This window comes from Brevundimonas sp. TWP2-3-4b1 (assembly GCF_049897665.1).
GTDB lineage: Bacteria > Pseudomonadota > Alphaproteobacteria > Caulobacterales > Caulobacteraceae > Brevundimonas > Brevundimonas subvibrioides_B.
On sequence record NZ_JAFCWQ010000003.1, the window covers coordinates 57010 to 168109 of the forward strand.

The window sequence follows — 111100 nt, forward strand, 5'->3', positions numbered from 1 at the left end:
GGCCGCATGAAGCTGGGCGCCCTGCTGCCGCAGAACCCGAACGTCGGCTATCGCCTGCTCGAGAAGAACCTCACCAAGAAGGAAATCGGCAACCTGATCGACGTGGTCTATCGCCACTGTGGTCAGAAGGCGACGGTGATGTTCGCCGACCAGATGATGGGTCTGGGCTTCAAGGAAGCCGCCAAGGCCGGCATCTCGTTCGGCAAGGACGACATCGTGATCCCGGCCAAGAAGGTCGAGATCGTCGCCGCCACGCGCACCCTGGTCGAGGAATACGAGCAGCAGTACGCCGACGGCCTGATCACCAAGGGCGAGAAGTACAACAAGGTCGTCGACGCCTGGGCCAAGGCCACGGACCGGGTCGCCGACGAGATGATGGGCGAGATCGCGCAACCGCGCGTGCTGGCCTCGGGTCGTACCGCCGAGATCAACTCGGTCTATATGATGGCCAACTCCGGCGCCCGCGGTTCGCAGGCCCAGATGAAGCAGCTCGGCGGGATGCGCGGCCTGATGGCCAAGCCGTCCGGCGAGATCATCGAGACGCCGATCGTCTCGAACTTCAAGGAAGGCCTGACCGTCCTCGAATACTTCAACTCCACCCACGGCGCCCGCAAGGGTCTGGCCGACACCGCGCTGAAGACCGCCAACTCGGGTTACCTGACCCGTCGTCTGGTGGACGTGGCGCAGGACTCGATCGTCACCGAGGAAGACTGCGGTTCCACGCGGGGCATCACCCTGCGCGCCGTGGTTGAGGGCGGCGACGTCCTGGTCTCGCTGGGTCAGCGCGTCCTGGGCCGCTACAACGCCGAGGACATCAAGGAGCCGGGCACCGATAACGTCCTGTTCCCCGCCGACACTTATCTGGTGGAGGACATCGTTGAAGTCATCGACCGCGAGGGTGTCCAGTCCATCAAGGTCCGTTCGGCCCTGACCTGCGAGGCCGAAGCCGGCATCTGCGGCATGTGCTACGGCCGTGACCTGGCGCGCGGCACCAACGTCAACATCGGCGAAGCGGTCGGCGTCATCGCGGCGCAGTCCATCGGCGAGCCGGGCACCCAGCTGACGATGCGGACGTTCCACATCGGCGGCACGGCCCAGGTGGCGGAAACCTCGTTCTACGAGGCGACCAACGCCGGCGTCGTCAAGGTCGTCGGCCCCACCGTCACCGGCGCCCACGGCGATCTGGTTTCGATGAGCCGCAATGTCGTCGTCACCGTCATGGTCGATGGCAAGGACCGTGAAAGCTACAAGATCCCCTACGGCGGTCGCCTGCGCGTCAAGGAAGGCTCCGAGGTCAAGAAGAACCAGCGTCTGGCGGAGTGGGACCCCTACACCACCCCGATCATCACCGAAGTCGGTGGCTCCGTTCGCTTCGAGGATCTGGTCGAAGGTCTGTCCTTCAAGGAAGAGACCGACGAAGCGACGGGCATCGCCCAGCGCGTCGTCATCGACTGGCGCGCGTCGCCGCGGGGTTCGGACCTGCGTCCGGCCATGGGCATCACCAATGGCGACGAGTACGCCAAGCTGGCCTCGGGCTCCGACGCCCGCTACCTGCTGCCCGTCGGCGCCATCCTGTCGGTCGCCAACGGCGACGAGGTGAAGCCCGGCGAGATCCTGGCCCGTATCCCGACCGAGGGCGCCAAGACCCGCGACATCACCGGCGGTCTGCCGCGGGTGGCCGAGCTGTTCGAAGCGCGTCGTCCCAAAGACTGCGCGGTCATTGCCGAGATGGACGGCCGCGTCGAATTCGGTCGCGACTACAAGAACAAGCGCCGCATCAAGATCACGCCGGAACTGAACGCCGATGGCGAACAGGGCGAACCGGTCGAGTTCCTGATCCCCAAGGGCAAACATATCTCCGTCCACGACGGCGATCTGATCCAGAAGGGCGACTACATCATCGACGGCAACCCCGATCCGCACGATCTGCTGCGCATCCAGGGCGTCGAGGCGCTGGCCGAGTATCTCGTGAACGAAGTGCAGGAGGTCTATCGACTGCAGGGCGTGCCGATCAACGACAAGCACATCGAGGTGATCGTTCGCCAGATGCTGCAGAAAGTCGAGATCCTCGACTCGGGCGAAACCACCCTGATCCGTGGCGACACGGTCGAAGTGGCCGAGGCGGTGCTTGAGAACGAGAAGGTCGAGAAGCGTGGGGGCCGGATCGCCACCACCCAGCCCGTCCTGCTCGGCATCACCAAGGCATCGCTGCAGACCCGCAGCTTCATCTCGGCGGCGTCCTTCCAGGAGACCACCCGCGTCCTCACCGACGCCTCGGTCCACGGCAAGAAGGACATGCTGGAAGGCCTGAAGGAGAACGTCATCGTCGGCCGACTGATCCCGGCCGGTACGGGCGCCTATCTGCGCAGCCTGCAGAAGATCGCCAACGAGCGTGACGCCCTGCTGACCTCGACGCGCGAAGCCGCCGTCGAGCCCCTGCCGGCGGAACTGCAACTGGAGCTGGCCGAGAGCGAGTAATCGCTTTCGCAAGCTGAAGACTGAAGAGGGCGGCTCCGGAGACGGGGTCGCCCTTTTTGCATCCAGAGTTGACGGCTTTGCGGGCAAGGGAGACGATGGCGGCGTGGCGGGAAATGCTGATGTTGGATTTTTTCATCACCTATCTGTCGTCCAGAGAGGGCAAGACGGTCGCAGCCATCGTGGCGGTCAGCCTGATGGTCTTGATCGTGGCGTCCAGCGCCAACCTCATGATCGATGTGGGCGCCGCAGCGCACGACGCCTTCTGCCCGGACCACGGCTGGGCCGTTTAAGGGGCCGTCGGCTACTCCATCTTGCGGTTGTTGCGCAGGCGCTCGTCCGTCATCTCGAAGCCGGGCCGCAGGTGGGCGCCGGCACAGGTGCTTCGCAGATTGCCGCCCGGGCAGCCGGGGCTGGACATGACGATGCCGACGCCGGAGCGGGCTCCGCGCAGGGAATCATGGGCGGCGAGGGCGGCCGCGCCGTCGCGGGCGAACTGGGCGTCGCGGCGCTGTTCCGAGGGCGTCAGGGTGCGCGGGCCGAGCGGGCCGGCGCGGCCGGCGGCCGTGTTGAAGCGGTCGTCGCAGAGTTGCTGTTCGGAGGCGGACAGCTGGCCGTCCATCGTCCGGCAGCCACCCGCCCCGGTGCGCATCGAACGGCCGACGGCGGCGGCCATCCCCTCGGGCGTCACCTGCCAAGGGTCGGCGGAGGCTGGGGGAGGTCCGACGAGGGGGCTGGCGCCGATCCGCGGAACGGGGGCGGTGGGGCGGTCCTCCTCCTCCTCACGCGTGCGGTCGTGGGCGACGGACGGGACGGCTTCGCCGAGGACCGGGACCGTTTCACGGGCGGCGGCGCTGGCGGGCGTCGGCTCGCGCACCGTTTCGCCCTCGAGGAGGGGGCGCGGCTCCATCTCCACGAAGATCGGGATGTTCGGGGCCTCTGTGAACACCGGCGGATCGCCGGCGAACAGGCCGATGGCCAGCGGCGTCAGGACGAGCGCGTGAAACGCGACCGAGGCCGCCAGCACCGCGGCGCGGCGACGGTCGGCGGGCGAGCGCCAAAGCGCAATACTCAGGCCGGCGTTCGACACACATCCTCCCCGTGGGTCCAGCCACGCTGACGGGCGACCGTGGCCGGAACAGGGCGTCCCGGACAGGCGCGCCGCGCCTTCCGGGATGACAAGCTCACGAGATGATGGTCCAGGGCGAGAGCGGACGGACGGTGGCGCAGGCGGGCGTGCCGTCCTTGCCCCGGCCGGGGAGTGTGGTCGCGATGACGGCGCCGGGCTTCAACAGGCCCGATGGAATGTCGTGGACGTCGATCTTGGCGCGGCGGCTGACCTGGACAAGGCCGGGGGGCAGGCCGTCCATCGATCCGCCGATGGCGATGTAGACGAACCGGCGCGTCGGCCCCTCGCGGCGCACGAAGGTTCCGCCAAGCTTGCCATCCGGCCGGAGATCCACGGGCATGTCGAAGGTCAGGGGCGCATCGGTCGACAGGCGGATGTCATGCGGCGCGTTCTTCGCATCCTGACGCCAGTAGTGCAGCCCGGGGACCGGATCGGCGATGGTCAGGCGCAGGGTCAGGGTCTCAGTCATGGCTGACCAGATGGGCGCCGCGCACCATGCGGACAAACGGAAGGGGGCGGTCCGTCCCGGATCGCCGCTGCGCGCCGTCCGCGATGACAATCCGTTCGGCGACCTCGGCCAGGACAAAGCGCGTGATGGAGGGCAGGTCCAGGGCGCGGGCCTCGTCCAGCGGGAGCCAGGCGATCTCATCCAGTTCCCCCGAACCGGCGGTCGGTTCGGGGGCCAGCAGCGCCGAGGCGTCGGCCATGAAGAAGCGGGCGTCGAAGCGGCGGGAGCGGCCGGGCGGGGTGATGGCGCGGGCGATGTAGGACAGGGCCGCGAGGTCTGGCAGGGCCCCGGCCTGGCGAAACTCGCGCCACGGCCCGGCGACGGAGGCGGGCAGGGCAGGGCGGCCGAGGATCAGGCCGGTCTCCTCGAAGGTCTCGCGCACGGCGGTCAGGCACAGGGCGCGGGCGCGATGCGGCGCCAGTTCGGCCTCGAGACGGGCGCGGGTGGGGCCGGAGGGTTCAGCGCCCGCAGCCGCGGTGAAGTCGGCGCGATCGATGCGGCCGCCGGGGAAGACCCATTTGGACGCCATGAAGACATGGCCCGGCGCGCGGCGACCCATGAGCACCTGGGGCCTCTTGCCGCTCCGGACCAGGATCAGGGTAGCGGCGTCCTTGGGGCGCTGGCGCGGACCAGCCGCTCGGGGGGCGTCGCGGATATCCTGCGCGGCATCGAAGGGCTGGAGGGGCGACGGCATCGAAAACCGATGCCACGGGGGTGCCGGCAAGGAAAGCGCGGCCGTCGCGCGGTCACCCGAGGACGCGGCCGATGCGGACGAGCGTTCCGCCGGGGTCGCTGAGAGAGAACTCATAGGTTCCCCAGATGCGGGCGTGCGGCCCCTGCGGTTCCAGGATCAGGTCCCGGACCCGGTCGGCGACGGCGTCCACGTCCTCGACATAGAGGTAGAGGCCCAACGGATTGTCCTCCAAACGGCCGGGCCAGCCGGGTGTGGACCTCAGGTGGATGCGCCAGCCGCTTTCGTCGGAGAGCAGGCGGTAGTCAGCGTGATCGCTGACGACCCTGAACCCGAGCCGGCCATAGAAGGCGGTGCTGGCGTCGATGTCGTGGGCGGGCACGATGGCCGCCGCATGATGCTGTTCCATCATTCGGCCTCTCCGTCGGGGCGGGCGAGGATCATCGTCGCGGCGACGGCCAGCGACCATAGGGCGAATGCGGCCATGGCGGCGACCGCCACATGCAGGCCGAAGCCGCCGTCCGTCGTCGTGTGCCAGAGGGCGAGGCCGAGAATTACGACGCCCAGCGTCGCCGCCACGCGACCTGCAAAGGACCGGCGCCAGAGCCCGGGAGACCAGGTCGCGGCGCCTAGAGCGACCAGGACCGTGCCGAGGGCGTCGAGGCTTTGATTGAGCGCCCACAGGGTGTGTCCGCCGGCCTCGCGGACGGCGGGGTCCGAGGTCGACGCCAGCAGTCGTCCGCTCGCGAATCCGTTGACCAACGCCGCTCCGGCCAGGGCGAGGAAGCCCGCGCCGAGCAGGAGCGCGCCGGTGCGGGTCAGGATACGGGTTTCGTCGAGTTGTCGCTTCACGCCATCGAACCCGACCGTGAGCGCCAGCAGGCAGCCGATCATGGCGGCGTGGACGAAGCCATTGCTCCAGTCGCGGAGGAACTGTCCGTCGTCGTGGGTGGTCGAGAGTGAGGTCGGATGGTGCAACATCAGGACAAGGGCGAGGCCGGTCGCTGCGGCGATAATGGCGCCGTCGGCGCGGGTCTGGTTGGCGGTCATGTGAGTTCCCCGTTTCAGAGGATCTCTGTGCCGGGAGCGCACGAGCCAGGCGACGGACGAAGCCGGACGGAGTCCGCTAGCGGACAAACCCGAACAAAAGTCCGGAACGAGGGGTGGCTACGGGCTTAACCCGGGCGGGCGATCAGCTAGGGTCGGGCATGACCCTTGCGGCCGAGGATCTCGATCGACGCAGCCAGCGGACCCGCAAGGCGGTGTTCGACGCCTTCACGCGCCTGATCTTCTCTCATCGCTACAGTGCGATCCGGACGTCGGACCTGATCGAGGAGGCGGGCGTCGGGCGCTCGACCTTTTACGAGCATTTCCGCAACAAGGACGACGTGATGGTCTGGGCCATCGACCCGATCTTCGCGCCCCTGGCCGAGGCGGCGGCCGGTCAGGCGAACCTGCCCCGGTTACGGTTCGTGCTGGACCACCTGTGGGAGCGGCGGGCCCTGGCGCGGATCATGTTCGAGCCGCCGCTGGCCGCGAAGCTGCACAGGAAGCTGGCGGCCATGATCGAGGCGCGACTGGGCGAAGGGAGCGACGGCATACCGGCGGCCATGACCGCCGCCGCCTCAGCCGCCGCCCAGCTGGCCCTGCTTCGGATATGGTTGAGTGGAGAGGCACCGTGCGAGCCGGAGGTGCTGGCGCGCAGGCTGGCCGGGGGACGCTGATCGCCCTTCAGCGGGCTTCAATCGGTGCTACGGCGCCAATAGGTGACGAGGATGACCGTCTGCGGCGTATCCGTCATCGTTCGAGTAAGGGTGCGTTCCAGGTCAAGGCCGAGGGCGTTGCCGGTGAGCGTGAAGAAGCGCAGCTCAGCCATCAAATCGTCGTCGAGGGCGAGAGGGCTGACACCCGTGACCTCGCAGAGCGTGGCGCTGCAACGAGCCTGTGAGGAGTCCGCGCCTTCGGCGAACAGCGGAAGCGCGCGATAGGCGGTCAGCAGGCCCGCCTCCGTGGTCGGTGACCATGCCGGGTCCTTCCTTCCGGCCGCGACCTCGTCGGCAAGGGCGGCCTAATCGGGTCGGGTCGCGACCTCTTCGGCAACGGCGGCCAAATAGGGTCCGGGTGCGACCTCTTCGGCAAGGGCGGCCCAATCGGATCGGGGCGCGTCCGACGTGAACACGGAACGGGCGCTATCGACGCTCTGGCCAGATGAGGCGAGCGGGACGGCGGTCTGCTGGGCGAGGATCGCGGCGGCGAGAAGGACGGCGGCGGCCATGGGAAGTCTCCATCGGTGGGACGCACGTCGGTGTGCGTCTGGGCGAGGGAGTTCTGGCGCTGTGTCGGCGGGTCGGGCGAGGCCGATAAAGTCGTGACGATTTTCTCGGGCCACGATCAGGCGGGCGATCTCGCGGCTGGAGCCGATTCCGGTCTTTCGGCGGGCGGATCGGAAGCGTTCGTTGACGGCGGCCTCGGACATCGAGCGCAGGGTCGCGATCGATTTCGCCGTGTGCCCACGGCCCAGAAGGCCCAGCAGATCGCGCTCCACGGCGTTCAGCCGGTCGAGCGCGCGGTCGGTCTCCGGAATCGTATTGGCCGGTTCATGGGTCATGCGCCATGCTGGACCGCCAGGGTGAGGCCGGGCAAGCGGGGGCGGACGGGATGGCGGGGAAATCTGAAGGCCGGAACGACACGCTGACCGTGGTCGCGCTGGCGGTTCTGGCGGCGATCACGGTGACGGTGGCGCACGAAGCGGTCGGGCACGGGAGCGTCTGCCTGGCGCTCGGCGGGCGGGTGACGCTGCTCACGACGTCGCTGTTCCGGTGCGATGTTCCGTCGTTCCTGATCGATCTGGGCGGGCCGTTGACCAGTCTGGCGGTCGCCGCGATGGCGGCAGTGGCGAGCCGTGCGACGCGGGCGACCCGGCCGGGGCTGACCCTGTATCTAGTGCTGGTCGCGGCCATGGCCGGGTTCTGGGAAGGCGCCTATCTGGTCCAGGTCACGCTGACCGAGCACGGCGATCTGTATTCCGCCTGGACAGGTCTGGCAGGCGACGCGACCGTTGCGGTTCGGGTCGGCGGCGCGGCGGTCGGGGTGGCGATTTATCTCGTGACCGTCGTGTTCGCGTCGCGGATGCTGGCCGGAGCACTGGTCGAGCCACGCAGGGCGACGCGGACGGCTTGGGTCGCCGCAATGGTCGCGACGATGACGGCGGCGCTGATCTATCGCGGCGGCGTCGGGGACAATCTCATAAACACGGCTCTGGGGATCGGGGCCGCGTCCCTGCCGTTGTTGCTGATTCCGCGACGGGGGACCGGCTCCGCGACGGCGAGAGCGATCCGCCGGAGCGTGCCGGTGATCTCGCTCGCCGCTGTGGTCTGGCTGGCGTTCGCCCTGACGATGGGACGCGGGCTCGGCGGCTAGCGCCGCTTGCCCTTGCGGACGCCTTTCGGCGTGCCGCCGCGCGGGGGTTTGGGACCGCCGGGACGACCGAGGCCGCGTTTGGGCGGGCCGTTACCGCCTGTGCCCGGACCACGACCCCGGAGGCCGAGGCGAGGGGCCGGGGCGTTGGGGTCGCGGGGCTCGGCGTCCGAGAGCATCTCGAACAGGAGGCCGCCGGTGATGGGGGTGGCCTCCTTCAGCTTGACCTCGACCTTCCGGCCGAGGGTGTAGCGCTGGCCGCTGCGTTCTCCGACGAGGGCATGGGCGCGGTCGTCGTGGGTGAAGTATTCGTTGCCCAGCGACGAGACGGGCACCAGGCCGTCCGCCCCGGTCTCGTCGAGGCGGACGAACAGGCCGAAACGGGTCACGCCGGTGATGCGACCGGTGAAGGTCGCGCCGACGCGGTCCTCCAGGAAGGCGGCGATGTAGCGGTCCATGGCGTCGCGCTCGGCGGCCATGGACCGGCGCTCGGCCAGGGTGACCTGATCGGCGATGGCGGGCAGTTCGGCGATCTCGCGGTCGGTCAGGCCGTCGCTGCCGAGGTTCAGCGCGCGGATCAGGCCCCGGTGCACGATCAGGTCGGAGTAGCGCCGGATCGGCGAGGTGAAGTGTGCATAACGGTCAAGGTTGAGTCCGAAGTGGCCGACGTTGTCGGGCGCATAGATGGCCTGCATCTGGGAGCGCAGCACGACCTCGTTGACGACCTCGGCGTGGGGGCCGTCGCGGGTCTCGTCGAGCAGCTTGTTGAACCGCTTGGTCGTCGGGGCCTCGCCCTTGTTCCACGGCTTGCCGATGGTCGAGAGGAAGTCGGCGAGGTTGAAGACCTTCTCCTGGCTGGGCGTCTCGTGGACGCGGAAGATGAGGGGGGTCTTCTTCTGCTCGAGCGTCTCGGCGGCGCAGACGTTGGCCTGGACCATCATCTCCTCGATCAGGCGGTGGGCTTCCAGGGAGACCCGCTTCTCGATCGAGGCGATGCCGCCGTCGGGCGCCATGCGGATGCGGCGTTCGGCGCTGTCGATCTGCAGGGGGGCGCGCTTGAGACGGCCCTTCAGCATGGTGTGGTAGGCGTTCCACAGCGGGTACAGGATCGTGTCCATGATCGGACCGGTCGCGTCATCCGTGCCGCCGCCCTGCTCGACCCCGTCGATGGCCCCCTGGGCCTGCTCGTAGGAGAGTTTGGCGTGGCTGCGCATCAGGCCGCGGTGGAACTTGTGTCCGAGCTTGCGGCCGTCCTTGTCGAAAACCATGCGCACGGCGAGGGTGGCGCGGTTCTCACCCTCCTTGAGGCTGCACAGGCCGTTCGACAGCCGCTCGGGCAGCATCGGCTCGACGCGGTCGGGAAAATAGGTCGAGTTGCCCTTGGCCCGCGCCTCGCGGTCCAGACTGGTGTTGGGGCGGACGCAGGCGGCCACGTCGGCGATGGCGACCCAGACGATCCAGCCGCCGTCATTCTTCGGGTCGTCGTCGCGCTGGGCGAAGACGGCGTCGTCATGGTCGCGGGCGTCGGCGGGGTCGATGGTGACGAAGGGAATGTCGCGCAGGTCGTCGCGGCCCTTCAGTGTCGGCAGGTCCTGGTTTTCGGCCTCCTGTTCGACGGCCTCGGAGAAGCCCATCGGGACGCCGTGGGTGTGGATGGCGATCAGGGAGGCGGCGCGGGGGTCGTCCTCGCGGCCGACGGTCTCCAGGATCTTGCCGCGCTTGTGGCCATAGCGCTGGTCGGACTTCTCGATGGCGGCGAGCACGAGGTCGCCGTCGCGCAGATCGCCGGCCAGGATCTGAGGGATGATCAGGACGTCCTTCGAGCGACGGTCGACGGGCTCGACGCGGGTCTCCTTGTTCGACTTGCGGATGACGCCGAGGACGCGGTTGTTGTTGGTGTCGAGTTTCTTGATCAGCCGGGCTTCCCAGCCGTTCGGGCCATGCTCGAACTTCGCCAGGACACGGTCGCCGAGGCCGGGGGCCGGGCCGGGCTTGCCCTTGTCGGGAATGAGGAGGGCCTTGGGCGCGTCTGCCGAGGCCTCGACCATGCGGACGTAGAGTTCGCCGTCGATGTCTTTTTCAACCACGTCGGCGACGCCGACGGGGGGCAGGGCGCCGGCTTCGGAGAAGCCCTTCTTGCCACGTTTGCCGAGCTTGCCGTCCGATTCGAGGCCTCGGATCATTTCGCGGAGGCGGCGGCGATCCTCGCCCTTCAGGCCGAAGTGGCGGGCGATATCGCCCTTTTCCGCACTGCCTGCGTCGCGCAGGAAGGCCAGCAGGGTGGCCTCGTCCGGCAATCCGGCGGCGGGTTTTCTGGGTGTTTTGGTCATTGAGTTCCTATGTAGGGCGCTTCGCGTAAAAGGGCGAAATCTTGCGCCGCTTGACCGGATGAAGTCGGGCGATCAGCTTCCGCCGCGCCCGTCCGTCCCGGAGTTATTCTGAATGTCTTCCCTGCCGCTGTCCGAAAACCCGACCCTGAGCGCGCCGACCGGCTCGCTGCTGGACCTGATCGGCAAGACGCCGATGGTGGAGGTCACGCGGATCGACACCGGGCCTTGTCGGCTGTTCCTGAAGCTTGAGGCGCAGAACCCCGGCGGGTCGATCAAGGACCGCATCGCGCTGTCGATGATCGCGGCGGCGGAGGCGGAAGGGTGGTTGAAGCCCGGCGGCACCATCGTCGAGGCGACGGCCGGAAACACGGGCCTGGCGCTCACTCTCGTGGGTCAGGCCAGGGGTTATAAGGTGTTGCTGGTCATCCCTGACAAGATGTCCAAGGAAAAAATCCAGCATCTGAGGGCCATGGGGGCCGATGTGCGCCTGACGCGGTCGGACGTCGATCACGGCCACCCGGAATACTACACGGACATGGCGGAACGGCTGGCGCAGCAGATTCCGGGTGGGTTCTTCGTCAACCAGTTTGCCAACGCGGCCAACTCCGAGGCGCACGTCAGGACCACGGGGCCGGAGATCTGGGAACAGATGGGCCACGACATCGACGCCTATGTCGCGGGCATCGGCTCGGGCGGCACGATCACGGGGGTGGCCCAGTATCTCAAGAGCCAGGGGTCGGCGGCCGAGATCATTCTGGCCGATCCGGTCGGGTCGGTGCTGGCGGGCATCGTTAACGACGGCGTGCCGAGCCCGGAAGGCAGCTACACCGTCGAAGGCATCGGCCAGAACTTCGTGCCGGACACGGCGGACATGAACCTGATCGACAAGGCCTATTCGATCCCGGACGCCGAGGCCGTGGCGACGGTGCGCGAGCTGCTGCTGAAGGAAGGTATACTGGCGGGATCGTCGTCGGGTACGCTGATCGCGGCGGCCCTGCGCTGGTGCCGGGAACAGACCGCGCCGAAGCGCTGCGTGACCTTCGTCTGCGATACGGGAGCGAAATATCTGTCCAAGGTCTACAATGACGCCTGGCTGGCGGATCAGGGGCTGGGCGAGCGCGAGTTGCATGGCGACCTGTCGGACCTGATCTCGCGCAAATACGAGAAGGGCGACGTGGTCACGGCCGGGCCGAACGACACTCTGGACACCGCCTTCAAGCGGATGCGCGGGGCGGACGTGTCGCAACTCCCGATCATCCAGGAGGGCCGTCTGGTCGGGATTCTGGACGAGAGCGATCTGGTTCATGTGATGAACACCGACGAGATCACGCGCAAGGAGCGGTTCGCCAAGCCGGTGTCCTCGGCCATGACGCGCGATCTGGACACGGTGCAGGTCAATGAGCCGCTGGACGCCCTGATCCCCCTGTTCGACCGCGACCGGGTGGCGATCGTGCTGGACGGCGAAAAGTTCGTCGGCCTGATCGCGCGCGTCGACCTGATCAACCACCTCAGCCTGAACCGGTAGGACCATGGCCGAACTCAAGAACAGCCAGGGTTTTTCAACCCGCGCCATCCATGCGGGCCAGCGGCCTGATCCGACGACCGGCGCGGTGATGACGCCGATCTACGCCACCTCGACCTACGCCCAGGAAAGCCCGGGGGTGAACAAGGGCTATGAGTATGCGCGGGGCAAGAACCCGACGCGCGAGGCGTTCGAGGCCTGCATCAACGACCTGGAGGGCGGGATCCAGGCCTTCGGCTTCGGCTCCGGCATGGCGGCGACCTCGACGGCGCTGGAGCTGCTGGACGCGGGTTCGCACATCGTCACCGGTGACGACCTGTACGGCGGGTCGTGGCGGTTGTTCGAGCGGGTGCGGCGGCGCTCTATGGGGCTGGACTTCGCCTATGTCGACATGGCCGATCTGACCAAGGTCGAGGCGGCGATCACGCCGAAGACGAAGATGATCTGGGCCGAGACGCCCACCAATCCGCTGATGAAGCTGGCGGACATCGCGGGGCTGTCGGTCATCGCGAAGAAGCACGGCCTGTTGCTGGTCGTGGACAACACCTTCGCCACGCCGTGGAGCCAGAGGCCGCTGAGCCTGGGCGCCGATGTGGTCATGCATTCGGCGACCAAATACCTGAACGGCCACTCCGACATTATCGGCGGGGTTCTGGTGGCGGGGTCTGAAGAGGTCGCGAAGGAACTCAAGTTCCTCCAGAACTCCATCGGCGGAGTCATGGGGCCATTCGACGCCTTCCTGGCCAACCGGGGGCTGAAGACCCTGGGCCTGCGCATGAAGGCGCATAACGAGAACGCTCTGGCCATCGCCCGCTGGCTGGAAGATCGCGTCGGGCGGCCGGGCGGTGGCGTGGCCAGGGTCATCTATCCGGGTCTGATCAGCCATCCGCAGCACGATCTGGCGACGCACCAGATGAACGGACGCTACGGTGGCATGGTCACGGTGATCATCGACGGCGATCTGGCGCGGACCAAACAGGTGCTCGAGCGGGTTCAGGTCTTCACCCTGGCGGAGTCGCTGGGCGGGGTCGAAAGCTTGGTCAACCACCCGGCCATCATGACCCATGCCTCTGTGCCCAGGGAGGTCCGCGAGGCGGGGGGGGTGACAGAGAACCTGATCCGTCTGTCGGTCGGGGTCGAGGACCTGGACGACCTGATCGCCGACCTGGACCAGGCGCTGGCCTGATAGGACCGGGCTGAAACGACCGTGTTGAAACGACAGAGGGCGGCCTTCGAGGGCCGCCCTCTGCTTTTGCATGTAGATATTTTAGCCCTTGGGAAGAAGCACGGCGTCGATCACGTGGATCACGCCATTGGTGCAGGCGATGTCGGCCGAGACGACCTTGGCGCCGTTGACGGTGACGCCATCAGTGCCGTCGACGTCAAGCGTCTCGCCGTTGACCGAGGCCGGGCTGAGGGTCTTGCCCGAGATGTCGGCGGCACGGACGGCGCCGGACAGGACGTGGAGCGTCAGGATCGCCGTCAGCTTGTCCTTGTTCTCGGGCTTGACCAGATCCTCGACCGTGCCGGCAGGCAGTTTGGCGAAGGCGTCGTCGGACGGGGCGAAGACGGTGAACGGGCCTGCGCCCTTCAAGGTCTCAACCAGGCCTGCGGCCGTGACGGCGGCGACGAGGGTCGTGAACGAGCCGGCGGCGACGGCAGTGTCGACGATGTCGTGGGTTTCGGTGGTCATGTTTACGTTCCTGATTAGTAGAGATCAGGAGGTAAGTGAATATTCATTGAAATCAATAGACGTGCGGCTAAGTGACCGTGCGACACTGTCGCGGTGATGTACAGGTGCGATGTGCGGAGGTATGATTACAACGCCTCCGCACACAGACACTAGTTCGGGATCGAGACGGCGTCGGTGACGTGGATCACGCCGTTCGACTGGAACACGTCGGCCTGGGTCACGGTGGCGATGCCGCCGTTCTCGTCGGTCAGGATGACCGAACCACCGCGCAGCGAGGCGGTCAGGATGTCACCCGAGACGGTGGTGATGGCAGCCGATCCACCGCCCGCCTGGATCAGGGCGATGACGTCGGCGGCGGCCACGCGGCCGGCGACGACGTGATAGGTCAGGATCTTGGTCAGGGTCGCCTTGTTGGCAGGCTGGACCAGGGTCTCGACCGTGCCGGCGGGCAGGGCGGCGAAGGCGGCGTCGGTCGGGGCGAAGACGGTGAAGGGGCCGGGGCCCGACAGGGTCTCGACCAGGCCGGCGGCGGTGACGGCGGCCACGAGGGTGGTGTGGATCGGCGAGGCGACGGCGTTCTCGACGATGGTCTTGTTGGCATCCATGGCAGCGCCGCCGACGGTGACCGACGAGTGATTCATGCCGCCGTGATGATCGGCGAAGGCCGCGGGGGCGGCGACGAGGAGGGCGGCGGCCGAGACGGCGCCGGCGAGGGCGGAGAGCTTCATGAGTCGTTTCCTGACAATGGGATCGCCTTGATGGGATCGCGACAGAGACGCTCTCGGAGCCGATCCGGATGCGGGGGCAGCTCTGCGCGCGTCAAGCCGCCGCAGGTGTCACACCCGTCGGCGCGACCGTGGTGCAAGGGCTCCGGACCCTAGAAGCTGACCAGCACCGAGGCCACCAGGGCGTCCTCGTACTGGCTCCCCTGATCCTGCGCGTCCGTGCCGTGCCAACGCAGGTCGAGCGCGGTCGTATCGGTCAGGGCCCAGGCGACGCCGGCGTTCCAGCCCGTGTAGTCGGGCGCATTGTCCTGTTCCCGCAGGCCCAGGGTGACGCTGGCCTTCAGGCGTTCTGCGAGGGGGAAGCGGACGCGGCCCTCGACCCAGGTGGAGGCCCGGGTCGAACCCAGGCCGTCCGGCGAATGTTCGATGCGGAAGCGCGCATCGACCGCGCCGAAATCCTTGATGACGTCGAACTGATATTCCCAGGCCGCGTCGTCATGACCTGCGACGGCGCCGAGCCGCCACTTGTGCGAGGCGGAGGTGTCGAAATCGAACCCGAGCGCCGAATACTGCCAGCCGGCCTCCATTTCGGTCTCGACCCGCGATCCGGAGGAGTCGATCGTCTCGAACTCCGCATCGGCATAAAAACCGTTGGCGCCGCTCCACTGAACGTCCCCGAAGACATAGGGGGCAGAGCCGCTCTTGGAGGCCCCCTTGGAGCGGTTGTCGGTACCGGCCCCCATCTCGAACGACCAGTGCGACGCGCGTTCCGGACGGTAGCGCACGGTGTCCCTGTCCTGCGCCGCGACGGAGTTTGGCAAGCCCCCGGCAAGAACGAGAAGACAGAGGAAAATGCGGATCATCTACCTATGGTCTAGGCGACGCCGACCTTTCTGGCGAATTGATCTGTGGCCCGGGCATATTCCGACCGCAGCCGCGCCACCAGTTCGGCCGCCGGGATGACGTCGTGGATCGTGCCGGCGCCCTGGCCGGCGGACCAGACGGTCTTCCAGGCCTTGGCCTCGTCGCCCATGTCGAGCTTGTGCTCGGGCAGCGACTTCGGATCGATGCCGTTGGCCTGCAGCGACTTGGTCATGAAGTTGGCCGGGATGCCGGAGACGGCGGGGGTGTGGACTATGTCCGTCGCGCCCGACTCGATGATCATCTCCTTGTAGGCCTCTGGAGCCATGGCCTCGGTCGTGTTGATGAAGCGGGTGCCCATATAGGCGAAATCGGCGCCCATCATCAGGGCGGCAGCGATATCGCTGCCGTTCGACAGGCAGCCCGACAGGATGATGCAGCCGTCGAAGAACTCGCGCACCTCGTTGACCAGGGCGAAGGGGTTGATGATCCCCGCGTGGCCGCCGGCGCCGTTGGCGACCAGGATCAGGCCATCGACGCCGGACTCTGCGGCCTTCCTGGCGTGGCGGACGTTGGCGATGTCGTGGAAGACCAAGCCGCCATAGCCGTGCACCGCATCGACCACGTCGCGCACGGCGCCGAGCGAGGTGATGATCAGCGGCACCTCATGCTCGACCGAGACCATCATGTCGGCCATCAGGCGCGGGTTGGTCGGGTGGACGATGTGGTTGACACCGTAGGCTGCGGCGTCGGGGTTCAGGCGCGACTTGATCTCCACCAGCCACTCGGCATAGCCCTCGGTCGTGCGGGCGTTCAGCGAGGGGAAGGTGCCGATCACCCCGTTGTTGCAGCACTCGACGACCAGATCCGGCCCTGAGACCAGGAACATCGGCGCCTCGATGACCGGCAGGACGAGGCCCTTCTGCAGGGAGGCGGGGATGGCCATGGCTTTCGCTCCGTTTCGTTTGGCTACGCTTAGCGGGGTGTCGCGGGGGAAGGCAAATGTGGGCCAGGGCCCCTGGGGTCAGCACCCGAAAAAACAGGGTGCAAGAGTCCAAATCGGGGAGGAGTCTGGTTCAATGCATTGTTTTAAGGATAATCTTTGAGTTCACCTATGTTGCACGGGAGTTCAGCTCACACCCCCTGGGGTCCTGTCCAGTTCGAGACTGCCTGAACGCTACGCCAGAATCGGCCGCAGGGCCGCAGTCATGCTTGATCTTCCGCCGTGGCGGGCGAGGCGCTATCTGCAGCCCATGACCACCGACACTTCAGGCCTCTCCCAGCTCGGCCAGCACATCATCCAGCCTGCCTCGCCCGAGACGGCGGTGCTGGAGAGGGTGCCCAACCCGCATGCCGACACCCTGTATCTGGCCCGGTTCACGGCGCCGGAGTTCACGTCGCTGTGCCCGGTGACGGCCCAGCCGGACTTCGCCCATATCGTCATCGACTATGCGCCGGGCGACTGGCTGGTCGAGTCCAAGTCGCTGAAGATGTACCTGACCGCCTTCCGCAACCACGGCGCCTTCCACGAGGACTGCACCGTGGCCATCGGCAAGCGGATCGCCGACCTGCTGAGCCCGAAATGGCTGCGGATCGGCGGCTACTGGTATCCGCGCGGGGGCATTCCGATCGACGTCTTCTGGCAGACGGGAACCCCGCCCGAGGGGCTGTGGCTGCCCGACCAGGGCGTGCCGACCTATCGCGGGCGGGGGTAGGGGCTCAGATTGTATTCAGCGGGATCTTCAGGAAGCGTCGTCCGTCCGACTCCGGGGGCGGCAATGCTCCCGCACGGATGTTGATCTGGAGCGCGGGCAGGATCAGCTGCGGGGCCTTCAAGGTCGCGTCACGGGCTTCGCGCATGACGACGAAGGCCTCCTCGGACGTAGCGCCGCCGATGTGGATGTTGTTGGCGCGCTGATCCCCCACCGTAGTCTCGAACCGGAACTCGTTGCGGCCCGCGGGCAGATAGTCGTGACCGACGAAGATTCGCATTTCGTCCGGCAAGGCGAGGAGCTTCTGGATCGAACGATACAGGGTGCGCGCATCTCCACCCGGGAAGTCGGCCCGGGCGGTGCCGTAGTCGGGCATGAACAGGGTGTCCCCGGTGAACAGTGCGTCGCCGATGCGGTAGCTGACACAGGCCGGAGTGTGGCCGGGCGTGTGGATCACCTCCACGGTCAGGGCGCCGAGCGGGAAGGCGTCGCCGTCCGCGTGCAGCCGATCAAACACCACACCGTCAGGCGTGACATCATGCGCATCAAACAGGGGGGCGAAGGTCGCCTGGACCTTGGTTATCCGCTCACCGATGCCGATGGGCACGCCCTCGCTCCGGCGCAGATGGTCGGCGGCGGTCAGATGATCGGCGTGGGCGTGGGTTTCCAGAACCATGGCCAGGGTCAGACCCGCCTCACGTAGCGCACTCATCACGGCATCAACCGAACCGGTCGAGGTGCGGGCCGAGGCGGCGTCGTAGTCCAGCACCGGATCGATGATCGCAGCCTGGCCGGTGGCAGGGTCGCTGACCAGATAGGTGACGGTATGGGTCGCCGGGTCGAAAAAGCCTCGGACGTCCGGGTGTGCAGGCATGGGAAGAGCTCCTTTAAGTCTCCAATATATTAGATGTTGCTTATTTAGCAAGTTCGCATATATTGCCGTTCATGATCGCCCGCCAGGCCCTTTCGCTCGAAATCCTTCAGGCCAGTTCCGGACAGGCCGCTGGCCTGTTGCGGGCGCTGTCCAATGAGAAGCGCCTGATGGTGCTGTGCCAGCTCGGCGACCGTGAACTGTCGGTGGGGCAGCTTCTGCCCGTCGTCGGCCTGTCGCAGTCGGCGCTGTCGCAGCACCTGGCCCGGTTGCGCGAGGAGGGGCTGGTCGACACCCGCCGGGACGGCACGGCCATCTTCTACCGCATCGCCGACCGCTCGGTGCTGAAGGTGATCGCCGTGCTGGCCGAAATCTTCTGCCCTCCGCATTTGCACAGCAAGGATTGATCCCGTGACCCCGCTGACCCCTCTAACGCCCGCCGACGTGGCCGAGCGCCTCAAGGCACGCAGAGCGATCCGGATCGACATCCGCGAATTCGACGAGTTCGCGCGGGAGCATGTGTCGGGCGCCGTGCATGCGCCTCTGTCCCGGTTTGACGCCCTGGCGATCGAACGGCACGCGGGGCGGCAGGTGATCTATACCTGCCGAACCGGCAATCGGACCGGATTGAACGGCGTGAAGCTGGCGGCATGCGTGCCCGGCGAGGCCTTTGTCCTGGAGGGCGGGCTGGACGCATGGAAGGCGCAGGGTCTGCCGATCCAGGCAGATCGGTCGCAGCCGATCGGGCTGATGCGCCAGGCGCAGATGACGGCCGGCGGGTTGATCCTGATCGGCGCGGCGCTGGGTCTGCTGGTACACCCGGCGTTCTGGGGCATTGCGGCGTTCGTCGGCGCCGGACTGTTCTTCGTCGGCGCGACGGGGATCTGCAGCATGGCGCGGCTGCTGGCTGTGATGCCCTGGAACCGCAAGGCGCTCGGGGCCGGGTGACGTCATGACAACCGAGATGATCCCCCTGCTGCTGGCGGTCCTGAGTGGCGGCGTCGTGGCCCTGCTGCTGACGCTGTTCGGCGGCGGGGGATCGGTGCTGGCTGTGCCGCTGCTGCTCTATGTCGTCGGCGTCGCCGATCCGCATGTCGCCATCGGCGTGGCGGCGGCAGGCGTGGCGCTGAACGCCCTGACGGCGCTGGCGGGTCAAGCGCGGGCCGGACGGGTTCGCTGGCCGTGCGCCACGCTGTTCGCGGTGACGGGGGCAGCCGGGGCGTGGGCCGGGTCATCATTGGCCAAGGCCCATCGACGGACATCAACTGCTGTTGATTTTCGCGGTCGCCATGGCGGCGGTCGGCCTATCCATGCTGCGTCCCAAGGCGATCGTGGTCCGGCCGGAACCGAGGCTGACATGGGCGATGTCGCCGCGCATCGGCCTTGCCGGCGCCGGCGTGGGATCGGCCGCAGGCTTCTTCGGCATCGGCGGCGGCTTCCTGATCATGCCGGGACTGATGGCGTCCACGGGCATGAGCCTGGCGACCGCCCAGGCCACCTCGCTGCTGAGCGTGGCCGCGTTCGGAGCGACGACGGCCGGCAACTATGCCCTGTCGGGCTGGGTCGATCCGGGGCTGGTCGCCGCGATGACGGTCGGGGGCGTGGTCGGGACTCTCGCCGGGCTGCCGCTGGCACGCCGTCTGGGGGCGAACGCTGCGCTGGGCCGGACACTGTTCGCCGGGCTCATCCTGATCGTCGCGGTCTATGTAGGGGTCAGGGCGATAGCCGTGCTCTAGCGCAACCGACCCGTGATCGCGCTAAGGTAACGGCGTGACCGAATCGTCCCGCCTTCCCTGGGAATCCCGGGGCCGTCGCTGGCTCGCCGGTCTCCAGTCCCGCGCCGACCGCACGCCGCTCACCCGCTTCGCCTTCGCCTTCCTGATGTTCGGGATCAAGCAGGCCTGGGCCTGTCTGTTCGGCGGGGCGATGCTGGGGCTGATCCTGCTGACCTTCCTGTTCTGGCCCGACGACAGCCCGGTGTCGCGCTACGACTTTCTGGTCGTCGGGGCGGTGCTGATCCAGGCCGCCATGCTGGGCCTGAAGCTGGAGAGCCGGGCCGAGGCGCGGGTGATCCTGCTGTTCCACATCGCCGGCACGATCATGGAGCTGTTCAAGACCGCCCACGGGTCGTGGATCTATCCGGAGGACTCGGTGCTGCGGATCGGGGCCGTGCCGCTGTTCTCGGGCTTCATGTATGCGGCGGTGGGCTCCTACATCGCGCGGGTGCAGCGCATCTTCCATATCCGCGTGCGCGGCTATCCGCCGGTGTGGTCGACCTGGGTGCTGGCGGCAGCGATCTACGTCAACTTCTTCGCCCATCACTGGCTGCCGGACATCCGGCTGGCCTTGTTCGTGGCGACGGCCCTGTTGTTCGGGCGAGGATGGTTCTGGTTCACGGCGAACCGGACGCGGCTGAGGATGCCCTTGCTGGTGGGGTATTTCCTGATCGCCCTGTTCATCTTGTTCGCGGAAAACCTGGGCACGCTGGGGCGGGCCTGGGCCTATCCGGGTCAGGAGGCGGGGTGGGAGATGGTTTTGCTGGCCAAGCTGGGCAGCTGGTATCTGTTGATGATCATCTCGGTGGTGCTGGTGTCGCTGGTCCACCGCCCGGAGGAGGAGCCGCGATGAGCGATGGATGGGCGGAATCGGCGGACGCCTGGGTCGCGTCGCAAGGGGACGAGGGCGACTTCGGGCGGCGCTGGGTCATGGATGCGCCGATGCTGGAGCGGGTGCGGCTGAGGCCCTGGGCCCGCGCGCTGGACGTCGGCTGTGGCGAGGGGCGGTTCTGCCGAATGCTGAAGGCCGAGGGGGTGGCGGCGGTCGGGATCGATCCGACCGTGGGCCTGGTCGACCATGCGCGCAGGCTGGATCCCGAAGGCGACTACCGCGTGGAGGCGGCGGAGGCCCTGGGGTTCGAAGACGCGGCGTTCGACCTTGTGGTCAGTTATCTGTCGTTGATCGATATCCCGGATGGGCGGGCCGCCATCGCGGAGATGACGCGGGTGCTGGCGCCGGGCGGGAGCCTGCTGATCGCCAATCTGGCGGGGTACAACTCGGCCGCCGACGCCAACGACCTGGGGTGGGTCACCCTGCCGGACGGGCGGCGGGCCCATGCGATGGATGACTATCTGGAGGAGAAGGCCGGCTGGATCGCCTGGAAGGGCATCCGGATCCAGAACTGGCACCGGCCGCTGAGCACCTATATGGCGCTGTTGCTGGAGCAGGGGCTGACCCTGACCCATTTCGCCGAGCCGCCCGCGCACGGGGGCGATCCGGTGCGACAGGCCCACTACAACCGCGCGCCGTGGTTCATGATGATGGAGTGGACGAAGCCGCCCGTCAGCTCTGCGTCAGGCTGAGCACATTGCCGTCGGGGTCAGCGAAGAAGGCCACCTTCGCGCTGCCGCCAGGGGCGGTCCAGACGCCCGTCTCGTCCTGACCCATGCCCGGATAGATGATCATGACCACGCCCCTGGCCGTCAGGTCGGCGACGGTCGCGGCGATGTCGGCGACCTGCCAGCCGAGGACCGGATGCGGGGCTGCGGAATGATCCGGCACATGGGTGATCCGCAAGGTCGCGCCGTTCAGATCGAATACGGCCGCGAAGCCGTCGTCGGTCAGAAACGGGAGGCCCAGGACGTCGCGGTAGAAGGCGTCGGACACGGCCCGGTCGCGCGTCAGGACGAAGGTGATGGCCGTTGCAGACGAGGGCAGGCTCATGGCCGGGTCTCCTTTTCTGGACGCGTCAACATAACACGGTTCATGGACGATGTTGCGTGATCGCCGTCAGGTCCGGACGGTCGCGTTCCAGCAGCGGCTCGACCGCCGTGCCGAGGTGGATGAAGCCCGCGACCTTCTCGCCTTCGCGGACGCCGAACAGGGGCAGGGCGTCGGCGTCGTAGCTGTACCAGTCGGTGATCCAGCTTGAGGCGAAGCCGAAGGCGGAGGCGGCATGCTCGAGGTTCATGCAGACGGCGCCGGCGCTGAGTTCCTGTTCCCAGACGGGCTTGGAGGCCGGGGCTGCGGTCGAGATCACCAGCACAGTGGTCGGGGCTGCGGTCAGTTTGGCGAGGACGGCCCGGGCCTTGGACGGCAGACCCTTGGCGACGGCCATGGCGCCGAGCCTCTCTGCGATCGCGGCGCGGCTGGCCGGACCCATGACGACGAAGCGCCACGGGAAAAGCTTGCCATGGTCGGGCGAGCGGGCGGCGAGGGTCAGGATGTCGGCGACCTGCCCGGCGTCGGGTCCGGGCGCGGTCAGGGCCTGGGCCGGAGCCGAGCGACGCGTGGCCAGCCGGGCCAGCATCTCGTGTGACGGGGTCGGCGAGGGGAGCGGGGCGCCGAGGTCGACGGGGGGAGGCAGGGTCATGCCGTGTAGCTAGGCGTTCGACCCATGCGGCGCCATATGCCCGGGATGAGCGACTTTCGCGACGACTTCGATGCCGGCCGGCCCCTGCCTTCGTGGGACGAGAACCCGCCCGCGCGGCCGGGGTGGAAGAGCGACGGCGACGCGACGGTGTTCGAGAACCCGTGGCTGACCCTGACCTCGCATCCGGCGACGGCGCCGACCGGAGCGGCGGCGACCTATGTCGTCATGCGGCTGAAGAACCTTTCTGTCGGGGTGCTGCCGATCCATTCGGACGGGACGGTGACCCTGGTCGGACAGGCCCGGTTCGCCCTGGCCAACTATTCCTGGGAGATGCCGGAGGGCGGGGCGCCGTTCGACGAGGATCCGCTGGACGGGGTCAAGCGCGAGCTGGCCGAGGAAGCCGGCCTGGCGGCGAAGTCGTGGCGCGAGGTGCTGAGAATGGAGATGTCGAACTCGATCACCGACGAGCGGGCCATCGCCTGGCTGGCCTGGGACCTGTCTGAGGTCGACACTGCGCCGGATCCGACCGAGGTGATCGTCTTGGCGAGAGTGCCCTTCATGACCCTGATGCACGAGATCGACCGGGGCGCGGTGCGCGACACCTTCACGGTGGCGACGGCGCTGAGGGCCTACCATATGGCCAGGGAGTCGCTGATCCCCGGCTGGCTGGCGCACGCCATGCTGACGCGGGTATGATGGGATGAATGGAGCCGGTGATGCCCAAGCTTGAAGTCGTCGTGTCGCAGGACAGCGTGTGGAACCAGCTGCGGTCCTCCGCCGAGGCCGCCGCGCGTGAGGAGCCGTATCTGGCGTCGCTGCTGAACGCCGTGATCCTGTCGCACCACGACCTTTCGGCGGCGCTGAGTTTCCAGATCGCCAGGAAGCTGGGCGACGAGGAACTGCGCGCCATGACGGTGCGCGAGGTTTGCCTGTCGGCGTTCCAGGCCGATGCCACCATCGTGGCGGCGGCGGAGGCGGACTTGCAGGCCGTGGCCGAGCGCGATCCGGCGATCAAGACGCTGTTGCAGCCGTTCCTGTACTTCAAGGGTTTCCAGGCGCTGCAGGCGTCCCGGGTCGCACACTGGCTGTGGACACAGGGGCGCGAGACCCTGGCCTTCCACTTCCAGAGCCGGATCTCCGAGCTGTTCCAGATCGACATCCACCCGGGCGCGCGGCTGGGCTCCGGCCTGTTCCTGGATCACGGCACGGGCATCGTCATCGGCGAGACGGCGGTAGTCGGCGACGAGGTCTCGATGCTGCACAATGTGACCCTGGGCGGTACGGGGGCCGAGCGCGGCGACCGCCATCCCAAGATCGGCAAGGGCGTGCTGCTGGGCGCCGGGGCCAAGGTGCTGGGCAATATCGTGGTCGGCGACTACGCCAAGGTGGCTTCGGGTTCGGTGGTGCTGAAGCCGGTGCCTGCGGGCTGCACCGTGGCCGGTGTTCCGGCGCGGCTGGTCAACTGCCCGACCGAGGCGGAGCCGGCCCGGACGATGGACCACACCTTGGCCGACGTCGTCTATGATTTCGTGATCTGAGCCGAGTGTCTCCTCCCCATTCGCTACGCGAACAGGGAGGGGACGTGACAGGCCGATCCGGCTTCTCTAGGGTCCGCGCCTTCAATCCAGACCACCGAGGCCCGCCGTGAACGAAGCAGACATGAAGCGCATCGAGACGCACCTGAAGCGCACCTTCAACACCGGCGGCATCATCGTGAAGCCCCGGCCGAAGGTGAACGATTCGGCCGAGGTCTATGTCGGTGACGAGTTCATCGGTGTCGTGTTCGACGACGAGGACGAGGACGGCAGCTTCATGTTCGAGATGGCGATCCTGGCCGAGGATCTGCCCGCCGACTGACCCGACGCCGGATACCAGACACGAAAACGCCGGGCGGTGCGAACCGCCCGGCGTTCGTCGTTTCAGGCCACCGGCTTCTAGCGCTTGCCGAAGATCGCGTCGGCCAACTTGTCGAAGAAGCCCTTCTTCGGCGCGGGCGCCGCAGGCTTGGCAGCAGGGGCAGCGGCGGCCGGGGACGCGGCGGGCTTCGCCGCGGGAGCCGGCGCGATGACCGGCTTGGCAGCCGGTGCGACGGCGGCCGGCTTGACGGCGGGAGCGACAGCCTTCGCGGCCGGAGCGGTCGTAACGGCCTTCGGAGGAGCCTTGGCGGCGGGCTTCTTCGCAGCCGCTTTCGGAGCGGCCTTGGCTGGAGCCTTCGCGACAGCAGGCTTGGCAGCGGGTTTGGCGGCAGCCTTGGGAGCGCCGGCCTTGACCGTTGTCTTCGGAGCGGCGGGCTTTGCCGCAGGCTTGGCAGCCGGCTTGGCGGCGGACTTCGCAGCGACCTTCGGAGCCGCCTTGGCGGCCGGGGCGGCCTTCACCGCTACGGGCTTGGCGGCGACGGCGGGCTTGGCTGCAGCGGGCTTGGCCGTTTTCGCAGTCGACTTCGCGGCTGCTTTAGGCTTGGAAGCGGCGGACGCTTTAGGCGACGCAGTAGACGGTGACTTGGCCATGTATTCCCCGACCCCTCGGTTGGAACGATTGCATCCGGTGCGTGAGCGCACAGGCGCAAACTCAATAGTATCGATTCGCAATGATACCGGTGTTTGAATAAATGTCCCACAATCCCGTCCAGATAATCGCGCGCGGGTCTCGCGCCGCCGCCGAAGCGGCCGCCGAAGCCATCGATTCCGACTTCCTGCTGGAAGGCGCGACCTATTCCATTCTCGAGGAAGACGAGGATCGCGACATCTGGCGCATCGACGCCTTCCCGACATCCGAGGAAGAGGTCGAGGCCCTGATCGCGCGACTGGCCGAGCATCCCGGCGTGACGGTGAAGGTCGAGCCCCTGGCCGACGCCGACTGGCTGGCCATGTCGCTGTCAGGCCTGCCGCCGGTGCGGGCCGGGCGGTTCTTCGTCTATGGCGCCCACGATCAGGGACGGGTGCCGCCCAACGCAGTGAATCTGAAGATCGACGCGGGCGCGGCCTTCGGGACCGGGCACCACGGCACGACGGTCGGCTGTCTGGTCGCCTACGACGAACTGCTGAAGCGCGAACGGTTCGAGAAGGTGCTGGACGTCGGCTGCGGAACGGGCGTGCTGGCCATCGCGGCGGCGCGGACGGGCGCGGCTCTGGCCGTCGGCACCGACATCGACGCGCCTTCGGTGCGGATCGCCAACGAGAACGCCAAGCTGAACCAGGCCAATGCCCGCTTCGTCCACGCCTCGGGCCTGAACGACATGAAGGTGCGGGCGGGCGCGCCCTATGACCTGGTGTTTGCGAACATTCTGGCTCCGCCGCTGGTCGCCCTGTCGCAGGACATCAAGATGAGCCTGCGGATCGGCGGGGTGGCGATCCTCAGCGGGTTGCTGCGGACACAGGAGCGGCGGGTCTCGGCCGCCTATCTGTCGCGCGGCTTCCGGCTGGAACGACGGATCCATCGCGATGCGTGGAGCGCCCTGGTGCTGAGGCGGATGGCATAGGCGGAACTCCGACGAAGCGAAGCCGTTCTGCTGACTTAATGGAGGGATTTCCCGTGAGCCAGTACGACCCGAATATCGACCCCAATGCCAGGATCGAGCGCATCGTGGTGACCGAGCCTGTCTACAGCGAGACGGTCGTCGTGCAGCGCGAGTCGAGCACAGGCTGGTGGATTGCCGGCGGACTGGCCGCCGCCGTGCTGATCGCCGTGCTTTGGGTCCTGTCATCGGGGGGGCGCGACGACGAGACCGAGGTCATGCTGGCCCAGGCCCAGGCGGATGCCGTTGCGGCGCAGGCGCGCGCCGATCAGGCCGTGGTCCAGGGTCAGATCGCGGGCGCCCAGCAGAGCGTCGACATCGCCCGGATGGACGCCGCGCGCGCCCAGGCCGAGGCGGCTCGCGCCACCAGCCAGGCGCGCTCCGATATGGCCCGCGCCGCCAGCCAACCGGCGCCGGTGATTATCACCGTCCCGGCCGCGCAGCCCGCGCCGACTTCGGGTTCGGCAGTGATCACAAGCACGTCGCCGCAGAACTGATCGTCTCCTGGATCTCCCTCCCCTTCTTGGGGAGGGAGATGCTATGGCGATTTTCATGCGCCAGTCCTTCGATGAAACCACCTCGCCGTCTTTCGGGGCGAAGCACCTTCCACTCGTTCGCGCCGCCATGGCGCAGCAGGGGCTGGACGGCTTCCTGGTCCCGCACGAGGACGAGCATCAGAACGAATACCTGCCTGCCGCCAACGACCGGCTGGCGTGGCTGACCGGCTTCACCGGTTCCGCCGGCGCGGGCGTGGTGATGAAGGACAGGGCCGCCGTCTTCGCCGACGGCCGCTATACGGTGCAGGTCCGGGCCCAGGTCGATGCCGACCAGTTCGAGATCCTCGACCTCGTCGAGGGCGGTGTGCCGGCCTACCTCGAGCGTGCGCCGAAGGGGGCCGTGATCGGCTACGATCCGCGCCTGCACAGCCCCGACGCCCTGGCCACGCTGAAGCGTGCGGCCGCCAAGGCCGGGGCCAGCCTGAAACCCGTCGACAGCAATCCGGTGGACGCCGCCTGGGCCGAGGCGCGCCCGCCCCAGCCCGCCGCGCCCGTCGTGCCGCACGAAGACCGCTATTCGGGCGAGTCGAGTGCGTCGAAGCGGAGGCGGATAGCGGAAGCGGTCGCAGCGGCCGGCGCCGACGCCGTCGTCCTGACCGCACCCTCGTCGATCGCCTGGCTGTTCAATGTGCGGGGCGGGGACGTGATCCGTTCGCCCCTGCCGCTGGCCCAGGCGATCCTGGCGGCCAATGGGAAAGCGATGCTGTTCCTCGACCCCGGCAAGGTGACCAATGAACTGCCGGGCTGGCTGGGCGACGACGTGAACCTGATGGCCCCGGGCGAACTGGGGCAGGCGCTGGAGGGGATGAAGGGGTTCAAGGTCCTGATCGATCCCGCCCAGTCTTCGGCCTGGTATTTCGACCGACTGGATCTGGTCGGGGCGACTGTCGTTCGCGGCATGGACCCCTGCGCCCTGCCGCGCGCGGCCAAGAACGCGGTCGAGATCGAAGGCTCACGCCAGGCCCATATCCGCGACGGCGCGGCGCTGTCACGGTTCCTGCACTGGGTCGATACGGTCGCCCAGGTCGAACTGCCGGACGAGCGCGGCGTGGTCGAGGCGCTGGAGCGCTTCCGCGAGGAGACCGGTGCGCTGAAGGACCTCAGCTTCGACACCATCGCCGGTGTCGGGCCGAACGCGGCCCTGCCGCACTACAAGCCGGTCACCCGCACCATCCGCAAGATGGAGGCGGGCTCGCTGCTGCTGGTCGACGGCGGCGGACAGTATCTCGACGGCACCACCGACGTGACCCGGACCATGGCCATCGGCGAGCCCTCGGCCGACCAGCGCCGCATGTTCACCCTGGTGCTGAAGGCCCACATCGCCATGGCCGTGATCCGCTTCCCGGTCGGGACGTCGGGGCACCAGCTGGACGCGCTCGCCCGCGCGCCGATGTGGATGGCGGGCCATGACTACGACCACGGCACGGGTCATGGCGTCGGCTCCTATCTGGGCGTGCACGAAGGGCCGCAGCGGATCGCCAAGGCGGTGAACTCGCAGCCCCTGCTGACCGGCATGATCCTGTCCAACGAGCCGGGCTACTATCGCGAGGGCCACTGGGGCATCCGCATCGAGACCCTGCAGGTGGTGACAGCGCCCGAGCCGATCCCCCGCGGCGAGCGGCCGATGCACGGCTTCGAGCAACTGACCTTCGCCCCGCTGGACAGAAAGCTGATCGATGTGGCGGCCCTGACGGCCGACGAGCGCGCCTATGTCGACGCCTATCACGCCGAGACCCTGGCCAAGGTCGGGCCGCTGCTGGACGGCGAGGCGAAGGCCTGGCTGGAGGCGCAGTGCGCCCCGCTTTGAGGGGATGAGGCGGTGTGGTAGAATGCTGTCTACCATGCTGAACATCAAGAACCCCGAGGCGCACAGGCTGGCCAAGGAGCTGGCGAGACGGCGCGGCGACAGTCTGACCGGCGTCGTGACCTATGCCTTGCGCGAACAGTTGGCGCGCGAGCCGGAGCCTGTGACGAAGAAGGCTACGATCGAAGAGATCGAGGCGCTTTTCGACGTGATCCGCAAGGCCGCGCCGCCTGAGTTCTTCAAGACCGAAGATCCAACCGCCGAGTTCTATGATCCTTAGACGGGTCTGCCCGCTTGATCGTCGATGCGTCCGCCCTTGTCGCCATTTTGTACAAGGAGCCCGAAGGTCCGGGCTTCCTGACGTCGATGTTGACCGCACCGGTCCGGATTTCGGCGGTGACCCTGTTCGAGTTCGGCATGGTGGTGGACAGCCTGCGTAACGAGGAAGCCTCTCGCACGGTCGATCTCATCCTGACCCGGATCGAGGCCGAGGTCGTCGCGGTGGATGCGGAAACCGCTCGTATGGCCCGCGCCGCGTACAAGCGCTTCGGCAAGAAGAACCACCCGGCGAAACTGAACTTCGGCGATTGCTTCCCTTACGCACTCGCCAAGGTCGCCGGCGAACCTCTGCTGTTCAAGGGTAACGACTTCGCACAGACGGATGTCGTTTCGGCGGTCTGACCTTGCGGATCGGCCGGGCGACGCCGACGTACCGGTTTCACCACCCTCAGGAGATCGCCCCATGAAGACCCGTCGTCTCGGACCGAACGGTCCCGAAGTTTCGGCTATCGGCCTGGGGTGCATGGGGATGGCGTCCTTCTATGGCGCGCCGTCGGACGAGGGGCAGGCGACGGCGGTGATCCATCGCGCGCTGGAGCTGGGGATCACCTTCTTCGATACGGCAGAGATGTACGGCCCCCACACCAACGAGATCCAGGTCGGCAAGGCGCTGGCGGATCGTCGCGACAAGGCCTTCGTCGCGACCAAGTTCGGCATCGGCTACAACGCCGACCGCACGGCGCTGAAGGTCGACGGATCGCCGGCCAATGTGCGCCGCGCCATCGAAGGCAGCCTGACCCGTCTGGGGATGGACCACGTCGATCTCTACTATCTGCATCGCGTCGACGCGGACACGCCGATCGAGGAGACGGTGGGCGCGATGGCCGAACTGGTGACGGAGGGCAAGGTCCGCTTCCTCGGCTTGTCAGAGGCGGCGCCGGAGACGATCCGCCGGGCCCATGCGACCCACCCGATCACGGCGCTGCAGACCGAGTACTCCCTGTGGTCTCGTGAGCCGGAGGACGAGATCCTGTTGACCGTGCGCGAACTGGGCATCGGCTTCGTGCCCTACAGCCCCCTTGGGCGCGGCTTCCTGTCCGGCGACATCAAGTCGATCGACGATCTGGAGCAGGGCGATTTCCGCCGCACGAATCCCCGTTTCATGGGCGAGAATTTCCAGAAGAACCTGAACCTCGTCGAGGCGATCAAGGGGATCGCCGACGACCGCGGCGTCACGGCGGCCCAGCTGGCGCTGGCCTGGGTGTTGGCCCAGGGAGACGAGATCGTGCCGATCCCGGGGACGCGACGCATCGCGACGCTGGAACAGAACGCGGCGGCCGCGGGCATCACGCTGACGGCCGAGGATGTCGAGGCGATCGAGGCCGTGTTCCCGAAGGACGCCGCCTCGGGTCACCGCTATGCCGAGGCCGCCCGGAGCGCGCTGAACCGGTGAGACAACGTCCTTCTCCCGCAAGGGGAGAAGGATCACGAAATCAAAGCCAGCCACTCGTCCTCGGTGAGGACGGCGACGCCGTGCTTCTGCGCCTCGGCCAGTTTGGAGCCGGCGCCGGGGCCGGCGACGAGGTAGTCGGTCTTCTTTGACACCGACCCGGACACCTTGGCGCCGAGGCTTTCGGCCCGCGCCTTGGCCTCGTCGCGGGTGAACCGTTCGAGCGAGCCGGTGAAGACGACGGTCTTGCCGGCGACGGGGGTGTCGGCCTTGGGGCGTTCGGCGTCCTCGATGGTGGCCAGTTCGGCGACGAGGGCGTCGACGACCTCACGATTGTGCGGCTCGTGGAAGAATTCGGCGACGGCGCGGGCGGCGACCGGGCCCACGCCGGCGATCCCGGCGATGTCCCCGAGGATCATCGACGGACCTTCCTCGCGGGCGACGCGGGCCAGTTCGACGATGCTGGCCCAGTCAGTGGTCAGCTCTGACAGAGCCCGGCGGGCAGGCGCGGCGACGCCGGCGAAGGCGAGCGCCAGCTTCTGGTCCAGCGGCGCCTCGGGCCAGGGATCGGCGGACGACAGAACGGCCGAAGCCATGACGGACAGGGTGCGGGCGGAGACGCCGTGGCCCTCGGCCAGCTTCGCCCATTCCGGTGAGGGGATGCCCGAGGCGGCCTCGAGCGCGGCGGCGTGGAAGCTGTTCCAGTCGCCGAAATGGCGCGCGAGCAGCAGCGAGGTCTGGTCGCCGATGTCGCGGATGCCGAGGCCGAACAGCAGCCGCTCCAGCGCGATCGTGCGGCGCGCGTCGATGCCGGCGACGAGGTTCCTCACGCTGGTCTCCCCATAGCCGTCCTCGGCGCGTAGGGCGTCCAGCTTTTTCGCCTCGCGCGCGAGGCGGAAGATGTCGGCGGGCTCGTGGATCCAGCCCCGCTCGTGGAAGGCGGTCAGTTGTTTCTCGCCCAGACCTTCGATGTCGAAGGCGCGGCGGGAGACAAAATGCTTGAGCCGTTCGACCAGCTGGGCGGCGCAGATCAGCCCGCCGGTGCAGCGACGGCGAACCTCGCCCTCGGGCCGCACAGCCTCCGAACCGCAGACCGGGCAGTGGGTCGGGAAGACGTAGGGGAGGGCCTCGGCGGGGCGTTTGTCGGCGACCACCGAGACGATCTGGGGGATGACGTCGCCGGCGCGTTGCAGGACCACGGTGTCGCCGACGCGCACGTCCTTGCGCGCGATCTCGTCTTCGTTGTGCAGGGTGGCGTTGCGGACCACGACGCCGCCGACGGTGACGGGGGCGAGGCGGGCGACGGGGGTGAGGGAGCCCGTGCGGCCGACCTGGATGTCGATGCCTTCCAGCACGGTGGTCGCCTGTTGCGCCGGGAATTTGTGCGCAATGGCCCAGCGGGGGCTGCGGGAGACGAAGCCGAGGCGGTGCTGCCAGTCCAGGCGGTCAACCTTGTAGACTACGCCGTCGATGTCATAGCCGAGCTGGGCGCGATCGGTTTCGAGGCCGTGATAGACGCCGACCAGTCCATCGGCGCCCTCGACGCGGGTCGAGCGCGGATTGACCGGGAAGCCCCAGGTCTCGAACCTCTCCAGCGCCTCGGCCTGCGTTGCGGCGAAGGGCTCAGAGGTCTCGCCCCAGGCGTAGGCGAAGAAGCTCAAGGGGCGCCGGGCCGTCACCGACGGGTCGATCTGGCGCAGCGATCCGGCAGAGAAGTTGCGGGGGTTGGCGTAGGTGCGACGGCCGGCCGCCTCGGCCTCCGCGTTGAAGGCGGCGAAGGCGTCGTTGGGGGCATAGACCTCGCCGCGCACCTCGATCAGGGCGGGCCATCCGGAACCCTTCAGACGGTGGGGAATGTCGGCGATGGTCTTCAGATTGGCGGTGATGTCCTCTCCCGCCCGACCGTCGCCGCGGGTCGTGCCCTGGACCAGAATGCCGTTTTCGTAGCGCAGGTTGGCGCTGAGACCGTCGATCTTGGGTTCGGCGACGAAAGCGATAACCTCATCCGGGGGCAGGTTGAGGAAGCGCGCGATGCGGGCGACGAAATCGGTGACGTCACCGTCGTCGAAAGCATTGTCGAGGGACAGCATGGGCACGCCATGCCGCACCTCTGCGAACTGGCTCGAGACGGGGGCGCCGACCCGCCTTGAGGGTGAGTTCTCGCGGACCAGGGCCGGGAAGCGCGTCTCGATGGCCAGGTTGCGCGCGCGCAGGGCGTCGTAGTCGGCGTCGGAGATCTCGGGCGCGGCCTCGGCGTAGAGGGCGTCTTGGCGCGCCATCGAGGCGGCGAGCCGGGCCAGCTCGGCCTCCGCTTCGGCTTCGGTCAGGGATTCGACGGACGGTTCGGCCATGGCGCTTTTAGTGACGATCCGTGCGGAGACTTCAACCCTCACCGTGCACCCCGGCGGGGCGCACGGTGAGGGTTGATGACACGAATTTAAGCGGACGCGTCCATCCCGGGCCGCTATGCCGAAAGCGAAACATCCAGAGAGTCCGCATGTCCCGTTCCCTTCGCGCCGTGGCGCTGTCGTCCGTCGCCGTGCTGATCCTGTCCGGCTGTGCGGGCATGACCGAGACGCAGCGGGCGCCCGAGACGTCTGCCGAAGTCGCCGCGACGCCGATCTCCTACGATCAGCTGATGGCCGATGTGCGCATCCTGTCGGCGGACGATATGGAAGGGCGCGATACGGGCGCGCCCGGCGGCGAGCGGGCGCGGGCCTATATCGTGTCGCGATTCGAGGCTTTGGGCGTCGCCGCTCCGCCGATGGGCCGGCTGCAGCCGTTCGCGGCGCAGGGCCGAACCCGCGAGGGGCCGAAAACCTTCAACGGCGTCAACATCCTGGGCCTGATCGAGGGGACGCGGGTTCCGGATCGCTACATCGTCATCACCGCCCACTACGACCACGTCGGCTCGAACGGCGGCCAGATCTACAACGGCGCAGACGACAACGCCTCGGGCGTGGCGACCATGCTGGAGATCGCCGATCGGCTGAAGGCCTCGGCTCCGGAACACAGCGTCATCTTCGTCGCCTTCGACGGCGAGGAGCGGGGCCTGCTGGGCGCCAAACATTTCGTCCAGGCGCCGCCTGTGCCGCTGGCGTCGATCGCCATGAACCTGAACTTCGACATGATTGCCCGTGCCGAAACGGACGGGAAACTGTGGGTCACGGGCACATACCAGCACCCGACGTTCCGGCCGATCCTGGAGACCATCCCGGCGAATGGCGCCGTATCGCTGGCCTTCGGCAAGGACACGCCGCAGGACACCGGTGAGAACAACTGGGTCGAGGCCTCGGATCAGGGCGCCTTCTTCGCGGCCCAGGTGCCGTTCCTGTACCTGGGCGTCGACTACCATCCCGACTATCATCGCCCCTCCGATGACTTCGAGCGGATCACGCCGTCGGTGTTCCAGAGTGCGGCCGAACTGTCGGTCTCGGCGTTCCGGGCGCTGGATCAGGGCCTGGATCGCTGATCGCGAGAGAGTTTCAGCCGCAAAGATAGTTCTTGCGCGAACTCGCGCATCGGCGTTTCGGTCTGCTGACAACTTAGGGGGCTGGAAGCGACTATGACGACGGTGAGTACCGACGCGTTCGATCTTCAACGAATCCAGAAGATCCGGAAATGGGCCATCGGCCTGTGCCTGCTGGCGGTCGTTGTTCTGGCAATGTTCACCTCCACCTGGTGGGGGCAGGGTCCGATCAGTGAAGCCGTGGAGTCGGTCGGCCTTGGCGCCATCGTTCTGAGCATTGTCGGCCGCGCCTGGTGTTCGCTCTACATCGGCGGACGCAAGAAGGCGGAGGTGGTCTCCACCGGTCCGTATTCGCTCAGCCGGAATCCGCTCTATGTCTTCAGCTATGCCGGCGCCTTCGGTGTCGGGGCTCAGACCGGCAGCATGACGATCGCCGCGCTGTTCGTGTTGATAGCCATCGTGGTCTTCCACTTCACCATCGCGCAGGAAGAGGCTTGGCTGTCGGCGGAGTTCGGCGAGTCATACAAGGCCTATATGGCCCGGACGCCGCGCTGCGGACCCGACTTCTCCAAATGGCGCGACGAGGAAGACCTCAGCATCAAGCCGCGCTTCTTCCTGACCACGATCCGGGACGGACTGGTGTTCCTGCTGGCCATTCCGGTCTTCGAAGGCGTGGACATGGCGCAGGCGGCGGGATGGCTGCCGGTCCTGCTGCGCCTTCCGTGAGCAGAGCCGCCATGCGCACGATTGTCCTGCTGACCGCCGTGGGCCTGACGCTGGCCGGCTGCGACCTGGTCAATGCGCCGTCGAAGCCGGCGGGTTCGGGCGGCGCCGCACCGGCGACCGCGCCTGCCCGCGGCGGCGCCTTCGCACACAGCCAGACCGAGGACCTGTCCGGCTACTATCAGGTCGGCGAGGCCCAGGTCGGGCCGGGCGATTTTGCGCTGATTCATCTGTTCATCGGCCAGGCGCAGGCCTTCACCGACTGGGAGGAGGGCAAGCGGTCGGCGACCTTCGCCCCGGTGATGGTGGAGTTCCGGGCGCCCGGCGAGACGACCGAGCGGGTTCTGCCCGACAGCTATTCGGTCAGCGATGGCCGCATCCGCATGACGGGGACGAGCGCGAATGGCGACCGCGTCACCTTCGACGGCCAGTTGAACGCCGGGACGCTCGCGACCGCACGCCGCAATCTGGGCGGGGCGGAAGAGCCGTCGATCACGGCGACACTCCGGATTGGCGACCAGAGCTTCTCGGGCGTGAAGCTGCATTGGTACGGCGGCGATTGACGGATTGTGGTCTCCTCCCTGTCGCTTAGCGATGGGGAGGTGGCAGCGAGCCCTTGCGAGCTGACGGAGGGGTTCTGCGTACCGCAAGAACCCCTCCACCGCTTCGCGGTCCCCCTCCCCATTCGCCAAGCGGCGAATGGGGAGGAGAGGAACAAGTCCTTAGCTGACCGTCGCCTTGACGATCTTGCCGGGCGCGCGGGGCGGCTCGCCCTTGGGCAGGGCGTCGACGTGTTCCATGCCCTCGATGACCTGCCCCCAGACCGTATACTGGCCGTCCAGGAAGCCGGCGTCGTCGAAGACGATGAAGAACTGGCTGTTGGCGGTGTCCGGCTGGTTCGTGCGGGCCATCGAGCAAACGCCGCGCACGTGCGGCTCTTTCGAGAACTCGGCCTTCAGGTTGGGCTTTTTGGAGCCCGAGGTGCCGGTGCCGGTCGGGTCGCCGCCCTGGGCCATGAAGCCCGGGATCACGCGGTGGAAGACGACGCCGTCGTAGAAACCTTCGCTCGCCAGCTCGGTTATGCGGGTCACGTGGCCGGGCGCCAGGTCGGGGCGCAGCTTGATGACGACGTCACCGGTGTCGAGGGTCAGGGTCAGGGTCTGGTCGGCCATGTGGCGCTCCATTTTCGGATGATTGGCGGGGGTCATAGCCGCTGAGGGCCGTGGGCGCTATGTGGGAGCGATGAGTGACGACGAAAAGCCCACATCTCCGCCTGTCGAGCCTGCGCGCCGCCGCATGGTCCGTCCGCCCACCGGCGGTACGGCCGCCGGCCGCGGCATGGGCGGCAAGATCAAGACTGCCGAGAAGAAGTCGATCTCGTCCATCGAGTGGATCAAGCGTCAGCTGGCCGATCCCTGGTCCGAAAAGGCGCGCGCCGAAGGCTGGCGCAGCCGGGCGGCGTTCAAGTTCAGCGAGATCGACGACCGCTTCCGGCTGGTCAAGAAGGGCTCCCGGGTCATCGATCTGGGCGCAGCGCCGGGCGGCTGGATCCAGGTCTGCGTCAATCGCGGCGCGGCATCGGTGGTCGGCGTCGATCTGCTGCCGATCGAGCCGATCCCCGGATCGATCCTGATCCAGGCCGATTTCACCGAACCCGGCGTGGACCGGCAGCTGCTCGAAGCCCTTGGCGGTCCGCCCGATCTGGTGCTGTCGGACATGGCGCACAACACGGTCGGGCATCGCCAGACGGACCACCTGAAGATCATCGCCCTGATCGAGATCGCCTCGGAATTCGCCATCCGGACACTGAGGCCCGGCGGGTCTTTCGTGACGAAGAACTTCCAGGGCGGGGACGCCGGCCACGTTCTGGCCGACCTGCGCGCCAACTTCCAGGACGTGAAATACGTCAAGCCCGCCGCCAGCCGGAAGGGCTCGTCGGAGGTCTATCTGGTGGCGTTGAACAAGAAGTGAGCGAGGCCGGGGTCCCCGCGCGGCGTTCGCCGGACAGGCGGCCATCTGCACGTCGCGGGTTGCGACCGGTTGGCCTGATCAGGCGGCCTGGAGCGCCCGGCGGGCTTCGCGGACAGCCCAGATGCGGTCGTGTACGGCGAAGAAGGCCATCTGGACCAGGGGCTCGATAACCCCGACCGTCAGGGCGATGCGCCAGTTCTGCGTGATGGCGAAGGCCACCGTCACCGCGACCACGAAATGCATCACGCCATAGGTTACGGTCTTGACCGCGATCTTCCTGAACGAGGGCAGGGCGTGGCTGTGGCCGTGATGGCCGTGGGCGCGGGACTGTTCCTCGGCGTTCATGACGTCGAGGCGGGCGGTAAAGGCCTCGGCCGTCTCTTCCATATTGCTGCCCATGCGGCGGCGCTCGATCCGGTGCCAGACCCGATCGTGGAAGGAATAGGCGATGGTCTGGAAGAAGGGTTCGACCACGCCGATGGCCAGAGCCATGCGCCAGTCGCGGGTGATGGCGAAGGCCACCAGCATGGCGACGACGAGGTGCATCACGCCATAGGAGGCGATCTTGAGCGCGAGGCTCCGTACGGATCTGGCGAGATTGACGACCATCAGGTCCCTAAATGTTAGCTCTGGCTGAAAGTTTCAAGCTCGGCTGAAAAAAGTTACGAATGTGACGAATGGCCGGATGCAGGTCGTCATGGTTGACTTCGCACCCGCGAGAGAGGATAGGCGGCCCGCAAAACGGAGACTCCCATGGAGATTCGCGAAGGGCTCACCTTCGACGATGTTTTGCTTGAACCCGGTCCGTCAGAGATCATGCCCGCCGACGCGGACGTCTCGACCCGGCTCACCCGCGACATCAGGCTGAACATCCCGCTGACCTCGTCCGCCATGGACACGGTCACCGAAAGCCGGCTGGCCATCGCCCTGGCCCAGGCCGGCGGTCTGGGCATCCTCCACCGTAACATGACCGTGCAGCAGCAGGCCGATCAGGTCCGCGAGGTGAAGCGGTTCGAGAGCGGCATGGTCATCAACCCGGTGACGATCCGCCCCGAGACGACGCTGGGCGAGGTTCGCCAGATCGTGGCGGCCCGCAAGATCAGCGGCTTCCCGGTCGTGGATGCGACCGGCAAACTGGTCGGAATCCTGACCAACCGCGACATGCGGTTCGACACTGATCCGGCCCGTACCGCCGCCCAGCTCATGACCACGGGCGACCTGGTCACGGTGCGCGAAGGCGCCAGCAAGGAAGAGGCGCGGCAACTGCTGCGCGACCGCAAGATCGAGCGGGTCATCGTCGTCGACGAGGACTATCGCGCCACTGGCCTGATCACGATGAAGGACATCGAGAAGGCCCAGGCCCACCCGCACGCGGCCAAGGACGAACAGGGGCGGCTGCTGGTCGGCGCGGCCTCGACCGTCGGGGACGCAGGCTATGAACGGGCCATGGCCCTGGCCGATGCGGGTTGTGACGTGGTGGTCATCGACACCGCCCACGGACACTCGGCCCAGGTGGCGCGGGTTGTCGAGCGCATCAAGCGCGAGAACAACCGGTTGCAGATCATCGCCGGCAACATCGCCACCTACGATGCGGCCCGCGCGTTGATCGACGCGGGCGCCGATGCGGTCAAGGTCGGCATCGGTCCGGGCAGCATCTGCACGACCCGCATCGTCGCCGGTGTCGGCGTGCCTCAGCTGACGGCCATCATCGACGCGGTCCGGGCGGCGAAGGATTCCGGCGCACCGGTCATCGCCGACGGCGGGATCAAATACTCGGGCGACCTGGCCAAGGCCATCGCGGCCGGCGCCTCTGTCGCCATGATGGGCTCGATGTTCGCGGGCACCGACGAGAGCCCGGGCGAGGTCTTCCTGTACCAGGGCCGCAGCTACAAGTCGTACCGCGGCATGGGCTCGGTGGGGGCCATGGGGGCCGGCTCGGCCGACCGCTACTTCCAGAAGGAAGTCGAGGACACCCAGAAGCTGGTGCCCGAGGGCATCGAGGGCCAGACTCCGTACAAGGGTCCGATCGCGCCGGTCCTGCACCAGATGGTCGGGGGGCTGCGCGCCGCCATGGGTTATGTGGGCGCCGCCACCATCGCGGACTTCCAGGAGAAGGCGCGGTTCGTGCGCATCACCGGCGCGGGCCTGCGCGAAAGCCATGTCCACGACGTGATGATCACGCGCGAGGCGCCGAACTATCGGCAGGGGTAGCCAATGTTTAACATGACTCCCGAACTGACCTATGCGGCCCTGGCCATCCTGCTGGCAGTGGTGCAGATCTTTCTGCCCGCCACCGGCCGGACGCTGCAGCATGGGCCCAAGTGGAACGCCGGGCCGCGCGACGCGGACGTTCCACCGTCCAACGTCATCACCGGCCGGCTGGAGCGGGCGCAGGCCAATCTGTACGAAACCCTGCCGCTGTTCCTCGGCGCCGTCCTGATCGCCCATGTCGCGGGTGAGGACGGATTTCTGACGTACTGGGGCGCTACGCTCTATTTCTGGGCCCGCGTCGTCTATGTCCCGTTGTACGCCTTCGGCGTGACGGGCGTTCGCAGCCTCGCCTTCCTCGCATCGCTCGCCGGTCTTCTGATGATCGTCGCCGCCCTGTTTATCTGAAAGTTTAAGTGACCCCAGCCGCTCGCCTCGCCGCCGCCGCCGCCATCATCGACCGCATCAGCGCGGGCAAGGCCCCGGCCGAGGCCGTCCTGAAGACCTGGGGGACCGAGAACCGCTACGCCGGCTCCAAGGACCGTCGGGCTATCGCCGACCAGGTCTACAAGGTCACACGCGCGCGCGGCCGTCTGGTCTGGGCCATGGGCGGGCGCGAGGACGGGCGCGCCCTGGTCATCGGGGCGCTGAGCCTGATCGACGGTCTGTCGGTCGAGGAGATCGAGGCCCTGCACTCCGGCGACGGCTATGGTCCCAAGCCGCTGTCGAAACAGGAACGCAGCCGCATCAGCCTGACCGACGACGGGGCGCCCGCCTGGGCGCTCGCCGGCCTGCCCGAGTTCGTGGTCGAGGACTTCAAGAACACCTTCGGCGACCGCTGGGCCGAGGAGGCCGCCGGGCTGATGGTGCCACGCGCCCCGATCGACCTGCGCGTCAACGCCGCCAAGGCCACGGTCGACGAGGTCATCGCCGAGCTCCGCGAGGCGGGCCTGTCCCCGGAACGCACGCCCTGGTCGGCCTGGGGCCTGCGCCTCTCGGCCGAGCCGCCGCCCAACGTCCAGGCGCTGGAAGCCTTCAAGCAGGGCCGGATCGAGATTCAGGACGAGGGCAGCCAGATCACCTGCTGGCTGGCCGGCGTCGAGCCCGGCATGACCGTCGTCGACTATTGCGCCGGGGGCGGGGGCAAGACCCTGGGTCTGGCGATGCAGGGGCTGGCCGTCGGCGCCTCCCGCGTCGAGGCCGCGCCTCCCGAGCCTGAACGCATCTGGACCCCGACCGGCTGGGTCGAAGCGCCCAAAGCGAAGCCCAAACCTGCGACCATCGCCAGGGCCGAGGGCCGGCTGATCGCTTGCGACGTGGTTCAGAAGCGGCTCGACAACATCCGGCCCCGGCTGGCGCGCGCGGGCGTCGAGGCGGAGCTGATCCACCTCGGTCCCAATGGAGGCAGGGTCGAGGATATCGTCGGCATGGCCGATGTCGTGTTCGTCGACGCGCCTTGCACCGGCTCCGGCACCTGGCGTCGTCGGCCCGAGGACGCCTGGCGTCTGAAGCCCGAGGAAGTCGACCGGATGCACTCGCTGCAGATGGCCATCCTGGCCCGCGCGGCCAAGCTGGTGAAGCCCGGCGGACGTCTGGTCTATGTCACCTGCTCCATGCTGCGGGTCGAGAACGAGGCCACGCTGGACCACTTTGAAGAGGATCATCCCTCGTTCGCGCCGGTCGCGATCACCGAAGGCCTGTCGTCGTCGGGCATCACCGACGCCGGCCGCAACAAGCTGGCCGAACTGGCCGGCGCTGGACATCGCCTGCGTCTTTCCCCGGCCACGGCTGACACCGACGGCTTCTTCGCCGCGATCTACGAACGGACCGCCTGATGCTGAAATCGCCCTTGCTGCTCGGTCTCGCCGTCGTTGGCCTGTGCGCCGCGCCCGCCCTCGCCCAGAGCGATGACGAGATCGATGCCCGGCTGTCGGCCCGCTACGACCGCTGCCTCAACGTCGCCGAGACCACGGTCGAGATGGTCAAGTGCAACACGGACGAACTGGTCGGTCGCGACGCCGATCTGAACCGCGTCTACCGGACGCTGATGGCGCAATCGAGCACGACGGCCGCCGCCGGCTTCCGCCGCTCGCAGCGGGCCTGGCTGTCCACGCGCGACAGCGACTGCGCCGCCGAAGCGGGCGAGGGTTCTATCGCCCGCGTGAACATGGCCCAGTGCGTCCTGCGCAAGACCGTCGAACGCACCCTGTGGCTCGAAGCGAGGGTCGCTGGTTGAGCGCTGAGGAGACCACGCCCTGGGAGCTGTCGGCTTTCGGCCCGCTGACAGCCCTGTGCGTCATAGCGGCCCAGGCCGAGTACGGCCCGGCGTTGAAGGCGCGGATCCGGCCCCTGATCACCGGCGTCGGACCGGTCGAGGCGGCGGTCGAGACCACGATCGCCCTGGCGATGCTGGAGCGGGAAGGGCGGTTGCCTGACCTGATCCTCTCGCTCGGTTCGGCGGGGTCACAGACGCTGCAACACGGCCGTGTCTACTGGGTGGACGAGGTCGCCTATCGCGACATGGACGCCTCGGCGATCGGCTTCCCCAAGGGCGTCACCCCCTTCCTCGACGAACCCGCCGTCCTGACCCTGGCCAGCGGACCGGCGGGTCAGCCCTATGCTCGCCTCGCGACCGGCGGCAGCGTCGTCACCGGCGAGGCCTATAACGACATTGATGCCGACATGGTCGATATGGAGACCTATGCCGTCGTCCGCGCCGCTGCGAAGTTCGACGTGCCGGTCATGGGCCTGCGCGGCATTTCGGACGGCAAGGCCGACCTGACCGGCCTGTCCGACTGGACCGATACCCTGTCGGTGATCGACGAAGGGCTGGCCGAGGCGCTGGACCTGCTGAAAGCCGAATTCGAACGCCTGACCGCCCCCCTTCCCGAGGAGACGCCATGACTGCCGCCGCCGATCACCAGAAAGTCCTGATCGTCGATTTCGGCAGCCAGGTGACGCAGCTGATCGCGCGCCGCCTGCGCGAGGCCAGCGTCTATTGCGAGATCCATCCCTACGCCAAGGCGGAGGCCGCCCTGGCCGCCATGAGCCCGGCGGCCATCATCCTGTCCGGTGGTCCCGAGAGCGTCCACGAGGAGGGCAGCCCGCGCGCGCCCCAGGCCGTGTTCGAGGCCGGCGTGCCCGTGCTGGGCATCTGCTACGGCGAGATGACCATGTGCGAGCAGCTGGGCGGCAAGGTCGAGGGCGGCCATCACCGCGAGTTTGGACGCGCCGGGATCACCGTCGCCAAGGCCTCGCCCCTGCTGGCCGGTCTCGCCCCCGTGGGCGAGGACGAGACGGTCTGGATGAGCCACGGAGACAAGATCGTCGCCATTCCCCAAGGCTTCGACGTCGTCGCCACCTCGCCCGGTTCACCCTATGCCGTGATCGCCGACGAGACCCGTCGCTTCTACGGCGTCCAGTTCCATCCCGAGGTCATGCACACCCCGCGCGGCGCGACGATCCTGAAGAACTTCACCCATGGCATCGCCGGGCTGAAGGGCGACTGGACCATGGCCGCCTATCGCGACGAGAAGATCGCCCAGATCCGCGAGCAGGTCGGCTCGGCCAAGGTCGTCTGCGGCCTGTCGGGCGGGGTCGACAGCTCGGTCGCCGCCGTCCTGATCCACGAGGCGATCGGCGACCAGCTGACCTGCGTCTTCGTGGACACTGGGCTGCTGCGCAAGGACGAGGCGACCCAGGTCACGACGCTGTTCCGGGAGCACTACAACATCCCGCTGATCCACGTTGATGCATCGAAGGAATTTCTTGGCGCCCTGGCCGGTCAGTCGGATCCCGAAACCAAGCGCAAGACCATCGGCCGGGTCTTCATCGAGATCTTCGACCGCGAGGCCCACAAGATCGAGGGCGCCGAATTCCTCGCCCAGGGCACCCTCTATCCGGATGTGATCGAGAGCGTCTCGTCGTCCAGCGGCAAGGCCCATGTCATCAAGAGCCACCACAACGTCGGCGGTCTGCCGGACTTCATGAAGCTGAAGCTGGTCGAGCCCCTGCGCGAACTGTTCAAAGACGAGGTCCGCGCCCTCGGCCGCGAACTGGGTCTGACCGATGCCTTCGTCGGCCGTCACCCGTTCCCGGGACCGGGCCTGGCTATCCGCATTCCCGGCGAGATCACGCCCGAGGCCGTCGCGACCCTGCAACAGGCCGACGCCATCTATCTGGACGAGATCCGCAAGGCCGGCCTCTACGACAAGATCTGGCAGGCCTTCGCTGTCCTGCTGCCGGTCAAGACCGTCGGCGTCATGGGCGACGCTCGCACCTACGAAAAAGTCCTGGCCCTGCGTGCGGTCTCGTCCACCGACGGCATGACCGCCGACTTCTTCGAATTCCCCTGGGACGTGCTGGGCAAGTGCGCGACGCGGATCGTCAACGAAGTGCGGGGTGTGAACCGCGTCGTCTACGACGTGACCTCCAAGCCCCCCGGCACGATCGAGTGGGAATGATTCAGGGCTTCCGGGGCCTTTCGACGCCACCTCCGAATTTGCCTCGAAATTACTGATCTAAAACATAAATATGTTTCTGCCTCTCGGTAACTTTCGAGGGGTAGCCAACCCGCCTGTCGGTCTGCCGAACGGTCTTGGGTCCATTGCCTCAGCCGAGCCGTCCAGCGAGGGCTCACGGCTGTCATTGGCTCCTCCGATTGAAGGGAAGGCGGGGAAACCCGCGGCGCGGCGTGCCCTCCGGACGAGGCGGGCGGCCGTGGACGAGGCTGTAGAGGGCTGGAAGAACCAGCAGGGTGAGAATCGTCGAGGAGAGGATCCCGCCGATGACGACCGTGGCCAGAGGGCGCTGAACCTCGGCGCCGGCCCCGACGTTCAGGGCCATGGGAACGAAACCCAGACTGGCGACGAGGGCGGTCATCAACACCGGGCGAAGACGGGTCAACGCCCCCTCCCGGATGGCCTCTTCGAGCGGCTTGCCCTCGGCGATCAGGCTGCGGATGAAGGTCACCATCACGACGCCGTTGAGAACCGCGACCCCGGACAGGGCGATGAAGCCGACGCCCGCCGAAATCGACAGCGGCAGGCCGCGCATCATCAGGGCCGCCACGCCCCCGGTCAGCGCCAGAGGAACGCCGGAGAAGACGATGGCCGAGTCCTTTACCGACCGGAACAGGGCGAACAGCAGGCCGAAGATCAGCAGCAGGACCGCAGGCACGACCAGCTGGAGCCGTTTGGCGGCCGAGATGAGCTGCTCGAATGTGCCGCCATAGGTGACCCAATAGCCGGAGGGGAGCGTGACCTCGGCCTCGACCCGATCCTGGACCTCCCCGACGAACGAGCCCAGATCGCGGTCGCGGACGTTTGCCGTAATTACGATGCGGCGTTTGCCGTTTTCGCGACTGATCTGGTTCGGTCCCGAGGTCAGTTCGATGGTCGCGACCTCATTCAGGGGCACGAACTGCCGCGGCTGTCCCTCGCCCGCCGGGAGCGGGATCTGGAGACGACCGATGGCGTCGGTGTCGGCGCGCAGACGTTCGGGCAGACGGACGACGACGTCGAAGCGGCGGTCGCCCTCGAAGATCTGTCCGGCGGTGGTGCCGCCCATCGAGGTCGAGATCACCGACTGGACGTCGTTGATGCTCAGTCCCAGACGCGCCATGGCGGGCCGGTTGGGCGTGATCTGAAGCACGGGCAGGCCGGTGATCTGTTCGGTCTGGGGATCGGCGGCCCCGGCGACCGAGGCCACGATGGTCTCGATCTCGCCCCCGAGCCGCAGGAGTTCATCCAGGTCGTCGCCATAGACCTTGATGGCGACATCGGCCCGCACACCGCTCAGAAGTTCGTTGAACCGCATCTGGATCGGCTGTGTGAACTCGTATTTGCTGCCGGGAATCTCGTTTACGGCGTCTTCCATCTCGGCGACCACATCGCCGCGAGACTTGCGAGGGTTTGGCCAGTCCTTGCGGTCCTTCAGCATGATGAAGGTGTCGGCGACCGAGGGAGGCACGGGGTCGGTGGCGACCTCGGCGGTGCCGATCTTGGCCACGACCCGCTCGACCTCGGGGAAGCGGGCGATGCGGGCTTCCAGGGCCGTCTGCATCTGCACGGCCTGCGTCAGGCTGGTGCCGGGGATGCGCAGGGCGTGCATGGCGATGTCGCCCTCGTCGAGATTGGGCACGAACTCCGAGCCCATCCGCGACGCCCCGAACCCGGCGAGCAGCACCAGGACCACAGCGATACCGATCATCAGGGTGCGGGCCTTCAGCGCGAAGTCGAGCGCCGGCTGGTAGCCGACCCGCGCCCAGCGCATCAGGAAGCTGTCCTTCTCCTCGACCTTGCCCGTGACGAACATGGCGACGGCCGCCGGCACGAACGTGAGCGACAGCAGGAGCGCCGCCGTCAGGGCAATGACGACGGTGATCGCCATGGGGTGGAAGGTTTTGCCCTCTACTCCCGACAGGGCGAAGATCGGCACATAGACCAGGGTGATGATCATCACCCCGAACAGCGACGGTCGGATCACCTCGCTGGAGGCGCTGGCAGCCAGGTCGAACCGCTCCTCCCGGGTCAGGATGCGGCCGAGGCGATGCTGGGCCTCGCCGTAACGGCGCAGGCAATTCTCGACGATGATGACGGCGCCATCGACGATCAGGCCGAAGTCGAGGGCGCCCAGGCTCATCAGATTGCCCGACGTCCCGGTACGAACCATGCCCGTGATGGTCATCAGCATCGTGATCGGAATGACCGCCGCGGTGATCAGGGCCGCACGGATATTGCCGAGCAGCAGAAACAGCACGACGATGACCAGCAGGGCGCCTTCGACAAGGTTCTTCTCGACGGTGTGGATCGCGCGTTCGACCAGTTCGGTGCGGTCGTAGACAGGAGTGGCGACCACCCCTGCCGGCAAGGCTTTGGATGCTTCCTCCAGGCTGGCGGCGGCGGCCTGGGCGACGATGCGGCTGTTCTCGCCGGCCAGCATCAGGACGGTTGCGAGAACCGTCTCCTTGCCGTTCTCGGTCGCGGCACCCGTGCGCAGTTCCTGCCCCATGCCGACGTCGGCGACGTCCAGGACCCGGATCGGAAGCCCGCCGCGCGTGGCGATGACGATGTTCCCAAGGTCTTCGGTCGTCGAGGCCTGCCCCGGGACGCGGATCAGATACTGCTCGCCGAAGCGCTCGACATAGCCCGCCCCGACATTGGCATTGTTGTTGTCCAACGCCTCGACCACCTCGGCCATGGTCACGCCATAGGCCGCAAGCCGCTGGGGATCGGGCGTGACGTGATACTGGCGCTCGTAGCCGCCGACGGTGTTGACTTCGGTCACGCCGCGGGTGTTGCGAAGCTGGGGCCGGATGACCCAGTCCTGGAGGGTACGCAGGTCCTCGGTCGTCCAGGGCTGGCCGTCGGGGCGACGCGCGCCCGGCTCGGCCTCGACCGTATACATGAAGATTTCCCCGAGGCCGGTGGCGATGGGGCCGAGTTCAGGGGTGACGCCCGGCGGGAGTTGACCGAGCGCGCTTTGCAGGCGCTCGTTCACCAGCTGGCGCGCGAAATAGATGTCGGTGCCGTCGTCGAAGATGACCGTGACCTGGCTCAGCCCGTAGCGGGAGACCGAGCGGGTGTATTGCAGGCCCGGCACGCCCGCCACGGCCGTTTCGACCGGGAAGGTGATGCGCTGTTCGGCCTCGAGCGGCGAATAGCCGGGGGCCTCGGTGTTGATCTGGATCTGGACGTTGGTGATGTCCGGAGTGGCGTCAATCGGCAGACGCTGGAAACTCCAGACACCGATGGCGCAGGCCACGAGGACCAGCCCCATGACCCCCCATCGAAAGCGGATCGACAGGGCGATGAGGCGTTCAAGCATGGTTCCCGCGCCCCCTAGTGATCATGGCTCGCGCCGGACTTCTCGATGTCCGCGCGAATGAGGAAGGCTCCGTCCACGACGTATTCGGTTCCGGGTTCGAGCCCGCCGAGCACCTCCGTCCACTCGTCGGTCCTTCGACCCAGATCGAGCATCCGCACCTCGTAGGTGTTGCCGACCTTGGCGTAGACGACGGTGAAGTCGCGGAAGGGCTGCAGCGCCCTGGTCTGGACCGCCAGGGGCACCTCTCCCTGACCGACCTGAACCGTGCCCTGCACCCCGAGCCCAGGCCGCCAGACACCGCCCTGATAGGCCAGATCGACATGGGCGATCAGCGTCTGGCTCATCGGATCAGAGCCGGGCAGGATGGTTTCGATAACGCCGTTGAAGCGGTGATCGCCCGCCAGGCTGGTGACCTCGACGCGCTGGCCTGTGCGCACGCGCTCGGCGTCGCGCGGATAGAGAGCAAACTCGGCGTGCAGACGCGACGGATCGCCGATCACCAGCATGGGCTCCCCGCCCGCGCCTGTGATGGCCCCGGCGTTGACGTTCTTGGCCATGATGACCCCCGAGATGGGCGCGGTGACGGAATAGGTCTGAAGGCTTTCGCTCGACTCGACACGCGCCAGAACCTGACCGCGCGAGACGCGCTGACCCAGTTCGACATTCATCGCCATGACCCGACCCGGATAGCGGGCGAACACGTCGCTCTGGCCCTCGGGGGTGATCTCCACACGACCACTGAGTGGCAGAGACTCACCCAGCACCGCCGAACCGGCACGTTGGGTCGTGACGCCCCCGGCGCGGGCGGCGTCGGCTGAGATGACGGTGCGACCCTCGTAGGACTGGTAGGCCCAGGTCGATCGCTTGCCGTTCTGCGTCGCCGCAACCGCCACGTCGAAGGAGTGCGGCTCGGAGACCACACCGGGGCTGGCGAGGTAGTCCTCGGTCGCGGTGAATGTGAACCGATCGACCTTCGGCCCAAGCCGGGTCAGGGCGATGGTCGCCTGGACCTGACGCGGGTCCACAGGCCTGTCCTTCAGATAGGGATAGAGCCGGAACAGGGGCTCCGGCCCTTCCTCGAAGATCGTGATCTCCAGAGCGAAGTCGCCGTCGCGCAGCATCCGGCCACGGTGGGGACCGCGCTCATAGTCGGCGGCGGCGGTCTCGCCTTCGGCCTTCCCGGCGGGCGCGCCCTGGCCGCAGGCCGAGACGCCGGCGGCGAGCACCATCAGGGACACGGCGATCAGGCGCCGCGAAACGAAGGGAGGCGTCATGGCTGGATCTCCAGGCCGAGCAGGTCGGCGTGCGCGCCTGTCAGCCGGTCAAGGCGGGCGCGGTCGGTGTGAAATTGTTCGAGCACAGCCACTCGGCGCGCCCGGGTTTCGAGCAGGGCCACGTGCGCGGCCATGACGTCGTTGTAGGTGAAGCCGCCCCGGGCGAACCCTTCCTGGACGAGCGATACCGCGCGTTCGGCCTGCGGCAGGATTTCCTCGGCGATGCGGCGCGCCTCATGGGCCCGGGCAAGGAGTTGCACCTGCAGGCGGGCGATCTCGCGTTCGCGGTCGATCCGGAAGGCCTCGAGATCGGCCTGGTAGGCCGTGCCCTCGGCGCGGGCGCGATCGATGGCGCCCTGGTTCCGGTCATGGCGCTGCAGCGGAATTGAGCCGCCGAACACCAGGGACAGATCATTGTCCCAGATGTGCCTCACGCCCACGCTCAAGGTCGGATCCGGAATGGCCCGGGCTTGCTCGACCCGCACACGGGCGTCGGCGATCCCGCGCTGGGCCAGGAAGACGTCGAAGTCGGCCTGGGCGGCCTCGCCGGCCGCTACCCGAGAAGCGCTGGTGTCTTCGAAAGCGGCCGGGCCGACCTCGAAGTCGCCGGCGCCGTCCCAGAACTTGGCCAGGCTGATCCGGGCGATCCGCATCGAGATCTCGGCCTGGTCGAAATCGATCTGCGCCTGCGCCAGTTCGGCCTCAGCCCTCGCGCCCGCGAACAGCGGATCACGGGCGGCGTCGACCCGGCGCTGCACCTCGCTCTGGAACCGTTCCGCGAGGACCAGCCGTTCGCGGGCGATTTCCAGTTGGGCCTCGGAAGTCAGCACCTCGGTCCAGGCGCGTTGCACGGTTTCGAGCCGGTCGAGTTGACGGACACGGGCAGTGGCGAGGACCAACGCGCCTTCGCCCCGCGCCAGATTGACCCGGGCCGGTCGGTCCCCGCCTCGCTCGATCTGCTGTTCGTAGCTCAACGTCGTCTCGGTGCGGCCGAGGATGTCGCCGCTGCCGAGGGTCGGCAGGTTCTCGACCATCAAGCCGAGCGTCGGGTTGGGGCGAACATCCGCCTGACGGACGCCGGCCTCCGCCGCGCGGGAGCGGGCCTCGAGGCCGGCCCTTGCGGGATCGGCGGCGGCGGCGCGACGGAGCGCCTCTTCAAGAGCAAGCGACCGCACGGACGCACCGGCAAGGGAGTCAGGCGTCGCTTGCGCGAAAGCCTCGGTGCGCGGCAAGGCCGCCGCAAGGGTGAGCGCGAGGGCCGAAACGGCCGCCACTCGCGTCCACGATCCGGCCGCGCCGGACATGGGATGTCTCAAGGGTTGTCTCCAAAAACAGGGCGCGCGCGACCGGGCGGTCGCGCAGGATCAGGCGATCAGGCGCTGCTGTTTTGGAGGGTGAGAAGGACCGTCACCACGGATTCCGGGCGGCCTCAGGCCTGACGCCGGACCCAGACGGGCGGACGCCATGATGACGGCCTCTGTCTGGTGGGCCGGGGTCGCCAGGGCGACATGCACATCTCCACCGCCATGATGGTGATGGTTGATCGGACTATCTCCGCCGGGCCTGTCGGCGACGTCGAACGCCGAGGCATCTTCAGTGTGTGCAGGCTCGGTCTGATCATGCTCGTGATCGTGGTCGATCGTGGCGGCCTCGGCATAGGATACGCCCGGGAACTGCAGGGCGTGTTCAAGGCGATGCCGGGTGTCGATCACGCCATGCGCCTGCAGCGCGACCAGGATGGCCACGCCGAGGCAGACGCAGAGGAGGCGGAACGATTGCGACAACAGAGATCCCCGATCTTCGCCACTAGGGGGAATCGGGCGACGACGCAACGCGCGGGTCGTCACAGCCGTCGCCCGTTGATGAAGACGCCGTTTCATGGGCGCCGGCGCAAGGCTGACGTCCAGCCCGTTTGCGCCTTCGGCCCAGGCGGTCCCGATCGGTTCGATCAGTTGTGGTCGGCGTGACCCTGGGGCGCCGGCGTGTCCGACGGAACCGGGGCGGGCGGTGCCGACTCGGTCGGTGCGGGGTCGGTCTTCATCTTGTCGCAGCAGGGCATGACGGCGTCCGCGGCCATGCCCTTGCAGCAGTCGCAGGCTTCGGCGGCCAGGGCCGCACCGGCGCTCAGCGTCAGAATCGCGGCAGCGGCGGCCAACAGGTTGGAAACTTTCATCGTCGTTCTCCTAGTGAACCATGAAGCTGGAAGAGCCGGACATCTTGTGGCCGTCCGGACCTTCGGCGGTCCAGGCAGCAACATAGGTTCCCGGGGCGAGACGCGGCAAGGCCACACCTACGGTTGCGGCGGCCGGCGCGGCGGGCGCAGTCACGACAACCGGCTCCTGTCCATTGGCAGTCAGGGTCACGGTCTTCAGGATCATGGGGTGCGGGAAGGTCGCGCTGAACCGTTCGGGCGAGCCTGAGATCATCGCGCCATCGGCGGGCGTGGTGACGATCCCGGAGGCGGCCGGAGCCTGGGCCTGCGGTGCGGGGTGGTGTCCAGCGTGCGGGTCCTGGGCGGCGGCCGCGCCGGCGAACGCCAGGGCGGCAGTGAGAACGAGAGTGCGGATCATGGGGTGGTCTCCTTTGACTAGAACCAGGCCTTGAGGCCGACGACGAAACGGGTGTGTTCAGCTTCGCCGCCTCGGGCTTCGATGTAGTCGGCGGTGTCGCCAAACGAACGGCTCCACTCGACGCCGACGTAGGGGGCGAACTCCTTGCGGAATTCGTAGCGCAGCCTCAGGCCGGCCTCGACCGAGGACAGGCCAGAGCCGATCTCCAGCCCCGGAATATCGCTGGCCGAGGCGTCGATTTCGAAGCGTGGCTGAAGGATCAGCCGTTGGGTGATCCGCTGATCATATTCGGCCTCGACACGGGCGGTCAGGTCGCCCTCCGTGGACAGGAAAGCGGCCGCGTCGACCTCGAACCAATGGGGTGCCAGCCCCTGTAGACCCAGAACCAGATGGGTGGTGTCCTCCCCGTCGGGGCGGAAGTCCTGGCGCACGCCGGCCTGCACATCCCAGAAGGGCGTGATGGCCCGGCTGTAGAGGGCCTGGAGTTCGGCTTCCTCCAGATTGCCGTCGAAGTCGCCTTCCCCCTCTGACTTCCACCAGAAGCGATTGATGTCCCCGCCGCTCCATCCCTGGACATCCCAAAGGTAGGTGTCGCCGCCATCGCCGAAGCCTGCTTCGAGGCGATCGATGATGACAGCCGTGGTGTGCATGTCGCCGTTCTCGGCGATCAAGGTCCGGCGTGATGGGGCCATCGCCTCCACGCCGAAGACCAGATCGGCGGCGTGTGTCGGGCCGCCCAGGGCGGCGGCCGGGATGGGCGTCTCTGGAGGTCGGCCGGAATCGTCCGCGCTGGTCGGAACATCCGGGGGGCCCATGCTCATCGTCGACATGTCGTGTCCGGCATGAGGGTCCGCCGGGGCGGGTTGTATGATGGACATGTCGTGGCCCGCGTGCGGATCAGGCTGCACCGGCGCCATCGTCGACATGTCGTGGCCCGCATGCGGATCGGCTGCGGTCGGCGTCGGCGTCGGCGCGGGCGGCATGACATGACCCGCGTGCGGATCCTGAGCCACAGGGCGAGCCGGCGTCTGGGGACTGGGGGCCGGAACGGGCGCGGGTCGTGCGGGGGCAGGCATGGCGTGGCCCGCGTGCGGGTCCTGGGCCTGGGCGTTGAAGGCGCTGGCACCGAGGATCAGCGGCGCAAGAGCGAGAGCGAGACGCTTCATGACGCCGCTCCGTCCATGGGTCGCACCGTCACGACGTTGAACATGCCTGCATGCATGTGCATCAGCATGTGGCAGTGGAAAGCCCAGTCGCCGGGCGCGTCGGCGGTCAGGTCGAAGGTGACCTTCGATCCCGGAGCGACGTTCACCGTGTGCTTGAGGGGCTGGTATCCCGCGGGCCCGCCCGTCACGAGTTCGAAGAAGTGGCCGTGCAGGTGGATGGGGTGACCCATCATGGTGTCGTTGACCAGGGTGACGCGGACCCGTTCATTCCGTTCGAACCGGATCGGCTCGACCAGTTCGCTGAACTTGCGGCCGTCCAGGCCCCACATGAACCGTTCCATATTGCCCGTCAGATGGATTTCCATGGTTCGGGAGGGCGGACGGCGATCGCTGTTGGGCTGGAGCGAAACCAGATCGGTGTAGACCAGTACCCGATGATCGACGGTCTCCAGTCCAAGCGGTCGGTCGCCGAGCCGGTTGGCGGGGGCCATGGCGATCATGTCGACGCCGACGCCCACCGCCATGTCAGGCGGCGCGTTGTCGGGATCGCGCATGTTCATCGCGCCCATGTCCGCCATGTCAGAGGGCGGCGCGGCGGCCGGCGCCTGGGCCATGGCGGCGTGGTCCATTCCGGACATGGCCCCGTGGTCCATCCCGGCCATGGCTCCATGATCCATCCCGTCCATGCCGCCGTGGTCCATCCCGCCCATCCCCATGTCGCGCATGGTCAGGGTCGGAGCCTCACGGAGTGGCGGAACCTCGGCCGTCATGCCGAGGCGGGGCGCGAGCGTGGCGCGGCCCATGCCGGAACGATCGATGGCCTCGGACACGATGGTGTAGGCGCGGTCCTCGGTCGGCCGGACGATGACGTCATAGGTTTCGGCCACGGAGATCTGGAACTCGTCGACCTCGACTGGCCTCACGTCCACCCCGTCCGCCTGGACGACGGTCATGGGCAGGCCGGGGATCCGCACATTGAAGATCGACATCGCCGAGGCGTTGATGATGCGCAGGCGGACGCGCTCGCCCGGACGGAACAGGCCGGTCCAGTTTTCGTCCGGGCCATGACCATTGACCAGGAAGGTGTAGGTCGTGCCGTTCACGTCGGAGATGTCGCGCGGGTCCATCCGCATCTGGCCCCACATGCGCCGCTCTTCGAGGCTCATGCCGTCCGCGCCTGACAGCAGGCCGGACAGGGTCGTGCGCTGGCGATTGAAGTAGCCGGGGCTCTTCTTCAGTTTCGCCAGGATCTCGTGCGGATGCAGGAAGCTCCAGTCCGACAGGACCAGGACATGCTCGCGATCGTAGGCGACCGGATCGGCGCCGGCCGGGTCGATGACGATCGGCCCATAGTGCCCCATCGCCTCCTGAAGCCCGGAGTGGCTGTGGTACCAGTAGGTGCCGTGCTGACGCACCGGGAACTCGTAGACGAAGGTCTCGCGCGGCCGGATGCCCGGGAAGCTGATGCCCGGCACGCCATCCATCTGGAACGGCAGCAGCAGGCCGTGCCAGTGGATCGAGGTGTCCTCGTCCAGGGTGTTGGTCACAGAGAGACGGGCGTTCTGACCTTCGCGGAGGCGCAGCAGCGGCGCCGGCAGCAGGCCGTTGACCGTCACGGCGTGCCCCGTTCGGCCGCCGACCGAGAAGGGCGAATGTCCGACCGTGAGGTCGATATTGGGCCCGACGAGCGAGGGCAGATCGGACCGCAGGCCCGCTGACCCCGTTTGGGCCCAGGCCGGCATCAGGCCTTGCAGACCCAGCAAGCCGCCTCCGGCCGCAGCGCTGCGGAGAAGGCTGCGGCGATCCAGTCGCATACTCGACATGACAGTTGGGTCCTCGCTCAGACTCTATCGACGGCGTCTTCCAAGGCGCGGGAGACCGGACGTCCTAATTGTCAATACGCGTGAACACGCCCGTCCCCTTGCGACGAACCGTCTCAGACGGTGGTGACGATCAGAGTCCCCGAAGTGCCTCGGCCAGCCGGGCCCGGGCCCTGGCGACGCGGGTCTCAACCGCCTTGGGCGTGGCCCCGACGATGCGCGCGACCTCGGCGTGAGAGCGGCCTTCGAGGGCGGTCAGAAGGAGCGGCGCCTTCAGGGCGTCCGGCAGGGCGGTTATGGCCCGGTCCAGGGCCGCCCGACGCTGTCCCTGGTCCAGACGCTCTTCGGGGGACGCGGTCCCGTCCCCGACGGCGAGGGCCTCCGGCGCGTCCAGCCCCATGACGCCGCGGACCACCCGGCGCACCGTCCGCTTGCGGCCCCAGTCGCGGCATTTGTTGACGGCGATCGAGCGGAGCCAGGTGGGGAAGCTGCGGCTGGGGTCATACCGGCGAATGGCGAGCCAGGCGGAGGTGTAGGTTTCCTGGACGAGGTCGTAGGCCTCGTCGTCGTCGCCGACATACCGGCGCACGAAGCGATGCAGGTCGCCCTTGGTCGCGGTCATCAGCGCGCTGAAGGCGGCCCGGTCGCCGGTCACCGCCCGTGCCTCGAGTGGAGCCCCCGAACCCACCCGGCGTCTACCCTGCGTCTTGCAGGAGGGCTCCGACGACCTGACGGTCGAACGCCTGGGCCTGCTCGGGCGTCAGGACCGACCGCATCTCGAACACATGGGCGATGGTGGCCTTCTGGAGATCGCCCATGGCGACATGGAAATGATCAACCGCGGCCTGGACCTGCGGACTGTCGCCCTCGCTGGCCGCGATCGCGTCCGCCAACTCGCGATTGGCCGTCCGGACTTCCCCTTCAAGCGCGCCCCGCCGCGAGGCGAAACGGGCCTCGATCGCCTCGAGACGGGCTTCCTGGTCCGCCGTCAGATCCAGCTGATGATGGACGATGCTGTGCAGATTGGGCCGCTCGTGCCGCTTCATCAGCCAGGCCGTGCTGGCCCAGGTCCCGGCGCCGCTGGCGAGGGCGGCGAGCGCCGCCGTGATCGCGATGGATCGCCAGCTCGCCGTCATTCGCCGGCTCCCAGGATTGCGATCGGGGACAGGCCCCCCGACACGCTGAACACCTGCATCTCCGAGGGCTCGGCCTGCGCGGACAGGGCGAACAGGCCGCCGTTGGCGAGGCCCACGACGAGCGCCATGCCCATGGCGGCGAGGCGGACCTGGCCCATCCGCCGCTCGCCGACCCGGTTCTCGATGCGGCGCCACACATCGGATTCCAGCCCGGAAAGCTTGGCCGGGCTCGCCGGCCGGGCGTTTGCAATCAGGCGATCGATGTCCTCAGTCATGTTCCACCTCTGTCGGCCCCCGTAATCCCATACGCTTGGTACAGCCAAATCCCTCGGTTGAGGTCTCGCGCCGTCAAGGCAATGAAGCCGGCGGGGCGAGCGTGCCCATCACGGCGACGACCATCAGAACGGCCACAGAGAGCGCGAATTCCACGACAAGGCTTCGCCTTAGATGACCGAACACGGCAGTCGTGTCCGAGCCGACAGCCTCGAAGGCGGGCGTCAGCCGAAAGCGATTGGCGGCCGCCAGGCTCAGCATGAGGCCGAACAGGACGATCTTGAGAATCAACCAGCGCCCGTAGGCGGTATCGATCAGCGTCCAGATCCCGCTCCACCCCACCAGGAAGGCGCTGTTCACCAGCCCTGTCAGCACGAGAACCGCCACAGCGAAGGTGCCGACACTCGCGAAGCCGACCAATGCACGCGCCAGAGCTCGATCGTGAACCGATGGCTCCCTTGGGCGCCACACCACCAGGGCGGCAAAGGCGGCCAGAGCCCCGACCCAAACCGACGCCGCAACGGCGTGCAGAATGTCCGACGCCAGATGAAGCGCGTGTCCGGAACCCTCCGTGGCCGCGCCGTGACCGGTCCAGGCGAAGCTCGCCGAGACGACAAGGCCAAGCGAGGCGCTGCTCCACCATAGCCGGGGCCCGGGTCTGATCATCGCGATCGCCGCCACGGCCAGAAGCGCAAGGGCGGATCGTACCGCCAGCGCCATGCCGAGACCCATTCCGGTGACCATCATGACCAGCGAACCGGGCTTGATCGCTTCGCTCAAAGATCCCGCCATCATCGCGGTCTGGGCGACGAGGGCCGCCGGAGCCGCCAGAGCGAGCGCCACGGCCGCCCAGAACAGGGCGGGCCGCGGCCAGGCCAAGGCGAGGGGCCTGGTCGCCGCCGCGCTGTAGATCAGGAAGGCGGGCAGACCGAACAGCAGGGCGGCTGCGGCGTACTGGACCGCTCGAAGGACAATGACCGCGGCCTCGATCACGTCAGCGAACGGTGAAGGCGTAGGAACCGGTCATGCGGTGGCCGTCGTTCGAGGCGATGGTCCAGTTGACCGTATAGCCTCCGGCGGCGAGCGGTCGGGCGAGCGCGCCAGTAATCGATCGGCCGTCTTCGCTCACAGCCGTGCTGACGGCGGCCTTGGCGCCGGCGGTCGTCACGACTTCGAACGTCGAGAAGGCCGGGACCATCCGCTCGCTGATGGTGAGGGCGATGGAGCGGGGCGCGGCCACGGTCGTGTTGGCCGCGGGCGTCGAACTGACCAGGCGCGCATGAGCGCTGACCGCACCGGCGGCCATGACCACGACTGCGGCGACGGCAAAGGCGGGAACGAAACGATTGAAACGCATGTCGTGACTCCACTGACATCCAGATGATGTCTCAGAAATACGCGGCGGACGCCGCTTTCCCTCGCCGCAGCCTCTTCCGTTCAGTCGCGGCGTTTTTCGAGCAGCGCCTGCATCTGGGCGATCTCCTCCTGCTGGCCCCGCACGATGCCGTCGCACAGGGCGATGATCTCCGGATCGGTGAGCGACGCCTGTTCGCACATCAGCACGGCTCCGGAATGATGCGGGATCATCGACCGCAGGAACTCGTCGTCGCCTACCAACGCCTGGGTTCGCATGCCGATGAAGCTGCCGACGAAGATCACGGTCGCGACCGCTCCGATGATCAGGTTCGTCTTCCGGGACGGATACATGGACCGCATGAAGACAAGCATCAGGACCGCCATCGGCGCGACCATCATCAAGGTCATGTAGACGTTGTTCAGGTTGAGGTAGAAGTGACCGAGCGTGGCGATCATCGTGAACATGACCAGGTACATGATGACGAAATCTATCGCCAACTCGAGGTAAAGGCTTCGGTAGGGGCCCATACCGCCCGCGCGGCCGTGCTCGTCGTGGCTCGAATGTTGATGCGACATCGTCCGTGTCCTTCTGCACAAATGTCAGCCAACACCGCCCGTTGGCCTTGAAACGCACGAAGACGTCGGCGGTCGCTGCGGTTCAATCCGGCCCTGCGCCGCCAGTTCCCCGGCGCTGCAGGAGTTGAAGCCGCGCCTAGAGTTTCACCGCGCGCAGCCTCAACGCGTTGCCGATGACGCTGGCCGAGGAGAGCGCCATGGCCAGCGCCGCCAGGGCGGGCGACAGCAGCCAGCCGAACACAGGGTAGAGCAGGCCGGCCGCCACCGGGATGCCGAGCGCATTATAGCCGAACGCGAAGACGAGGTTTTGGCGGATATTGCCCATCACCGCCTTCGACAGATGCCTGGCCCGGACGATGCCTTGCAGGTCGCCGCCCAGCAGGGTCACGCCGGCGCTCTCGATCGCGACGTCCGAGCCCGCCCCCATGGCGACGCCCACATCGGCGGCGGCGAGGGCCGGGGCGTCGTTGACGCCATCCCCCGCCATGGCGACGATCCGGCCTTCGGCGCGAAGCTGCTGAACCACAGACGCCTTGTTCTGCGGCAGGACTTCGGCCTGGACCTCGTCGATTCCGAGGCGTCGCGCCACGGCTTCAGCCGTCGTCCGGTTGTCCCCTGTCATCATGACCAGCCGCAGGCCGGCTGCCTTCAGCGCGAGGATCGCATCCGGCGTGGTGGCCTTGATCCGGTCGGCGATGCCGATGACTCCAGCGGCCTTCCCATCGACCGCCACGAAGATGGCGGTGGCGCCGTCGTGGCGGAGCGCCTCGGCCTGCGGCTCCAGGGCGGAGACGTCGATCGAGAGTTCGCCGAGATAGCGGGTGTTGCCCAGGGCCACCTGGCGACCCTCGATCGTCCCGCGCACGCCGCGGCCGACCGGGCTGTCGAAGTCCGCTGCCTCGGAAAGGGAGATATCCCGGTCCTTGGCGGCCCGGACGATCGCGTCGGCCAAGGGATGCTCGCTGCCGCGCTCGAGGCTGGCTGACAGACGCAGGATGTCCGCTTCGGCAAAGCCCTCGGCGGGCAGGATCGCCGTCACGGACGGGCGGCCTTCAGTCAGGGTGCCGGTCTTGTCCAGAACCAGGGTGTCGACCTTCTCGAAGCGTTCGAGCGCTTCGGCGTTCTTGATCAGTACGCCGGCGTGCGCCCCTCGGCCCACCCCCACCATGATCGAGATCGGGGTCGCCAGGCCGAGCGCACAGGGACAGGCGATGATGAGGACCGAAACCGCCGCGATCAGGGCGTAGGACAGTTGAGGCTCCGGACCGATCAGGCCCCAGATGACGGCGGCCAGTATGGCGATCGCGATCACCGTCGGGACGAACCAGCCGGAGACCGTGTCGGCCAGCCGCTGGATCGGCGCGCGGCTGCGCTGAGCCTGGGCCACCATCTGGACGATCTGCGAAAGCAGGGTGTCGGCCCCGACCTTGTCGGCGCGCATGATGAAGGAGCCGGTCGTGTTCAGGGAACCGGCGACGACGCGGTCGCCGGCTTCCTTGGTCACCGGCATGGACTCGCCGGTCACCATCGATTCATCGACGGCGACGCGGCCCTCCAGCAGCTGGCCGTCGACGGGGATCTTCTCTCCGGGACGTACCCTGAGGGAATCCCCGACCACGACCTGATCCAGCGAAACGTCTTCATCGACGCCGTCGGCCCGGACCCGTCGCGCGGTCTTGGGCGCGAGGTCCAGCAGGGCGCGGATGGCGCCGGAGGTCTGCTCCCGTGCCCGCAGTTCCAGGATCTGCCCGATCAGGACCAGCACCGTGATGACCGCCGCCGCCTCGAAATACACCGGCGCGCTTCCGTCGGGCTTGAGGAAGGCCGGCGGGAACAGGGTCGGAGCCAGGACCGCCACGACGCTGTAGAGCCAGGCGACCCCCACCCCCATCGAGATCAGGGTGAACATGTTCAGCCGACGGGTGCGCAGTGACGTCCAGCCGCGCTCGAAGAAGGGCAGGCCGCACCACAGGACCACGGGCGTCGCCAGCGCGAACTGGATCCAGTTCGATATCTGGCCCGGGATCAGCATGTGCAGGTTGGTCAGGTGCCCGCCCATCTCCAGGGCGAAGACCGGCAGGGTCAGGACCAGGCCGACCCGGAAACGGCGGGTGAAGTCGATCAGTTCATGGTTGGGCGGCGCTTCGGCGGTGACCGTCACCGGCTCGAGCGCCATGCCGCAGATCGGGCAGGAGCCCGGGCCCTCCTGCCGGATCTCCGGATGCATCGGGCAGGTGTAGATGACGCCTGGAACGACGGGCGCGGCCTCCGCCCTGGGGGTCAGGTATCGGTCCGGGTCGGCGATGAACCGGGTCCGGCACCCTGCCGAGCAGAAGAAATAGTCCTTGCCACTATGGTCGGCGCGATGAGCCGTCGTCGCGGGATCGACCGTCATGCCACAGACCGGATCCTTGACCGTGGCAGAGCCGTCCGAGGTCGTAGCCGCGCAGCAGGTGTGGGCTGCGGTGTGACTGTGGGGATGCGTGGACATATCGCTCTCTCCGTCTGATCGAAGCGCTCACATATACCCTTGGGGGGTATATCGCAAGATACCCATATGGGGTATATGGAAGGCTCACGAGGGGAGGCCGCATGCAAACTGAAACCAAACCCAAGGTCCTCAACAGGCTCAACCGCATCGAAGGCCAGGTGCGGGGAATCGCCCGCATGGTCGAAGACGACCGGTATTGCGTGGACCTGTTGACCCAGTTGCAGGCGGTCCGGGCCGCGCTTCATCGCGTGGAGACCGAAGTGCTGCGGGATCACCTCGATCACTGCGTGATGGGCGCCATGACCGGCGACGATCCCGAGGATCGAAAGGCCAAGGCTGCCGAACTGATCGAACTCCTGGCGCGGGCCGGACGGTAGGACCGACGGAACAAACGAGCCTGGCTGGTCGCTAATGTCGGGATCCCAAGGACCCCGTCATGAAACGCATCAGTCTCGTCCTCGCCGCCTGCGCCCTGTCGGCGGCCTGTTTCCCGCAACAACCCGAAGAGCCCGCTGCCGCCTCGCCTGAGGCGGCCGCAATGGCAGGCGGCCACGGAGAGATGGGCGCCGGCATGTCTGCGGCCGCGCCCGGCGATTCCGTCGCCACCCAGGGCTACAAAGCCTCGATGAACACGATGATGAACGAGATGCCCGCGTTCACTGGAGATGCGGACATCGACTTCATGAAGCAGATGCGCGGCCACCATGTCGCCGCTGTCTCGATGGCTCGCGTGGAGCTTGCGCAGGGCAAGGACGCCCAAGCGACAAGCCTGGCCCAGGAGGTGATCGCGGCGCAGGAGCGCGAAATCACCCTGATCGACGCCTGGCTGGCCCAGAAGGGGGCGGCTGCGGCCCCCACTGGCTGACGTGGATCAGCGCGCCGCGTGCGACGACCAATGAATGTGCGAAATCCGCCATCCACCGGCCTCGCGACGAAGGACCATGGTTTCGACCGAGAGACTGTCGATCGGGCGCCCGTTAAACATGCCTGTCGTTCGGCTTTCGGTCGCGACCCACGCGCCGTCTGCGCCGGCTCGCGCTAGCCGGCGGGAACGGATGCTGGGCGCCGCGGCCGAGAACGCCGCGTCGGCGGCCAGATGGTGCTGGGCATATTCGGCTTTCGATCGTTCAGCCCCGCCGCCCTCGAAAATCAGGACGTCGTCGGCCAGGAGGGTCAGTGCAGCGTCTGTCTCGCCGCGTTCAAGCGCAGCATGAAAGGCGTCGACGACGCTCGCGGCCGCCGTCGCCTCGGCCTGGACATCATCGACCGAGGTCGCGGCAGTCTGCACGGGTGCATGAGCGAGCGCAGGTCCGACCGATGTGATCGACAGGGAGATGGCGAGGACGAGAAGAGATTTGGCGGACGACATGGAATTCCCCCGAAGCGATGAACTGGTTTCACACGCTAGACGCCATTTTTAACGCAGGCGACCCCGGCGCTTCGCCATTCGAGGGGCTGCGTCGGTCCGTTTGACGGTCCAGAAACCCGCCGCGGTCTTATGGCGCACGACGGTGATCCGCGCTCCCGACTCCAGGCCTTGAGCGCGACGACCGCTCGGGGCTAGCGGAAGGCGACCCCGACCTTGACTCCAAGTTTTTTGAAAACGAGGGCGGCGGGACAGAATCCGGTGAAGGCGGCCTGGATCGCGTTGAGGCCTGCGAAGATCGTCAGTCCGATCCACCAGGGGTTCACGAAATGCGCCAGGGCGACGCTGGTCAGGACAACACAGCCAAGGAACAGGAATACAGCACGGTCGACGGTCATGGTCAGTCTCCAGTCAGGCCCGGCCTTGGGCCGGGTCAAGGGCCTGGCGCGTCCAGGCGACGATCTGTGGGCTCCTCAGCAGCCCGGCGGTTCGGGCGATCACCTGATCGTCGCGAAGGAGCAGCAGCGCGGGAATGCCGGAGACGCCCAGCGCCGCGGCGGCCTGGGGCTCGGCCTCGGAATTCAGTTTCAGCAGCCGGACATCGGGCTCAAGGAGCCCGGCCGCCGCGGCGAAATTGGGGGCCATGGCCCGGCAGGGACCACACCAGGGCGCCCAGACATCGACCAGCACCGCCGCGCCCCTGGTGGATGCGCGATGGACGCTCAGCCCCCTGGCGTCGACATCGACCGGACGCCCCGTGAACAGGGGGGCGCCGCAACGGCCGCATTTGGCCGCCAGCGGGTCCTTGCCGTCCGGCGTGCGGTTGGCCGCGCTACAGGCCGGGCAGACGAACTGGCGCACGGGTCAGGCCTTGATCTTGCGCAAGCCCATGACCTCCAGGGCCAGCTTCTCGTAGAAGGGCACGCTCTCGCCCCGCCTGATCTTGCCCAGGAAGTATTTTTCGAAGCCGACCTTGGCGAGGTGGACCCATTTGCCGCTCGCCGACCAGTTGACGTTACGGGGCGGGATCTGCGGCTGGGCGACGAAGGCCACGCCGCCGTCGCCGAAGTCGGCGAGGCAGAAGGCGTTCCAGGTCGCCTCGTGGGTCGGCGGCTTCCCGTCGAGAATCTCGGCCATGTTGTGGGCGATGGCGGTGACCATGCTCTCGATCATGAAGCCGGTCTTGGGGACCCCGACCGGCACCGGGGTCTTTCCGGTCGGCGCGATGGCCACACAGACCCCAAGGCCGAAGACGTTGGGATAGGTCGGATTGCGCTGGTGTTTGTCGATGACGATGAAGCCGCGCGGGTTGGTCAGGCCTTCGACGCCCCGGACGGCGGCGACGCCGCGAAACGCCGGCAGCATCATTGAATAGGCGAACGGCAGGTCATGGGTCTGTTTGATCGAACCGTCGTCCGCGATCTCCTCGACATGCATCAGGCCGGTTTCAACGGAGGCGACCCTGGCGTTGGTCACCCATTTGATGTGGCGATTGCGCATCTCGCTCTCGAGCAGACCCTTGGTGTCGCCGACGCCGTCGAGGCCGAGGTGGCCGACGTAGGGCTCCGAGGTGACGAAGGTCATCGGCACCCTGTCGCGAATCTTGCGGCGCCGGAGCTCCGTGTCGAGGATCATGGCGAACTCGTAGGCCGGACCAAAGCAGGAGGCGCCCTGGACGGCGCCGACGATGATCGGACCCGGATTCAGGACGAAGGCGTCGAAGGCCGCGGCCGCAGCTTCCGCGTGATCGACATGGCAGACCGACTGGGTGAAGCCGCCATGCGGCCCAAGACCCTCGATCTCGTCGAAGGCCAGGTCGGGGCCGGTGGCGATGACCAGATAGTCGTAGCCGACGAGGGCGCCGTCGTTCAGGCCGACCTGATTGAGGGCAGGCGAGACCTGCCTGGCGCCGACGCCCGTGAAGGCGATGCCGCGTTTGGCGAAGACCGGCGGCAGATCGACCTCGATGGCGTCGCGCTTACGCCAATGACGGCAACCCACGGGTTGGAGGGGACGAAGTGAAACCGGTCGCCCTGCGACACAACGCTGACGTCGGCCCCGTCTCCGACGGCGTCCTTGATTTCGAAGGCTGCGACGGCCCCCCCCAATCCTGCTCCCAGGATGACGATGCGGGGCCTGGCCATGGTCGGTCTCCTGAATTGGCGGCCTTGGCCGCTATGGAACGTCCGCGCTTTTGCCCGACCGCGCCTTGATCCGGATCAAGGCTGGGCAACCCCCTCAGCCCTACGGCTCGTGGGTAGTGCTTGATTGTGTATTAGTTTACGCGCATATACGCAACAACTAACCAGCAGCGGCTTCATCACGCCCAGAAACGCGCTCTCCAAGGATTTCCCAGAATGTTCGGCTCCCCCAAAACCAAGGACCTCACACCCGCCGAGCTGAAGGCCGGTCTCGATGAGAACCGGATCCTGCTCATCGATGTTCGGGAGCCGACCGAGTTCGCGGCCGAACGGATCGCGGGCGCGCTCAACGTCCCGCTTTCCTCGTTTAATCCTGAGGCCTTGCCCGATGCGGGCTCCAGAATGATCGTGATGCAATGCGCGGGCGGCAAGCGATCTGCCATGGCGGTCGATCAGTGCCGCAAGGCCGGACAGGTCATCGAAACCCATCTCGCGGGAGGACTGGCCGCCTGGAAGTTCGCAGGCCTGCCGACGGTCGCCGGTTGATCGGCGCCGGGGCGAATGGATGAATCATGGCAAGACTTCCCTTTCTGATCGTCCTGGGCGCGGCCCTTCTGCTAGGCGCCTGCGGACACCCTGAACCTGAGGTTCCGGTCGCCGAGGCCGCCCCGCAGGCCGGCCGCCTGACCCTGCAGACCCGGACCGTTGCCGATCTCAAGCCTGTCCCCGGAACGCTGACGACCCGCGACATGGCCGAAGCCCGGGCGCGCATCTCGGGGACTCTGGTCATGCTCGGCGTCAGGGAGGGGGACATGGTCCGCCAGGGCCAGCTGATCGGCCGCGTGACGGACGCCCGTCTGGCGCTTCAAACCGGCGCCTTCGACGCCCAGGTCGCCGCCGCCGCCGCCGAGGCCGGTCGCGCCGATGCGGACCTCGCGCGGACACGCAGCCTGTTCGCCCAGGGCATCTACGCCCAGGCCAGACTCGAGCAGGTCGAGGCCCAGGCCCGGGCCGCCAACGCCAACCTGACCGCGGCCCAAGCCCAGCGCGGCGCGAGTGTCGAACTCGCCGGGCAGGGCGCGATTCTTTCCCCGGCGGCCGGTCGCGTCCTCAAGGCAAAGGTCCCGGTCGGATCGGTGTTGATGGCGGGCCAGACGCTGGCGACCATCACCGCGGGGCCGATGGTGGTGCGCATCGAACTGCCGGAGGGTCAGGCGCGCGCGCTGCAGGTCGGCGACGTCGTGCAACTGGCGGCGGCGGACCTGCGGGGCGTCGCGACGCAAGGCGCGATCAGCCAGATCTATCCGTCGATCACGGACGGTCAGGTCATGGCTGACGTCAGCGCACCGGGCTTGCCGCAGGACCTGATCGGGCAACGGGTCCGCGCCCATGTCAGGATCGGCGAACGCCAGACCCTCATCGTGCCGCGGGGCTACATCCTCACGCGGTTCGGGATTGACTACGCCCGATTGGTCCGGGCGGATGGCACCCTCTCGGAGATCCCCGTTCAGACCACGGCGGGTCCCTACGCCGACACTGTGGAGGTGCTGGCCGGGCTTCGCGCCGGTGACGTGCTGAGCCCCGCCGGAGCCGCCCGATGAACCTCGGTCTTTCGGGACGGCTGACCCGGATCTCGATCCGTTCGCCGCTGACGCCGCTCATCCTGCTGGCCGCCATCGCCGTGGGCCTGCTGGCCCTGGTGTCGATTCCCCGGGAGGAAGAGCCGCAGATCAGCGTGCCGATGGTCGACATCATGGTCGCCGCCCCGGGGCTGCGGGCGGCGGACGCGGTCGAACTGGTCGGCAAGCCGCTGGAGACGATCGTCAAGAGCGTGGCGGGCGTGGAACACGTCTACACCTTCGCCGACGACAACCAGGTCATGGTCACCGCACGCTTCGACGTCGGGACCGATCCGGACACGGCGGCAGTCCGCATTCATGAGAAAATCCGCGCCAACTACGACCGGATTCCCTCCGGCATCGCCGAACCCCTGATCCAGACCCGGGGCATCAATGACGTGCCGAGCCTGGTGCTGACGCTGTCGCCCAGGCCCGGCGCCGCAGGCCAGTGGACCGACCAGGCCCTGTTCGAACTCGCCGGCAAGCTCAGGACCGAGGTCGCCAAGGTCGATAATGTCGGGCTGACCTTCATCGTGGGCGGCCGTCCTCAGGAAATCCGTGTGGAGCCGGACCCGGCACGCCTCGCCCAGCATGGCGTGTCGCTGGGCGCCCTGATGGACACTATTCGGCAGGCCAACAGGGCCTTCCCGGCGGGTCAGGTGCGCAACGGCGGCCAGGCGGTTGACGTCACTGCCGGTCAAACCCTGGCCAGCGCGACCCAGATCGGTTTTCTGGCGCTGCCCTCCGCCCGGGGCGAGGCCGTCTATGTCCGCGATGTCGCCCGCGTCATCGAGGCGCCGCGCGAGGACCAGGCCCACGCCTGGCGCTATGCGCGCACGGACGACGGATGGAGCGAAGCTCCGGCGGTCAGCCTCGCGATCGCCAAGCGCAAGGGGGCGAACGCCGTCGTCGTCTCGCAACAGGTCCTGACGCGCGTCGAGGCGCTGAGGGGCACGCTGCTTCCCGACAGCCTGGATGTGGCGGTTACCAGGGACTACGGCGCTACCGCCAACGAGAAGGCCAATGAGCTGCTGTTCCACCTGGGCCTTGCAACCCTGTCGATCGTCGTCCTGATCGGCTTCGCCATCGGCTGGCGCGAGGCGGGCGTGACAGCGGTCGTCATCCCGACGACGATCCTGCTGACCCTCTTCGCCTCCAACCTGCTGGGCTACACCATCAACCGGGTCAGCCTGTTTGCCCTGATCTTCTCGATCGGCATCCTGGTCGACGACGCCATCGTCATGATCGAAAACATCGCCCGGCACTGGGCCATGCCTGACGAGCGGACCCGAATCGACGCGGCTGTCGACGCCGTCGCCGAGGTCGGCAACCCGACCGTCGTCGCCACCCTGACGGTGGTCACCGCCCTGTTGCCGATGCTGTTCGTGTCCGGACTGATGGGGCCCTATATGGCGCCGATCCCGGTCAACGCCTCGGCGGCCATGGTGTTTTCCTTCTTCGTCGCCGTGGTCATCGCGCCGTGGCTGATGATCCGGTTCGCCCGCAAGACGCTGGTTGCCGCCGCCCCCGTTCACGGCGAGGGCAAACTCGGCGCCCTCTATCGCAGGGTCGCGAGCCAGGTGATCGGCACGCGGCGGTCCGCCTGGATCTTCCTGATCGGCGTCGGTCTGGCCACGCTTCTGGCCGGCGCCATGTTCGCGACCAGGACAGTGACGGTGAAGCTGCTGCCCTTCGACAACAAGTCGGAGCTGCAGGTCGTGCTCGACATGCCCGAGGGCACGTCGCTGGAGGTCACCCAGCGCACCCTGGCCGACGCCGCCATCATCACGCGCGGCCTGCCGGAAGTGGTCGCCATCGACGCCTATGCCGGGACGGCCTCGCCGTTCAACTTCAATGGTCTGGTGCGCCACTACTACCTTCGCAACAAGCCGGAGATGGGCGATCTGGCCGTCGCCCTGGCGGAAAAGGGCGAGCGCAACCGGTCGAGCCACGCCATTGCCCTGGATCTGCGTGAGAAGCTCGCGGGTGTGGTGCTGCCTGCCGGCGGCGTGATCAAGGTGGTCGAGGCGCCGCCAGGGCCGCCGGTCATGGCGACTCTTCTGGCTGAGGTCTATGGCCCCGACGCCCCGACCCGGCGCGCCGTCGCCGAACGGGTGAAGGCCGCCTTCCATTCAGTGCCCTACATCGTCGATGTCGACGACAGCTATGGCCAGCCGCGCCCGGGACTGCGCCTCGTGCCGGACCGGGACCGGCTGGAAGCCCTCAAGGTCAGCGACAGAGACGTCTACGACTCCATCGCCGCCGCGCTCGGCGGCCAGGTCGTCGGCTATGCCCATCGTGGCGAGGGTCGCGATCCGCTGGAAATCTCGGTGCGCCTGCCCCAGTCGGCGCGCAGCTGGGGCGAGGGCCTGGCGTCCATGCCGGTCGCCGTGTCGCAGGGCGCGGCCGGCGCACGGCTCGTGTCCCTGGGCGAGGTCGCCACCATCTCGAGCGAACCCGGCTCAACCCACATCTTCCGCCGCGACGGCCGGGACGTGGACATGGTCATGGGCGAGTTGGCCGGCGCCTATGAAGCCCCGATCTACGGCATGATGGCGGTCGACCAGATCATCCGTCAGGGCGATTGGGGGGATGTTACCAAGCCGGACATCCGCATGAACGGCCAGCCGACGGACGAGAGCCGACCGACCGTGCTCTGGGACGGCGAGTGGGAGATCACCTGGGTCACCTTCCGCGACATGGGCGCAGCCTTTGGCGTGGCGATTCTCGGCATCTATGTGCTGGTCGTCGCCCAATTCAAAAGCTTCCGGCTGCCCCTGGTCATCCTGACGCCGATTCCGCTGACCCTGATCGGCATCGTCATCGGCCACATCCTGTTCCGGGCGCCCTTCACCGCGACCTCGATGATCGGCTTCATCGCCCTGGCCGGCATCATTGTCCGGAACTCGATCCTGCTTGTGGACTTCATCCGTCACAGCCAGACCGGGGAGCGGTCCCTGCGCGAAGTCCTGCTGGACGCGGGCGCGATCCGCTTCAAGCCCATCGTGCTGACCGCCGCAGCGGCCATGATCGGTGCGGCGGTGATCCTGACCGATCCGATCTTCCAGGGTCTGGCGATCTCGCTTCTGTTCGGCCTGGCCTCATCGACCCTGCTTACCGTCCTGGTGATCCCGGCCATCTATATCGTCCTGCGTGACGACGGCCGTCCCCTGGCCCCGGAGGAAAACTGACATGAGCATGGCAATCGACTTCGGCATCGCTACCGAGCAGGTGCGGCCATGCGCTGTCTCCTCGAACCCGCAGGACGGCGGAGCGTGGCTTGATCGTGTATGCGCATCTTCTACAGTAAGCCGATGATTACGCTGACAGTTCACCCTTCGCGGAATGACCTTGGCGGGTTCGAGGACTGCGTCGAACCTGCAGCGCGCCTGTTGAAACTGCTGGCGAGCGAACAACGGCTTCTGCTGTTGTGCCGGCTCGTCGAGGGCGAGGCGTCGGTTGGCGACCTCGCCAACCATGCCAGGCTGGCTCCGTCCGCAGCCTCGCAGCACCTGGCCAGGATGCGGGCCGAAGGTCTCGTCGCCACCCGGCGCGATGCGCAGACGATCTACTATCGGCTGGATGATCCTTCCGCGCTCCGCGTGCTGCATACGCTTCGGGACATTTATGGCGGCGAGCAGGACGCCCCTGAAGGTTCGGCAGGCCCCCTTTAGGCGGATGAGGTTTTGGTCTCGATAGACATTGACCTGAATCAAGGGACGCCTGGCCGCGTGGGTCCAGGGTCAGCCGGCGAGCACTCCCCAGCCGCATATCGGACCTGAATGCATTGGCAATCCGCTGGCCCGGCCTCGACGATGCGGAGGCGCGACGTCGCCTTGTAGAGTTTGGGCCCAACGCTCTGAGCCCGGTTCGCGGTCGAAGCGTATGGCGCATCATCAGCGCCACGCTGCGCGAGCCGATGTTTCTCCTGCTCGTAACGGCCTCCGGCCTCTACCTTCTGTTGGCAGATCTGGCCGAAGGCCTCTTCCTCACCCTGGCCGCCGTCGCCACCGTGGGATTGGTTGTGGTCCAGGAGGCCCGAAGCGAGCGCGCCCTGAAAGCCTTGCGCGATCTGTCGGAACCGACCGCCCGGGTGATCCGCAACGGCGTGGAACGGATCCTTTCGATCACGGAGCTTGTGCCTGGCGATATCGTTCTTGTCAGCGAAGGTCAGCGCCTGCCCGCCGATGCCGAGCTGGTCGGGGGCGACGTTCTGAGCGTGGATGAATCGGCGCTGACCGGCGAATCCGCGCCGATCAGCAATGCGATGACGGCGGCCCGGACGGGAGAGTCACCGCCACTCGCCGATGACCTGGGCTCGCAGCTCTTTGCCGGGACACTGGTCGTGGCAGGGCAGGCGGTCGCATGCGTGACGAATACGGGCCCAGGAACCGCGCTGGGCAAGATCGGGGCCTCGCTGGCCGGCATCGAGAGCGGACCGACACCCTTGCAGAAAGCCGCCGGACGCCTGGTCAGCGGGTTCGGAGGGCTCGCCATCCTGTTCTGCGGGGCCGTGGTCGGCGCCTATGGATGGTTGCGCGGCGATTGGGTGGAAGCGGCGCTGGCCGGCATCACGGTGGCGATCTCGCTGATCCCCGAAGAGTTCCCGATGGTCCTGGCCGTCTTTATGGCGCTCGGAGCCTGGAGACTGGCGGGTCACAAGGTGCTCGTCAGGCGCGGAGCCGTGATCGAGACCCTGGGCGGCGCGACCATCCTGTGCGTCGACAAGACCGGCACCCTGACGGAGAACCGGATGACCGTGGCCAGGCTGTCCGCCGGCGGACGGTTTTGCGACCCCCGCGAGGGCGAGTTGGTGCCACTCGCCGCAGCGCTGCTGGAAGCCGCCGCCCTGGCGAGCGCGGTCCATCCGACAGATCCGATGGATCGAGCCGTCCGGACACTGTGCCCGGTCGCCGGGGATCGGGCCGCGCTTTCATGGAGTTGGCCCCTTGAGGCCGGCCGAATGGCCGTCGTGCAGCAGTGGGCCTTGGCCGACGGCACGACGGTCGCGGCCGCGAAGGGCGCTCCGGAAGCTGTGTTCGGCCTGTGTCGGCTGTCGCCCTCCGACATCGCGGTGGCGCGCAAGGACCTGGACATCATGGCGGCCGAGGGGCTGCGCGTGCTGGCGGTCGCCTCCATCGAAGGACCGGACGCGGGCTTCGCTGAAACGGGCGAGGCGACATTCGCGTTTCTCGGTCTGATCGGCTTCCTCGACCCGGTCCGCACCGATGTGCCCCGGGCTCTGCGGGAGGCCCGGCAGGCCGGCATAGCGGTGGCGATGATCACCGGCGACTATCCCGCGACGGCGATGGCGATCGCCAGCCAGGCGGGCATTGATGTCGAGGGCGGCGTCCTGACGGGCGCGGAAATCGTCGGCCTGGACGCCAGCACGCTCCGCGAACGGGTCCGCACCATCCGGGTGTTCGCCCGCGTTCAGCCCGATCAGAAACTGGCCCTGGTCGAGGCGCTGAAGGCCGACGGCGAGGTGGTGGCGATGACCGGGGATGGCGTGAACGATGCGCCGGCTCTGGAGGCCGCGCACATCGGCATCGCCATGGGCAAGCGGGGAACGGACGTCGCCCGCGAAGCGGCCGACATCATCCTGCTGGACGACAGCTTCGCCTCCATCGTCGGCGGTGTGCGTCTGGGGCGGCGGATCTTCACCAACCTGCGCAAGGCCCTGACCTTCGTGGTCGCGGTCCATGTGCCGCTCGCCGGCATGGCGCTGCTGCCGATCCTGCTGGGGGCGCCTCCGCTGCTGTTTCCGGTTCATGTGGTGTTTCTCGAACTGGTCATCGATCCGCTCTGCTCGCTGGTGTTCGAGGCCGCGCCCAGCGAGAGGAACGCGATGAGGAAGCCGCCCCGGAACCCGAAGGCCGCGCTGTTTGGGGCCAGGCAGATCGCCTTCGGCGCGCTCCAGGGCCTTGTCATCCTGGCGGCGGTGCTCGCCTTCTATCTGTGGTCCCTCGATCAGGTCGCAGAGACCGAGGCCCGGGCCGCGGCCTTCCTGGGGCTTGCCCTGGCCAACATGTTGCTGGCTCTGGTCGATACGGCCTCGAGCGGCGTGTCGCTGTTCGACCCGCATCGCAGGGTGTTCTGGATGATCCTGGCGATTGCGATCGCCGTCCTTTCCATCGCGATCCTTGTGCCGCCAGTGGGCGATCTCTTCCGTTTCGACACCCCGCCGGTGAGCATCCTCGGCGCGGCGGTCGGCGTCGCCCTCGCGGCCGGCGGTTGGCCCGCGCCCGCGCGGTGGCTTGCGTCCCGCCTGGCTCGCCCTGGGCGACCTGCATGGGACGCCTTGAGTCCCGGCGCGCGCTCAGGTCGGCGATGACCGCCCGGACTGATCCATTTCAAGGCGATCGGCCGCGCGCCGACCCCTTGGCGCGGCGTCTGCTCCGACTCCCGGCTTCACGACGGCGTCTGGCTGCCGTTCGCGGGCGAGGAGTCATGGAAAAGGCCGACCGGCGCGTTCATCTACTGGCAGGACCCATACCGGGACCTGGGAAAGATCACTTCATGACGGACCATCGCATCGCCAGCGCCGGACACCGGGCCAAGGTCATGTCGGCCGAGGACGCCGCACGCCTGATCGCGCCCAACACGACGGTGGGGCTCAGCGGGTTCACCGCTTCGGGCTATCCGACGGCAGTCCCTTTGGCGCTCGCCGCCCGGATCGAGGCCGAGCATGCGGCGGGCCGGCCCTTCAAGCTGCGGATCTGGACGGGCGCCTCGACCGGCCCGGAACTGGACGGCGCCCTGGCCAAGGCTAACGGCATCGAGTTCCGGCTGCCCTACAACTCCGACCCGACCTGCCGCGACCGGATCAATCGCGGCGAGATGGCCTATTTCGACATGCATTTGAGCCAGGTCGCGCCGATGGCCTGGCAGGGTTTTCTCGGGCCGCTGGACACGGCGATCATCCAGGTCACGGGCATCCGCGAGGACGGGGCGCTGATCCCGGCCTCCTCGGTCGGCAACAACAAGACCTGGCTGGACCGGGCCAGCCAGGTGATCCTGGAGGTGAACCGGTGGCAGAACCCGGAGCTTCTGGGCATGCACGACATCTACTACGGCACGGCCCTGCCGCCGAACCGGGTGCCGATCCCGCTGATCCGCCCGGGCGACCGCATCGGCGAGCCCTGTTTCCGCTGCGACCCGGACAAGATCGTGGCCATCGTCGAAACCGACCGACCCGATCGCAACGCCGGCTTTACCGCGCCCGGAGCGGACGATCTGGCCATTGCCGGCCACCTGCTGGAATTTCTCGAGCACGAGGTGTCGAAAGGGCGTCTGCCGCCTTCATTGCTTCCGCTGCAGTCGGGCGTGGGCAATACGGCGAATGCGGTTCTCACCGGGCTGATCGACGCGCCGTTCGACAATCTGAGCGCCTATACCGAGGTCATCCAGGACGGGATGCTGGCGCTGATGGACAGCGGCAAGCTGAGCATGGCCTCGTCGACCGCGCTGAGCCTGAGCCCCGAGCTGACCGAGCGCGTCAATCGCAACATGGGCGACTATCGCGACCGCATCATCCTGCGGCCGCAGGAGATCAGCAACCACCCGGAGATGATCCGCCGTCTGGGCGTTATCGCCATGAACGGCATGATCGAGGCCGACATCTACGGCAACGTCAACTCGACCCACGTCATGGGCTCGCGCATCCAGAACGGCATCGGCGGCTCCGGCGACTTTGCCCGCAACGCCTATATCTCCATCTTCATGAGCGCCTCGACGGCCAAGGGCGGCAAGATCTCGACCCTGGTGCCCGCCGTCTCCCACGTCGATCACATCAATCAGGACGTCCAGGTGATCGTCACCGAACAGGGTCTGGCCGATCTTCGCGGCCTGTCGCCCAAACAGCGCGCGCGCGTCGTTATCGACACCTGCGCCCACCCGAGCTTCCGTCCGGCGCTGGAGGATTATTTCCAGCGCGCGCTCAAGGGCTCCTACGGCCTGCAGACGCCGATGCTGCTGGACGAGGCCCTGTCGTGGCATGCCCGGTTCGTCCGGACCGGCAGCATGGTCGGCGGTTGAGCGAGACCCGGGCGGGATCGAGGTCCGGTTCGGGGCGGTCCGGACCCATCCTCGCCGCGGCGAGGGTCCGGGCGCGGGCGGTGCAGAGGTTCAATGGTTCCTGATGCGGGACACGCGCCTACGGCGTGGACGGGCGACCGACCGGTGCGCGCAAAGTGTCGAGATAGGCGGTCAGGTCGTGAATCTGGCTGGCGCCGAAGACATAGGGCGGCATGGCGGGATGGGTCGTAACCAGGCCCTGTTCGAACGCGGCGGCCAGATCGTCGGAGCCTCGGCGCCGGACAATCTCTCTGAATGGCGGCGCAACGGCGAGCGGACTGTCGCCTGCGGCGTCGATGGCGTGGCAGCTGGCGCACCCGACGATCGCCATGGCGCGGCCCCGGGACGCGGACTCCCGATCGAGGGCCGTCGACAGGGACGAGACGGCAGGGTTGTCTTGTGTGCTTGAAGCGCGTGGCGCGCTCGGCGGCGACTCGACCCGGGGCCCGGGGATCGGCGAACACGCCCCGACCAGCAGAAGACCGATAATCGTGGGGACTCGCATGACACTACTCCGGCGACCAGATTTCATCTGACCAGTGCCCCGGGTCAGCGTCCTTGACCCAGGTCAAGCGGCGGCCCTGACGTCGCGACCCCCGATGGGAATTCCACCGGGTGAGAGCGTGACCGAGACGTCGACGACCTGGTCGCACAGGGCTGTGGGCGCCGATCGATGGCTGACCAGGATCAGGCCCTGACGGCGGGTCGAAAGGTGATGCGTGAGACCGTCCAGCACCCGGGTTTCGGTCGCGGCGTCGAGGCCTTCGGTCGGTTCGTCCAGCACCAGCCAGGGCGCGTCGCGCAGATAGGCGCGCGCCAGTCCCAGGCGCCGGCGCTCGCCGCCGGACAGCCGGTCGCCGTTCTCGCTCAGAACCGTGTCGAGACCGGCCGGCAGCGCCGCGACCCGGTCGGCCAGGCAGGCGTCGCTCAGTGCGGCCCAGAGGTCGTCGGTCGAAGCGGCTTGATTGGCGAGACGAAGATTGTCCGCGATCGACCCTGCCAGCAGCCGGACGTCCTGAGACGCATAGGCGAAACGCGCGCGAACGTCGTCCAGAGCGGCGTCCTCCAGAGGCAGGCCGCCCAGTCGCAGCTGGTCGGCGAGAGAGGGGCGTAGCCCCATCAAGGTCTCGATCAACCGCGTCTTGCCGGAGCCGGAGGGACCGATCACGCCCAGACGGAAGGGCGGCGCGATTTCCAACGCCGCAGAGCGGATGATGATGGCGTCGCCGGCCATCGCCGGTGCGAGTTTCCGGATGACGGGCCTGGCCGGGTCATCCAGAACCTCAGCCAGCCGTGCCAGCGCCTCCTGGGCCGCGCCATTCTGGCGCAGACCTCCGGTGAGGGCGGCGGCGGCCTCAAGTCCCGTCACGGACGCCAGCGCCGCAAGGGCGACGAGCGGCAGGGACGCCGGGGCGGATGTCGCAATGACCGCGATTACGGTCAGGGCCAGGACCGAGGCCTGGAACACCGGGATCCATCCGCCGGCCACGGCGTCCGCGACCCGGCGACGATCCAGGGTCCGCGCCGCCTGACCCACCTGGTCGGCGGCCCAACTCTCCAGGCCATAGGCCCGCAGCTCGGGGGCCGCTGCCTGCAAGGCCGAAAGCCGGTCCTTGAACAGGCCCATGGCGACCTGCACCCGCCGACCCGCCGGGTCCGCAACGCGCCGGCCGATCAGAAGTCCTCCGCAGATGGCGATGGCGATGCCGCCGGCGAGGACGAGAGCGGGCAGGGCGCCGGCCAACAGCGCCAGACCAATCGCAGCCAGAGCGCCGACGCCGGCGCCCCAGGGCCCGCTCAGGCGCACGAACACGGTCTGGATCGCATCGACGTCCTGGATCATCCGCGCTGACGCTTCGCCGCTGGAGAGGCTGAACGCCCGACGAGGCGGGGCCGCCGCCAGTCGGGCGAACAACAGCGGCCGCAGACGGGCCAGGGCCTTGAGAGCCGCGGCGTGGCCGCTGACCCGTTCGACGTAGCGCGATCCCGTCCGCACGATGGCCAGCATCCGGATCACGGCGGCCGGGAGCAGATAGTTGAACGCCTGGACGACCGCGAAACCGCCGGCTCCGGCGATCGCCGCCCCTGTGATGAACCAGCCGGACAGACCCAGCAGCGCCACCGAGGCGCCGGAGACGAGGGCGGCGGACAGGGCGGCAAGCCGCAACCGTCCGCCCTGGGCGCGGCGCTGCTCGCCCAGCAGGGCCTCCAGGGTCGGGTCTCCCGTGTGCGCGGTCGTCGGTTTCACAGCCGCACCACCCGGTCGGCCAGGGCCATGACGGCCTGTGAATGGGTCGCGATCAGGGTGGTGCGGCCTTCAGCCGCCGCGCGGATCACCTCCAGCACGGCCGTCTCGGACGCCGGGTCGAGATTGGCGGTTGGTTCGTCCAGCAACAGCAGGCGGGACGGCGACAGCAGGGCCCTGGCCAGGCCCAGACGTCGGCGCTCGCCGCCCGAGAGCCCGCCGCCGCGTTCGTCGAGGATGCGGCCCAGATCACCCTGGAGACCCGCGCGGGCCGCGGCGTCGCGGATATCCTCCGCGCTCGCACCCGGCCTTGCCAGAGCGATGTTGTCGAAGAGGGAGCCGGGGGCCACGATCGGGTTCTGGCTGGCCCAGCCGACGGCTCCGGCGAACGCGCCCGCGTGCGACAGGCCGTGACCGCCGACCCGGACTTCGCCCGATGACAGCGGCGCCAGGCCCAGCAGCATATGCAGCAGGCTGGTCTTGCCCGAGCCGCTGGCACCGACCAGGGCCACGATCGCTCCGGCCGGGACATGGAGGTCGAAATCGGTGATCGCCGGCGCGCCGTCGCCGTAGCGGATCGTGACCGATCGGAAGTCGAGTTCCGGGGCGCTCGACCACCGGCGGGACGGCGGGGCAATGACCGGTCGACCCGGCTCCGGCCCGGCCATCGACGGCGCCGCGGCTTCGGCGGCCTGTTTCTCATGATAGGCTGCGGCCAGCCGGCGCATGGGCGCAAAGACCTCGGGCGCCATGGCCAGCACGAAGAAGGCGCGGCCCAGGTCCAGAGTCTCGGGCACGGGAAACGGCAGGGGCGTCGGCCGTCATGGGTTCGCCCTAGCCGCCGGCGCAGGCCCGGGCCATGATCGAAATCAAGGCGGAGCATCGGATACGGTCGTAGGCGAAGGTTTGTCGGTCATCGGGCCGGCGCTACGGAGCCTGCCCCCCCATGATTGACCTCGCGGTCGTTGACCTTTCCCGGCTGCAGTTCGCGTTGACGGCTCTGTATCACTTCCTCTTCGTGCCGCTGACGATCGGCCTGTCGTTCATGCTGGTCATCATGGAGAGCATCTATGTGATGACCCGCCGACCGATCTGGCGGAGCATCACCCGGTTCTGGGGTCTGTTGTTCGGGATCAATTTCGCGCTGGGCGTGGCGACCGGGATCACCATGGAATTCCAGTTCGGGATGAACTGGTCCTACTTCTCCCACTACGTCGGCGACATCTTCGGTGCGCCTCTGGCCATCGAGGGCCTGATGGCCTTCTTCCTGGAGGCGACCTTCGTCGGGCTGATGTTCTTCGGCTGGGACAAGCTCAGCCGGGTCGGGCACCTGGTCGTCACCTTCATGGTGGCGCTGGGCACCAATCTGTCGGCGCTGTGGATCCTGATCGCCAATGGCTGGATGCAGAATCCCGTCGGCGCGACCTTCAATCCCGACACGATGCGGATGGAGGTCTCGGACTTCATGGCCGTGCTGTTCAATCCGGTGGCCCAAGCCAAGTTCGTCCACACGGTCAGCGCCGGTTACGTCATCGCCGCCGTCTTCGTCCTGGGCATATCGGCCTTCTACCTGCTGAAGGGTCGCCACAGGGGATTCGCCAAACGCTCGATGACCGTCGCCGCGGCCTTCGGCCTGGCGGCCTCTCTCTCGGTCGTCGTTCTGGGAGATGAGAGCGGCTACGCCCTGACCGACAACCAGAAAATGAAGCTGGCGGCCCTGGAGGCCATGTTGCGCACCGAGCCGGCGCCCGCCGGCCTGACCGCCTTTGGCATTCCCAGCCTCGAAGACCGCGAGACCCACTATGAGGTCAAGATTCCCTATGTGCTCGGCCTCATCTCCACCCGCAGCATCGACACGCCGGTTGAAGGCATTCTCGAACTGGTCGCGATCGCCCAGACCCGTATCGAATCCGGTGTCCTGGCCTATGACGCCCTGGAGCGGATCAAGGCCGACCCGACTGACGTCGCCGCGCGTGGCGACTTCGAACTCAACCGCCGCGACCTCGGCTATTCCCTGCTGCTGAAACGCTATGTCGCCGACCCCCGTGACGCGACACCCGATCAGGTGGTCCTCGCCGCCTGGAGCACTGTGCCCAATGTGCCGGTGATGTTCTGGTCGTTCCGGATCATGGCCGGGATCGGGTTCCTGATGATCGGTCTGTTCGCCACCGCCTTTGTGCTCTGCACCCTGCGCAAGCATGAGACGCGCTGGTTCCTGTGGCTGGCCGTACTGGCCATCCCGTTGCCGTGGATATCCACCGAACTGGGCTGGATTCTTGCCGAGGTCGGACGACAGCCCTGGGCCGTCGAAGGGGTGCTGCCGACCTTCCTCGGAGCCTCCAGCCTCAGCGTGCCTCAACTGTGGGCCACCATCATCGGCTTCACCGTTCTCTACGGCGCGCTGGCGGTGGTCGAGGTCGGGCTGATCCTGAAGACGATCAGGAAGGGGCCGTTCGCCGAGATCGACCTGTTCGGTCTGGACCTCGCGCCTGCGACGCCAGACCCGACCGACGGACCGGGCCGACCGGCTCCGACGCCTGCGCCCACCGTCGCCTGACCATCGAATCCCAAGGATATCCGAGATGGAACTGCCCCTCGACTACGCCAGCCTCCGCCTGATCTGGTGGGGCCTCCTGGGCGTGCTGCTGATCGCCTTCGCCCTGACCGACGGGTTCGACCTGGGCGTCGGCGCCCTGCTGCCGTTCGTAGCCAAGACGGACGAGGAGCGCCGCATGGTGATCAACACCGTCGGCGCGACTTGGGAAGGCAATTTGGTGTGGTTCATCCTGGGCGGCGGCGCGATCTTCGCCGCCTGGCCCTTCGTCTATGCCGTCAGCTTCTCGGGCTTCTATCTGGCCATGTTCCTGGTGCTGTCGGCGCTGATCCTGCGGCCGGTCGCGTTCAAATATCGCTCCAAACGCCCCGACAGACGCTGGCGCGCATTCTGGGACTGGGCGTTGTTCGTCGGCGGGTTCGTGCCGGCGCTGGTCTTCGGCGTCGCGGTCGGCAACGTCCTCCTGGGCGCGCCCTTCCGTCTGGATGGCGATCTGCGGTCCTTCTACGAGGGCAGTCTGCTGGGGCTGTTCACGCCGTTCAGCCTGCTGTGCGGCCTGCTCTCGGTCGCCATGCTGGTGCTTCACGGCGCGGCCTGGCTGGGCCTCAAGGCAGAGCGGGGGACCGTTCAGGCGCGGGCCCGGGTGTTCGGCACGATCGCCGGCGTGGCGAGCCTGGCGCTGTTCGTCGGCGGCGGACTGTTCGTCGCCTTTGGCGACCTGGGCTTCCGCATCGTCGGCCTGATCGATCCCTCGGGCATGTCCAATCCGCTGCGTGCTGCGGTCGTGGCCGCGCCGGGCGCCTGGCTCGACAACTACACGGCCGCGCCTTGGACGATCGCCGCGCCCGTGCTCGGTCTTCTAGGGACGGTTGTGGCGCTCGCGGGCCTCTGGCGGCGGTCCGAGCCGCTGGCCTTTGGCGGCTCGTCTCTGGGCACGGTCGGCATCATCTCGACCGTCGGCCTGTCGATGTTCCCCTTCATCCTGCCCAGTTCGATCGATCCCGGCTCAAGCCTGACCGTCTGGAACGCGTCCTCGACCCATTTGACGCTATTCATCATGCTGGGCGTGACCATCGTCTTCCTGCCCCTGATCCTGCTCTACACGGCCTGGGTCTACCGGGTGCTGTGGGGGCGCAGCAGTTCGACCGAGTTCAAGACCAACCCCGACCTCTACTGATCGCTGAAGGACAGACACCATGTGGTATTTCGCCTGGATTCTCGGGGTCGGACTGGCCGTCGCTTTCGGCGTGCTGAACGGCGTCTGGCATGAGTTCCACCTGTTCGACGAGGGTGATCTCGGCCTGTCGGAACCGGATCGGGACAGGGGCGACTGATGAGGCGACCGGGAGTGGGGGACGGCTTCTCCTGGATGTCCACGCCTGGCTGAGGACCACCTGTTGAGGCTCCACATCCAGACGTGATGGCTCGGGTTACTGCCGTTCCTGCTCGCCCGACCGAGGCTCAGCGGCCGAGCAGGGGCCCCACCAGCTGGATGCCCGCGAGCACCAGGATCAGCAGGCCGATCAACCAGGCGAAGGGCCGCACCGGCAGGACGCGGGAGATGAGGGCGGCCAGGGGCGCGCCGATGACGCCGCCGACGATCAGGCCGGCGACCGAGGTCCGGGTTTCCGGGGCTCTGCCGACGCCAAAGCGCGGGAGCAGCTGAAGGCAATCCTGCGCGGCTATGTCGACTTCATCGGATGACCGATCAATCGCGCCTGTCCTGACGCACGGTCGCGGCCTATCTAGGCTCTATCGACGGTGACGGCCATGCGCCGAGGCCGCGCCAGCCGTTCAAGGATCGCCCCATGAAGACCATCGGATACGCCGCCCATTCGACCACGACCCCTCTGGCCCCGTGGGAGTTCGACCGACGCGAGTTGCGCGCGAACGACGTCGCCATGGAGATCCTGTACAGCGGCGTCTGCCACTCCGACCTGCACCAGGCGCGCAACGACTGGGGCTTCTCGTCCTATCCGATCGTGCCGGGCCACGAGATCATAGGCGTGGTCACCGCGGTCGGTCCCGAGGTCACGAAGTTCAAGGAAGGCGACCGCGTCGGCGTCGGCTGTATGGTCGACAGCTGCCAGCACTGCGACCAGTGCGACAAGGGCGAGGAGCAGCTCTGCCGCCACGGCAACACCCAGACCTACAACGGCAAGGACCGGGTGACCGGAGAGCCGACCTACGGCGGCTATTCCAAACATCTGGTCGTGCGTCAGGAGTTCGTCCTGTCGGTGCCGGACGCGCTCGACATCGCCAGGGCCGCGCCCCTGCTGTGCGCCGGCATCACCACCTGGTCGCCGCTGAAGACCTGGGGCGTCAAGGCAGGCACCCGTGTCGGCGTCATCGGCCTGGGCGGTCTCGGCCACATGGCGGTCAAGCTGGCCGCCGGCCTGGGCGCCCACGTCGTCGTCCTCAGCCGCTCGGCCGACAAGGAGGCGGATGGGAAGGCACTGGGCGCGCATGAACTGCTGGTCTCGTCCGACAAGGCGGCGATGAAGGCGGCGGCGAACAGCCTGGACCTGATCATCGACACCGTGCCGGTGAAGCACGACCTCAACCCCTATATGCCGCTGCTCGACATCGACGGCACCCTGGTCATCGTCGGCCAGCTGGGTCCGATGGAAGAGATGTCGACCCTTCCGCTGCTGATGGCCCGCCGCCGCGTCTCGGGTTCGCCCATCGGCGGCATCCGCGAGACCCAGGAGATGCTCGATTTCTGCGCCGAGAAGAACATCCTTCCCGACGTCGAGATGATCCGGATGGACCAAATCAACCACGCCTTCGACCGGATGGAAAAGTCCGACGTCCGCTACCGGTTCGTCATCGACATGGCCTCTCTGGACGCTCCGGCCGCCTGATCGACGTCTGTCCAGGTCTTCATTTCGCCGCCCAACTCCCGCCGCAATCCGCTACATATGTAACGCTACAGATGTAGCGGACCGGATCGGGAGAGGGTGCGATGATCGAAGGCTTGCCGAGGCGGGAGCGAGAGGTGTTCGAACTCCTCTGTCGCCTTGAGGTCGCGACCGCCGCCGCCGTGCGCGCGGCCATGCCCGATACATTGAGCGACTCTGCCGTCCGCACCCTGCTGAAGCGACTGGAAGATCGCGGGCTGGTGTCGCGGGCGGCGGGCGGGGACGGGTTCGACTATCGGCCCGTTCCCCGCACTGAGACCGTCGCCGCCGGCGCCCTGAAGCGGATGGTCGATACGTTCTTCGCCGGCTCCGCCGCCAGCGCCGCCACCGCTCTGCTGGGCATGGGCGAACCGCTGAAGCCGAACGAGATCGCGGCCCTGGAAAAGCTTCTCGACGCGGCGCGGGAGCGCGAGCAATGAGCGCCGCCGTTCTGGTCGCCCTGCTGGCCAAGTCGTCGGTCGTCGCCGGCCTGGGCCTGGCCCTGTCCCATCTCGTTGCGCGCCGCGCCGTCGACCGGGTCGATGTGCTTCGCGCCACGGTCTGCATCCTGCTGGCCCTGCCGGTGCTCATGACCTTCGGCCCGGCGCTGAGCCTGGCCTTGCTGCCCGCGGCCGCCCAGGCCGCCAAGCCGCTCGCCCTGTGGAGCGGCGACCTGCACCCGGTCGAGGGGGTCACCGTCTCCGGCTCCCTCTTGCTGCCGTCGCTGGGACAGACCCTGGCCCTGGCCTGGACCATTGGGGCCCTGATCGTCGCCGGCCGGTTCGCGGCCGGGGTCTGGACCCTCTCGCGCTGGACCGGGGCCGGCAAGCCCGTGAAGTCCGAGGTCTGGACCGAGGCCCTGCGGACGCTCGCGCCCGCCGCCCGTCCCCTGCTGAGATCCAGCGACCGGATTGCCGGCCCGCTGAGCTGGGGCCTGCCGCCCGGCGCCGTCCTGATCGACCCCGCCACCCTGTCCCGGCCCCAGACGGCCGCTGCCGTCATGGCCCATGAGATGGCCCACATCCGTCGCCGCGACTGGCTTTTCCTGGTCCTGTCGCGGCTGGCCCTGGCCCTGCTCTGGTTCAATCCCCTGATCTGGATGCTGCATCGCAGCCTGATCGAACGCTCCGAGGAGGCGGCCGACGCCGTCGCCGTCGGACAGGTGGATCGTCACGCCTATGCCCGCGCCCTGATCGGCCTCGCCGCCGCCCCGGGTCCGTTGACCACGTCTTTGGCCGCGACCGCGATGGCGGGCGACGGCCGCTCCCTGAAACGAAGGATCGCCACTCTCATGACCGACAAGACCCCCGCCCGCCGGCCCGCCGTCATCCTGACCGCTGTCGCCGTCCTGGCCGCCGTGGCCACCCCGATCGCGGCGCTGGAACTGCATTCGCGGAGCGCGAAGACGACCCAGGCCGCCTCAGCCCCCGTCGCGGCCGCTTCCACCACCGCCCAGGCTTCCGCGCCGAAGACGGACGCCGCCCCGGCCGTTGAAGCGCCTCGCGGCTTCTTCAATCTCGCGGCCTTCGGGTTCGCCCCGCCGGCTCCGCAGGCCCCGCCCGCACCGCCCGCACCGCCCGCACCTCCCGCACCTCCGGCTCCGCCCGCGATGGTCGTACCGCCGGCGCCTCCGGCTCCGCCCGCGCCCTTCCGCATGATCGCGCCGCCGGCGCCGCCTCTGCCACCCGTTCCGCCGGCCCCGCCCAGCCATAACGGCCAGCATGTCTTCAGCTACAACGGCCGGAGCTGGGAGGAACTGACGCCGGAAGAGCGCCGGCACGTCGAAGAAGCCCGCCAGGCCGCCGTCGAGGCCCGACAAGCCGCGATGGAGGCCCGTGCCCACGCCACCGAGCAACGCGCCTTCGCTGAAGACGCCCGCACGCGCGCCGAGGCCGACCGCAGCCACGCCGCCGTTATGCGCGCCCACGCCGAATCCGTCCGCATCGCCGGCGACCACGCTCGCGCCGCCGGCGAACAGGCCCGCCAAATCGGTCTGACCCACGCCGCCGAGGGTCGCCGCTCCGCCGAACGCGCCCAGGCCCAGGCCCGTGTCGCCATGGCAGGCGCCCGCGAGGCCCGCGCCAACGCCCGCGTCACCATGCGGATGAGCGCGGAGAACATGCGTCGCGGCGCCGAGCAACTGAGGCAGGAGAGCCGCCGTCTGGAGGATCCGGCCTACCGCGCCCGACAGATCCGCGAGAACGCGGCGCGCGGTAACACGGTCACCGACGCGGAACTACAGGCTGCGGGCCGCAGAATGCCGGGTCAGGCCGCGGACATGGAACGTCGCGCCACTGAGCTGGCCGCCCGCGCCAATGACGCTTGAGCCAAGGGGCGCGCGGTCGGGCTGGACCCGGCCGCCCGCTCTCGCTACGCCGACAGCGGTGGTCTCGGGAGGGACGCCCGGAAAGAGTGACGTGAAAGGAAATAATTCCTCGCGCGGTCTTGTGCTCTCGTGACCCTGTCACCAGCTTGGCCGAACGGTCTTTGAAAGGTCCGAACGGTGCAGACTGGTCGACCGATCCGACCGCTTCGGTCTCTTCGGACGCTTCGGACTGTGTTTTTGAGTCCGGGTCGTTCCCAGACTCTACGGACTATCTGGACTCCGTTTCCAGGAGTCTGGACGATCAGCCCACCAGCGCCACCCGCTCCTCGGCGGTCAGCATCCGCCAGGCGCCCTCAGGCAGATTGTCCAGCTGGATCGGCCCGATCCGTACACGGATCAAGTCGATGACATCGAGGTCAGCATGCTCGCACATGCGCCGGATCTGCCGGTTGCGGCCCTCGGTCAGGATGAACCGCAGGCGCTGCTGCTCCATCCGCGACACGCGGGCGTGCTTGAGTTGCCGCCCGTCCAGCATGATGCCGTGGCGCAGCAGGTTGAGCTTCTTCTCGGTCACATCTCCGGCGACGCGGACCAGGTATTCCTTGTCGAGCTTCGACTCCGGCCCGATCACCGCCTTGGCCACCACCCCGTCCGAGGACAGCATCAGCAGCCCGCGCGAATCCTCGTCCAGCCGACCGATGGGGGGCAGGGAGGCGTCGGCGGCCGGCGTCACGCCGTCGCCGATCCGGTTGGCGTCGGTCAGCAACCGCACGGCCGGGATCTTGTCCGGCTCCGGCTGGCCGGAGACATAGCCCAGCGGCTTGTGCATCACGATGGTGACGCCCGCCGCCAGAGCGCTCTCGGCCCGTTCTGACAGGGTCAGGGTCTGACCCGGCTCGATCTTGCGGCCCGCGTCGGTGACCACCTCTCCGTCGATGGAGACCAGGCCGTCGGCGATCAGGGCGTCGGCCTCGCGACGCGAACAGACGCCCGTCTGGCCCAGCCATTTGTTGATCCGGCTGGGCTCGGCGCCGTCGTAGGTGCGTGAGAAGGCCAAGGCGTCAGTCGGCCGCGAGGGCGGCGGTGGCGACGGCGGCGTCCTCGGCGGCCGAGGCGCCCGAGACGCCGATGGCGCCGACGATACGGCCGTCGAGGACAATTGGAATGCCGCCCCCGATCGGCAGGGAGTCCTCGTTGGCGAGGCTGACGATGCGGCCCGCGAGAACCCGCTCCTCCATCGCTGCGGTAGCGCCGCGGTAGCGGGCGGCTGTCCATGCCTTGCGCTGAGCGACGTGGATGGAGCCGTACTGGGTGTCATCCATCCGGACGAAGGCGACCAACTCTCCGTTCGGCTCCACGACGGCCACGGCCATCCGATGGCCGCCGGCGCGCGCGGCCGTGACGGCGCGGTCGATCAGAACCTCGGCGGCGGCCAGCGAGATCGGGGCTCCATAGGACGGCGGGCTGGCCTGTTTGGAAATGCCGGACGTGGTCTGGGCCAGCGCGGCGGGCGCGACGACCACAAGGGCCAGGGCCAGGAACAGGGCTTTCATGGTCGAAACTCCGGTCAGACGCGGCGGAAAAGAAGAATCAGGTTGTTGGCGGGCATCTCGACCCGACGGGTCAGATGAAGGCGGTGGACCCTGGCGAGCGCCACGACCTCGTCGAGTTCGCGCAAGCCCCAGGCCGGATCGCGCGATTTGAGGCTGTCGTCAAAGGCGGCGTTGGATGGGGCGAGCGGAACGTCGGCCTCGCGGTAGGGGCCGTAGAGCACGAGAAGACCGCCCGGGTCGGGCAGGATGCGTCCTGCCCCGGCCATCAGCCCCTCGGTCGCCGCCCACGGGCTGATGTGGATCATGTTGGCGCAGAAGACGACCTGGGCGTCGACCTCGGGCCAGGCGTCCGGTTCGGCGGCGTCCAGTTCGAGCGGAGGGTTCAGGTTCGCCAGCGCGGCCTCCGCCCTCCAGGCGGTGATGCTGGCGCGGGCCTCCGGCGACGGGTCGCTGGGCGTCCAGGTCGTCGCGGGCAGGGCGCGGGCGAAGGCGATCGCGTGCTCGCCCGAGCCGGACGCGATCTCCAGCACGCGGGCGCGGGCGGGCAGGTGGGCGCGCAGCACCGCGAGGATGGGCGCGGCGTTGCGGGCCACGGCGGGCGAGGCGAGGGCGCCTTGCGGAGCGGCGGTCTGGACGGAATCGAGCGTCTGCACAGGCTCCGGATACAGCCGCCCGGCGGGAAGCGCGACCGGATTCGGCCCATAGACGTGCGTGGTCACGATGACGGGGGGCGAAATCTTGCAGCGGTTGACGTTGCGTTGCCCGAGGTGTCTTTGCGCCGTTACAGTCCGTGAGGTTCTGTAACACTAGGGAGAGGCCACGGCGGCGACAGACCAGCCGGGTCGAGCATCAGGAGAGTTCGCGTGGATTCCAGCACCGCCGTACCGGGCCTTCGCCCGGCGCCGACCCGTCACCAGGCCCTGCTCGCCTGGGTCGAACAGATCGCCGCCCTGACGAAGCCGGCGCGTGTCCACTGGTGCGACGGCTCGGAGGTCGAGAAGGCCGCGATCATCGCCGACCTGATCGACAAGGGCACGCTGAAGGCCCTCGACCAGGCGAAACGCCCCGGCTGCTATTACGCCGCCTCGGACCCCAAGGATGTCGCCCGCGTCGAAAGCCGCACCTTCATCTGCTCTGAGGACGAACAGGACGCCGGCCCGACCAACAACTGGGCCGATCCGGTCGAGATGCGCACCCGTCTGAACGGCCTGTTCGACGGCTGCATGGCCGGCCGCACCATGTATGTGGTGCCCTTCTCGATGGGCCCGCTGGGCTCCGATCTCAGCGCCCTCGGCGTCGAGATCACCGACAGCGGCTATGTCGCCATATCGATGGGCATCATGACCCGCATGGGCCAGCCGGTGCTGGACCTGATGGGCGAGGACGGCGTCTTCGTGCCCGCCGTGCACACCCTGGGGGCCCCGCTCGCCGAGGGTCAGGCCGATTTGCCCTGGCCCTGCAATGACGACAAATGGATCGTCCACTACCCCGAGACCCGCGAGATCTGGTCCTACGGCTCGGGCTATGGCGGCAACGCCCTGCTGGGCAAGAAATGCTACGCCCTGCGCATCGCCTCGGTCATGGCCCGCGACGAGGGCTGGCTGGCCGAGCACATGCTGATCCTCAAGCTGACCAACCCTGAGGGCGAGGCCAAATACATGGCGGCCGCCTTCCCCAGCGCCTGCGGCAAGACCAACCTGGCCATGCTGCAGCCCTCGATCCCGGGCTGGAAGGCAGAGACGATCGGCGACGACATCGCCTGGATGCGGTTCGGCGATGACGGACGTCTGTACGCCGTGAATCCGGAGGCCGGCTTCTTCGGCGTCGCCCCGGGCACAAGCCGCAACACCAACCAGAACGCCCTGGCGACGCTCGCGACCAACACCGTCTTCACCAATACGGCCCTGACGGCCGACGGCGACGTCTGGTGGGAAGGCCTTACCAAGGAAACGCCCGAGGGCATGACCAACTGGAAGGGTCAGCCGCACGACCCGGCCTCTGGCGAACCCGCCGCCCACCCCAACGCCCGCTTCGCCGCGCCGGCCTCCCAGTGCCCGACCATCGCGCCGGAGTGGGAAGACCCCAAAGGCGTGCCGATCGACGCCATCCTGTTCGGGGGGCGTCGCGCCTCGGCCGTGCCTCTGGTGACCGAGGCCTTCGACTGGGAGCACGGGGTTTTCATGGGCTCGACAGTGGCGTCCGAGGGCACGGCGGCGGCGGAGAACGCCATCGGGACCCTGCGGCGCGATCCGTTCGCGATGCTGCCCTTCTGCGGCTACAACATGGGCAACTATTTCGCGCACTGGCTGGCGCTGGGCGAGAAGGCCGATCCGGCGAAACTGCCGGGCGTCTATTTCGTCAACTGGTTCCGCAAGGACGAGGCCGGTCGCTTCGTCTGGCCGGGCTTCGGCGAAAACGCCCGCGTCCTGAAGTGGATTTTTGAGCGTCTGGACGGCAAGGCCGAGGCGCTCGACACCGCCGTCGGCCGTGTGCCGACGCGGGCGGCGCTGGACCTCGAAGGCCTGTCGCTGTCGGACGCCGCCCTGGCGACCCTGCTGGACGTCGATGTGGACGTCTGGTCCGAGGAGGCCGCACTGATCCCGGAGTTCTACGCCCGGTTCGCCGAGCGCCTGCCGAACGCCTTGTGGCGTCAGCACGACGCCCTGGTAGACCGTCTGGACGCGGCGAAGGACGAACGCGAGGCGGCGGAACTGGCGGCAGAGTGACGACAGGGCCCGCCGAGGCTTGAAATCCCCGCCCGGTCGGTCGAAGGACCGGCCGTGGTGGACATCTCCTGTGACATTGTGGTGATCGGGGCCGGGGTGCTGGGCCTGTCGGCCGCCGTCGAGCTGACCGCGCGCGGGCATGACGTGCGCGTGGTCGATCCAGGGCGGCCGAATGCCTCATCGGTCGCGGCGGGCATGATCGCGCCGGCGTTCGAGAGCCAGCTGGACGGAGCGGATGCCGCACGTGCGGCCCTGTTGAGACACGCGGCCGGGCTATGGCCCGCTTTCGCCGGGCGGTCGGGACTGGTGCTGGATCGAACTCCGGCGGAATGGCGCGGGTCGGATGCCGTCGCCGTCGCGGAGACCCTGACCGGCCTTGGCTTCTCTGTGCAGGCGGATGGCGATGTCGTCCGCGCTGAAGGCGATGTGCGCATCGATGCGGAGACCGCGCTCGTGATCCTGCGATCGGGACTGGGCGCCGCGTTCGTCGGCGCCGAAGCGCGGAGCGTCGACCGGGCCCCGGAAGGCTGGCGGGTCGAGACGACGGCTGGCCGGGTCGAAGCCCGTCAACTGATCATCGCCACGGGAGCAGCCGCCGCTCTTGCGGGCCTGCCTGAAGCGGTCACCGACATCATCAACCGGATCGAACCGATCGCGGGCCAGATCGGTCGGACCGAAGCGTCCCTGACCGACCGGGTGGTGAGAGGCATCGGGGGCTATGTCACGCCGGCGCGCGCCGGATCCCTGATCGGTGCGACGATGGTCCACGGCAGCCGTGAGACGGGGTCCGATCCGGCGGCGTCGGCGAGGCTGGCCGAGGTGGCCGCGCGGCTGTCCGGCCTTGCAGCGCCTGAGACGCTCGAGTGGCGGGGCGGCGTGCGCGGCGCGACATCTGACGGCCTGCCCCTGGCGGGGCCGGTTGGCGACGGACTGCATCTGGCCCTGGCGCCGAGGCGGAACGGCTGGCTGCTGGGGCCGCTGGTCGGACGGATCGTGGCGGACGGGATCGAAAGGCGGCCGCGCGGTTCGCACGCCGCCGCCCTCGACCCGCTGAGGTTCAGTCTTCCGGAAGGGTGAAACGGATACCGATAATGACCTGGGCGCCGTCGACCGCCTGGCCGTCCACCGTCTGGGGGCTCATGCGGAAGTAGCGGGCCAGCTGTTGGGCCGAGCGGCCGAAACCGTAGCCGCCCGGCGTTTCGGAGACGACGGTGCAGCCGGTGACCGTTCCCGCCGCCTGGACGCGACAGCTGAGGGTGGCCGAGCCGGAGACCTCGCCATTGAGGGCGCGGTCGGGATAGGCGCGGGTGAGCTGGTCGCCAGTGGGGCGGCTGATCCACTGCGGCGAGCGGATGACCGGAGGGCCGCGTGGCGCTTCGACCACGGACTCGCTGGCCGTTCCGGTCGCGGCGGTCGGGTCGACGAGGACGGTGGTGTTGATCACAGGGCCGGTTGCCGCCGTCGGGATGTCGGGAATGACCGTCGTCAGGGTCTCGACGGTCGTCGGCGGGCTCTCCGGGCGGTGAACCGGCGGGTTCGGCGCGGGAGGGGTCATGGTGACGACGGGTGGCGGTGGCTCCCGGTGGAGCACGATCACGCTGCCGTCGATGACGCGCGGCTCGCTTCGATCGGGGGACGTCTTCAGTTCGAACCTCTGGTAGTAGAGCGCCGTCCCGACCCCGATATGAGCCAGGGCGACGATGCCGACGGCGATCCAGGTCGCTGGGGGCAGGGGCTTGCGCCGCTCGCCGAAGTCAATGGGGCTGACCAGTCCGGGGCCGCCTGCAGTCTGGATCATCATGGCCGTCACTCCCTCGTAGAAGCCGCTCCCCAGCAACCCATGGGAGAATGACGCGCGCGGTCCATGGCGGGATTGGGGCGCCTGAAACCACGGTTTCTGACTGAAAGTCGATCAGCTATCGGTGTGACATCCGGACGGCCCTGTTAACCGACATTAACGCTCGATTAACCATGATCTCCGAGTTTCCGGGCATGACCGTCGGAGCGATTCCAGCGTCGGGAGGGGTGGAGGCCGCGATTCGGCGCGCCTCCAGCAGCACCGGCGTGGACTACGACTTCCTGATGCGAACGGCGCGGCGGGAGAGTTCGTTCAATCCGAATGCGCGGGCGCCGACGTCTTCCGCGTCCGGGCTCTTCCAGTTCATCGAACAGACCTGGCTGGCGACCGTCAAACAGCACGGCGCCAAGCACGGATACGGCCAGTACGCCGACCTGATCCATCGCGGCTCGGACGGGCGCTGGCGCGTCGAAGGATCGGCGCGGAACGTGGTGCTGGATCTTCGCTTCGACCCACAGGCTGCCTCGACCATGGCGGGGGAGCTGACGGCGTCGAACGCCGCCTATCTGCGGGGTCGGACAGGCAGCGAACCGGGCGCCGGAGACCTCTACGCGGCGCACTTCCTGGGACCGGCTGGCGCGGCCCAGATCATGGAGGCCATGGCGACACGGCCCGGCTCGAGCGCGGTCGCCATGTTCCCGCAGGCCGCGGCGGCGAACCGCTCGATCTTCTATCGCGACGGGCGGGCGGCCACGGTGGCCGAGGTCCACGCCAACCTGCAGCGAACGGCCGGGTCGGGCGGTGCGGTCGCGCCGGTCGGCCCGACGGCGCCGCTGTTGAGCGAGCAGGATACCGCCCTGGCGGCGCGTCTGGACCGGCTGAAACAGGACCAGAGCCTGCTCGCCCTGCTGCTGGGCCAGGATGGCGATGGCAAGGGCGGCGGCTTCGGCGGCGCCTTCTCCCCAGGAGCCGGATCGAACGCGTGATCCGCCCATAGTAAACCGGGCGTTAAGCCTGCAGGCTCACCCTGATGTCGTCCGAACGCGACTCGCCTGAAGAAGCCCCATGACCGCTCACCGCGCCCGCCTCACCGAGTTCGACATCCGCCGCCTGATCAAGGCGACCGATGACGACGAACGCGCCTCGGCCGCGCACAAGCTGTGCCGCAGCATCGACCGGGCAGAGCTGACCGCCGAGGACCGGGAGGCGGCGCAGAAGATCATGCGCGTCCTGGCCAATGACGCCGCCGAACTGGTTCGCCGGGCGTTGGCGGTGACGCTGAAGAGTTCGGACCTGTTGCCGCGCGATGTGGCGCGGATTCTGGCGGCGGACGTGGTTTCCATCGCCCTGCCGGTCATCGGCGCCTCGCCCGTCTTCACCGACGAGGACCTGATCGAGATCGTGCGCGCCGGTTCGGCCGTGCGTCAGATCGCGATCGCCGCCCGCCCGACCGTGTCGCGCGACGTTGCTGACGTGTTGAGCTCGGACGGCTGCGAACAGGCGGTGAGGACCCTGGCGTCCAACGACAACGCCGACATTTCCGAAGGCGCGATGGGCAAGGTGGTCGACCGGTTCGGCCAGACACCCGAGGTCGTGGCCGCCCTGGCCTATCGCCAGGTCCTGCCGCTGGGCATCACCGAACGGTTGGTCGCCCTGGCGTCGGATGCCGTGCGAGAGCATCTGATCACCCGCCATGCCGTGGCGCCCGAGACCGCCATCCGCCTGTCGAGCTTCGCCCGTGAACGCGCGACGGTGGACCTGATCGACCAGGCGGGCGCCAGTGCGGACCTGCCGATGTTCGTGGCCCAGCTGAATGCGCGCAAGGCCCTGACCGCGTCGCTGCTGCTGCGGGCCCTGGCGCGGGGCAAGATGACCCTGTTCGAGCACGGCGTCGCCGAGCTGTCGTCGACGCCGCACCCGCGCGCCTGGCTGATGGTGCATGACGCCGGTCCGCTGGGCCTGAAGGCAATCTACGACCGTGCGGGTCTGCCACCGCGCCTGTTCCAGGCGTTCCGGGCCGGCGTCGACACCTGGCGTCAGCTGTCGGCCGAAGGGGCGGACACGTCAGGCGAGACCTTCCGCGAGCGGATGCTGGAGCGGTTCCTGACCCAGCGTCCGAACGCGCCGAGGGACGACCTGGCCTATCTGATGGAAAGGCTGGATCAGCCGACCAGCCCGCCCGCTCGAATGACGGCGGCGAACGCGGCCTGAGGCTCTCTTGGTGCGCTACCGCTCGCGACGCGGTCGCTCGCTGCCTGAGCACCGGTTTCGTCTGTTTGTCCGGACGTAAAACACCCTGACGAAACGGACCAAACGGACGAAACGCACTGTGGTCTGAGTAAAATCAGTGGGTTAGCCGAGGGGCGCTTCGTCCGACGGGATCTTTCTGCTCACCTGGATTGTCAAAGACCGGGTGATCAGAGTGTACGCCCGATTTGAAGGGCGCCTGGTTAAACGGCTCTCAAAAGATCGGAGCGTTGAATTCGTAAGGTGAATTCGGGCATTCGTTGATGGGTATGACGCAAAAAACCCTCTCCCGGCGGGAGGCCACCCGAGTGGAGGGTGGCCCTCGGGGGCGATCCGGACCACTCGTAGTCGCCTATACGGGGTCGAAGTCAGGGCCGAGATCGCGCCTCTAGTGTTGCAAACCCTGAGTGGAGCGGCAATTCGATAAGCGCCGGCTTCCCACTTTAGTCAGGGGCCAGAAGATATCGAAAAGCTCCCGACATCCCGACGGAAGGGTCAGCCCGCCCGGTGTGCGGCGACCTCGGCTTCGAGGGTTTCCGCCAGGACGCGGCCCGTGGGGTGGTCGTCGGTCTGGATCTGGTCGCGGACGACGGCGCGGATCGCGTCGATGTGGGCGTCGATGAGCATCATCGGCGCTTCCAGCCGCTTGATGGGATCGTCCATCAGCTTGCACAGCGAGCCGGCGAGGCGGGTGACCAGCGGATACTGATAGGTGGCGCCTAGACCCTTGAGGTCGTGGGCGCGGAAATAAAGGCCCTCGGCGGTCTGGCTGTTGTAACCCTCCGCACGGATCGCGGCCTGGGCCGCATCGAGTTTGGTGATCTCGTCCTGGAGCCACTGACCGAACTGGCCGGACATCGCCTTGAGGGCCTCTTCGGCCCTGGCGATGGCGTCGGCGTTGATGCCGCCGAAACCGCCGCCGACCTTGGCGCGCAGCATGTTGGGCGGACGGATGACCTGAGCCGGGTTGCTCACGATGAACTCCTGAAGACTGACGACCTCAGGATGCACGAGGGCCATTAAGAACCCGTGACCTGCGTGCAGGGAGCTGATCCAATCGGAAAACCGCCTGCAATTTTCGGGATCAGGCCTTACCCCGTGAACTGTTCGGCGAGGACGCGTTCCTCAAACGAGCGGCCGGCGTCGAACAGCATGGTCAAGCCGACGTCACGTCGCTCCTTGACCACCACCTTCACGACCCGGCGGATCTCCAGGCTGTCGGCCACGGCGCTGACCGGGCGCTTGTCCGCCTCCAGCACCTCGAACTCGACCCTGGCACGGTGAGACAGGAGGGCGCCGCGCCAGCGACGCGGCCGGAAGGCGCTGATCGGCGTCAGGGCCAGCATCCGCGCGTCCAGCGGAATGATCGGGCCGTGCGCCGACAGATTGTAGGCGGTGGAACCGGCGGGCGTGGCGACCATGCAGCCGTCGCAGGCCAGTTCCTCCAGCCGGACCTTCCCGTCGACGCTGATCCTGAGCTTGGCCGACTGGCGCGTCTGGCGCAGCAGGGAGACCTCGTTGATGGCCAGGCCGGTATGCACCGCGCCACTCTCGGTCCAGGCGTCCATCTGCAGCGGGTGGATGACGGCGCGGCCGGCGGCGGCGATCCGCTCGGGCAGGGCCTCCTCGTCGTAGTCATTCATCAGAAAGCCGACCGAGCCGCGGTTCATGCCGTAGACCGGAATCTTGCGCATCAGGTTGGCGTGCAGGGTCTCCAGCATGAAGCCGTCGCCGCCCAGGGCCACGATGACATCGGCCTGGGCCTCCGGCGCCGATCCGTATCGTTCAGTCAGGCGATCGCGAGCCTGCATGGCCTCGGGCCGGTCGCTGGCGCAAAAGGCGATTCGAAGGGAGGAGGGGTCGACACTCACCCGCTCACGAGAAGCCGAGCCGGGCCGGGAAGTCAAACGCCGTCGTGGTCGTCAGGCCCCGATGTGGCCCATCAGGGCGCGGAATTCGCGCATGGCGGCGGACGGCGGCAGGGTCATGCGGCCCGCATAGCCTTCGTCGCCGTCACCGGGCCAGCCGCCGTTCAGCTTGCGGATTTCTTCGAGCACGGCCGGGAAGACCGCGCGGTCGATGCCCACGGCGGCGCAGGCCAAAAACAGGGCGTCCGGGCTGGGGCGCACGATCGCGGCGCGGATGTGGCTGATCGGGAAGCCGCCCAAGGCCGCGACGCCGTGTTCAAACAGGCTGAGGCGTTTCTCGCGGACGGCGCGGATCAGGAAGCCGGCGCGCAGCTGGCCGGCGCTCTGCAGCTTGGCGACCAGACGGCGTTCCATCTCCTCGTGATCGGTGACGTCGGCGGGTTCCATGCCGAGCGGCTCGGCGTTCGGCGGAGCGGCGACGGGTCGGGTTACGGCGTCAATCGCTTCGGCCAGTCGGGTCTCGTCGACGCGGAAGCGCTCGCCGATGGCCTCGCGCAGGGACTGGCCGACCCACTGATAGAGCTGCGTCGCCAGGGCGTCGTTCAGGCGCGGGTGTCGCGTCAGGGGCGCGCGCAGGGCAGCGATGCGGCGCGACTGCTCAATCAGACGACCCAGGGCGTCTTCGCTGACTTCCGCGGTCTTGTTGCCGGCCAGCGCCGTCAGGCTGGCGGGTTCGCCGCGGTCGATGATGGCGTCGGCGACCCGGCCGCTGATGCGGGGGCGGCGCGCGACCTCGATCTGGTGTTCGATGGTGGCCTCGACCAGGACGCGCAGCAGGTCCTGATCCTTCAGAAGCGGGCTCTGGGCGATAACGGGGCGGGCGATCTCGATTTCATCGAGCGCCAGCATGGCGATGAGGGCGGGCGGGGCCCATTCGGCGGCGGCGAGGCTGTCGGACAGGGCTTTTCGGATATCGCGTTCGGCCTGGCCGGCGATGACCATAAAGATCTCGCCGAGAATAGGCGATGCCTCGGCGCCGGGCGGGGTCGCGTCGCACAAGGCCGCAATGCCAAGCAGCAAACGGCGACGATCGTCCACACCTTTGCCGCGCGCGAGCTCAAGGAGATGCTGTGCGGAGGACAGGGTCTCCGCGTCCGTGGAGCGATGGGACTGAAGTTGGACAACAGCGGTCACGGCGAACTCCGGCCGGACGTTGAGTATCCGTGCAGTTTCGACCTTAGCCGCAGGTGGTGAAAACTCGGTTAACGAAGCCTGAATGGGGTGCGTCTTGACCCGATCCGGTGTTGGCGCGACTTTGCCGACTTCGCCCGGCAAGAGGCGATGGAGGAGTCAGCATGGCCGACGGCGCAGCCCAGTCTTTGAAATCGCGGGTCACAGCCGAGGAATGGCAGGCGCGGGTCGATCTGGCCGCCCTGTACCGGCTCGTCGCCCTGCACGGGTGGGACGACATGATCTTCACCCATATCTCGGCACGGGTCCCGGGGCCGGAACACCACTTCCTGATCAACCCCTACGGCTTCTATTTCGAGGAGATCACCGCCTCGTCTCTGGTGAAGGTCGATCTGGAGGGGAACATCGTCCAGGAGACGCAGAACTTCATCAATCCGGCCGGCTTCACCATCCATTCTGCGATCCATGCGGCGCGCGAGGATGCGCATTTCGTCATCCACCTGCACACCGTGGCCGGCGTCGGAGTGGCGGCGCAAGCCGAGGGGCTGCTGCCGATCGGCCAGAACGCCTGTCTGCTGCAGCACCAGGTCGCCTATCACGGCTATGAGGGTCTGGCGCTGAACCACGATGAGCGCGAGCGGCTGGTTGCGGACCTGGGCGACAAGCCTCTGATGCTGCTGCGAAACCATGGAACGCTGGCGGTCGGACAGACTGCGGCTGCGGCCTGGGTCGGGATGTTCTTCCTCGAGCGTGCCTGCGCCCAGCAGGTCGCGGCGCTGTCCGGCGGGCGGGAACACGTCCTCATGGCGCCCGAGGCTGCCCAGGTCGAGACGAAGGAGCAGGGCAGGGGCATCGGCTTCATCGCCGCTCTGGCCTGGCCGGGCGCGCTGCGTCTGGTGGATCGCAAATCGCCTGGCTACGACGCCTGATGCTCTATCGCTGCCTCGCGGGCCTGTTGCTCGCGACGGCGGCGACGTCTGCCGACGCCAATGCCTGGACCCAGCGCAAGGGCAAGGGGCAGGTCATCGTCAAGGCGGAGACGATGCGGGCGAAGGAGGGTTACGATCCCTCCGGCGCGGTCTTGCCCCTGCCGATGGAACGCGAGGACCGGTCGCTGGGCGTGTTCGCCCAATACGGGCTGACCGAGACTCTAACGGTCCAGTTCAAGGGCGATTGGCAGTCGGGCGAGGACGCCTTCGTCGACTATGACGGGCGGGGCCCCGTCGAACTCGGCGTGGCCTGGCAGGCGTATCGTGACGACCGGAACGCGGTCAGCCTCTATGTCGGCTATTCGATCTCCGGCGACGGGCGCAACGCAGGCTATGCCGCGCCGGGCGCGGGCGAGCAGGACTGGGAGGTCCGGGTGTCGGCCGGTCATTCGCTGGGCGGGCCGGGGCGGGGTCTGGCCGGCGGATGGGGACCGGACCGATCATTCGTCGAGATCCAGGCGGCCCGGCGCATGCGCGATGGCCTGCCGGACGAGACCCGTGCAGACTTCACCTTGGGCGGCCATTTCGGCGAAGGCTGGATGGTGCTTGGCCAGGCCTTTGGCGGAATGACAGACGGCGACGGCGCACGCTGGCTGTCTGTCGAGGCCTCGGTGGTGCGCAACCTCGGTCGCTGGAGCCTGCAGGCCGGGTGGCGGCGCACGGTCGCGGGCCGGGAAACGCCGCTGGCGGAGGGCGCGGTGATCGCCCTCTGGCGCAGATTTTGATCCGCGACAGTCTGGCGCGCCGGAAACTGGAACGGCGCACGTTACAAACTCTTTAGGTTGCCTAGCGAGGCGGAATGGGTATTCCGGGCCGCCCGCTTGCTCAAAGAGATCGAACCACGTGATCAGACGTCATTTGTTCCTCGTCATCGCCGCCGCCGTGCTCGGTCTGATGATCGTCGCGGCCGTGCTGCGCGTCGCCTTCGCGGGTGATGAGCCAGGCGCCGGCGGGCCGGGGGGAGGTCGGGGCGGACCCGGCGGCGGGCGCGGCCAGGCCGTGTCCGAGGCTGTGGTGGCGCTGCGGCCCTTCAGCGACCAGATCAATGTGCTGGGCGTTGCGCGCGGCCGACGGTCGGTGAACGTCACCTCCAGCACCTCCGAGCTGATCACGGCCGTTCTGTTCAGCGATGGTCAGCGCGTGGCTGCGGGGACGCCTCTGGTTCAGTTGCAGGCGCGCGAGGAAGACGCCAGCATCATTCAGGCGCGCGCCCAGGTGGCGCAGGCCCAGCGCGAGTACGACCGCTTCAAGGCACTGGCCGAGCGCGGCGTCGCGCCGCGCGTGTCCGCCGAGGACGCCGAAACCGCGCTGGAGACGGCCCAGGCCTCGCTCTCCGCCGCCGAGGCGCGTCGCGGCGACCGGATGATCCGGGCTCCGTTCGCCGGCACCCTGGGTCTGTCGTCGGTGACGCCGGGCACCCTGATCAGCCCGGGAGCGGTCATCGCCACTCTGGATGACACCTCGGTGATCCGCGTCGATTTCCCGGTGCCTGAACGCTACCTCGCCTTGCTGCGTCAGGGCCTGCCGATCGTGGCCACGGCCGACGCCTATGGCTCCGAACAGTTCTCGGGCCGGATCTCCCTGATCGACACCCGGATCAACGAGACGACGCGCGCCGTGACCGCACGTGCCGAGTTCCCCAACCCCGGCGGACGCATCCGTCCCGGCATGCTGATGCGGGTCGGTATCCAGCAGGGCCAGCGCCAGACGCCGTCGGTGCCTGAATCCGCCATCCAGTACGAAGGCGACGGCGCCTTCGTCTATCGCATCGCCTCGGGGGAGCGCGGCTCGACCGCCCAGCGGGTGACGGTCGAGACCGGAGCGGTCGAGAACGGCTTCGTCGAGATCGTCTCGGGTCTCTCGGCCAATGACCGCGTTGTCGGCTCCGGCCTGAACCGCATCCAGCCCAATGCGCCGATCACGGTTGCGGGAGCCGGGGACGCAAGGCCTGCCACACAAGTCGCCGCCAAGGCCCCGGCGGCTGCACCGTCCGCCGCCGGACAGCCGCAGGCGGCCGCACGATGATGCTCTCCGACATTTCCGTCCGGCGGCCGGTGTTCGCGGCCGTGGCCGCGATCGTTCTGTGTGTGATCGGTGCGGCGGCCTTCTTCTTCCTGCCGGTGCGGGAGCTGCCGGACGTCGATCCGCCGATCGTCTCGGTCTCGACCAGCTACGCAGGCGCCTCGGCCGAGGTCATCGAGAACCGGATCACCGAGCCGATCGAGCAGCAGGTCGCCGGCATCCAGGGCGTCGAGCGGATCACCTCGTCCAGCCGCGACGGTCGGTCGAACGTCACCATCGAATTCGCCCTGGATCGCGATATCGACGTCGCCGCCTCGGACGTTCGCGACCGGGTCAGCCGGGTGCAGGGCCGCCTCCCGACCCAGGCCCAGCCGCCGGAAGTCGCCAAGGCCGATTCCGATAGCCAGCCGATCATGATCCTGTTCCTGCGGTCGTCGTCGATGAACCGGCTGGAACTGACCGACTACGCCGACCGCAACCTGCTGGATCGTCTGGCGACCGTGCCGGGCGTGGCCCAGGCCCAGATCTACGGCGAGCAGCGCTACGCCATGCGCATCTGGCTGGACGCCGCCGCCATGGGCGCGCGCGGCCTGACCGTCTCGGACGTCGAACAGGCCTTGACGAGCCAGAACGTCGAACTGCCCGCCGGCGCGCTGGAATCGACGGACAAGGACTACACCGTGCGGGTGGCCCGCACCTATGCGCGGGCCCAGGACTTCGCCCGGCTGCCGATCGGCACGGCCGGATCGGCCTCGATCGGTTCGGCGGGCGCCTCGGGTGCCGTCTCGACCGGCTCCATTCCCAACGGCTCGGGCGCGACCGGCGCCCTGCAGGCCCGCGCGACCTATGTGACCCGTCTGGGCGACATCGCCCGGGTCGAGGAAGGCGCCGCCGAGGCGCGCCGCCTTTTCCGCGGCAACGGACTGGACCAGATCGGTCTGGCCGTGACCCGTCAGGCCCAGTCAAACGATCTGGAAATCTCAAAGGGGGTCGAGGCCCTGGTCGAGGAACTGCAGGGCACACTGCCGCCCGGCACCGAACTGGTCGTCGGCTCGGACAATTCGGTCTTCACGTCCCACGCCATCGACGAGGTGTGGATCACCATCGGCATCTCCATGGTGTTGGTGGCCTTCGTGAACTTCATCTTCCTGGGCAGCTTCCGGGCGGCGCTGATCCCGTCGATCGTGGCCCCCATCTGCCTGCTGTCGACCTTCATCGTCCTGGCGCCGCTCGGTTTCTCGCTGAACCTGCTGACCCTGCTGGCTCTGGTGCTGGCCATCGGACTGGTCGTCGATGACGCCATCGTGGTGACCGAGAATATCCAGCGCCGCCTCGACCACGGCGAACCGCCGCTGGTCGCCGCCGAGCGCGGCACGCGTCAGGTCTTCTTCGCCGTCATCGCCACCACCGTGACCCTGCTGGCCGTGTTCGCGCCCTTGCTGTTCCTGCCCGGATACGTCGGGCGGTTGTTCGTCGAACTGGCGGCGGCCATCGCCGCAGCCGTGGCCTTCTCGGCCTTCCTGGCGCTGAGCCTGTCGCCGATGCTGGCGTCCAAGATCCTGAAGCCCGCCGCCGGCTCGGGCTGGCTGGCGCGCAACGTCGATCGGGCCATGGACGGGCTGAAGAACTCCTACGCCCATTCGCTGGACGCGATGGTCGGCAAGCGGGTGGCCGTGATCGGCGTCTGCCTGCTGATCCTGCTGGTCGGCGCGGGGGCCGGGGGCATATTCCTAACCCTGCCGGACGAACTTGTGCCGCCCGAGGATCGGGGTCGGGTTCAGGTGCGCGTCCAGGGGCCTGAGGGCGCCGGCTTCGACTACACACGCCAGATCATGATGGGCCTGGAGCCGATTCTGGCGGAGTACAAGGACGCGGGCGAGGTCGACAGCTTCCTGATTTCCGCCCCGGGGTTCGGCGGCGGCAGCTACAACTCCGGTAACGCCTCGCTGATCCTGAAGGACTGGTCGGAGCGCGAGCGCTCGGCGGACGAAATCGCCCAGGAACTGAACGGCAAGCTGCGCACCCAGACGGGCGCCCAGGTCAACGCCTCGACGCCCGGGGCCTTCCAGCGTGGCGGCGGCGGTGGCGGCGGAAACTCGATCGAGCTGATCGCCACGGGCGCGGAGTACGAAGAGATCTACAACTGGCTGCAACCGCTGCTGGCGGCGTCACTGGAGAACCCCGGATTCTCACGCCCGCGTCTGAACTACGAGCCCAATGCGCCGCGTCTGCTGGTCGATGTCGATCCCGAGAAGGCTGCCGCCCTCGGCGTGTCCGCCCAGGAGATCGGGCGGACGCTGGAGACCATGTTCGGATCCCGCCTGGCCACGACCTACATCCGCGGCGGGCAGGAATACGACGTGATCCTGCAGACCGAGCGGGCCAATCGCACCTCTGTCGGGGATCTGGAACGGCTGTATGTGGGGGCGGGATCCGGCGCCCTGGTGCCGCTGTCGTCGGTGGTCACGACGGAGACGTCGGGCGACACGCCAGACCGTCGCCGTCTCGACCGGCAACGTGCGATCACTCTGTCGGCGGACCTTAACCCCGGCATGACCATCGCCGACGCCGTCGCCTTCATGGAGGAGCAGGCGGCGCAGCAGCCGCAGGGCGTCGTCACCCTGCAGTATGGCGGCGCCGCGCGCGACCAGCAGGAGGCCGGCGGCGCCGTAACCTGGGCCTTCGCCCTAGCCCTGCTGCTCGTCTTCCTGGTGCTGGCCGCCCAGTTCGAGAGCTGGATCACCCCGGCGGTGATCATGCTGACCGTTCCTCTGGCAGCGGCGGGCGGGCTGTTCGGTCTTCTGATGGCCGGCTCCAGCCTGAACATCTATTCGCAGATCGGGCTGATCATCCTGATCGGGATCGCGGCCAAGAACGGCATCCTGATCGTGGAGTTCGCCAATCAGTTGCGCGACCAGGGCCGCTCGATCAAGGAGGCTATCGTCGAGAGTTCGGCGCTGCGTCTGCGCCCGATCATCATGACCTCGATCGCCACCGCATTCGGCGCCTTGCCACTGGTGCTGTGGTCGGGCGCGGGGGCGGGCAGTCGCCAGACCATCGGCGTGGTGATCTTCACCGGCGCCATGTTCTCGACCCTGCTGACCCTGTTCGTGGTGCCGGTGATCTATGGAGCGCTCGCGCGTTTCACCAGGTCGCCCGACTACACCGCCCGCAAGATCGAGGAGTGGGAGGCCCAGGAAGCGGTCGCCAACGATCCGATCCCGGCGGCGGCGGAATAAACGCCGCACTGGACGAAGCGGTGTCGCTCCTGATAAGCGTTCGCAGGTATCGGAGCGCCGCCGGGGGCGAGCGCGCCGCAGAGAACGAGCGTCATGAGCAACGTCATTTCCTTGAGTGAGGCACGGCTGGGCGACCGGGGGATCATCACCCGCGTCGTATCGGTCGGCGGCGACGAGCACGGCGCGGAACTGGAGCGTCGCCTGCTTGAGTTGGGATTCGTCGAAGGCGCGCACGTCCAGCTGCTGCACCAGGGTGTATTCGGCCGCGACCCGATGGCGCTGAAAGTCGACGACATGCGTGTCGCCTTGCGTCGGCATGAGGCGCGAGGCCTGACGGTCGAGCTGTTTGCCGAAGCCGCCGAATAGATGGACGTCGCTGTCAGGCCCCTTCGGGTCGCCCTGGTCGGAAACCCCAACTCGGGCAAGACCGCCCTGTTCAACGCCCTGACCGGCGCGCACCAGAAGGTCGCGAACTACGCCGGGGTCACGGTGGAGCGGAAGGAGGGCCGGGTGCTGGCCGCCTCTGGCCGGTCGATGTCGGTGCTGGACCTGCCGGGGACCTATTCGCTGCGCGCCCGCAGCCCGGACGAGGAGGTCACGCGCGACGCGGTCCTCGGGCGACTGGTGGGCGAGGCCGTGCCGGATGTGATCGTGGCGGTGGCCGATGCGACCAATCTGCGGCTGGTGCTGCGGCTGATTTTGGAGCTGAAGGCCGTGGGGCGGCCAATGGTTCTGGCGCTCAACATGTACGACATCGCCCAGCGACAGGGCCTGCGCATCGATCTTGAGAGGCTGCGCGCCGAACTGGGCGTGCCGATCGTGACCACGGTGGCGACGCGCAGGCGCGGCATCGAGGACCTGGTCGCCGAGATCGAGACAACAGCGGCTCCGGGTTGGACGTCCGAGGGCGAGACATGGACCGCGCCGGACGCCGAGGCCATTCGCGAGGCTCATCGCAGGGCCGAGCAGATTATGCGGGCGGCGGTGCGTCCGCCGGAGCGGCCGGACACCCTGACCGGCAGGATCGACGGGGTCCTGCTGCACCCGGTCATTGGACTGGTCGTCCTGATGGCCCTGCTGTTCGTCATGTTCCAGGCAGTGTTCGCCTGGGCGACGCCGGCGATGGACGCGATCGAGGCGGGTTTCGGCCTGATCGGTGCGGGTGTCAGCGCGGTCGTGCCCGACAGCGGGCCGGTCTGGCCTCTGGTGCAGAGCCTGATCGTCGACGGGGTGATTGCGGGCGTGGGGGGCGTGCTTGTCTTCCTGCCGCAGATCGTGATCCTTTTCGCCTTCATCATCCTGCTGGAAGACTTCGGCTACATGGCGCGGGCGGCCTTCCTGATGGACCGGATCATGGGCGGGGCGGGGCTGCATGGGCGGGCCTTCATCCCCCTGCTGTCCTCCTTCGCCTGCGCCATTCCCGGCGTGATGGCGGCCCGGGTGATCGACTCCAAGCGGGACCGGCTGACGACCATCATGGTCGCGCCCCTGATGACCTGTTCGGCGCGCATCCCGGTCTACACCCTGATCATCGGGGCCTTCATTCCGCAGCAGACGGTCTGGGGCTTCGCCAACCTGCAGGGGCTGGTGATGTTCGGCCTCTATGCGGCGGGGATCGTGTCGGCGCTGCTGGTCTCCTTCGTCATCCGCAAGGTGTTCTGGAGGGGCGCTGTCGAGCCCTTCATGATGGAGCTGCCGGCCTATAAGCTGCCGGACGCCAAGTCGGTGCTGCTGAACCTGTGGATCCGGGCCAGGATCTTCATGGAGCGGGCGGCGCGGATCATCCTGCCCTTGATGATCCTGGTTTGGGCCGCCTCGACCTTCCCCTATCCGCCCGAGGGCGCGACCCAGCCGGCCATCGACTATTCCTTCGCCGGGATGATCGGCCACGCGCTGGAGCCGATCTTCGCCCCCATCGGCTTCAACTGGCAGATGGTCGTGGCCCTGGTGCCCGGGATGGCGGCGCGCGAGGTGGCCGTGGCCGCCCTGGGCACCGTCTATGCCATCGCCGACGTCGAGAGCGCGGGAAGCCTGCTGGGCGCGACCCTGGCGGCCCAGTGGTCGCTGGCGACGGGGCTGTCGTTCCTGGCCTGGTACGTCTTCGCGCCGCAGTGCGTGGCGACCCTGGGGGTGGTGAAGCGGGAGCTGAACAGCTGGAAATGGATGTGGGTCATGGTCGTCTACATGTTCGCCCTGGCCTATCTGGCGTCGTTCGCCACCTATCGGATCGCGGTGGCGCTCGGAGGGGGCTGACACTTCCTCTCCGTGCACCCCGTCCTTCGCCGGGATGCACGGTGAAAGGGGCCGGGCCCTCGGGACAATCCCGAGGGTCACGGGTATGGGGAGCGATGAGCCTTGTTTACGCTTCCATCGTCATGGGCCTGCTGGGCCTGATCTTCGGCAGCTTCATCGCCGCGGTGACCGTGCGCCTGCCGAGGGACGAGGAGATCGTCGTCACCCCGTCGCACTGCATGAGCTGCGGCGAGACGCTTAAAGCCTGGCAGCTGGTTCCGGCGATCAGCTGGCTGGTCCAGCGCGGCAGGTGCGCGATGTGCGGGGCGGCGGTGTCGCCGCGCTATATCCTGATCGAATGCGGCGGGGCGGCCATCGGTGTCTGGGCGGCGCTGTGGGGATATGACAGCGGCTGGCTGCTGGTCGGGGCGACCGCGGCCCTGGGGTGGCAACTGCTGCTGATCGCCCTGATCGACGCCGAGAATTTCTGGCTGCCGGACGAGCTGACCCTGCCGTTGATCGCGACGGGGCTGATCGCGGGGGCGCTGCTGGCCCAGGGCTGGCCGATCCCGCAACTGGTCGGCGCCGCGGCCGGGTTCGGCATCCTGTGGGGGCTGGCCGAGATCTATCGGCGGGTGCGCGGCAGGGAAGGGCTCGGCGGCGGGGATCCGATCCTGTTCGCGGGGGCGGGGGCCTGGGTCGGGTGGTCGGGGTTGCCGACGGTGCTGCTGTGGGCCTGCGCGGCGGGGTTCAGCATCGTCCTGACCCTGCTGATCACCCGGAGGAAGGTCGAAATGACCCAGAAGCTGCCGTTCGGGACGTTTCTGGCCATCGGGATCTGGCTGACCTGGCTGTATGGGCCGCCCGGGACCTGAGGTGCGACTCCAAAAACGAGTCGACAGAGTCGACAGAGTCGCGCGGCGGAAATCTCTGTGGCGATGTCAAAGACCGTACGATGCGACGATCATAGGCGCGCCGCACGACAGTTTCGGACGCAGGTTCAGCGCCCGGTCACCAGTTTCACGACGATATGGGCGGTGGTGTCGATGATGGCGTCGGGCGGGGTGTCGCCGCGTCGCATCAGGTCGAAGCCGCCCGCGACCGATTCCACCAGATTGGCGACCTCGTAGGAGGTCAGGCGGGGATCGAGGCCGGGCGCGTGATAGCCGGTGGCGTGGGCGACGGCGATACGGCGCTCCAGCGACAGGTGGACCCGGCGCAGGCGGCGGATGCGCGCCTCGACGAAACCGGCCTCGCCCTTGTCGGCCAGCATGTGTTCGATGCGCAGGACCGGGCCGTGGTCGCGCCAGATCAGCAGGACGGCCATGACGTAGGCGCGGGCGGCGGCGAAGGCGTTTTCCGTCGACCAGTCGCCTTCGAGGTGGCGCGACAGGGGCGCGAAATCGACGGCGGCGGCTTCGCACAGAGCCAGAACCGGTTCCTCCACCGTCTTGAAATAGGTGTAGAAATTCGACGGCGACACGCCGGCCTCGAGCGCGACGTCGGCGACCCGGATTTCGCCCAGGTGCTGGCGGTCCAGCAGACGGCGGGTGGCGTCCAGGATCGCGGCGCGCGTCTTTCCGCCCCGCGCGCCGATGCGGTGACCGAGTTTGTTGATCGCGCGTTCGGCCATGAGGGAGCGGCCCGGAAGGAGTGGTGCCGGCTGCAGGAATCGAACCCGCGACATCCAGTTTACAAAACTGATTGACCGACTGTTCCACGACGTATGAGGGGGTTCCGGCCCCCCGGTCAACCCTAAGCCCCGCCTGACCCCTGTTGTTTCACCGCGTTCGAGTGTTACCCATACAGACCGGCTCCGGCATGCCCCCCATGTGCCCCCGGATCGAAAAGGGCACACGATGTCAAAAGCTGATCAACCCAACCTGACGGACGCGCTGGTCAAGTCGGCGAAGGCCGAACCGGGCACCCGCAAAGAGTTGTGGGACCACCGCCTAAGGGGCCTGCATCTCCGCATCACTGATCGCGGCGTAAAGTCGTGGTTCCTCCGATACAGGACGACCGACGGTCGCCACCCTCGCTATTCGATCGGTCGCTACCCCGGCGTAGGACTCGCCGACGCTCGCGAGATGGCGGAGGACATCGTTCGTCAGGTGGCCAAGGGAGGCGACCCCGCTACGGCCCGGCGCCAAGCGCGCGCGATGCCGGCCGATACCGTTCGCACCTTCAATGACCTCGCTGACAAATACGAAGCGGCCTGCGCGAGCGGCGACTACCAGCCGAAGGGTAAAGCCAAACGTGACACCGTGCTTCGCGAGGAGACGGGCATTCTCAAGCGGAATGTGCGTCCTGTTCTCGGCCCCCTGCCGTTCGACAAGATCACCCGTGCAGAGGTCAAGGCCCTGCTCAAGGCGCTCCGCGAACCAACCAAGGCCCGCCCGCGCAAGCTGGGCGCACAGGTCAACCGGACGCAAGCGGTCATCCGACAGGTGTATAGTTTCGCCATCGCCGAAGAGTTGGCGAACCTGAACCCAGCGACAGGGTTCGCCCCCCTGGCCGCTGAGAAGCCACGCGCGCGCATATGGACCGACGAAGAGTTGAGGGCGTTGTGGGGTGCCCTGACTGATCCTTCCGGGCTTGTCGCCGAGGACGGCAAGGCGGTCTCGGTCAGCGAGAATGTGAGGATCGCGATTAAGCTGGCCGCGCTGCTGGGTCAGCGCCGGGGCGAGATTTCCGGCATGGCCCGCTCAGAACTGAACCTTGAGGCACGGACGCTCTTGCTGCCGGCGGAGCGGATGAAGGGGTCGAAGCCTCATATGGTTCCGCTTTCGGAGGCCGCCGTCGCACTGATTCGGCGCGCGATCGAGGTAGCAGACGCGGGGAGGGATGAGCCCTCGGCTTTCGTGTTCCCGACCACGCGCGCGGGCGAAGACCGCCCGATCCGCCCCGACAGCATGAGTCAGGCCCTGATGCGACTGTGCGTGGGGCTCAAGATCAAGGGGGCCACGACGCACGACATAAGGCGCACCGTTTCGTCGAACCTGACCAGCGAGCGCTGCGGGGTCTCCCCGTTCATCCGCTCCAAGATCCTCGGCCACATCGACGCCGGGGGCGGGGCGTTGGTTTCCTCGACCCACTACGACTCGAATACCTACCTCAGCGAGAAGCGGCAGGGGCTGGAAGTCTGGACGGCTCTGCTGCTTGAAATCGTGGGCGAGAAAGAGCGGCCGTCGAACGTCACGCCGATCCGCGAGGCTGTGGCGTAGCCAACGGGCACTAACCCTCACTTAACCATCACGCACCAGTTTGTCTCAGCGCGCGCCATGTGGCGTGCGTTGAGACCGGGAGATGCAAAAACCACTGTTCCTCAGCTCCATGCAGCCAACGGGCTACGCCGATATGGCGCCTTCTGAGCGAGGACGAGATGAATACCGAAACGACCCAGCCTGACCGACTGCTTTCCTGGCCACGAGTCCGCTCGTGCTTGGGCGACATGTCGCGCTCTACGGCATGGCGGCTGCGCCGCACGCCTGAAGCGAACTTCCCGAAGCCAATCCCAATTTCGGCCGGCCGCATCGCCTGGCGCGAGAGTGATGTTCAGGCATGGATTAAAGCTCAGGCTGAGAAGGCGCACGCCTGATGTCCGTTTCCGATCCCACAAGCGGCGAGCGGCTGACTGCGTGGCTCGCCACCGAGCGACGTGAGGGCGAAAGCATTGCGCTCGCGACCGCACGATTCCGGACCTCCGAATTTCGATCGTCGATTGCTGCGATCCGTTTTGCGAAGACCGGCGCCCCGGTGCCCGCCCCGTTCGTGCCTCTCGTCGACGACGGCCTGACCGACCAAAAATGGCGGAACAGAAACCCGAGCCGTCGGTATCGTGTTCGGCCCTGGCGTCCGGTCGACGGCTCGCCTGCGACCTTCCACTACCCGTGCTTCACCGTGTTCGACGTGACCACGAAGCGCGGCACATGGGGTATTCCGATCGATGCCCTCCACAATATCGGGTTTCCAGCCCAGCCGGAGGACAGCGACGCATTCGGTGAATTCGTCCTGTTGGCGTTCAAGGCGTCCAGTGGCTTCCGCCAAAAGCGTCCGGGGTTCGCGGGGTGAGCGCCTCCCCGTTCGCCCAGGCGCACGAGACCCTTTCCGGTCTTGGTTACTCGTGTTGCCCGATCATGGCGGCCAGCGCCTCGCATAAATCGGCGGGGAAGATCCCTGGCCGCTACGTCTCGGGCGGCTGGCAGGCGCTGGATTCTTGGACGGATCTTCGCACATCGCCGCTGTCGGGTTTCGCGCTGGGCATGGCCCTGAAGGCACCGTGCGGTAACATCGGGCTAATTATGGGCACGCCCGCCGGTAGCGCGCCGGATGGCACACCCCTGCACATCATTTCGATCGATGTGGACACGGAAGATGTCGAAGCCTTCGAGGACATTGTGCGCGCAATCCCGATGAGCCCTATGCGCACCAAGGGCAGGAAAGGCTTCAAGGCCTTCTACCGGGCACCCGCCACGATCCGGTCGCGCGGGTTCGATGACGCTCGCATTCCGCAGGGCCAAGGCCTGGCTCGGCGACTGGTCGACGTCCTAACCGGGTTCGACACGAGGCAGGCAATTTGCCCGCCTTCCATCCATCCCCAGACCATGCAGCCGTATGTCTGGCTGGGCGAGGGGCCGGTGGCCGCGACCGCTCTGCCCATATTCGACGAAGGCGATTACGAGCGTCTGGTCGAGACGTTGGAGCAGCACGGATACGACCCCGAGGCGGCGAGGCAGGGGCGTGGCGAGCGCAAGCCCTACGTGCCGGCGGACCACGCTGGCGGCGACATCTTTGACGAGGTGAAGGCCGCCGCCTTGGCGAACATCGGGGCGTGGGTTCACGATGTGCCGGGCTTGTATGCCCTGCGCCCAGCGCGCGGCGGGTTCGAGTGCGTCAACACACTGCGAGACTCCAGCTCCGGCCAGCCGCTCGAACGCAGAAAAAAGAACTTGTCGATCCAAGAGCGCGGCATCCGCGACTTCGGATCGGGCGACACTTGGAGTGCGCTCGACTTCGTCGCTGACTTCTGCGGGCTGACCGTGTCGGAGGCGCTCTCGTGGTTGGAGGATCGATTGCCGGGCTTCAACGACTCGGACGTCGTGATCGACCTGAGCGGCATGGTGGGGGCCTCGACCACGGATCCGGAAGCTGGCCTGCCCGCCCCCCTGCGCGGCCTTGGCGATGGCCCGCAACCGAAGACGGCCCCGGTGCCCGTTGGCGCGGATGCCGAGGCCGTCTCGTTGGCGCTGGGAGGAGCGACTGAGACCGTATCGGATATTCCGGCGAACGCGACGCACGGCGCAGGCGAGTTCCCGGATCACCTGCTGAACGTGCCAGGTTTGATCGGCGAGATCACGGATTGGGTTGTCGCGACCGCCCGCCGTCCGAACCGCGCATTTGCCCTTGCCGCTGCCCTGCTGGTTCTCGGCACGGCCGCCGGCCGGAAGATCGCCGGTCCCACGGACTCGGGCACGCACCTCTACGTCCTGGCCCTGGCTGACTCTGGTTCGGGCAAGGATCACGCGCTGAACGCGGTCGCCACCCTACTGTCTGCGTCCGGCATGGAACGTCACATCGGCAAGGGCGAGTTCATGTCTCACCAAGCCCTGTTTGCCGACCTGATGAAAGAGCCACTGACGCTCTGCCCGATGGATGAGTTCGGCTCGTTCCTGCGGAAAATCAACAACCGCAATGGTTCGGGGTCCGAGAAGGCCATCACGGGGGTGCTGCGGACGGCGTGGGGCAAATCGTTTGCGACCATGCCCTCGCCGGGCTGGGCGACGAAAGCGTCGGCTCCGATCCATTCCCCGGCATTGTCGGTGCTGGGCGCTGCGACAGATCGCGATTTCTACACCGCGATAGACGGAGCTGATTTGGATAATGGTTTTCTCAATAGATTTCTGTTGATAGCCACCAAGGCTAGGCCCCCTTCGGTCGAGCCCCAGGTCAGCCGCCACGTCGTGCCGAGCGCCATCTCCGACGCGCTGGCTGCCATCTACAACGTGGCCAACCCCCTGAGCCGGGCAACCATGCACAGCGGTGGTGTGACCGAACCGATCCTGACGGTGGGGTGGTCGACGCCTCACGTCAAGCAGGCCTTCCTCGCGTTCGAGAACCGCATGATCGACCGCGCCGCCAATCAGCCGATGCTGGCGCGGGTCAGTGAAATGGCGATCAGACTGGCCACCATCCGCGCGCTGGGCATGCAGGGCGTGGCCGATCCGGTCGTCTGCATGGACGATCTGGAATGGTCGATGGAGCTCGCAACGTGGTCGGCGGAACGCCTCATCACCGACGCGAACGAGCACATGTCGGAGAACCAGACGGAGCGTGACCGGGCGAAGGTCGTGCGCGTCATCCGGGCGAAGGGGACGATTACGCAGCGCGACCTCTGCCGGGCGCTTACCAGCTTCAAGGCGCGGGAGATCGAGGAAATCACGAAGCTGCTGGAGTCGGCCGAACTGGTTCGCATCGAGACCGGCCCGCGAGGGGGAAACGGCAGGGCTCCCAAAATCTACACATGGATCGGCGACCAATGAGCCTGACACCATTTCTGACTGTGCTGCCGATTTCCCGAAAAGCCCGACCTGCACGCAATACAGTCACTGACCCCACGTTGTGCAGTCAGAGGGCTTTTGCCTCGCAAACCCAGTCACAGCGGGGAAAAGCCAACTCAGTCATACAGTCAGACCCCCCCCATCCTTTTCTCACTCTAGTTCAGCTCGAATGATACTTCACCCTGACATTCTGACACCAACCCTGCGGAGGGTGCGCCATTGACCGACGACGACGAACCCCAGGTCACTCCCGAGGAAGCCGCAGCCATCGCCGAGGACTGCGCACGAGACGAGGCGCGCCGCTCGCTGCTTGCCGACGCTCTGGCCCTGATCGCGTGCAAGGAGCCTGACGCCGTGAGCGTGCTTCGCCATCAGGCGCGGCGATCCCGAACCGGAGCTGAGCTTGGGCTGTACAAGGCCGAGCCGGGGCAGGACTGGGTCGCGTTTTTCACCGAGCGGGCTGCGTTGCTGGAACACGCCTGCGGAGCCGCCGGCTATCCGCACAAGAGCGCCGACGTTCTGTCGTGGCGTCAGCCGATCCAGCGCGAGCCTTTCATGGGCCCCGGTCAGGTGCTGGCCTTCGCCCGACGCTAGACCGTGCGTCGAAACCGCGTGCCGGAGCGGGCCTAATCCGCGCATGTCCGACATGATTGCGATCAAACCACCGCGTAAGCAGCAGATTCGGCCCGGTGTAGAGGCCGCCCTTCAGCTTATCGTCCAGCGCGGGCTACCATTTTTCGAAGCCGCCGAAGCCGTAGGCTACAAGCCTGAGAGCTTGGCGAAGGCCCTTCGCCGCCCGCATGTTTTGGACCGGTTGGCCGATATCAAGCGCGAGTGGATGGATGCCCGGACCTTCCGGGCGTGGGTCGGTATGGCAGAGCTTGCCGACAGTGCCGTCTCTGAAGAGGTCCGTCACAAGTCGTACAAGGTGTTCCTGGAGGCGGCAGGCGAGTTGGGCGGAAAGAGCGACGCGCCGCATCCTATCGGCGTCGCCGTGCAGATCATCGTCGGATCCGGGCCTGATCGGCGCGAAGTCCTGATCTCCGACGGCGGGTCGAATGGTGTCATTGAAGCCCAGCCGTGGGCGCCTGCCGCGCCATCCGCAACCGACGACGACGATGACTGACGCGCCGCCGCCATTTACCCCCCTGCTGGTTCATTCGGCCTGCACGGTCGCCGACGCGCTGCAGGAGCGCAAAAAGGCGTTGGGTGTCACGGCCGAAGAACTCGACCACCGTGCAGGCATTCAGGGCGGCATGGCGTCCAAGGCCTTGCGTCCTCTGTCGCCGCAGGGGCGGCGCGGCCTCCACCTTTCGCTGCCCAGCGAAACCACTCCTGCCGGGGACATCAAGGTATCCAGCACACAGGAATACCTCACTGAAGCGCTAGGCCTGCGCCTTGTCGTGGTCGACCAGGCCACCGCCGATGCCATCGGGGCTGTGCCGGCGCCAAGGCACGTTCCCGCTACTCTGCGAACCCGGAACGCCGCGGCGCGGGTGGGCAAGCCCAGATGCTTCGTAGTCGGCCAGCTCGAAGCCATGATTGCCACGACGATGTGCCGCGACCTGTTCCGGGCTGCTGTCTTCAATCACCCCTATGTCGAGGAATGCGATCCGCTGAACGCGGAAGCCAATGCGATTCTTGCGCTTCTTTGCGATCTCTACCTGAAGATCGCGGCCGCCGACTAATGGCTTGGCGCCCTCGATACACGTCGGGGAACGTCACGGCCGCGCTGCTGGGAGACCCCGCCGTCGATCGTATCGAGCGGGCCGAGGCCTTGCGGCGCTCTCTGCCGCAACCGCGCGACGATGAGCGCGGCGACCTGAGACCGGAAGAGGACGCCCTGTCCCGTGCGATACGATCCGGGGCCGCTGCGGTGGCCGAGTTCTACGGGCTGACGCAGGGCGTACAGGGGTGGGAAACCCTAGACCGCCACATATGTTAACTGACTGTCAAAGCTCTGTGGTGCAGGCCACAACTGGTTTTCGTCACGCGGTCTCCATGTGGGGGCACACATGGGGTCGCGTCGCGCAGAAAAAGGCCCCCCAGATCGCTCCGGAGGGCCTTTCTCGTTTTCGGGCGGCGAAGGCCCGCCTACGTCCGTCCCTCGCCCTCCATGCTCACGAATGAGCCATCGGCGAACATCAGGACCGGCAGGACCTCGGCAGGCGCGTTGGACAACCAGATCGCAGTCACCTGACCCGGCTCCTTTCCCGCCGCCTCCGCGAGCCTCACCACGTCAGGCCAGTTGCGATGAATGAACCCAGTGCCGGCGAGGATCTCGCCCCACGTCGAGCCTTCCCAGTTTTCGGCGCGGGCGGTCACTGATCTGACCCCATGCACGTCGGCAGTTCGCCGAACCACACCGCGCCAAAGACGAAGCCGAAGTAGTCGTCATAGCGCGGGGTGTCAGCCAGACGACGGGCGCTTTCCTGCATGCAGGTGATCAGGTCGACGGTCCAAACTAGGACCGAAGGATTGCAGCCGTAGTTCTGATAGCCGTCGCGGTGGTGAACGAAGGCGCGCGCGCAGGCCTCCACGGCCCCGAGCAACTGCAGGACACCGAGGTCGTGGTCCGTGCCCGTCCGGCTGTTGATGGTTGCAGCCGTGTCGATGATCTTGGCGAGCCAGAACGTGGGTGAGTTCGGCTCCGCCGTCTCGCGCCAGTCGTCGTCCTCGTTGGC

Annotated in this window: 114 protein-coding genes and 1 pseudogene (2 of these 115 running past the window's edge); 64 read left to right on the top strand and 51 right to left on the bottom strand. The window is 67.7% G+C overall.

Annotated elements, in window-relative coordinates; translation table 11 throughout:
- Positions 1–2478, top strand: partial view of a DNA-directed RNA polymerase subunit beta' gene (rpoC, locus tag ACP7A5_RS03735; protein WP_426040650.1) — the 3' portion only. The gene continues 1716 nt to the left of window position 1, outside the view; 2478 of the gene's 4194 nt are visible here — the last part of the coding sequence; its start codon lies off the left edge, out of view; its stop codon occupies positions 2476–2478.
- Positions 2479–2597: 119 nt separating this feature from the next.
- Positions 2598–2768 carry a hypothetical protein gene (locus ACP7A5_RS03740; RefSeq protein WP_426040651.1) on the top strand — a complete coding sequence of 57 codons (171 nt, stop codon included), beginning with the start codon at positions 2598–2600 and terminating at the stop codon, positions 2766–2768.
- 11 nt (positions 2769–2779) lie between these two features.
- Here the strand turns inward: ACP7A5_RS03740 and ACP7A5_RS03745 are convergent, their stop codons facing one another.
- The 5 genes from ACP7A5_RS03745 to ACP7A5_RS03765 form a co-directional block, all read right to left on the bottom strand.
- The gene (locus ACP7A5_RS03745) at positions 2780–3565 is read right to left on the bottom strand and encodes a hypothetical protein (RefSeq protein ID WP_426040652.1); all 786 of its coding nucleotides are present in this window, start codon (positions 3563–3565) and stop codon (positions 2780–2782) included.
- A gap of 94 nt (positions 3566–3659) precedes the next feature.
- A complete protein-coding gene (locus ACP7A5_RS03750; RefSeq protein ID WP_426040653.1) occupies positions 3660–4073 on the bottom strand; it encodes a DUF5990 family protein in 414 nt (137 codons plus the stop codon).
- Positions 4066–4806, bottom strand: coding sequence for an NUDIX hydrolase (locus tag ACP7A5_RS03755; protein WP_426040654.1), 741 nt, complete (start codon positions 4804–4806; stop codon positions 4066–4068). Before ACP7A5_RS03755 ends, ACP7A5_RS03750 begins: the two co-directional genes overlap by 8 nt.
- A 52-nt stretch (positions 4807–4858) precedes the next feature.
- Positions 4859–5215, bottom strand: a complete 357-nt coding sequence (locus ACP7A5_RS03760; RefSeq protein WP_426040655.1) for a VOC family protein — start codon at positions 5213–5215, stop codon at positions 4859–4861.
- Positions 5212–5853: a hypothetical protein gene (locus ACP7A5_RS03765; RefSeq protein WP_426040656.1), complete on the bottom strand. Its 642-nt coding sequence runs from the start codon at positions 5851–5853 to the stop codon at positions 5212–5214. The genes ACP7A5_RS03760 and ACP7A5_RS03765 overlap by 4 nt, the downstream gene beginning before the upstream one ends.
- 158 nt (positions 5854–6011) lie before the next feature.
- On the opposite strand from ACP7A5_RS03765, the gene ACP7A5_RS03770 reads away from it, so the two are divergent.
- Entirely contained in the window at positions 6012–6527 is a 516-nt protein-coding gene (locus ACP7A5_RS03770; protein ID WP_426040657.1) for a TetR/AcrR family transcriptional regulator, read from the top strand.
- 17 nt (positions 6528–6544) lie between these two features.
- On the opposite strand, the gene ACP7A5_RS03775 is transcribed toward ACP7A5_RS03770, so the two are convergent.
- Entirely contained in the window at positions 6545–6679 is a 135-nt protein-coding gene (locus ACP7A5_RS03775; RefSeq protein ID WP_426040658.1) for a hypothetical protein, read from the bottom strand.
- 192 nt (positions 6680–6871) lie between these two features.
- Entirely contained in the window at positions 6872–7411 is a 540-nt protein-coding gene (locus tag ACP7A5_RS03780; protein ID WP_426040659.1) for a hypothetical protein, read from the bottom strand.
- A 50-nt stretch (positions 7412–7461) separates the two neighbouring features.
- On the opposite strand from ACP7A5_RS03780, the gene ACP7A5_RS03785 reads away from it, so the two are divergent.
- The gene (locus ACP7A5_RS03785) at positions 7462–8223 is read left to right on the top strand and encodes a hypothetical protein (RefSeq protein WP_426040660.1); all 762 of its coding nucleotides are present in this window, start codon (positions 7462–7464) and stop codon (positions 8221–8223) included.
- Here the strand turns inward: ACP7A5_RS03785 and rnr are convergent.
- On the bottom strand, positions 8220–10550 hold the full coding sequence (gene rnr / locus ACP7A5_RS03790; protein WP_426040661.1) for a ribonuclease R: 2331 nt from the start codon (positions 10548–10550) through the stop codon (positions 8220–8222). The genes ACP7A5_RS03785 and rnr overlap by 4 nt on opposite strands.
- Positions 10551–10662: 112 nt before the next feature.
- Between rnr and ACP7A5_RS03795 the strand changes: the two genes are divergently transcribed.
- Complete coding sequence (locus ACP7A5_RS03795) at positions 10663–12075, top strand: pyridoxal-phosphate dependent enzyme (protein WP_426040662.1); 1413 nt, start codon at positions 10663–10665, stop codon at positions 12073–12075.
- Between the two features lie 4 nt (positions 12076–12079).
- Positions 12080–13258: a trans-sulfuration enzyme family protein gene (locus ACP7A5_RS03800; RefSeq protein WP_426040663.1), complete on the top strand. Its 1179-nt coding sequence runs from the start codon at positions 12080–12082 to the stop codon at positions 13256–13258.
- Between the two features lie 81 nt (positions 13259–13339).
- Here the strand turns inward: ACP7A5_RS03800 and ACP7A5_RS03805 are convergent, their stop codons facing one another.
- The 4 genes from ACP7A5_RS03805 to ACP7A5_RS03820 all read right to left on the bottom strand — a co-directional run bounded on the left by ACP7A5_RS03805 (position 13340) and on the right by ACP7A5_RS03820 (position 16297).
- Positions 13340–13765, bottom strand: coding sequence for a fasciclin domain-containing protein (locus tag ACP7A5_RS03805; RefSeq protein ID WP_426040664.1), 426 nt, complete (start codon positions 13763–13765; stop codon positions 13340–13342).
- A 149-nt stretch (positions 13766–13914) separates the two neighbouring features.
- Positions 13915–14493, bottom strand: a complete 579-nt coding sequence (locus ACP7A5_RS03810) for a fasciclin domain-containing protein (RefSeq protein ID WP_426040665.1) — start codon at positions 14491–14493, stop codon at positions 13915–13917.
- 149 nt (positions 14494–14642) lie between these two features.
- Positions 14643–15353, bottom strand: coding sequence for a TorF family putative porin (locus tag ACP7A5_RS03815; RefSeq protein ID WP_426040666.1), 711 nt, complete (start codon positions 15351–15353; stop codon positions 14643–14645).
- An 11-nt stretch (positions 15354–15364) separates the two neighbouring features.
- Positions 15365–16297, bottom strand: a complete 933-nt coding sequence (locus tag ACP7A5_RS03820) for an NAD(P)H-dependent flavin oxidoreductase (protein ID WP_426040667.1) — start codon at positions 16295–16297, stop codon at positions 15365–15367.
- 307 nt (positions 16298–16604) lie between these two features.
- Here ACP7A5_RS03820 and queF point away from each other — a divergent pair, with 307 nt between their 5' ends.
- Positions 16605–17066 (top strand): preQ(1) synthase, encoded by a 462-nt coding sequence (gene queF, locus ACP7A5_RS03825; protein ID WP_426040785.1) that lies wholly within the window; start codon positions 16605–16607, stop codon positions 17064–17066.
- Positions 17067–17070: 4 nt separating this feature from the next.
- Here the strand turns inward: queF and ACP7A5_RS03830 are convergent, their stop codons facing one another.
- Positions 17071–17937, bottom strand: a complete 867-nt coding sequence (locus ACP7A5_RS03830) for an MBL fold metallo-hydrolase (RefSeq protein ID WP_426040668.1) — start codon at positions 17935–17937, stop codon at positions 17071–17073.
- A gap of 71 nt (positions 17938–18008) precedes the next feature.
- Between ACP7A5_RS03830 and ACP7A5_RS03835 the strand changes: the two genes are divergently transcribed.
- The 6 genes and pseudogenes from ACP7A5_RS03835 (at position 18009) to ACP7A5_RS03860 (ending at position 21293) form a co-directional block, all read left to right on the top strand.
- Positions 18009–18341, top strand: a complete 333-nt coding sequence (locus ACP7A5_RS03835; RefSeq protein WP_426040786.1) for an ArsR/SmtB family transcription factor — start codon at positions 18009–18011, stop codon at positions 18339–18341.
- A gap of 4 nt (positions 18342–18345) precedes the next feature.
- Entirely contained in the window at positions 18346–18882 is a 537-nt protein-coding gene (locus ACP7A5_RS03840) for a rhodanese family protein (protein WP_426040669.1), read from the top strand.
- Positions 18883–18898: 16 nt separating this feature from the next.
- Positions 18899–19123, top strand: a pseudogene (locus tag ACP7A5_RS03845) (TSUP family transporter); the annotation flags it as partial.
- A gap of 82 nt (positions 19124–19205) precedes the next feature.
- Positions 19206–19670 carry a TSUP family transporter gene (locus tag ACP7A5_RS03850; protein ID WP_426040670.1) on the top strand — a complete coding sequence of 155 codons (465 nt, stop codon included), beginning with the start codon at positions 19206–19208 and terminating at the stop codon, positions 19668–19670.
- Between the two features lie 34 nt (positions 19671–19704).
- Positions 19705–20562 (top strand): DUF817 domain-containing protein, encoded by an 858-nt coding sequence (locus ACP7A5_RS03855; protein ID WP_426040671.1) that lies wholly within the window; start codon positions 19705–19707, stop codon positions 20560–20562.
- Positions 20559–21293 carry a class I SAM-dependent methyltransferase gene (locus ACP7A5_RS03860; protein ID WP_426040672.1) on the top strand — a complete coding sequence of 245 codons (735 nt, stop codon included), beginning with the start codon at positions 20559–20561 and terminating at the stop codon, positions 21291–21293. The genes ACP7A5_RS03855 and ACP7A5_RS03860 overlap by 4 nt, the downstream gene beginning before the upstream one ends.
- On the opposite strand, the gene ACP7A5_RS03865 is transcribed toward ACP7A5_RS03860, so the two are convergent.
- A complete protein-coding gene (locus ACP7A5_RS03865) occupies positions 21274–21654 on the bottom strand; it encodes a VOC family protein (protein WP_426040673.1) in 381 nt (126 codons plus the stop codon). The two genes, ACP7A5_RS03860 and ACP7A5_RS03865, sit on opposite strands and share 20 nt — an antisense overlap.
- Positions 21655–21694: 40 nt before the next feature.
- On the bottom strand, positions 21695–22303 hold the full coding sequence (locus ACP7A5_RS03870; RefSeq protein ID WP_426040674.1) for a nitroreductase family protein: 609 nt from the start codon (positions 22301–22303) through the stop codon (positions 21695–21697).
- 45 nt (positions 22304–22348) lie between these two features.
- On the opposite strand from ACP7A5_RS03870, the gene ACP7A5_RS03875 reads away from it, so the two are divergent.
- The 3 genes from ACP7A5_RS03875 (at position 22349) to ACP7A5_RS03885 (ending at position 24160) form a co-directional block, all read left to right on the top strand.
- Entirely contained in the window at positions 22349–22999 is a 651-nt protein-coding gene (locus tag ACP7A5_RS03875) for an NUDIX domain-containing protein (RefSeq protein WP_426040675.1), read from the top strand.
- Positions 23000–23019: 20 nt separating this feature from the next.
- The gene (gene cysE / locus ACP7A5_RS03880; protein ID WP_426040676.1) at positions 23020–23841 is read left to right on the top strand and encodes a serine O-acetyltransferase; all 822 of its coding nucleotides are present in this window, start codon (positions 23020–23022) and stop codon (positions 23839–23841) included.
- Positions 23842–23962: 121 nt separating this feature from the next.
- On the top strand, positions 23963–24160 hold the full coding sequence (locus ACP7A5_RS03885) for a DUF3126 family protein (RefSeq protein ID WP_426040787.1): 198 nt from the start codon (positions 23963–23965) through the stop codon (positions 24158–24160).
- Between the two features lie 77 nt (positions 24161–24237).
- Here the strand turns inward: ACP7A5_RS03885 and ACP7A5_RS03890 are convergent, their stop codons facing one another.
- The gene (locus ACP7A5_RS03890) at positions 24238–24810 is read right to left on the bottom strand and encodes a hypothetical protein (protein ID WP_426040677.1); all 573 of its coding nucleotides are present in this window, start codon (positions 24808–24810) and stop codon (positions 24238–24240) included.
- 101 nt (positions 24811–24911) lie between these two features.
- Between ACP7A5_RS03890 and ACP7A5_RS03895 the strand changes: the two genes are divergently transcribed.
- The 6 genes from ACP7A5_RS03895 to ACP7A5_RS03920 all read left to right on the top strand — a co-directional run bounded on the left by ACP7A5_RS03895 (position 24912) and on the right by ACP7A5_RS03920 (position 29910).
- Entirely contained in the window at positions 24912–25781 is an 870-nt protein-coding gene (locus ACP7A5_RS03895; RefSeq protein WP_425987500.1) for a 50S ribosomal protein L11 methyltransferase, read from the top strand.
- Positions 25782–25834: 53 nt separating this feature from the next.
- Positions 25835–26314: a hypothetical protein gene (locus tag ACP7A5_RS03900; RefSeq protein WP_426040678.1), complete on the top strand. Its 480-nt coding sequence runs from the start codon at positions 25835–25837 to the stop codon at positions 26312–26314.
- Positions 26315–26369: 55 nt separating this feature from the next.
- Positions 26370–28181, top strand: a complete 1812-nt coding sequence (locus ACP7A5_RS03905; RefSeq protein ID WP_426040788.1) for an aminopeptidase P family protein — start codon at positions 26370–26372, stop codon at positions 28179–28181.
- Between the two features lie 22 nt (positions 28182–28203).
- Entirely contained in the window at positions 28204–28458 is a 255-nt protein-coding gene (locus ACP7A5_RS03910) for a type II toxin-antitoxin system VapB family antitoxin (RefSeq protein WP_426040679.1), read from the top strand.
- 14 nt (positions 28459–28472) lie between these two features.
- Positions 28473–28859 carry a type II toxin-antitoxin system VapC family toxin gene (locus ACP7A5_RS03915; RefSeq protein WP_426040680.1) on the top strand — a complete coding sequence of 129 codons (387 nt, stop codon included), beginning with the start codon at positions 28473–28475 and terminating at the stop codon, positions 28857–28859.
- 61 nt (positions 28860–28920) lie between these two features.
- Positions 28921–29910, top strand: a complete 990-nt coding sequence (locus ACP7A5_RS03920; protein ID WP_426040681.1) for an aldo/keto reductase — start codon at positions 28921–28923, stop codon at positions 29908–29910.
- Positions 29911–29942: 32 nt separating this feature from the next.
- Here ACP7A5_RS03920 and ligA read toward each other — a convergent pair whose 3' ends face one another.
- On the bottom strand, positions 29943–32258 hold the full coding sequence (gene ligA / locus ACP7A5_RS03925) for an NAD-dependent DNA ligase LigA (RefSeq protein WP_426040682.1): 2316 nt from the start codon (positions 32256–32258) through the stop codon (positions 29943–29945).
- A gap of 146 nt (positions 32259–32404) precedes the next feature.
- On the opposite strand from ligA, the gene ACP7A5_RS03930 reads away from it, so the two are divergent.
- From ACP7A5_RS03930 to ACP7A5_RS03940, 3 genes are all read left to right on the top strand, one after another.
- Entirely contained in the window at positions 32405–33379 is a 975-nt protein-coding gene (locus ACP7A5_RS03930) for a M20/M25/M40 family metallo-hydrolase (protein ID WP_426040683.1), read from the top strand.
- Between the two features lie 93 nt (positions 33380–33472).
- Positions 33473–34102 (top strand): methyltransferase family protein, encoded by a 630-nt coding sequence (locus ACP7A5_RS03935; protein WP_426040684.1) that lies wholly within the window; start codon positions 33473–33475, stop codon positions 34100–34102.
- Positions 34103–34113: 11 nt separating this feature from the next.
- Complete coding sequence (locus tag ACP7A5_RS03940) at positions 34114–34662, top strand: hypothetical protein (RefSeq protein ID WP_426040685.1); 549 nt, start codon at positions 34114–34116, stop codon at positions 34660–34662.
- 159 nt (positions 34663–34821) lie between these two features.
- Here the strand turns inward: ACP7A5_RS03940 and ACP7A5_RS03945 are convergent, their stop codons facing one another.
- Positions 34822–35271, bottom strand: a complete 450-nt coding sequence (locus tag ACP7A5_RS03945) for a peptidylprolyl isomerase (protein ID WP_426040686.1) — start codon at positions 35269–35271, stop codon at positions 34822–34824.
- A 70-nt stretch (positions 35272–35341) separates the two neighbouring features.
- Here ACP7A5_RS03945 and ACP7A5_RS03950 point away from each other — a divergent pair, with 70 nt between their 5' ends.
- Entirely contained in the window at positions 35342–36070 is a 729-nt protein-coding gene (locus ACP7A5_RS03950) for an RlmE family RNA methyltransferase (protein ID WP_426035047.1), read from the top strand.
- Positions 36071–36148: 78 nt separating this feature from the next.
- On the opposite strand, the gene ACP7A5_RS03955 is transcribed toward ACP7A5_RS03950, so the two are convergent.
- Positions 36149–36679, bottom strand: coding sequence for a DUF2061 domain-containing protein (locus ACP7A5_RS03955; protein ID WP_426040687.1), 531 nt, complete (start codon positions 36677–36679; stop codon positions 36149–36151).
- Between the two features lie 144 nt (positions 36680–36823).
- On the opposite strand from ACP7A5_RS03955, the gene guaB reads away from it, so the two are divergent.
- From guaB to guaA, 6 genes are read left to right on the top strand one after another with little or no spacing between them, the layout of a single operon-like run.
- A complete protein-coding gene (gene guaB, locus ACP7A5_RS03960) occupies positions 36824–38281 on the top strand; it encodes an IMP dehydrogenase (RefSeq protein WP_426040688.1) in 1458 nt (485 codons plus the stop codon).
- Between the two features lie 3 nt (positions 38282–38284).
- The gene (locus ACP7A5_RS03965; RefSeq protein WP_426040689.1) at positions 38285–38686 is read left to right on the top strand and encodes an MAPEG family protein; all 402 of its coding nucleotides are present in this window, start codon (positions 38285–38287) and stop codon (positions 38684–38686) included.
- Between the two features lie 8 nt (positions 38687–38694).
- Positions 38695–40113: an RsmB/NOP family class I SAM-dependent RNA methyltransferase gene (locus ACP7A5_RS03970; protein ID WP_426040690.1), complete on the top strand. Its 1419-nt coding sequence runs from the start codon at positions 38695–38697 to the stop codon at positions 40111–40113.
- Positions 40113–40514, top strand: coding sequence for a lysozyme inhibitor LprI family protein (locus tag ACP7A5_RS03975; RefSeq protein ID WP_426040691.1), 402 nt, complete (start codon positions 40113–40115; stop codon positions 40512–40514). The genes ACP7A5_RS03970 and ACP7A5_RS03975 overlap by 1 nt, the downstream gene beginning before the upstream one ends.
- Positions 40511–41182: a 5'-methylthioadenosine/S-adenosylhomocysteine nucleosidase gene (locus ACP7A5_RS03980; RefSeq protein ID WP_426040692.1), complete on the top strand. Its 672-nt coding sequence runs from the start codon at positions 40511–40513 to the stop codon at positions 41180–41182. The genes ACP7A5_RS03975 and ACP7A5_RS03980 overlap by 4 nt, the downstream gene beginning before the upstream one ends.
- Positions 41179–42741, top strand: coding sequence for a glutamine-hydrolyzing GMP synthase (gene guaA, locus ACP7A5_RS03985; RefSeq protein WP_426040693.1), 1563 nt, complete (start codon positions 41179–41181; stop codon positions 42739–42741). Before ACP7A5_RS03980 ends, guaA begins: the two co-directional genes overlap by 4 nt.
- A gap of 181 nt (positions 42742–42922) precedes the next feature.
- On the opposite strand, the gene ACP7A5_RS03990 is transcribed toward guaA, so the two are convergent.
- From ACP7A5_RS03990 to ACP7A5_RS04060, 15 genes are all read right to left on the bottom strand, one after another.
- Complete coding sequence (locus ACP7A5_RS03990) at positions 42923–46105, bottom strand: efflux RND transporter permease subunit (protein ID WP_426040694.1); 3183 nt, start codon at positions 46103–46105, stop codon at positions 42923–42925.
- 14 nt (positions 46106–46119) lie between these two features.
- Positions 46120–47379 (bottom strand): efflux RND transporter periplasmic adaptor subunit, encoded by a 1260-nt coding sequence (locus tag ACP7A5_RS03995; protein ID WP_426040695.1) that lies wholly within the window; start codon positions 47377–47379, stop codon positions 46120–46122.
- Positions 47376–48695, bottom strand: a complete 1320-nt coding sequence (locus tag ACP7A5_RS04000; protein ID WP_426040696.1) for a TolC family protein — start codon at positions 48693–48695, stop codon at positions 47376–47378. Before ACP7A5_RS04000 ends, ACP7A5_RS03995 begins: the two co-directional genes overlap by 4 nt.
- A gap of 48 nt (positions 48696–48743) precedes the next feature.
- Positions 48744–49163: a hypothetical protein gene (locus tag ACP7A5_RS04005; RefSeq protein WP_426040697.1), complete on the bottom strand. Its 420-nt coding sequence runs from the start codon at positions 49161–49163 to the stop codon at positions 48744–48746.
- A 164-nt stretch (positions 49164–49327) separates the two neighbouring features.
- Positions 49328–49552 carry an ammonium transporter family protein gene (locus ACP7A5_RS04010; protein WP_426040698.1) on the bottom strand — a complete coding sequence of 75 codons (225 nt, stop codon included), beginning with the start codon at positions 49550–49552 and terminating at the stop codon, positions 49328–49330.
- Positions 49553–49562: 10 nt separating this feature from the next.
- Entirely contained in the window at positions 49563–49949 is a 387-nt protein-coding gene (locus ACP7A5_RS04015; protein WP_426040699.1) for a copper resistance CopC family protein, read from the bottom strand.
- A 17-nt stretch (positions 49950–49966) separates the two neighbouring features.
- On the bottom strand, positions 49967–51115 hold the full coding sequence (locus tag ACP7A5_RS04020) for a copper resistance protein B (protein ID WP_426040700.1): 1149 nt from the start codon (positions 51113–51115) through the stop codon (positions 49967–49969).
- Positions 51112–52938, bottom strand: coding sequence for a copper resistance system multicopper oxidase (locus ACP7A5_RS04025; protein WP_426040701.1), 1827 nt, complete (start codon positions 52936–52938; stop codon positions 51112–51114). Before ACP7A5_RS04025 ends, ACP7A5_RS04020 begins: the two co-directional genes overlap by 4 nt.
- Positions 52939–53068: 130 nt before the next feature.
- A complete protein-coding gene (locus tag ACP7A5_RS04030; protein ID WP_426035079.1) occupies positions 53069–53590 on the bottom strand; it encodes an RNA polymerase sigma factor in 522 nt (173 codons plus the stop codon).
- Positions 53591–53630: 40 nt separating this feature from the next.
- Positions 53631–54071: a Spy/CpxP family protein refolding chaperone gene (locus ACP7A5_RS04035; protein WP_426040702.1), complete on the bottom strand. Its 441-nt coding sequence runs from the start codon at positions 54069–54071 to the stop codon at positions 53631–53633.
- Positions 54068–54346, bottom strand: a complete 279-nt coding sequence (locus ACP7A5_RS04040; protein ID WP_426040703.1) for a hypothetical protein — start codon at positions 54344–54346, stop codon at positions 54068–54070. Before ACP7A5_RS04040 ends, ACP7A5_RS04035 begins: the two co-directional genes overlap by 4 nt.
- 73 nt (positions 54347–54419) lie before the next feature.
- A complete protein-coding gene (copD, locus tag ACP7A5_RS04045; RefSeq protein ID WP_426040704.1) occupies positions 54420–55337 on the bottom strand; it encodes a copper homeostasis membrane protein CopD in 918 nt (305 codons plus the stop codon).
- A 1-nt stretch (position 55338) separates the two neighbouring features.
- Positions 55339–55701, bottom strand: a complete 363-nt coding sequence (gene copC / locus ACP7A5_RS04050) for a copper homeostasis periplasmic binding protein CopC (RefSeq protein WP_426040705.1) — start codon at positions 55699–55701, stop codon at positions 55339–55341.
- 80 nt (positions 55702–55781) lie between these two features.
- Positions 55782–56276 (bottom strand): DUF305 domain-containing protein, encoded by a 495-nt coding sequence (locus ACP7A5_RS04055; RefSeq protein ID WP_426040706.1) that lies wholly within the window; start codon positions 56274–56276, stop codon positions 55782–55784.
- Between the two features lie 136 nt (positions 56277–56412).
- A complete protein-coding gene (locus tag ACP7A5_RS04060) occupies positions 56413–58767 on the bottom strand; it encodes a heavy metal translocating P-type ATPase (protein WP_426040707.1) in 2355 nt (784 codons plus the stop codon).
- Positions 58768–58868: 101 nt separating this feature from the next.
- Between ACP7A5_RS04060 and ACP7A5_RS04065 the strand changes: the two genes are divergently transcribed.
- Positions 58869–59144 carry a metal-sensitive transcriptional regulator gene (locus tag ACP7A5_RS04065; protein WP_426040708.1) on the top strand — a complete coding sequence of 92 codons (276 nt, stop codon included), beginning with the start codon at positions 58869–58871 and terminating at the stop codon, positions 59142–59144.
- Positions 59145–59203: 59 nt separating this feature from the next.
- Complete coding sequence (locus ACP7A5_RS04070) at positions 59204–59632, top strand: DUF305 domain-containing protein (RefSeq protein WP_426040709.1); 429 nt, start codon at positions 59204–59206, stop codon at positions 59630–59632.
- Positions 59633–59638: 6 nt separating this feature from the next.
- Here the strand turns inward: ACP7A5_RS04070 and ACP7A5_RS04075 are convergent, their stop codons facing one another.
- From ACP7A5_RS04075 to ACP7A5_RS04090, 4 genes are all read right to left on the bottom strand, one after another.
- Positions 59639–60136, bottom strand: a complete 498-nt coding sequence (locus ACP7A5_RS04075; protein ID WP_426040710.1) for a YybH family protein — start codon at positions 60134–60136, stop codon at positions 59639–59641.
- 191 nt (positions 60137–60327) lie between these two features.
- Positions 60328–60531, bottom strand: coding sequence for a YgaP family membrane protein (locus ACP7A5_RS04080; RefSeq protein WP_425987453.1), 204 nt, complete (start codon positions 60529–60531; stop codon positions 60328–60330).
- Positions 60532–60544: 13 nt separating this feature from the next.
- Positions 60545–60994, bottom strand: a complete 450-nt coding sequence (locus tag ACP7A5_RS04085; RefSeq protein ID WP_426040711.1) for a thioredoxin domain-containing protein — start codon at positions 60992–60994, stop codon at positions 60545–60547.
- Between the two features lie 3 nt (positions 60995–60997).
- Positions 60998–62134, bottom strand: coding sequence for an NAD(P)/FAD-dependent oxidoreductase (locus ACP7A5_RS04090; protein ID WP_426040712.1), 1137 nt, complete (start codon positions 62132–62134; stop codon positions 60998–61000).
- A gap of 356 nt (positions 62135–62490) precedes the next feature.
- Here ACP7A5_RS04090 and ACP7A5_RS04095 point away from each other — a divergent pair, with 356 nt between their 5' ends.
- From ACP7A5_RS04095 to ACP7A5_RS04120, 6 genes are all read left to right on the top strand, one after another.
- Complete coding sequence (locus tag ACP7A5_RS04095) at positions 62491–62820, top strand: rhodanese-like domain-containing protein (RefSeq protein WP_426040713.1); 330 nt, start codon at positions 62491–62493, stop codon at positions 62818–62820.
- Between the two features lie 26 nt (positions 62821–62846).
- On the top strand, positions 62847–63875 hold the full coding sequence (locus ACP7A5_RS04100) for an efflux RND transporter periplasmic adaptor subunit (RefSeq protein ID WP_426040714.1): 1029 nt from the start codon (positions 62847–62849) through the stop codon (positions 63873–63875).
- The gene (locus ACP7A5_RS04105) at positions 63872–67084 is read left to right on the top strand and encodes an efflux RND transporter permease subunit (protein ID WP_426040715.1); all 3213 of its coding nucleotides are present in this window, start codon (positions 63872–63874) and stop codon (positions 67082–67084) included. Before ACP7A5_RS04100 ends, ACP7A5_RS04105 begins: the two co-directional genes overlap by 4 nt.
- 99 nt (positions 67085–67183) lie before the next feature.
- On the top strand, positions 67184–67567 hold the full coding sequence (locus tag ACP7A5_RS04110; RefSeq protein WP_426040716.1) for an ArsR/SmtB family transcription factor: 384 nt from the start codon (positions 67184–67186) through the stop codon (positions 67565–67567).
- A gap of 113 nt (positions 67568–67680) precedes the next feature.
- Entirely contained in the window at positions 67681–70227 is a 2547-nt protein-coding gene (locus ACP7A5_RS04115; protein ID WP_426040717.1) for a cation-translocating P-type ATPase, read from the top strand.
- 185 nt (positions 70228–70412) lie between these two features.
- The gene (locus ACP7A5_RS04120; RefSeq protein ID WP_426040718.1) at positions 70413–71930 is read left to right on the top strand and encodes an acetyl-CoA hydrolase/transferase family protein; all 1518 of its coding nucleotides are present in this window, start codon (positions 70413–70415) and stop codon (positions 71928–71930) included.
- A 118-nt stretch (positions 71931–72048) separates the two neighbouring features.
- On the opposite strand, the gene ACP7A5_RS04125 is transcribed toward ACP7A5_RS04120, so the two are convergent.
- The 3 genes from ACP7A5_RS04125 to ACP7A5_RS04135 all read right to left on the bottom strand — a co-directional run bounded on the left by ACP7A5_RS04125 (position 72049) and on the right by ACP7A5_RS04135 (position 75011).
- The gene (locus ACP7A5_RS04125) at positions 72049–72300 is read right to left on the bottom strand and encodes a c-type cytochrome (protein ID WP_426040719.1); all 252 of its coding nucleotides are present in this window, start codon (positions 72298–72300) and stop codon (positions 72049–72051) included.
- A 237-nt stretch (positions 72301–72537) separates the two neighbouring features.
- Entirely contained in the window at positions 72538–74217 is a 1680-nt protein-coding gene (locus tag ACP7A5_RS04130) for an amino acid ABC transporter ATP-binding/permease protein (protein WP_426040720.1), read from the bottom strand.
- Positions 74214–75011 carry an ATP-binding cassette domain-containing protein gene (locus ACP7A5_RS04135; RefSeq protein ID WP_426040721.1) on the bottom strand — a complete coding sequence of 266 codons (798 nt, stop codon included), beginning with the start codon at positions 75009–75011 and terminating at the stop codon, positions 74214–74216. Before ACP7A5_RS04135 ends, ACP7A5_RS04130 begins: the two co-directional genes overlap by 4 nt.
- 152 nt (positions 75012–75163) lie before the next feature.
- On the opposite strand from ACP7A5_RS04135, the gene ACP7A5_RS04140 reads away from it, so the two are divergent.
- From ACP7A5_RS04140 to ACP7A5_RS04165, 6 genes are all read left to right on the top strand, one after another.
- Positions 75164–76771 carry a cytochrome ubiquinol oxidase subunit I gene (locus ACP7A5_RS04140; RefSeq protein WP_426040789.1) on the top strand — a complete coding sequence of 536 codons (1608 nt, stop codon included), beginning with the start codon at positions 75164–75166 and terminating at the stop codon, positions 76769–76771.
- 25 nt (positions 76772–76796) lie between these two features.
- On the top strand, positions 76797–77945 hold the full coding sequence (cydB, locus tag ACP7A5_RS04145; RefSeq protein ID WP_426040722.1) for a cytochrome d ubiquinol oxidase subunit II: 1149 nt from the start codon (positions 76797–76799) through the stop codon (positions 77943–77945).
- Positions 77946–77964: 19 nt separating this feature from the next.
- On the top strand, positions 77965–78102 hold the full coding sequence (gene cydX, locus ACP7A5_RS04150) for a cytochrome bd-I oxidase subunit CydX (RefSeq protein ID WP_426040723.1): 138 nt from the start codon (positions 77965–77967) through the stop codon (positions 78100–78102).
- Positions 78103–78576: 474 nt separating this feature from the next.
- Positions 78577–79632, top strand: coding sequence for an NAD(P)-dependent alcohol dehydrogenase (locus ACP7A5_RS04155; RefSeq protein ID WP_426040724.1), 1056 nt, complete (start codon positions 78577–78579; stop codon positions 79630–79632).
- A 134-nt stretch (positions 79633–79766) separates the two neighbouring features.
- Entirely contained in the window at positions 79767–80108 is a 342-nt protein-coding gene (locus ACP7A5_RS04160; RefSeq protein WP_426040725.1) for a BlaI/MecI/CopY family transcriptional regulator, read from the top strand.
- Positions 80105–81994, top strand: coding sequence for a M56 family metallopeptidase (locus tag ACP7A5_RS04165; RefSeq protein WP_426040726.1), 1890 nt, complete (start codon positions 80105–80107; stop codon positions 81992–81994). The genes ACP7A5_RS04160 and ACP7A5_RS04165 overlap by 4 nt, the downstream gene beginning before the upstream one ends.
- Positions 81995–82295: 301 nt before the next feature.
- Here ACP7A5_RS04165 and ACP7A5_RS04170 read toward each other — a convergent pair whose 3' ends face one another.
- The 3 genes from ACP7A5_RS04170 to ACP7A5_RS04180 are packed head-to-tail and all read right to left on the bottom strand — an operon-like array spanning position 82296 to position 84266.
- The gene (locus ACP7A5_RS04170) at positions 82296–83051 is read right to left on the bottom strand and encodes a pseudouridine synthase (RefSeq protein WP_426040727.1); all 756 of its coding nucleotides are present in this window, start codon (positions 83049–83051) and stop codon (positions 82296–82298) included.
- Positions 83052–83055: 4 nt separating this feature from the next.
- Positions 83056–83547 carry a GlcG/HbpS family heme-binding protein gene (locus ACP7A5_RS04175; protein ID WP_426040728.1) on the bottom strand — a complete coding sequence of 164 codons (492 nt, stop codon included), beginning with the start codon at positions 83545–83547 and terminating at the stop codon, positions 83056–83058.
- 14 nt (positions 83548–83561) lie between these two features.
- Positions 83562–84266 (bottom strand): DUF938 domain-containing protein, encoded by a 705-nt coding sequence (locus tag ACP7A5_RS04180; RefSeq protein ID WP_426040729.1) that lies wholly within the window; start codon positions 84264–84266, stop codon positions 83562–83564.
- A gap of 144 nt (positions 84267–84410) precedes the next feature.
- On the opposite strand from ACP7A5_RS04180, the gene ACP7A5_RS04185 reads away from it, so the two are divergent.
- Positions 84411–86273, top strand: a complete 1863-nt coding sequence (locus ACP7A5_RS04185; protein WP_426040730.1) for a phosphoenolpyruvate carboxykinase (GTP) — start codon at positions 84411–84413, stop codon at positions 86271–86273.
- Positions 86274–86330: 57 nt separating this feature from the next.
- The gene (locus tag ACP7A5_RS04190; protein WP_426040731.1) at positions 86331–87350 is read left to right on the top strand and encodes an NAD(P)/FAD-dependent oxidoreductase; all 1020 of its coding nucleotides are present in this window, start codon (positions 86331–86333) and stop codon (positions 87348–87350) included.
- Here the strand turns inward: ACP7A5_RS04190 and ACP7A5_RS04195 are convergent.
- A complete protein-coding gene (locus tag ACP7A5_RS04195; RefSeq protein WP_426040732.1) occupies positions 87331–88074 on the bottom strand; it encodes a TonB family protein in 744 nt (247 codons plus the stop codon). The two genes, ACP7A5_RS04190 and ACP7A5_RS04195, sit on opposite strands and share 20 nt — an antisense overlap.
- 191 nt (positions 88075–88265) lie before the next feature.
- Between ACP7A5_RS04195 and ACP7A5_RS04200 the strand changes: the two genes are divergently transcribed.
- On the top strand, positions 88266–89057 hold the full coding sequence (locus tag ACP7A5_RS04200; RefSeq protein WP_426040790.1) for a transglycosylase SLT domain-containing protein: 792 nt from the start codon (positions 88266–88268) through the stop codon (positions 89055–89057).
- 79 nt (positions 89058–89136) lie between these two features.
- Positions 89137–90282, top strand: a complete 1146-nt coding sequence (locus ACP7A5_RS04205; RefSeq protein WP_426040733.1) for a DUF2336 domain-containing protein — start codon at positions 89137–89139, stop codon at positions 90280–90282.
- A gap of 531 nt (positions 90283–90813) precedes the next feature.
- Here the strand turns inward: ACP7A5_RS04205 and ACP7A5_RS04210 are convergent.
- The 3 genes from ACP7A5_RS04210 to ACP7A5_RS04220 form a co-directional block, all read right to left on the bottom strand.
- Positions 90814–91338, bottom strand: coding sequence for an Hpt domain-containing protein (locus ACP7A5_RS04210; protein ID WP_426040734.1), 525 nt, complete (start codon positions 91336–91338; stop codon positions 90814–90816).
- A 71-nt stretch (positions 91339–91409) separates the two neighbouring features.
- Positions 91410–92189, bottom strand: coding sequence for an NAD kinase (locus ACP7A5_RS04215; RefSeq protein ID WP_426040735.1), 780 nt, complete (start codon positions 92187–92189; stop codon positions 91410–91412).
- A gap of 51 nt (positions 92190–92240) precedes the next feature.
- Positions 92241–93380, bottom strand: coding sequence for a DUF2336 domain-containing protein (locus ACP7A5_RS04220; RefSeq protein ID WP_426040736.1), 1140 nt, complete (start codon positions 93378–93380; stop codon positions 92241–92243).
- 161 nt (positions 93381–93541) lie between these two features.
- Between ACP7A5_RS04220 and ACP7A5_RS04225 the strand changes: the two genes are divergently transcribed.
- From ACP7A5_RS04225 to ACP7A5_RS04255, 7 genes are all read left to right on the top strand, one after another.
- On the top strand, positions 93542–94306 hold the full coding sequence (locus tag ACP7A5_RS04225) for a class II aldolase/adducin family protein (RefSeq protein ID WP_426040737.1): 765 nt from the start codon (positions 93542–93544) through the stop codon (positions 94304–94306).
- Positions 94306–95091 (top strand): hypothetical protein, encoded by a 786-nt coding sequence (locus tag ACP7A5_RS04230; protein WP_426040738.1) that lies wholly within the window; start codon positions 94306–94308, stop codon positions 95089–95091. Before ACP7A5_RS04225 ends, ACP7A5_RS04230 begins: the two co-directional genes overlap by 1 nt.
- Positions 95092–95209: 118 nt before the next feature.
- Positions 95210–96391 carry an efflux RND transporter periplasmic adaptor subunit gene (locus ACP7A5_RS04235; protein WP_426040739.1) on the top strand — a complete coding sequence of 394 codons (1182 nt, stop codon included), beginning with the start codon at positions 95210–95212 and terminating at the stop codon, positions 96389–96391.
- Positions 96391–99627: an efflux RND transporter permease subunit gene (locus ACP7A5_RS04240; protein ID WP_426040791.1), complete on the top strand. Its 3237-nt coding sequence runs from the start codon at positions 96391–96393 to the stop codon at positions 99625–99627. The genes ACP7A5_RS04235 and ACP7A5_RS04240 overlap by 1 nt, the downstream gene beginning before the upstream one ends.
- A gap of 93 nt (positions 99628–99720) precedes the next feature.
- Complete coding sequence (locus ACP7A5_RS04245) at positions 99721–99993, top strand: FeoA family protein (protein WP_425987417.1); 273 nt, start codon at positions 99721–99723, stop codon at positions 99991–99993.
- A complete protein-coding gene (gene feoB, locus ACP7A5_RS04250) occupies positions 99994–101880 on the top strand; it encodes a ferrous iron transporter B (RefSeq protein ID WP_426040740.1) in 1887 nt (628 codons plus the stop codon). It abuts the gene before it with no gap.
- Between the two features lie 95 nt (positions 101881–101975).
- The gene (locus tag ACP7A5_RS04255; RefSeq protein WP_426040741.1) at positions 101976–102734 is read left to right on the top strand and encodes a prepilin peptidase; all 759 of its coding nucleotides are present in this window, start codon (positions 101976–101978) and stop codon (positions 102732–102734) included.
- A 125-nt stretch (positions 102735–102859) separates the two neighbouring features.
- Here ACP7A5_RS04255 and ACP7A5_RS04260 read toward each other — a convergent pair whose 3' ends face one another.
- Positions 102860–103492 (bottom strand): TetR/AcrR family transcriptional regulator, encoded by a 633-nt coding sequence (locus ACP7A5_RS04260; protein ID WP_426040742.1) that lies wholly within the window; start codon positions 103490–103492, stop codon positions 102860–102862.
- Positions 103493–103718: 226 nt separating this feature from the next.
- On the opposite strand from ACP7A5_RS04260, the gene ACP7A5_RS04265 reads away from it, so the two are divergent.
- From ACP7A5_RS04265 to ACP7A5_RS04295, 7 genes are all read left to right on the top strand, one after another.
- The gene (locus ACP7A5_RS04265; protein WP_426040743.1) at positions 103719–105083 is read left to right on the top strand and encodes a tyrosine-type recombinase/integrase; all 1365 of its coding nucleotides are present in this window, start codon (positions 103719–103721) and stop codon (positions 105081–105083) included.
- A gap of 158 nt (positions 105084–105241) precedes the next feature.
- Entirely contained in the window at positions 105242–105457 is a 216-nt protein-coding gene (locus ACP7A5_RS04270) for a helix-turn-helix transcriptional regulator (RefSeq protein WP_426040744.1), read from the top strand.
- The gene (locus ACP7A5_RS04275) at positions 105457–105930 is read left to right on the top strand and encodes a hypothetical protein (protein ID WP_426040745.1); all 474 of its coding nucleotides are present in this window, start codon (positions 105457–105459) and stop codon (positions 105928–105930) included. The genes ACP7A5_RS04270 and ACP7A5_RS04275 overlap by 1 nt, the downstream gene beginning before the upstream one ends.
- On the top strand, positions 105927–108398 hold the full coding sequence (locus ACP7A5_RS04280; protein ID WP_426040746.1) for a hypothetical protein: 2472 nt from the start codon (positions 105927–105929) through the stop codon (positions 108396–108398). Before ACP7A5_RS04275 ends, ACP7A5_RS04280 begins: the two co-directional genes overlap by 4 nt.
- A gap of 237 nt (positions 108399–108635) precedes the next feature.
- Positions 108636–109010: a hypothetical protein gene (locus ACP7A5_RS04285; RefSeq protein WP_426040747.1), complete on the top strand. Its 375-nt coding sequence runs from the start codon at positions 108636–108638 to the stop codon at positions 109008–109010.
- A 43-nt stretch (positions 109011–109053) separates the two neighbouring features.
- Complete coding sequence (locus tag ACP7A5_RS04290; protein WP_426040748.1) at positions 109054–109542, top strand: hypothetical protein; 489 nt, start codon at positions 109054–109056, stop codon at positions 109540–109542.
- Positions 109535–110104 carry a hypothetical protein gene (locus ACP7A5_RS04295; RefSeq protein ID WP_426040749.1) on the top strand — a complete coding sequence of 190 codons (570 nt, stop codon included), beginning with the start codon at positions 109535–109537 and terminating at the stop codon, positions 110102–110104. Before ACP7A5_RS04290 ends, ACP7A5_RS04295 begins: the two co-directional genes overlap by 8 nt.
- 406 nt (positions 110105–110510) lie before the next feature.
- Here ACP7A5_RS04295 and ACP7A5_RS04300 read toward each other — a convergent pair whose 3' ends face one another.
- Both ACP7A5_RS04300 and ACP7A5_RS04305 read right to left on the bottom strand, forming a co-directional pair.
- Positions 110511–110741 (bottom strand): hypothetical protein, encoded by a 231-nt coding sequence (locus tag ACP7A5_RS04300; protein ID WP_426040750.1) that lies wholly within the window; start codon positions 110739–110741, stop codon positions 110511–110513.
- Positions 110738–111100 carry the 3' portion of a hypothetical protein gene (locus tag ACP7A5_RS04305; protein WP_426040751.1) on the bottom strand. The gene runs 261 nt beyond the window's last position, so only the last 363 of its 624 coding nucleotides appear in the window; its start codon lies beyond the right edge, outside the window; the stop codon is at positions 110738–110740. The genes ACP7A5_RS04300 and ACP7A5_RS04305 overlap by 4 nt, the downstream gene beginning before the upstream one ends.

Coding starts and splice junctions, on each gene's coding strand:
- ACP7A5_RS03740 (WP_426040651.1), top strand. CDS start 2,598: ATGTTGGATTTTTTCATCACCTATCTGTCGTCCAGAGAGGGCAAGACG.
- ACP7A5_RS03750 (WP_426040653.1), bottom strand. CDS start 4,073: ATGACTGAGACCCTGACCCTGCGCCTGACCATCGCCGATCCGGTCCCC.
- ACP7A5_RS03755 (WP_426040654.1), bottom strand. CDS start 4,806: ATGCCGTCGCCCCTCCAGCCCTTCGATGCCGCGCAGGATATCCGCGAC.
- ACP7A5_RS03760 (WP_426040655.1), bottom strand. CDS start 5,215: ATGATGGAACAGCATCATGCGGCGGCCATCGTGCCCGCCCACGACATC.
- ACP7A5_RS03765 (WP_426040656.1), bottom strand. CDS start 5,853: ATGACCGCCAACCAGACCCGCGCCGACGGCGCCATTATCGCCGCAGCG.
- ACP7A5_RS03770 (WP_426040657.1), top strand. CDS start 6,012: ATGACCCTTGCGGCCGAGGATCTCGATCGACGCAGCCAGCGGACCCGC.
- ACP7A5_RS03775 (WP_426040658.1), bottom strand. CDS start 6,679: ATGGCTGAGCTGCGCTTCTTCACGCTCACCGGCAACGCCCTCGGCCTT.
- ACP7A5_RS03780 (WP_426040659.1), bottom strand. CDS start 7,411: ATGACCCATGAACCGGCCAATACGATTCCGGAGACCGACCGCGCGCTC.
- ACP7A5_RS03785 (WP_426040660.1), top strand. CDS start 7,462: ATGGCGGGGAAATCTGAAGGCCGGAACGACACGCTGACCGTGGTCGCG.
- rnr (WP_426040661.1), bottom strand. CDS start 10,550: ATGACCAAAACACCCAGAAAACCCGCCGCCGGATTGCCGGACGAGGCC.
- ACP7A5_RS03795 (WP_426040662.1), top strand. CDS start 10,663: ATGTCTTCCCTGCCGCTGTCCGAAAACCCGACCCTGAGCGCGCCGACC.
- ACP7A5_RS03800 (WP_426040663.1), top strand. CDS start 12,080: ATGGCCGAACTCAAGAACAGCCAGGGTTTTTCAACCCGCGCCATCCAT.
- ACP7A5_RS03805 (WP_426040664.1), bottom strand. CDS start 13,765: ATGACCACCGAAACCCACGACATCGTCGACACTGCCGTCGCCGCCGGC.
- ACP7A5_RS03810 (WP_426040665.1), bottom strand. CDS start 14,493: ATGAAGCTCTCCGCCCTCGCCGGCGCCGTCTCGGCCGCCGCCCTCCTC.
- ACP7A5_RS03815 (WP_426040666.1), bottom strand. CDS start 15,353: ATGATCCGCATTTTCCTCTGTCTTCTCGTTCTTGCCGGGGGCTTGCCA.
- ACP7A5_RS03820 (WP_426040667.1), bottom strand. CDS start 16,297: ATGGCCATCCCCGCCTCCCTGCAGAAGGGCCTCGTCCTGCCGGTCATC.
- queF (WP_426040785.1), top strand. CDS start 16,605: ATGACCACCGACACTTCAGGCCTCTCCCAGCTCGGCCAGCACATCATC.
- ACP7A5_RS03830 (WP_426040668.1), bottom strand. CDS start 17,937: ATGCCTGCACACCCGGACGTCCGAGGCTTTTTCGACCCGGCGACCCAT.
- ACP7A5_RS03835 (WP_426040786.1), top strand. CDS start 18,009: ATGATCGCCCGCCAGGCCCTTTCGCTCGAAATCCTTCAGGCCAGTTCC.
- ACP7A5_RS03860 (WP_426040672.1), top strand. CDS start 20,559: ATGAGCGATGGATGGGCGGAATCGGCGGACGCCTGGGTCGCGTCGCAA.
- ACP7A5_RS03865 (WP_426040673.1), bottom strand. CDS start 21,654: ATGAGCCTGCCCTCGTCTGCAACGGCCATCACCTTCGTCCTGACGCGC.
- ACP7A5_RS03870 (WP_426040674.1), bottom strand. CDS start 22,303: ATGACCCTGCCTCCCCCCGTCGACCTCGGCGCCCCGCTCCCCTCGCCG.
- ACP7A5_RS03875 (WP_426040675.1), top strand. CDS start 22,349: ATGAGCGACTTTCGCGACGACTTCGATGCCGGCCGGCCCCTGCCTTCG.
- cysE (WP_426040676.1), top strand. CDS start 23,020: ATGCCCAAGCTTGAAGTCGTCGTGTCGCAGGACAGCGTGTGGAACCAG.
- ACP7A5_RS03885 (WP_426040787.1), top strand. CDS start 23,963: ATGAAGCGCATCGAGACGCACCTGAAGCGCACCTTCAACACCGGCGGC.
- ACP7A5_RS03890 (WP_426040677.1), bottom strand. CDS start 24,810: ATGGCCAAGTCACCGTCTACTGCGTCGCCTAAAGCGTCCGCCGCTTCC.
- ACP7A5_RS03895 (WP_425987500.1), top strand. CDS start 24,912: ATGTCCCACAATCCCGTCCAGATAATCGCGCGCGGGTCTCGCGCCGCC.
- ACP7A5_RS03905 (WP_426040788.1), top strand. CDS start 26,370: ATGCGCCAGTCCTTCGATGAAACCACCTCGCCGTCTTTCGGGGCGAAG.
- ACP7A5_RS03910 (WP_426040679.1), top strand. CDS start 28,204: ATGCTGTCTACCATGCTGAACATCAAGAACCCCGAGGCGCACAGGCTG.
- ACP7A5_RS03920 (WP_426040681.1), top strand. CDS start 28,921: ATGAAGACCCGTCGTCTCGGACCGAACGGTCCCGAAGTTTCGGCTATC.
- ligA (WP_426040682.1), bottom strand. CDS start 32,258: ATGGCCGAACCGTCCGTCGAATCCCTGACCGAAGCCGAAGCGGAGGCC.
- ACP7A5_RS03930 (WP_426040683.1), top strand. CDS start 32,405: ATGTCCCGTTCCCTTCGCGCCGTGGCGCTGTCGTCCGTCGCCGTGCTG.
- ACP7A5_RS03935 (WP_426040684.1), top strand. CDS start 33,473: ATGACGACGGTGAGTACCGACGCGTTCGATCTTCAACGAATCCAGAAG.
- ACP7A5_RS03940 (WP_426040685.1), top strand. CDS start 34,114: ATGCGCACGATTGTCCTGCTGACCGCCGTGGGCCTGACGCTGGCCGGC.
- ACP7A5_RS03945 (WP_426040686.1), bottom strand. CDS start 35,271: ATGGCCGACCAGACCCTGACCCTGACCCTCGACACCGGTGACGTCGTC.
- ACP7A5_RS03950 (WP_426035047.1), top strand. CDS start 35,342: ATGAGTGACGACGAAAAGCCCACATCTCCGCCTGTCGAGCCTGCGCGC.
- ACP7A5_RS03955 (WP_426040687.1), bottom strand. CDS start 36,679: ATGGTCGTCAATCTCGCCAGATCCGTACGGAGCCTCGCGCTCAAGATC.
- guaB (WP_426040688.1), top strand. CDS start 36,824: ATGGAGATTCGCGAAGGGCTCACCTTCGACGATGTTTTGCTTGAACCC.
- ACP7A5_RS03965 (WP_426040689.1), top strand. CDS start 38,285: ATGTTTAACATGACTCCCGAACTGACCTATGCGGCCCTGGCCATCCTG.
- ACP7A5_RS03975 (WP_426040691.1), top strand. CDS start 40,113: ATGCTGAAATCGCCCTTGCTGCTCGGTCTCGCCGTCGTTGGCCTGTGC.
- guaA (WP_426040693.1), top strand. CDS start 41,179: ATGACTGCCGCCGCCGATCACCAGAAAGTCCTGATCGTCGATTTCGGC.
- ACP7A5_RS03990 (WP_426040694.1), bottom strand. CDS start 46,105: ATGCTTGAACGCCTCATCGCCCTGTCGATCCGCTTTCGATGGGGGGTC.
- ACP7A5_RS03995 (WP_426040695.1), bottom strand. CDS start 47,379: ATGACGCCTCCCTTCGTTTCGCGGCGCCTGATCGCCGTGTCCCTGATG.
- ACP7A5_RS04010 (WP_426040698.1), bottom strand. CDS start 49,552: ATGAAAGTTTCCAACCTGTTGGCCGCCGCTGCCGCGATTCTGACGCTG.
- ACP7A5_RS04015 (WP_426040699.1), bottom strand. CDS start 49,949: ATGATCCGCACTCTCGTTCTCACTGCCGCCCTGGCGTTCGCCGGCGCG.
- ACP7A5_RS04020 (WP_426040700.1), bottom strand. CDS start 51,115: ATGAAGCGTCTCGCTCTCGCTCTTGCGCCGCTGATCCTCGGTGCCAGC.
- ACP7A5_RS04025 (WP_426040701.1), bottom strand. CDS start 52,938: ATGTCGAGTATGCGACTGGATCGCCGCAGCCTTCTCCGCAGCGCTGCG.
- ACP7A5_RS04035 (WP_426040702.1), bottom strand. CDS start 54,071: ATGACGGCGAGCTGGCGATCCATCGCGATCACGGCGGCGCTCGCCGCC.
- ACP7A5_RS04040 (WP_426040703.1), bottom strand. CDS start 54,346: ATGACTGAGGACATCGATCGCCTGATTGCAAACGCCCGGCCGGCGAGC.
- copC (WP_426040705.1), bottom strand. CDS start 55,701: ATGCGTTTCAATCGTTTCGTTCCCGCCTTTGCCGTCGCCGCAGTCGTG.
- ACP7A5_RS04055 (WP_426040706.1), bottom strand. CDS start 56,276: ATGTCGCATCAACATTCGAGCCACGACGAGCACGGCCGCGCGGGCGGT.
- ACP7A5_RS04060 (WP_426040707.1), bottom strand. CDS start 58,767: ATGTCCACGCATCCCCACAGTCACACCGCAGCCCACACCTGCTGCGCG.
- ACP7A5_RS04065 (WP_426040708.1), top strand. CDS start 58,869: ATGCAAACTGAAACCAAACCCAAGGTCCTCAACAGGCTCAACCGCATC.
- ACP7A5_RS04070 (WP_426040709.1), top strand. CDS start 59,204: ATGAAACGCATCAGTCTCGTCCTCGCCGCCTGCGCCCTGTCGGCGGCC.
- ACP7A5_RS04075 (WP_426040710.1), bottom strand. CDS start 60,136: ATGTCGTCCGCCAAATCTCTTCTCGTCCTCGCCATCTCCCTGTCGATC.
- ACP7A5_RS04080 (WP_425987453.1), bottom strand. CDS start 60,531: ATGACCGTCGACCGTGCTGTATTCCTGTTCCTTGGCTGTGTTGTCCTG.
- ACP7A5_RS04095 (WP_426040713.1), top strand. CDS start 62,491: ATGTTCGGCTCCCCCAAAACCAAGGACCTCACACCCGCCGAGCTGAAG.
- ACP7A5_RS04100 (WP_426040714.1), top strand. CDS start 62,847: ATGGCAAGACTTCCCTTTCTGATCGTCCTGGGCGCGGCCCTTCTGCTA.
- ACP7A5_RS04105 (WP_426040715.1), top strand. CDS start 63,872: ATGAACCTCGGTCTTTCGGGACGGCTGACCCGGATCTCGATCCGTTCG.
- ACP7A5_RS04110 (WP_426040716.1), top strand. CDS start 67,184: ATGCGCATCTTCTACAGTAAGCCGATGATTACGCTGACAGTTCACCCT.
- ACP7A5_RS04120 (WP_426040718.1), top strand. CDS start 70,413: ATGACGGACCATCGCATCGCCAGCGCCGGACACCGGGCCAAGGTCATG.
- ACP7A5_RS04125 (WP_426040719.1), bottom strand. CDS start 72,300: ATGGCGATCGTCGGGTGCGCCAGCTGCCACGCCATCGACGCCGCAGGC.
- cydB (WP_426040722.1), top strand. CDS start 76,797: ATGGAACTGCCCCTCGACTACGCCAGCCTCCGCCTGATCTGGTGGGGC.
- cydX (WP_426040723.1), top strand. CDS start 77,965: ATGTGGTATTTCGCCTGGATTCTCGGGGTCGGACTGGCCGTCGCTTTC.
- ACP7A5_RS04155 (WP_426040724.1), top strand. CDS start 78,577: ATGAAGACCATCGGATACGCCGCCCATTCGACCACGACCCCTCTGGCC.
- ACP7A5_RS04165 (WP_426040726.1), top strand. CDS start 80,105: ATGAGCGCCGCCGTTCTGGTCGCCCTGCTGGCCAAGTCGTCGGTCGTC.
- ACP7A5_RS04175 (WP_426040728.1), bottom strand. CDS start 83,547: ATGAAAGCCCTGTTCCTGGCCCTGGCCCTTGTGGTCGTCGCGCCCGCC.
- ACP7A5_RS04195 (WP_426040732.1), bottom strand. CDS start 88,074: ATGATGATCCAGACTGCAGGCGGCCCCGGACTGGTCAGCCCCATTGAC.
- ACP7A5_RS04200 (WP_426040790.1), top strand. CDS start 88,266: ATGACCGTCGGAGCGATTCCAGCGTCGGGAGGGGTGGAGGCCGCGATT.
- ACP7A5_RS04205 (WP_426040733.1), top strand. CDS start 89,137: ATGACCGCTCACCGCGCCCGCCTCACCGAGTTCGACATCCGCCGCCTG.
- ACP7A5_RS04210 (WP_426040734.1), bottom strand. CDS start 91,338: ATGGCCCTCGTGCATCCTGAGGTCGTCAGTCTTCAGGAGTTCATCGTG.
- ACP7A5_RS04225 (WP_426040737.1), top strand. CDS start 93,542: ATGGCCGACGGCGCAGCCCAGTCTTTGAAATCGCGGGTCACAGCCGAG.
- ACP7A5_RS04230 (WP_426040738.1), top strand. CDS start 94,306: ATGCTCTATCGCTGCCTCGCGGGCCTGTTGCTCGCGACGGCGGCGACG.
- ACP7A5_RS04240 (WP_426040791.1), top strand. CDS start 96,391: ATGCTCTCCGACATTTCCGTCCGGCGGCCGGTGTTCGCGGCCGTGGCC.
- ACP7A5_RS04245 (WP_425987417.1), top strand. CDS start 99,721: ATGAGCAACGTCATTTCCTTGAGTGAGGCACGGCTGGGCGACCGGGGG.
- feoB (WP_426040740.1), top strand. CDS start 99,994: ATGGACGTCGCTGTCAGGCCCCTTCGGGTCGCCCTGGTCGGAAACCCC.
- ACP7A5_RS04255 (WP_426040741.1), top strand. CDS start 101,976: ATGAGCCTTGTTTACGCTTCCATCGTCATGGGCCTGCTGGGCCTGATC.
- ACP7A5_RS04260 (WP_426040742.1), bottom strand. CDS start 103,492: ATGGCCGAACGCGCGATCAACAAACTCGGTCACCGCATCGGCGCGCGG.
- ACP7A5_RS04265 (WP_426040743.1), top strand. CDS start 103,719: ATGTCAAAAGCTGATCAACCCAACCTGACGGACGCGCTGGTCAAGTCG.
- ACP7A5_RS04270 (WP_426040744.1), top strand. CDS start 105,242: ATGAATACCGAAACGACCCAGCCTGACCGACTGCTTTCCTGGCCACGA.
- ACP7A5_RS04275 (WP_426040745.1), top strand. CDS start 105,457: ATGTCCGTTTCCGATCCCACAAGCGGCGAGCGGCTGACTGCGTGGCTC.
- ACP7A5_RS04290 (WP_426040748.1), top strand. CDS start 109,054: ATGTCCGACATGATTGCGATCAAACCACCGCGTAAGCAGCAGATTCGG.
- ACP7A5_RS04295 (WP_426040749.1), top strand. CDS start 109,535: ATGACTGACGCGCCGCCGCCATTTACCCCCCTGCTGGTTCATTCGGCC.